102 protein-coding genes and 3 pseudogenes (1 of these 105 running past the window's edge) are annotated in these 115,343 nt (G+C 52.4%); 48 read left to right on the top strand and 57 right to left on the bottom strand.

Annotation, left to right across the window (positions count from 1 at the left end; translation table 11 throughout):
* Together LX59_RS05225 and mtgA are read right to left on the bottom strand one after the other, a co-directional pair.
* A protein-coding gene (locus tag LX59_RS05225) for a putative bifunctional diguanylate cyclase/phosphodiesterase (RefSeq protein WP_144570794.1) crosses the window boundary here: on the bottom strand, positions 1 to 249 show its 5' portion. Its footprint begins 1,650 nt before the window's first position; 249 of the gene's 1,899 nt are visible here — the first part of the coding sequence; the start codon lies at positions 247 to 249; the stop codon falls past the left edge of the window.
* A gap of 157 nt (positions 250 to 406) precedes the next feature.
* The gene (gene mtgA, locus LX59_RS05220; protein ID WP_144570793.1) at positions 407 to 1,108 is read right to left on the bottom strand and encodes a monofunctional biosynthetic peptidoglycan transglycosylase; all 702 of its coding nucleotides are present in this window, start codon (positions 1,106 to 1,108) and stop codon (positions 407 to 409) included.
* Between the two features lie 276 nt (positions 1,109 to 1,384).
* On the opposite strand from mtgA, the pseudogene LX59_RS05215 reads away from it, so the two are divergent.
* The 9 genes and pseudogenes from LX59_RS05215 to uvrD all read left to right on the top strand — a co-directional run bounded on the left by LX59_RS05215 (position 1,385) and on the right by uvrD (position 12,313).
* A pseudogene (locus LX59_RS05215) lies at positions 1,385 to 2,666 on the top strand (murein hydrolase activator EnvC family protein).
* Positions 2,667 to 2,693: 27 nt separating this feature from the next.
* Positions 2,694 to 4,013 (top strand): S41 family peptidase, encoded by a 1,320-nt coding sequence (locus tag LX59_RS05210; RefSeq protein WP_144570792.1) that lies wholly within the window; start codon positions 2,694 to 2,696, stop codon positions 4,011 to 4,013.
* A 54-nt stretch (positions 4,014 to 4,067) separates the two neighbouring features.
* On the top strand, positions 4,068 to 4,787 hold the full coding sequence (locus LX59_RS05205; RefSeq protein ID WP_144570791.1) for a 16S rRNA (uracil(1498)-N(3))-methyltransferase: 720 nt from the start codon (positions 4,068 to 4,070) through the stop codon (positions 4,785 to 4,787).
* Between the two features lie 58 nt (positions 4,788 to 4,845).
* Complete coding sequence (locus LX59_RS05200) at positions 4,846 to 5,214, top strand: DUF4870 domain-containing protein (protein ID WP_144570790.1); 369 nt, start codon at positions 4,846 to 4,848, stop codon at positions 5,212 to 5,214.
* A gap of 95 nt (positions 5,215 to 5,309) precedes the next feature.
* A complete protein-coding gene (ompR, locus tag LX59_RS05195) occupies positions 5,310 to 6,044 on the top strand; it encodes an osmolarity response regulator transcription factor OmpR (RefSeq protein WP_144570789.1) in 735 nt (244 codons plus the stop codon).
* A 4-nt stretch (positions 6,045 to 6,048) separates the two neighbouring features.
* A complete protein-coding gene (locus LX59_RS05190; RefSeq protein ID WP_144570788.1) occupies positions 6,049 to 7,362 on the top strand; it encodes an ATP-binding protein in 1,314 nt (437 codons plus the stop codon).
* 108 nt (positions 7,363 to 7,470) lie between these two features.
* Positions 7,471 to 9,045 carry a glutamate--cysteine ligase gene (gshA, locus tag LX59_RS05185; protein ID WP_144570787.1) on the top strand — a complete coding sequence of 525 codons (1,575 nt, stop codon included), beginning with the start codon at positions 7,471 to 7,473 and terminating at the stop codon, positions 9,043 to 9,045.
* A 7-nt stretch (positions 9,046 to 9,052) separates the two neighbouring features.
* Entirely contained in the window at positions 9,053 to 10,006 is a 954-nt protein-coding gene (gshB, locus tag LX59_RS05180) for a glutathione synthase (protein ID WP_144570786.1), read from the top strand.
* Positions 10,007 to 10,123: 117 nt separating this feature from the next.
* Positions 10,124 to 12,313: a DNA helicase II gene (gene uvrD, locus LX59_RS05175; RefSeq protein WP_144570785.1), complete on the top strand. Its 2,190-nt coding sequence runs from the start codon at positions 10,124 to 10,126 to the stop codon at positions 12,311 to 12,313.
* Here uvrD and LX59_RS05170 read toward each other — a convergent pair.
* A complete protein-coding gene (locus LX59_RS05170; RefSeq protein ID WP_144570784.1) occupies positions 12,310 to 13,440 on the bottom strand; it encodes a methyltransferase in 1,131 nt (376 codons plus the stop codon). The two genes, uvrD and LX59_RS05170, sit on opposite strands and share 4 nt — an antisense overlap.
* A gap of 83 nt (positions 13,441 to 13,523) precedes the next feature.
* Here LX59_RS05170 and LX59_RS05165 point away from each other — a divergent pair, with 83 nt between their 5' ends.
* The 4 genes from LX59_RS05165 (at position 13,524) to LX59_RS05150 (ending at position 18,245) form a co-directional block, all read left to right on the top strand.
* On the top strand, positions 13,524 to 14,300 hold the full coding sequence (locus tag LX59_RS05165) for a ferredoxin--NADP reductase (protein ID WP_144570783.1): 777 nt from the start codon (positions 13,524 to 13,526) through the stop codon (positions 14,298 to 14,300).
* A gap of 107 nt (positions 14,301 to 14,407) precedes the next feature.
* Positions 14,408 to 16,147: an arginine--tRNA ligase gene (argS, locus tag LX59_RS05160; RefSeq protein WP_144570782.1), complete on the top strand. Its 1,740-nt coding sequence runs from the start codon at positions 14,408 to 14,410 to the stop codon at positions 16,145 to 16,147.
* 10 nt (positions 16,148 to 16,157) lie between these two features.
* Positions 16,158 to 17,261, top strand: a complete 1,104-nt coding sequence (locus tag LX59_RS05155; RefSeq protein ID WP_144570781.1) for an SPOR domain-containing protein — start codon at positions 16,158 to 16,160, stop codon at positions 17,259 to 17,261.
* A 57-nt stretch (positions 17,262 to 17,318) separates the two neighbouring features.
* Complete coding sequence (locus LX59_RS05150) at positions 17,319 to 18,245, top strand: histone deacetylase family protein (protein ID WP_144570780.1); 927 nt, start codon at positions 17,319 to 17,321, stop codon at positions 18,243 to 18,245.
* Positions 18,246 to 18,418: 173 nt separating this feature from the next.
* Here LX59_RS05150 and LX59_RS05145 read toward each other — a convergent pair whose 3' ends face one another.
* Both LX59_RS05145 and glnK read right to left on the bottom strand, forming a co-directional pair.
* Complete coding sequence (locus tag LX59_RS05145; RefSeq protein ID WP_144570779.1) at positions 18,419 to 19,738, bottom strand: ammonium transporter; 1,320 nt, start codon at positions 19,736 to 19,738, stop codon at positions 18,419 to 18,421.
* Between the two features lie 30 nt (positions 19,739 to 19,768).
* Positions 19,769 to 20,107 carry a P-II family nitrogen regulator gene (glnK, locus tag LX59_RS05140; protein WP_144570778.1) on the bottom strand — a complete coding sequence of 113 codons (339 nt, stop codon included), beginning with the start codon at positions 20,105 to 20,107 and terminating at the stop codon, positions 19,769 to 19,771.
* Positions 20,108 to 20,429: 322 nt separating this feature from the next.
* On the opposite strand from glnK, the gene LX59_RS05135 reads away from it, so the two are divergent.
* Genes LX59_RS05135 through LX59_RS05125 form a run of 3 tightly spaced genes read left to right on the top strand, consistent with a single transcriptional unit; the run spans position 20,430 to position 22,680 of the window.
* Positions 20,430 to 20,714, top strand: coding sequence for an accessory factor UbiK family protein (locus LX59_RS05135; protein ID WP_144570777.1), 285 nt, complete (start codon positions 20,430 to 20,432; stop codon positions 20,712 to 20,714).
* A 31-nt stretch (positions 20,715 to 20,745) separates the two neighbouring features.
* Positions 20,746 to 22,242 (top strand): YifB family Mg chelatase-like AAA ATPase, encoded by a 1,497-nt coding sequence (locus tag LX59_RS05130; protein ID WP_144570776.1) that lies wholly within the window; start codon positions 20,746 to 20,748, stop codon positions 22,240 to 22,242.
* Positions 22,243 to 22,680, top strand: a complete 438-nt coding sequence (locus LX59_RS05125) for a YqaA family protein (RefSeq protein WP_144570775.1) — start codon at positions 22,243 to 22,245, stop codon at positions 22,678 to 22,680. It begins immediately after the preceding gene.
* Here LX59_RS05125 and hemW read toward each other — a convergent pair.
* The 8 genes from hemW to LX59_RS05085 all read right to left on the bottom strand — a co-directional run bounded on the left by hemW (position 22,677) and on the right by LX59_RS05085 (position 28,873).
* Entirely contained in the window at positions 22,677 to 23,825 is a 1,149-nt protein-coding gene (hemW, locus tag LX59_RS05120; RefSeq protein ID WP_144570774.1) for a radical SAM family heme chaperone HemW, read from the bottom strand. The two genes, LX59_RS05125 and hemW, sit on opposite strands and share 4 nt — an antisense overlap.
* Entirely contained in the window at positions 23,822 to 24,421 is a 600-nt protein-coding gene (gene rdgB, locus LX59_RS05115) for an RdgB/HAM1 family non-canonical purine NTP pyrophosphatase (protein ID WP_144570773.1), read from the bottom strand. The genes hemW and rdgB overlap by 4 nt, the downstream gene beginning before the upstream one ends.
* Positions 24,418 to 24,837 (bottom strand): DUF4426 domain-containing protein, encoded by a 420-nt coding sequence (locus LX59_RS05110; RefSeq protein ID WP_144570772.1) that lies wholly within the window; start codon positions 24,835 to 24,837, stop codon positions 24,418 to 24,420. The genes rdgB and LX59_RS05110 overlap by 4 nt, the downstream gene beginning before the upstream one ends.
* Positions 24,838 to 24,870: 33 nt before the next feature.
* Positions 24,871 to 25,470: a methionine biosynthesis protein MetW gene (metW, locus tag LX59_RS05105; protein WP_144570771.1), complete on the bottom strand. Its 600-nt coding sequence runs from the start codon at positions 25,468 to 25,470 to the stop codon at positions 24,871 to 24,873.
* A gap of 9 nt (positions 25,471 to 25,479) precedes the next feature.
* Positions 25,480 to 26,619, bottom strand: a complete 1,140-nt coding sequence (metX, locus tag LX59_RS05100; RefSeq protein ID WP_144570770.1) for a homoserine O-succinyltransferase MetX — start codon at positions 26,617 to 26,619, stop codon at positions 25,480 to 25,482.
* Positions 26,620 to 26,733: 114 nt separating this feature from the next.
* Positions 26,734 to 27,324: a YggT family protein gene (locus tag LX59_RS05095; protein WP_144570769.1), complete on the bottom strand. Its 591-nt coding sequence runs from the start codon at positions 27,322 to 27,324 to the stop codon at positions 26,734 to 26,736.
* A gap of 13 nt (positions 27,325 to 27,337) precedes the next feature.
* Entirely contained in the window at positions 27,338 to 28,156 is an 819-nt protein-coding gene (proC, locus tag LX59_RS05090; protein ID WP_144570768.1) for a pyrroline-5-carboxylate reductase, read from the bottom strand.
* A gap of 30 nt (positions 28,157 to 28,186) precedes the next feature.
* Positions 28,187 to 28,873, bottom strand: a complete 687-nt coding sequence (locus LX59_RS05085) for a YggS family pyridoxal phosphate-dependent enzyme (RefSeq protein ID WP_144570767.1) — start codon at positions 28,871 to 28,873, stop codon at positions 28,187 to 28,189.
* Positions 28,874 to 28,939: 66 nt separating this feature from the next.
* On the opposite strand from LX59_RS05085, the gene LX59_RS05080 reads away from it, so the two are divergent.
* Complete coding sequence (locus LX59_RS05080; RefSeq protein WP_144570766.1) at positions 28,940 to 29,974, top strand: type IV pilus twitching motility protein PilT; 1,035 nt, start codon at positions 28,940 to 28,942, stop codon at positions 29,972 to 29,974.
* A gap of 32 nt (positions 29,975 to 30,006) precedes the next feature.
* A complete protein-coding gene (locus LX59_RS05075) occupies positions 30,007 to 31,158 on the top strand; it encodes a PilT/PilU family type 4a pilus ATPase (protein ID WP_144570765.1) in 1,152 nt (383 codons plus the stop codon).
* 16 nt (positions 31,159 to 31,174) lie between these two features.
* On the opposite strand, the gene trmB is transcribed toward LX59_RS05075, so the two are convergent.
* The 7 genes from trmB to gpmI form a co-directional block, all read right to left on the bottom strand.
* Complete coding sequence (gene trmB, locus LX59_RS05070; RefSeq protein ID WP_144570764.1) at positions 31,175 to 31,900, bottom strand: tRNA (guanosine(46)-N7)-methyltransferase TrmB; 726 nt, start codon at positions 31,898 to 31,900, stop codon at positions 31,175 to 31,177.
* A gap of 92 nt (positions 31,901 to 31,992) precedes the next feature.
* Positions 31,993 to 32,322, bottom strand: a complete 330-nt coding sequence (locus tag LX59_RS05065; protein ID WP_144570763.1) for a hypothetical protein — start codon at positions 32,320 to 32,322, stop codon at positions 31,993 to 31,995.
* Between the two features lie 129 nt (positions 32,323 to 32,451).
* On the bottom strand, positions 32,452 to 33,087 hold the full coding sequence (locus LX59_RS05060) for an FMN-binding negative transcriptional regulator (protein WP_144570762.1): 636 nt from the start codon (positions 33,085 to 33,087) through the stop codon (positions 32,452 to 32,454).
* 36 nt (positions 33,088 to 33,123) lie between these two features.
* Positions 33,124 to 33,918 carry a thiazole synthase gene (locus tag LX59_RS05055; protein WP_144570761.1) on the bottom strand — a complete coding sequence of 265 codons (795 nt, stop codon included), beginning with the start codon at positions 33,916 to 33,918 and terminating at the stop codon, positions 33,124 to 33,126.
* Positions 33,919 to 33,975: 57 nt separating this feature from the next.
* Positions 33,976 to 34,176 (bottom strand): sulfur carrier protein ThiS, encoded by a 201-nt coding sequence (gene thiS / locus LX59_RS05050; RefSeq protein ID WP_144570760.1) that lies wholly within the window; start codon positions 34,174 to 34,176, stop codon positions 33,976 to 33,978.
* A 102-nt stretch (positions 34,177 to 34,278) separates the two neighbouring features.
* Positions 34,279 to 34,647 carry a DUF423 domain-containing protein gene (locus LX59_RS05045; protein WP_144570759.1) on the bottom strand — a complete coding sequence of 123 codons (369 nt, stop codon included), beginning with the start codon at positions 34,645 to 34,647 and terminating at the stop codon, positions 34,279 to 34,281.
* Between the two features lie 56 nt (positions 34,648 to 34,703).
* Positions 34,704 to 36,239 (bottom strand): 2,3-bisphosphoglycerate-independent phosphoglycerate mutase, encoded by a 1,536-nt coding sequence (gene gpmI / locus LX59_RS05040; protein WP_144570758.1) that lies wholly within the window; start codon positions 36,237 to 36,239, stop codon positions 34,704 to 34,706.
* 137 nt (positions 36,240 to 36,376) lie between these two features.
* Between gpmI and LX59_RS05035 the strand changes: the two genes are divergently transcribed.
* The 3 genes from LX59_RS05035 to secB are packed head-to-tail and all read left to right on the top strand — an operon-like array spanning position 36,377 to position 37,578.
* Entirely contained in the window at positions 36,377 to 36,790 is a 414-nt protein-coding gene (locus tag LX59_RS05035; RefSeq protein WP_144570757.1) for a rhodanese-like domain-containing protein, read from the top strand.
* 1 nt (position 36,791) lies between these two features.
* A complete protein-coding gene (gene grxC, locus LX59_RS05030; RefSeq protein ID WP_144570756.1) occupies positions 36,792 to 37,046 on the top strand; it encodes a glutaredoxin 3 in 255 nt (84 codons plus the stop codon).
* 40 nt (positions 37,047 to 37,086) lie between these two features.
* A complete protein-coding gene (gene secB / locus LX59_RS05025; protein WP_144570755.1) occupies positions 37,087 to 37,578 on the top strand; it encodes a protein-export chaperone SecB in 492 nt (163 codons plus the stop codon).
* Positions 37,579 to 37,646: 68 nt separating this feature from the next.
* Here the strand turns inward: secB and trmL are convergent, their stop codons facing one another.
* Positions 37,647 to 38,120 carry a tRNA (uridine(34)/cytosine(34)/5-carboxymethylaminomethyluridine(34)-2'-O)-methyltransferase TrmL gene (gene trmL, locus LX59_RS05020; RefSeq protein ID WP_144570754.1) on the bottom strand — a complete coding sequence of 158 codons (474 nt, stop codon included), beginning with the start codon at positions 38,118 to 38,120 and terminating at the stop codon, positions 37,647 to 37,649.
* Here trmL and LX59_RS05015 point away from each other — a divergent pair.
* Both LX59_RS05015 and LX59_RS05010 read left to right on the top strand, forming a co-directional pair.
* Positions 38,119 to 38,571: a hypothetical protein gene (locus tag LX59_RS05015; protein WP_144570753.1), complete on the top strand. Its 453-nt coding sequence runs from the start codon at positions 38,119 to 38,121 to the stop codon at positions 38,569 to 38,571. The genes trmL and LX59_RS05015 overlap by 2 nt on opposite strands.
* 164 nt (positions 38,572 to 38,735) lie before the next feature.
* Positions 38,736 to 40,418 (top strand): Na/Pi cotransporter family protein, encoded by a 1,683-nt coding sequence (locus LX59_RS05010; protein ID WP_144570752.1) that lies wholly within the window; start codon positions 38,736 to 38,738, stop codon positions 40,416 to 40,418.
* Here LX59_RS05010 and waaA read toward each other — a convergent pair.
* Positions 40,415 to 41,725 carry a lipid IV(A) 3-deoxy-D-manno-octulosonic acid transferase gene (gene waaA / locus LX59_RS05005; protein ID WP_144570751.1) on the bottom strand — a complete coding sequence of 437 codons (1,311 nt, stop codon included), beginning with the start codon at positions 41,723 to 41,725 and terminating at the stop codon, positions 40,415 to 40,417. The genes LX59_RS05010 and waaA overlap by 4 nt on opposite strands.
* A 338-nt stretch (positions 41,726 to 42,063) precedes the next feature.
* Between waaA and LX59_RS05000 the strand changes: the two genes are divergently transcribed.
* From LX59_RS05000 to LX59_RS04990, 3 genes are read left to right on the top strand one after another with little or no spacing between them, the layout of a single operon-like run.
* Positions 42,064 to 43,233: an NAD(P)/FAD-dependent oxidoreductase gene (locus tag LX59_RS05000; protein ID WP_144570750.1), complete on the top strand. Its 1,170-nt coding sequence runs from the start codon at positions 42,064 to 42,066 to the stop codon at positions 43,231 to 43,233.
* Positions 43,230 to 44,039, top strand: coding sequence for an aldo/keto reductase (locus LX59_RS04995; RefSeq protein ID WP_144570749.1), 810 nt, complete (start codon positions 43,230 to 43,232; stop codon positions 44,037 to 44,039). The genes LX59_RS05000 and LX59_RS04995 overlap by 4 nt, the downstream gene beginning before the upstream one ends.
* Before the next feature lie 34 nt (positions 44,040 to 44,073).
* Positions 44,074 to 45,048 (top strand): metal ABC transporter ATPase, encoded by a 975-nt coding sequence (locus LX59_RS04990; protein WP_246118680.1) that lies wholly within the window; start codon positions 44,074 to 44,076, stop codon positions 45,046 to 45,048.
* 62 nt (positions 45,049 to 45,110) lie between these two features.
* On the opposite strand, the gene trhP is transcribed toward LX59_RS04990, so the two are convergent.
* From trhP to LX59_RS04975, 3 genes are all read right to left on the bottom strand, one after another.
* Complete coding sequence (gene trhP / locus LX59_RS04985; protein WP_144570748.1) at positions 45,111 to 46,484, bottom strand: prephenate-dependent tRNA uridine(34) hydroxylase TrhP; 1,374 nt, start codon at positions 46,482 to 46,484, stop codon at positions 45,111 to 45,113.
* A gap of 94 nt (positions 46,485 to 46,578) precedes the next feature.
* Positions 46,579 to 47,007: an organic hydroperoxide resistance protein gene (locus tag LX59_RS04980; RefSeq protein WP_144570747.1), complete on the bottom strand. Its 429-nt coding sequence runs from the start codon at positions 47,005 to 47,007 to the stop codon at positions 46,579 to 46,581.
* Positions 47,008 to 47,184: 177 nt separating this feature from the next.
* Positions 47,185 to 47,637 carry a MarR family winged helix-turn-helix transcriptional regulator gene (locus LX59_RS04975; protein ID WP_144570746.1) on the bottom strand — a complete coding sequence of 151 codons (453 nt, stop codon included), beginning with the start codon at positions 47,635 to 47,637 and terminating at the stop codon, positions 47,185 to 47,187.
* Positions 47,638 to 47,845: 208 nt separating this feature from the next.
* Between LX59_RS04975 and LX59_RS04970 the strand changes: the two genes are divergently transcribed.
* Positions 47,846 to 49,096, top strand: coding sequence for a VWA domain-containing protein (locus tag LX59_RS04970; RefSeq protein WP_144570745.1), 1,251 nt, complete (start codon positions 47,846 to 47,848; stop codon positions 49,094 to 49,096).
* 66 nt (positions 49,097 to 49,162) lie between these two features.
* Here LX59_RS04970 and LX59_RS04965 read toward each other — a convergent pair whose 3' ends face one another.
* The 8 genes and pseudogenes from LX59_RS04965 to LX59_RS04930 form a co-directional block, all read right to left on the bottom strand.
* A complete protein-coding gene (locus LX59_RS04965; protein ID WP_144570744.1) occupies positions 49,163 to 49,741 on the bottom strand; it encodes a TerD family protein in 579 nt (192 codons plus the stop codon).
* Between the two features lie 31 nt (positions 49,742 to 49,772).
* A complete protein-coding gene (locus tag LX59_RS04960) occupies positions 49,773 to 50,348 on the bottom strand; it encodes a TerD family protein (RefSeq protein ID WP_144570743.1) in 576 nt (191 codons plus the stop codon).
* A gap of 176 nt (positions 50,349 to 50,524) precedes the next feature.
* Positions 50,525 to 51,712, bottom strand: a complete 1,188-nt coding sequence (locus LX59_RS04955) for a TerD family protein (RefSeq protein ID WP_144570742.1) — start codon at positions 51,710 to 51,712, stop codon at positions 50,525 to 50,527.
* On the bottom strand, positions 51,709 to 52,299 hold the full coding sequence (locus LX59_RS04950; RefSeq protein ID WP_144570741.1) for a TerD family protein: 591 nt from the start codon (positions 52,297 to 52,299) through the stop codon (positions 51,709 to 51,711). The genes LX59_RS04955 and LX59_RS04950 overlap by 4 nt, the downstream gene beginning before the upstream one ends.
* 237 nt (positions 52,300 to 52,536) lie before the next feature.
* The gene (gene glmS, locus LX59_RS04945; RefSeq protein ID WP_144570740.1) at positions 52,537 to 54,372 is read right to left on the bottom strand and encodes a glutamine--fructose-6-phosphate transaminase (isomerizing); all 1,836 of its coding nucleotides are present in this window, start codon (positions 54,370 to 54,372) and stop codon (positions 52,537 to 52,539) included.
* Between the two features lie 76 nt (positions 54,373 to 54,448).
* Complete coding sequence (gene glmU / locus LX59_RS04940; protein WP_144570739.1) at positions 54,449 to 55,816, bottom strand: bifunctional UDP-N-acetylglucosamine diphosphorylase/glucosamine-1-phosphate N-acetyltransferase GlmU; 1,368 nt, start codon at positions 55,814 to 55,816, stop codon at positions 54,449 to 54,451.
* A 121-nt stretch (positions 55,817 to 55,937) separates the two neighbouring features.
* On the bottom strand, positions 55,938 to 58,730 hold the full coding sequence (locus tag LX59_RS04935) for a M16 family metallopeptidase (RefSeq protein WP_144570738.1): 2,793 nt from the start codon (positions 58,728 to 58,730) through the stop codon (positions 55,938 to 55,940).
* A gap of 357 nt (positions 58,731 to 59,087) precedes the next feature.
* Positions 59,088 to 59,230 (bottom strand): annotated as a pseudogene (locus LX59_RS04930) (class 1 fructose-bisphosphatase); the annotation flags it as partial.
* Here LX59_RS04930 and LX59_RS04925 point away from each other — a divergent pair.
* Positions 59,227 to 59,540: pseudogene (locus tag LX59_RS04925) on the top strand (helix-hairpin-helix domain-containing protein); the annotation flags it as partial. The pseudogenes LX59_RS04930 and LX59_RS04925 sit on opposite strands and share 4 nt — an antisense overlap.
* 199 nt (positions 59,541 to 59,739) lie before the next feature.
* Here LX59_RS04925 and LX59_RS04920 read toward each other — a convergent pair.
* The 5 genes from LX59_RS04920 to LX59_RS04900 all read right to left on the bottom strand — a co-directional run bounded on the left by LX59_RS04920 (position 59,740) and on the right by LX59_RS04900 (position 64,884).
* The gene (locus LX59_RS04920) at positions 59,740 to 60,804 is read right to left on the bottom strand and encodes an AbrB family transcriptional regulator (RefSeq protein WP_144570737.1); all 1,065 of its coding nucleotides are present in this window, start codon (positions 60,802 to 60,804) and stop codon (positions 59,740 to 59,742) included.
* Positions 60,805 to 60,825: 21 nt separating this feature from the next.
* Positions 60,826 to 61,803: a tripartite tricarboxylate transporter substrate binding protein gene (locus LX59_RS04915; protein WP_144570736.1), complete on the bottom strand. Its 978-nt coding sequence runs from the start codon at positions 61,801 to 61,803 to the stop codon at positions 60,826 to 60,828.
* Positions 61,804 to 61,867: 64 nt separating this feature from the next.
* A complete protein-coding gene (locus tag LX59_RS04910; protein WP_144570735.1) occupies positions 61,868 to 63,388 on the bottom strand; it encodes a tripartite tricarboxylate transporter permease in 1,521 nt (506 codons plus the stop codon).
* Between the two features lie 2 nt (positions 63,389 to 63,390).
* Entirely contained in the window at positions 63,391 to 63,849 is a 459-nt protein-coding gene (locus tag LX59_RS04905) for a tripartite tricarboxylate transporter TctB family protein (protein WP_144570734.1), read from the bottom strand.
* A 45-nt stretch (positions 63,850 to 63,894) separates the two neighbouring features.
* Positions 63,895 to 64,884 (bottom strand): Bug family tripartite tricarboxylate transporter substrate binding protein, encoded by a 990-nt coding sequence (locus LX59_RS04900; RefSeq protein ID WP_144570733.1) that lies wholly within the window; start codon positions 64,882 to 64,884, stop codon positions 63,895 to 63,897.
* 179 nt (positions 64,885 to 65,063) lie between these two features.
* Between LX59_RS04900 and LX59_RS04895 the strand changes: the two genes are divergently transcribed.
* Both LX59_RS04895 and LX59_RS04890 read left to right on the top strand, forming a co-directional pair.
* The gene (locus LX59_RS04895; protein ID WP_144570732.1) at positions 65,064 to 65,741 is read left to right on the top strand and encodes a response regulator; all 678 of its coding nucleotides are present in this window, start codon (positions 65,064 to 65,066) and stop codon (positions 65,739 to 65,741) included.
* Entirely contained in the window at positions 65,731 to 67,170 is a 1,440-nt protein-coding gene (locus LX59_RS04890; protein ID WP_144570731.1) for a sensor histidine kinase, read from the top strand. The genes LX59_RS04895 and LX59_RS04890 overlap by 11 nt, the downstream gene beginning before the upstream one ends.
* A gap of 118 nt (positions 67,171 to 67,288) precedes the next feature.
* On the opposite strand, the gene gcvP is transcribed toward LX59_RS04890, so the two are convergent.
* From gcvP to gcvT, 3 genes are all read right to left on the bottom strand, one after another.
* Positions 67,289 to 70,162, bottom strand: a complete 2,874-nt coding sequence (gene gcvP, locus LX59_RS04885) for an aminomethyl-transferring glycine dehydrogenase (protein ID WP_144570730.1) — start codon at positions 70,160 to 70,162, stop codon at positions 67,289 to 67,291.
* A gap of 69 nt (positions 70,163 to 70,231) precedes the next feature.
* Positions 70,232 to 70,621 carry a glycine cleavage system protein GcvH gene (gene gcvH, locus LX59_RS04880; RefSeq protein WP_144570729.1) on the bottom strand — a complete coding sequence of 130 codons (390 nt, stop codon included), beginning with the start codon at positions 70,619 to 70,621 and terminating at the stop codon, positions 70,232 to 70,234.
* Positions 70,622 to 70,647: 26 nt separating this feature from the next.
* Positions 70,648 to 71,730 carry a glycine cleavage system aminomethyltransferase GcvT gene (gcvT, locus tag LX59_RS04875; RefSeq protein ID WP_144570728.1) on the bottom strand — a complete coding sequence of 361 codons (1,083 nt, stop codon included), beginning with the start codon at positions 71,728 to 71,730 and terminating at the stop codon, positions 70,648 to 70,650.
* Positions 71,731 to 72,018: 288 nt separating this feature from the next.
* On the opposite strand from gcvT, the gene cptA reads away from it, so the two are divergent.
* Positions 72,019 to 73,797 carry a phosphoethanolamine transferase CptA gene (gene cptA, locus LX59_RS04870; RefSeq protein ID WP_144570727.1) on the top strand — a complete coding sequence of 593 codons (1,779 nt, stop codon included), beginning with the start codon at positions 72,019 to 72,021 and terminating at the stop codon, positions 73,795 to 73,797.
* Positions 73,798 to 73,830: 33 nt separating this feature from the next.
* Here the strand turns inward: cptA and rpiA are convergent, their stop codons facing one another.
* The 3 genes from rpiA to LX59_RS04855 form a co-directional block, all read right to left on the bottom strand.
* On the bottom strand, positions 73,831 to 74,511 hold the full coding sequence (gene rpiA / locus LX59_RS04865) for a ribose-5-phosphate isomerase RpiA (RefSeq protein WP_144570726.1): 681 nt from the start codon (positions 74,509 to 74,511) through the stop codon (positions 73,831 to 73,833).
* A 75-nt stretch (positions 74,512 to 74,586) separates the two neighbouring features.
* Positions 74,587 to 75,030 (bottom strand): thioredoxin TrxC, encoded by a 444-nt coding sequence (gene trxC / locus LX59_RS04860; RefSeq protein ID WP_144570725.1) that lies wholly within the window; start codon positions 75,028 to 75,030, stop codon positions 74,587 to 74,589.
* 64 nt (positions 75,031 to 75,094) lie between these two features.
* Positions 75,095 to 76,885, bottom strand: coding sequence for an SLC13 family permease (locus tag LX59_RS04855; protein WP_144570724.1), 1,791 nt, complete (start codon positions 76,883 to 76,885; stop codon positions 75,095 to 75,097).
* Positions 76,886 to 77,055: 170 nt separating this feature from the next.
* Here LX59_RS04855 and LX59_RS04850 point away from each other — a divergent pair, with 170 nt between their 5' ends.
* Complete coding sequence (locus tag LX59_RS04850) at positions 77,056 to 77,373, top strand: DUF1992 domain-containing protein (protein ID WP_144570723.1); 318 nt, start codon at positions 77,056 to 77,058, stop codon at positions 77,371 to 77,373.
* Between the two features lie 4 nt (positions 77,374 to 77,377).
* Here LX59_RS04850 and selO read toward each other — a convergent pair whose 3' ends face one another.
* Together selO and mscK are read right to left on the bottom strand one after the other, a co-directional pair.
* The gene (selO, locus tag LX59_RS04845) at positions 77,378 to 78,838 is read right to left on the bottom strand and encodes a protein adenylyltransferase SelO (RefSeq protein ID WP_144570722.1); all 1,461 of its coding nucleotides are present in this window, start codon (positions 78,836 to 78,838) and stop codon (positions 77,378 to 77,380) included.
* A 59-nt stretch (positions 78,839 to 78,897) separates the two neighbouring features.
* Entirely contained in the window at positions 78,898 to 82,149 is a 3,252-nt protein-coding gene (gene mscK, locus LX59_RS04840) for a mechanosensitive channel MscK (RefSeq protein WP_144570721.1), read from the bottom strand.
* A 241-nt stretch (positions 82,150 to 82,390) separates the two neighbouring features.
* On the opposite strand from mscK, the gene ilvA reads away from it, so the two are divergent.
* Positions 82,391 to 83,905, top strand: coding sequence for a threonine ammonia-lyase, biosynthetic (gene ilvA / locus LX59_RS04835; protein ID WP_144570720.1), 1,515 nt, complete (start codon positions 82,391 to 82,393; stop codon positions 83,903 to 83,905).
* A 41-nt stretch (positions 83,906 to 83,946) separates the two neighbouring features.
* Here the strand turns inward: ilvA and LX59_RS04830 are convergent, their stop codons facing one another.
* Entirely contained in the window at positions 83,947 to 85,440 is a 1,494-nt protein-coding gene (locus LX59_RS04830; protein ID WP_144570719.1) for an aldehyde dehydrogenase, read from the bottom strand.
* Between the two features lie 154 nt (positions 85,441 to 85,594).
* Between LX59_RS04830 and aptA the strand changes: the two genes are divergently transcribed.
* Positions 85,595 to 86,896, top strand: a complete 1,302-nt coding sequence (gene aptA, locus LX59_RS04825) for an omega-aminotransferase AptA (protein ID WP_144570718.1) — start codon at positions 85,595 to 85,597, stop codon at positions 86,894 to 86,896.
* A gap of 66 nt (positions 86,897 to 86,962) precedes the next feature.
* Here aptA and rpmG read toward each other — a convergent pair whose 3' ends face one another.
* From rpmG to LX59_RS04805, 4 genes are all read right to left on the bottom strand, one after another.
* The gene (gene rpmG, locus LX59_RS04820) at positions 86,963 to 87,118 is read right to left on the bottom strand and encodes a 50S ribosomal protein L33 (protein WP_144570717.1); all 156 of its coding nucleotides are present in this window, start codon (positions 87,116 to 87,118) and stop codon (positions 86,963 to 86,965) included.
* 12 nt (positions 87,119 to 87,130) lie between these two features.
* Entirely contained in the window at positions 87,131 to 87,367 is a 237-nt protein-coding gene (rpmB, locus tag LX59_RS04815) for a 50S ribosomal protein L28 (RefSeq protein WP_144570716.1), read from the bottom strand.
* A gap of 228 nt (positions 87,368 to 87,595) precedes the next feature.
* Complete coding sequence (gene sutA / locus LX59_RS04810; protein WP_144570715.1) at positions 87,596 to 87,943, bottom strand: transcriptional regulator SutA; 348 nt, start codon at positions 87,941 to 87,943, stop codon at positions 87,596 to 87,598.
* A 69-nt stretch (positions 87,944 to 88,012) separates the two neighbouring features.
* Positions 88,013 to 88,429 (bottom strand): secondary thiamine-phosphate synthase enzyme YjbQ, encoded by a 417-nt coding sequence (locus tag LX59_RS04805; protein ID WP_144571000.1) that lies wholly within the window; start codon positions 88,427 to 88,429, stop codon positions 88,013 to 88,015.
* 201 nt (positions 88,430 to 88,630) lie between these two features.
* On the opposite strand from LX59_RS04805, the gene LX59_RS04800 reads away from it, so the two are divergent.
* The 3 genes from LX59_RS04800 (at position 88,631) to LX59_RS04790 (ending at position 92,340) form a co-directional block, all read left to right on the top strand.
* Positions 88,631 to 89,896 (top strand): D-amino acid dehydrogenase, encoded by a 1,266-nt coding sequence (locus LX59_RS04800; protein WP_144570714.1) that lies wholly within the window; start codon positions 88,631 to 88,633, stop codon positions 89,894 to 89,896.
* Between the two features lie 23 nt (positions 89,897 to 89,919).
* Positions 89,920 to 90,285 (top strand): RidA family protein, encoded by a 366-nt coding sequence (locus LX59_RS04795; protein ID WP_144570713.1) that lies wholly within the window; start codon positions 89,920 to 89,922, stop codon positions 90,283 to 90,285.
* 207 nt (positions 90,286 to 90,492) lie between these two features.
* Complete coding sequence (locus tag LX59_RS04790; RefSeq protein ID WP_144570712.1) at positions 90,493 to 92,340, top strand: choice-of-anchor I family protein; 1,848 nt, start codon at positions 90,493 to 90,495, stop codon at positions 92,338 to 92,340.
* 60 nt (positions 92,341 to 92,400) lie between these two features.
* Here LX59_RS04790 and coq7 read toward each other — a convergent pair whose 3' ends face one another.
* The 5 genes from coq7 to LX59_RS04765 all read right to left on the bottom strand — a co-directional run bounded on the left by coq7 (position 92,401) and on the right by LX59_RS04765 (position 95,345).
* A complete protein-coding gene (gene coq7, locus LX59_RS04785) occupies positions 92,401 to 93,048 on the bottom strand; it encodes a 2-polyprenyl-3-methyl-6-methoxy-1,4-benzoquinone monooxygenase (RefSeq protein ID WP_144570711.1) in 648 nt (215 codons plus the stop codon).
* A gap of 61 nt (positions 93,049 to 93,109) precedes the next feature.
* Positions 93,110 to 93,445, bottom strand: a complete 336-nt coding sequence (locus tag LX59_RS04780; RefSeq protein ID WP_144570710.1) for a histidine triad nucleotide-binding protein — start codon at positions 93,443 to 93,445, stop codon at positions 93,110 to 93,112.
* A 69-nt stretch (positions 93,446 to 93,514) separates the two neighbouring features.
* Positions 93,515 to 93,973: a phosphohistidine phosphatase SixA gene (gene sixA / locus LX59_RS04775; RefSeq protein ID WP_144570709.1), complete on the bottom strand. Its 459-nt coding sequence runs from the start codon at positions 93,971 to 93,973 to the stop codon at positions 93,515 to 93,517.
* Positions 93,970 to 94,296 carry a DUF4389 domain-containing protein gene (locus LX59_RS04770; RefSeq protein WP_144570708.1) on the bottom strand — a complete coding sequence of 109 codons (327 nt, stop codon included), beginning with the start codon at positions 94,294 to 94,296 and terminating at the stop codon, positions 93,970 to 93,972. Before LX59_RS04770 ends, sixA begins: the two co-directional genes overlap by 4 nt.
* A 23-nt stretch (positions 94,297 to 94,319) precedes the next feature.
* Positions 94,320 to 95,345 carry an NAD(P)H-dependent glycerol-3-phosphate dehydrogenase gene (locus LX59_RS04765; protein WP_144570707.1) on the bottom strand — a complete coding sequence of 342 codons (1,026 nt, stop codon included), beginning with the start codon at positions 95,343 to 95,345 and terminating at the stop codon, positions 94,320 to 94,322.
* A gap of 456 nt (positions 95,346 to 95,801) precedes the next feature.
* Between LX59_RS04765 and LX59_RS04760 the strand changes: the two genes are divergently transcribed.
* The 10 genes from LX59_RS04760 to LX59_RS04715 all read left to right on the top strand — a co-directional run bounded on the left by LX59_RS04760 (position 95,802) and on the right by LX59_RS04715 (position 111,937).
* Complete coding sequence (locus LX59_RS04760) at positions 95,802 to 97,580, top strand: type I secretion system permease/ATPase (RefSeq protein ID WP_144570706.1); 1,779 nt, start codon at positions 95,802 to 95,804, stop codon at positions 97,578 to 97,580.
* Positions 97,581 to 97,586: 6 nt separating this feature from the next.
* Positions 97,587 to 98,912: an HlyD family type I secretion periplasmic adaptor subunit gene (locus LX59_RS04755; RefSeq protein ID WP_144570705.1), complete on the top strand. Its 1,326-nt coding sequence runs from the start codon at positions 97,587 to 97,589 to the stop codon at positions 98,910 to 98,912.
* Between the two features lie 2 nt (positions 98,913 to 98,914).
* A complete protein-coding gene (locus tag LX59_RS04750) occupies positions 98,915 to 100,276 on the top strand; it encodes a TolC family outer membrane protein (protein WP_144570704.1) in 1,362 nt (453 codons plus the stop codon).
* A 66-nt stretch (positions 100,277 to 100,342) separates the two neighbouring features.
* Positions 100,343 to 101,143, top strand: coding sequence for an ABC transporter permease (locus LX59_RS04745; protein ID WP_144570703.1), 801 nt, complete (start codon positions 100,343 to 100,345; stop codon positions 101,141 to 101,143).
* The gene (locus tag LX59_RS04740) at positions 101,140 to 102,366 is read left to right on the top strand and encodes an ABC transporter ATP-binding protein (RefSeq protein WP_144570702.1); all 1,227 of its coding nucleotides are present in this window, start codon (positions 101,140 to 101,142) and stop codon (positions 102,364 to 102,366) included. The genes LX59_RS04745 and LX59_RS04740 overlap by 4 nt, the downstream gene beginning before the upstream one ends.
* Positions 102,359 to 106,234: a glycosyltransferase gene (locus LX59_RS04735; protein ID WP_144570701.1), complete on the top strand. Its 3,876-nt coding sequence runs from the start codon at positions 102,359 to 102,361 to the stop codon at positions 106,232 to 106,234. The genes LX59_RS04740 and LX59_RS04735 overlap by 8 nt, the downstream gene beginning before the upstream one ends.
* A gap of 10 nt (positions 106,235 to 106,244) precedes the next feature.
* On the top strand, positions 106,245 to 108,371 hold the full coding sequence (locus tag LX59_RS04730) for an acyltransferase family protein (protein ID WP_144570700.1): 2,127 nt from the start codon (positions 106,245 to 106,247) through the stop codon (positions 108,369 to 108,371).
* Positions 108,372 to 108,468: 97 nt separating this feature from the next.
* Entirely contained in the window at positions 108,469 to 109,437 is a 969-nt protein-coding gene (locus LX59_RS04725) for a glycosyltransferase family 2 protein (protein ID WP_144570699.1), read from the top strand.
* A gap of 6 nt (positions 109,438 to 109,443) precedes the next feature.
* On the top strand, positions 109,444 to 109,860 hold the full coding sequence (locus LX59_RS04720; RefSeq protein ID WP_144570698.1) for a GtrA family protein: 417 nt from the start codon (positions 109,444 to 109,446) through the stop codon (positions 109,858 to 109,860).
* Positions 109,861 to 109,981: 121 nt separating this feature from the next.
* The gene (locus tag LX59_RS04715; protein WP_144570697.1) at positions 109,982 to 111,937 is read left to right on the top strand and encodes a DUF7024 domain-containing protein; all 1,956 of its coding nucleotides are present in this window, start codon (positions 109,982 to 109,984) and stop codon (positions 111,935 to 111,937) included.
* Positions 111,938 to 111,989: 52 nt separating this feature from the next.
* Here the strand turns inward: LX59_RS04715 and LX59_RS04710 are convergent, their stop codons facing one another.
* Positions 111,990 to 113,573 carry a peptide chain release factor 3 gene (locus tag LX59_RS04710; RefSeq protein WP_144570696.1) on the bottom strand — a complete coding sequence of 528 codons (1,584 nt, stop codon included), beginning with the start codon at positions 113,571 to 113,573 and terminating at the stop codon, positions 111,990 to 111,992.
* Between the two features lie 395 nt (positions 113,574 to 113,968).
* Between LX59_RS04710 and LX59_RS04705 the strand changes: the two genes are divergently transcribed.
* Positions 113,969 to 115,132, top strand: a complete 1,164-nt coding sequence (locus tag LX59_RS04705; RefSeq protein ID WP_144570695.1) for a type III PLP-dependent enzyme — start codon at positions 113,969 to 113,971, stop codon at positions 115,130 to 115,132.
* The last annotated feature ends 211 nt before the right edge of the window (positions 115,133 to 115,343 follow it).

The raw sequence follows: 115,343 nt of genomic DNA, 5'->3' as shown, positions 1-115,343 counted from the left end.
CGCCGCATCACGCAAATACACCTCTTGGGAGCGGCGTACTTCGCGCTGCATGTCCATCAAGTCTAAATAGCGACGACCCAACCAATACACCAGCACAGCCGTAAAGATTACGAGGGTAAACCCTTGAATTATTTGAATAACCCAAACTGGTTGCGCAAAAATTAACTCCAGCAAATAGCTCGAAGAAACCACCCAGCCAAAGGCTAGTACTGTGTAGGTGAGACACATTCGAAGCAGTTTCCGATGCATTTTTTGCATCCAAGTCGTCGCGGTGCTGGAAAGTGCCATATATCAAAAAGCCACTGTTTAATTCAAAGTATACTAAAAACTCTTTGGGAGACAGGCTCTAGTCTGACTACCTTTAAAACGGAGATACACTCTTAGTTTAGTCTGTGCTTGGTATAGCTCAATCAGAGTTCAAGGGCTTAAGGTGTTGATTGCCTCCTAGCTGATGCACCTGTTGGCGAATCCAAGCTGACTTACGCGTTACATAGGCACTGGGCTGGCTAGCACTCCAATATCGCGGGTTAGGTAAAATAGCCGCCAACAGGCTGGCTTGCTGTGCATTGAGCGCCTGCGCGGAAACACCAAAGTAATATTGAGCCGCTGCTTCAGCTCCAAAAATCCCTTTGCCCCATTCCACGCTGTTTAAATACACCTCAAGGATGCGCTGTTTTGACCAAAAATGCTCAAGCAAAAAGGTAAACCAAGCCTCTATGCCTTTGCGCAGCCAACTTCGGTCAGACCATAAAAATAGGTTTTTGGCCAGTTGCTGAGTCAGAGTACTGGCCCCGCGCACGCTTTTCCCCTGTCGGTTATGCACCAGTGCTGCTTGAATGGCCTCCAGATCAAAGCCGCGGTGCTCAATGAATTTTTGATCTTCCGCTGCCAGCACCGCGACCTTTAAAGCCTCTGACAGTTGATCCCAATCTTGCCACTGGTGTTTGATGTCCAAGGGCTCTTGAGCCCACCAAGCCTGTACGCGCCGTTCAAACATTAAAGCCGTACTCGTAGGATTAACCCAGCGCCCAATCCATACGATTAGGATTGAGAACAGGATGAGAAAAGCCAGTATTTGCAGCAAATGACGCAACAGACGAGGGATCATCGCTATATGACTCGTCCTGAGCATTTCGCAGTATAGGTCGATTCACCCATAGGCAGTAGTCCGATTGGAGGTATCGGCCTTATTGCAGGCCAACTCAAGGGGGATATATCAATATTTAGGCTAGTCTTAGCCAAGCAGTCTGTCACGCTATGAAACATTTTTTGATGCTTACCCTTAGTTAAGCAAGGGGTACGGCTTTTTTTCATGCCCTGTCTGCGGCTTATGCCGGTTTTTTTAGGCATACTACAGCGGTCTCGACCTCGGTGCTTCAATTCCATGCCCCGTATTTTCCTTACATTGTTCCTGCTGTTTTTATCCAGCACTGCGCTAGCAGAAGAGCCCGCTGTGATTCGGCAGCAGATTGAAGATACGCTACGCGATATTGTTGAGTTACAAAAGCTGCAACAAAAGCTTGAGCAGGAGCAAGACAGCGCGCAAAAAAGATTACGGGATACTGAAGTAGAAATAGGACGTATTGAAAAGCAAGCTGAGTCCCTGCGCCAAGAAATCGACAAGAATGAATCCAATCTGCAAGAGTTAGATAAGAAAAAATCGGATCTAGGAGCCGCTCGTCTGGAGCAGCAACACTTAGTGGCCAGTCAAGCGCGGGTGACTTACCAAAATGGCCGCCAAGAATATTTAAAGCTGTTGCTCAACCAGCAGCAGCCGGAACGCTTTAGCCGATTTGACCTACTACGAATACCTCAGCCAAGCTCGATTACAGCAGATAGCGGCGTTCAACCAGACTTTAAGCCAGCTAAGCACTGTTGAACGCGAAGTGTCACAGCAGCAGGAACAACTGAGCGCTCGCCAAGAGCGTTTAAAGCAACAACAAAGCGAATTAGTACAGCTAAGAGAAACGCGCCGTGCGACCTTAGCCACTTTAAATCGGGAATACAAAACCCAAACTCAGAAAATTCAGGCGCGCCGCAAAGAGCACCAGCAACTGGAGCAAAATTTAAAGCGTGTCGAAGAAGTACTGGCTCAACAGGCGCGGATTGCTGAAGAGGCCCGTCGCAAAGCACAAGAGCAAGCACGGGCTCAACAACAGGCTGCAGCGGCAGCCAAAGCGCAACAGCGCCAAGCGGCCAGTGAGACTGAGCCTGCGGAACCCCGCCCAACCACTGCTGTAGCCTCTGCATCCACCTCCAGTAGCTTTGCTGCCCAAAGAGGACGACTGCCTTGGCCAATTAATGGCGCTCTGCTAGCGCGTTACGGGGAGCAACGGGGCGGCGATGCGCGTATGACGTGGGACGGTGTTTTAATTCAGGCCTCTGTGGGAACCCCCGTAAAGGCCATTCACGCAGGGCGGGTCGTGTTTGCCGACTGGTTGCGTGGAGCAGGACTGTTGGTCATTGTGGATCATGGTAACGGTTATTTGAGCCTGTATGGCCATAACCAGACGCTGTTGCGTACAGCAGGTGATGTGGTTCGCGTGGGCGATCCCATTGCAACGGTTGGCAATAGCGGTGGTCAAGAACAGGCGGCCTTGTATTTCGCCATCCGTCACCAAGGTCGCCCGAGCGATCCGGCGCAATGGTGTCATGCTCAAGGATAGCGCACCCCTTTTTAGTTGGAGTCTGACATGAAGCATCGGTGTCCTTTCGTCCGTCCCTCTGCCCTTGCGCTGGCTTTGTTGTTGGTGTCGGGCGGCTCTCTTTGGGCTCAGCAGCCTCCCAAAGCCTCTCCTGTTACGGACAGCCCAAAAGCCTTGCTGCCTCTGGATGAGCTGCGCACCTTTGTTGAGGTGATGGATCGCATTAAAACGGCCTACGTGGAACCTATCGACGACAAAACCTTATTGGAAAATGCCATTAAGGGCATGTTGAGCAACCTAGATCCCCACTCAGCTTATTTAGAGCCTGAAGCCTTTAACGATCTGCAAGAGTCTACCAGCGGCGAGTTTGGTGGTTTGGGGATTGAGGTCGGCACTGAGGATGGCTTTATCAAAGTCGTATCCCCCATTGACGATACACCCGCCTCCCAAGCGGGAATCGAGAGCGGTGATCTGATCATCCGTATTGATGGCCAGTCCACCAAAGGCATCTCGCTGATGGAAGCGGTGGAAAAAATGCGCGGCAAGGCGGGCAGCAAAATTGTCCTCACCCTCGTGCGTGAAGGCGGACAACCCTTTGATGTCAAACTCACACGCGCTGTGATCAAGGTCAAGAGTGTTAAAGCTGAGTTACTGGAGTCCGGTTACGGCTATCTGCGTATTACTCAATTCCAAGTTAATACGGGTGAGGAAGTCGCTAAGGCCATCACCCGCTTGAAGAAAGACAACCGCAATAAAAAACTAGACGGTTTGGTTTTGGATCTGCGCAATAACCCCGGCGGGGTGTTACAAGCAGCGGTTGAAGTTGCTGACCACTTCTTAACCAGTGGTTTGATTGTGTACACCAAAGGGCGTATTCCAAACTCCGAGCTGCGCTTCTCCGCCGACAGTGCTGATGTCAGCGAACAAGTTCCCCTAGTAGTGTTGATTAACGGTGGCAGCGCCTCTGCGGCTGAAATCGTGGCCGGAGCCCTGCAAGACCACAAGCGCGCTCTGGTTATGGGCACCGAAAGCTTCGGTAAAGGCTCAGTACAAACCGTATTGCCACTGAATAATGATCGGGCTTTGAAGCTGACCACCGCGCTGTACTTCACCCCCAACGGGCGTTCGATTCAGGCGCAGGGGATTGTGCCGGATATTGAGGTTGCTAAAGCCAAGCTAACCCGCGATAACAGCACCGATGGTGTTAAAGAGGCCGATTTAGCAGGGCATTTGGGTAATGGCAATGGTGGCCCAGATCGCCGTAGCTCAGCAGACAGCGCCAAAGCAAAACGCTTGCAAGATGATGACTATCAGCTCAGTCAAGCCCTAAACCTGCTGAAAGGTTTGAACTTTACTCGCGCTAAATAAACTCAAAGGCCATCTTCTCCAGGGTGGCCTCGTATTCTTAGGATGTTTTAAGCAATGCGTTTGAGCCGCTTTTTTGTTGATTTCCCCCTAAGCCTAGGTCAACACCGCTTGCCTGAGGCTCAAGCACATTACATGGCGCGTGTTCTGCGTCTGGGTGTGGGGGATTGGGTGCAGTTGTTTGACGGTAGCGGTCAGGAATACCGAGGCCGTTTAACGCACCTAGATAAAAAGGCCCTTGAAGTCTGTCTGGATGAGCGTTTAGAGGGTATGCCGGAATCCCCGCTCGCCGTGCATTTAGGCCAAGGATTGTCCCGAGGCGAACGTATGGATTGGGCGATCCAAAAAGCCACTGAGCTGGGGGTAACCGAAATTACTCCGCTGGTCACCGAGCGTTGCGAAGTGCGTTTAAAGGATGAGCGGGCCGATAAACGCCTTGCCCATTGGCGACAAATCGTCATCAGTGCCTGTGAACAGTGTGGGCGCTCAGTATTACCCAAAATTCATCCACCGATGCTGTTAGAGGATTGGCTAGCTCAGGTGCAGGCCGACTTGAAATGGGTACTGCATCCAGTAGCCAGTGCTTTAACCTCTGAGCAAGTGCCAAAACGTCTGGCTATGCTGATTGGCCCCGAAGGTGGGTTATCCGATACCGATATGCAAGCCGCCACCGTACAGGGGTTTCAGGGCATACGCCTTGGGCCTAGGATTTTGCGTACCGAAACCGCCCCCGTTGTGGCGTTAACCCTCGCTCAACAGCGTTGGGGGGATATCTGAAGGGCTGCCCCCGATAATCAGCCTTAATCTTCCGCTCTCATTAAGAGGCTTTTGATCCATGATGGAGCCAACTCCGGCCTACGGGCCCAGTCGTGACGAACGCCAATGGGCCATGTTGTGCCATTATTCAGCCTTCTTTGGTTTGCTGGTGCCTATGGTGGGTAACGTCATCGGCCCCTTACTGCTGTGGCAATTTAAACGCGAAGATTCATCCTTTATTGACTACCACGGTAAAGAATCCCTGAATTTCCAGATTACCTACAGTTTAGCCATGATGCTGTGTTGGGTACTGGCTTGGATTTTGATCGGTTTTCCGTTAATGCTATTAATCAGCTTGGTAGTCTTGGTGCTGGTCGTCATCGCAGGTATGCGCGCCAATGAAGGAAAAGCCTACCGTTATCCCTTCTGCTGGCGCTTTATTAAATAGCTCAGGGCAAAGGGTGAAAAAAATACTAACAATGCCCTGCTTTAGTTAGATTCAGGCTACGCCATAATGGGTGATGGTACTGATTTGGAGACACCATGAGCACTTTAGCGGCCAACGAAGGCGAAAAAATCCTAATTGTTGATGATGATGCCCGCCTACGTCGCTTACTTGAGCGTTTTCTCAATGAGCAGGGCTATCGGGTGCGTGCAGTAGAGGATGCCGAGCAGATGGATCGTCTGCTCAGCCGTGAACTCTTTAACCTGATTGTGCTGGACTTAATGTTACCCGGTGAGGATGGACTCTCTGCTTGCCACCGTCTGCGGGAAGCCAACAATCAAATCCCTATCATTATGCTGACCGCCAAAGGCGACGAAGGCAGCCGGATTCACGGCTTGGAGCAGGGCGCGGATGATTATCTGGCCAAACCCTTTAACCCCCGTGAGTTGCTGGCCCGTATCCGTGCCGTTTTGCGCCGCCAAGCTCCGGTCGTGCCTGGAGCCCCAACCTCAGAGGATGAAGTGGTTGAATTCGGTGGCTACCAACTGTCCCTAGCCACCCGTGAACTCAAAAAAGACGATCAGGTACATATGCTGACCACCGGAGAGTTCGCCGTGTTACGCGCCTTAGTGCAACATGCCCGTGAACCACTGACCCGCGATAAGCTGATGAATCTGGCTCGTGGACGTGAGTGGGATGCTTTAGAGCGCTCCATTGACGTACAGATTTCTCGTCTGCGGCGTTTGATTGAGCCTGACCCTTCCAAGCCGCGCTACATTCAAACCGTCTGGGGCGTGGGCTATGTGTTTGTACCCGATGGGTTAAGTAAATAAACTGATGACTCCACCCCGTTGGCTTCCCCACAGCTTCTTTGCCCGCACCCTGTGGTTGGTGCTGGCAGTGGTGTTGTTTTCTGAAGTGCTGACCCTTGTCTATCTGTTAATGCACGAGGATGTATTGGTTGATCGCCAATACAGCCACGGTACTGCCTTAGCTTTGCGCTCTTACTGGGCGGTGGATGAGGATAAGCGCCAGAAGATTGCGGAAGCTTCTGGAATGCGTACCCTTTCCGAGGAAGCGGTACCCACTGGTGAATACCACTGGCCTTACTCAGGCATATTTTCACGTCAATTACGCTATGAGTTGGGTTTAGATACCGAAGTGCGCGTGCGTACCCAGCCAACGCCTGCTTTGTGGGTTAAATCGCCGCGCTTTAGTGAAGATTGGGTCGAAATTCCACTGTATCCTTTCCCCTTACGCGGGCAGCGGATTTGGAGCGTCCTGAGCTGGTTTTTAGGTATTGGCTTACTCTCTACCGCAGCGGCTTGGATCTTCGTCTCCCAACTCAATCAGCCCCTACGCCATCTGGTAGCGGCAGCGCGTCAAATTGGCCAAGGGCGCAGTGCCCGCGTCCCCATCAGTGAAACGCCCAGCGAAATGACCGAGGTGTACCGCACCTTCAACCAAATGGCTGAAAACGTGGAGCAAGCCGGTCGTGAGCGTGAGCTGATGCTGGCCGGAGTTTCCCATGACTTGCGTACTCCCCTGACTCGCCTGCGCCTCTCCCTTGAGCTGATGAACAGCGATGCCGAGCTGACCGAAGACATGATCCGTGATGTGGAGGATATGAACGCCATCTTGGATCAGTTCCTCGCCTTTGTCCGCGACGGTCGGGATGAGCCGGTAGAAACCCTTCAGCTTGAGGACTTGATCAAGGAAGTGGTCGCCCCCTATAACCAGCATCAGATCCAGATTAATCTGGCTTTGGAAGAGATTCCCCCTCTACTGTTGCGGCGGGTATCCATTAAGCGTCTGTTGGTGAACCTGATCGAAAATGCCCTGCGTTACGGCGGTGGCAAAGTGGAGGTTTCCGCGCAAGTACACTCGGAGCGCGGCTCGCCCTATGTAGTGTTGAGCGTGCTGGATCGTGGTAACGGTATTGATCCACAGGAAATTCATACCCTGTTTAATCCCTTTATTCGTGGAGATCGGGCACGAGGCGGACAGGGAACAGGTCTGGGACTGGCGATAGTGAAACGTATTGCCGCACAGCACGGCGGCAGCATCGAACTGCGCAACCGCCCTGAAGGTGGCTTAGAGGCTAGGGTTTGTCTACCTTTGGGCCTGCTACTGCCTAAGGATGCTGCTTAATTTTAATCTCTAAATAATCAGAGATCGGTTTACCCCCTCTCTTTGTCTCTTGTAGTCCAGTCGTCCAAGTCGCATATTGCGGCCATTGTGGTTATAGGAATATCGAACTTGAGCGACCTTTTCTCCCGTCGTCTGGCATTGCTGGCCGAATCCGATCATCTTCCGCTGCTGCATCAATGTTTGCATGGCATTGAGCGCGAGTGCCTGCGGATTGATCCCCAAGGGCATTTAGCCCAGACCGCCCACTTTCCCGCCTTGGGTTCAGCCCTGACGCATCCCAGCATCACAACGGATTATTCCGAGGCATTACTGGAGTTTATTACCGGCACCGCCCAAGATCCTGAGCAGGTGCTGCATGAGTTGGAGCAGGTGCACCGTTTTGCGGACTCTGTATTGGCGCAGGAACAGGAATATCTGTGGAGCGCTTCCATGCCCTGTGCGCTACCGGATGAGTCTCAAATCCCCATTGCCTACTACGGCACCTCCAACATTGGGCGGCTTAAAGAGGTGTATCGGCGTGGATTAGCGGTACGCTACGGCAAAGCCATGCAGTGCATTGCCGGCATTCACTACAACTTTTCCCTAGCGCCCGAAGTTTGGCCCTTACTACGCCAAAGCGCTGATGCAGAGCTGTCGGCGCAGGATTTTCAATCGGCCTGCTACATTGAGCTGATCCGTAACTTCCGCCGCTACAGTTGGCTGCTGATGTATCTGTTTGGGGCTTCTCCGGTATTGGATCGCGGCTTTCTACGCGATAAGCCCCACCAGCTAGAAGTGCTGGATGAGCACAGCCTGTATTTGCCCTACGCCACCAGTCTGCGCATGAGTGACTTGGGCTACCAAAGCAATGCTCAAGCCGGTTTAACCCCCTGCTACGATGCGCTGAATACTTACATCCAAAGCCTAACCCAAGCCGTCTCCACGCCTTATCCGCCCTATGCGGAGATTGGCTGCCAGCGCGATGGGGAATGGATTCAGATCAACACCAACGTATTGCAGATCGAAAACGAATACTACTCCAGCATTCGGCCTAAACGGGTCACTCAATCGGGTGAGCGCCCCATCCATGCTTTACGGGCGCGCGGCATCCAGTATGTTGAAGTACGCTGCCTAGACATCAATCCCTTTTTACCCTTGGGGATTGACAGCGCCCAAGCACGGTTTATGACCCTGTTCTTGATCTATTGTGCGCTGCAAGAAAGCCCTCGTTTAGGTCAGGATGACTGCGGAGCCTGTAGCCAAAACTTCCAAACGGTAGTTCGAGAGGGACGGCGGCCTGATTTGCTGCTACGGAGATTGGGAGCTGATATTCCACTGCAAGAATGGGCCAACAGCCTGTTGGACGAATTCCAATCCATAGCCGAGGTGCTGGATCAAGGCCGCGAAAAAGCCCTGTACCAACAGGCTTTGGCCACCCAGCGGGCTAAGGTGGCTGAGGTTGCCTTAACGCCTTCGGCTCAGGTATTGGCTCAGTTGCACACCCAGCGCATTAGCTTTAGGGATTTTGCCCTGCAACAAAGCCAGCGTCATGCGGCCTTCTTCCGAGAGCAGCCATTAAGCCCTGAGTTATCGGCCCATTTTACCCAATTGGCGCAAGAGTCTTTGGCCGCGCAAGCCCAATTGGAGGCCCAACAAACCCAAAGCTTTGATGACTTTATATTGGCCTATCAGAACAACCTGTGAGGACATGATGAGTTTAAAGATCGGCATTGTGATGGACCCCATCGCCCAGATTAACTACAAAAAGGACAGCTCCTTAGCCATGCTGTGGGCGGCTCAGGCGCGGGGTTGGACGCTGTTTTATATGGAATCGTGCGACCTGTATGTGCACGAAGGCAGCGCACGGGCGCGGGTACGTTCGCTACAAGTGTTTGAAGACCCTGAGCATTGGTTTGAGCTAGGAGAAGAACAGGATCAGCCGCTGTCCAGTCTGGATGCGATCCTGATGCGCAAAGACCCGCCGTTCAATAATGAATACATCTACGCCACCTACTTGCTGGAAAAGGCCGAGCAGGACGGCGTATTGGTGGTGAATCGGCCACAAAGCCTGCGCGATTGCAACGAAAAGCTGTTTGCCACCCAATTTCCGCAGTGCATGTCGCCCACTATGGTCAGTCAACGCCCCGATCTGCTGAAGGACTTCGTGCAGCAACAAGGCGATGTGATTCTAAAACCCTTGGATGAAATGGGTGGCGCTTCCATCTTCCGCCATCGTCCGGGCGATCCTAACCTGTCGGTGATTCTGGAAACCCTGACCCACCACGGGCAGCGGCAAATCATGGTGCAGCGCTACATTCCCGCCATTAAGGACGGCGATAAGCGCATTCTGATGATCGACGGTGAGCCGGTTCCCTACTGCTTGGCCCGTATTCCGGCAGAAGGCGAAACGCGCGGTAACTTAGCCGCCGGTGGTCGCGGTGTGGCGCAACCTTTGTCGGATCGAGATCGGGAAATCGCTGCCATCGTCGGGCCTGAATTACGCCGCCGTGGGCTGCTGTTTGTGGGCTTGGATGTGATTGGCGATTACCTCACCGAAATCAACGTCACCAGCCCCACCTGTATCCGGGAAATCGACAAAGCCTTTAATACCGGCATTGCTGAGCGCCTGATGGACGTGATTGCCGCTCGTCTGGGACGCGGTTAAGGCTTTTTAGGGGATACAACCCTTAAACGCCCCAAAGCCCGTATTATAAGCGCTGGTAGTCTGGGCGGTTGCGCTGTGGGCTGCCCCTACGACCCACTGCGCTTGGAATACGGCTGCATGAATACTGATGACCTGTCTTACCTGCTCAACGATCTGAACGATGCCCAGCGCCAAGCCGTGGCCGCCCCACCGGATCGGCAGCGGGTGTTGGCAGGAGCCGGCTCCGGCAAAACCCGCGTACTGGTACACCGCATTGCTTGGCTAATTCAAGTCGAGCAAGCCTCGCCCTACTCGGTGCTGGCCGTCACCTTTACCAACAAAGCCGCCGCCGAAATGCGCGGGCGGATTCAAAGCTTGCTCGGGCAACATCTGCAAGGCATGTGGGTAGGCACCTTCCACGGTTTGGCCCATCGTCTGCTGCGCGCCCACTGGCAGGAAGCCGGTTTACCCGAACACTTTCAGATTCTGGACAGCGACGACCAACATCGACTGATCCGGCGCGTGATTAAGGATTTGAATTTAGACGAGCAACGCTGGCCACCCAAGCAAGCGCAAATCTTCATCAACAGCCGCAAGGATGAAGGGCTCAGACCGCAAAACATTCAGGCCAACGGTGATCTGTTCCTCGCCACCCAGCGCAACATTTATGCAGCCTACGAAGCCGCCTGCCAGCGGGCCGGAGCCATCGACTTTTCCGAGCTACTGCTGCGGGCACTGGATCTGTGGCGTAACCATCCCGGCTTACTGGAGCACTACCAACGGCGGTTTCGGCATCTATTGGTGGATGAGTTTCAAGACACCAACGCGGTGCAATATGCGTGGCTGCGTCTACTCGGTCAGTCCGGTGACAGCCTGATGGTGGTGGGCGATGACGACCAGTCCATCTACGGTTGGCGCGGGGCTAAAATCCAGAATATTTTCCAATTCTGCACCGATTTTCCCGATGCACGCACCGTGCGTTTGGAGCAAAATTACCGCTCCAGCGCCACCATCCTCAACGCCGCTAACGCCGTGATTGCCCACAACCAAGAGCGTTTGGGCAAAGAACTGTGGACGGAAGGCAGCCAAGGGGAACCCATCGCCCTGTACGCGGCCTTTAACGAATACGACGAGGCGCGCTACGTCACCGAACAAATCCGCCAAGCCATAGGACGCGGACTGGCGCGGCAGGACATCGCCATCCTCTACCGCTCCAACGCTCAATCGCGGGTGTTGGAAGAGTCCTTGCTGCGTGAAGGTATTCCCTACCGCATCTACGGTGGCCAACGCTTTTTCGAGCGCGCCGAAATCAAAAACGCGATGGCTTATTTGTGCGTCATCCACAATCCGCATCAAGATGCCGCCTTGGAGCGCATCATCAATCTACCCACCCGAGGCATCGGCGACAAAACCCTCGATCAGCTGCGTGACTATGCCCGTGCTCATCAGGTTTCCCTATGGACGGCGCTGCATCAGAGCCTAGAACGCGCTTTGATCAGCGGACGCGCCGCCAGTGCCTTGTTGGGCTTTGTGCAGCTACTGGAGGAGTTAACCCAAGCAGTTCAGGGAGCCTCTTTGCCCAGACTCACCCAAATCCTGATTGAACGCTCTGGGCTATGGGAATACCACCGCAACGAAAAAGGCGAAAAAGCCCGCACCCGTTTAGAAAACCTTGAAGAATTGGTCAACGCCGCCGCGGCCTTTGAGCAAGACTGGGACAGCAGCGAAACCCCAACCCCCTTGGCCGGATTTTTAGCCCATGCCTCCCTCGAATCCGGCGAGCAGCAAGCCGCCGAACACGAAGACAGCGTGCAATTGATGACCCTACACACCGCCAAAGGTCTGGAGTTTCCCTTGGTGTTTATGGTCGGCATGGAAGAAGGGCTGTTCCCGCACCAAATGAGCCTCGAAGAACCCGGACGCTTGGAAGAAGAACGCCGCCTCGCCTACGTCGGCATTACCCGCGCCATGCAGCGTTTGGTGATGAGCCACGCCGAAGTACGGCACCTGTACGGCAAAGAAGTACGCCACGCCCTGTCCCGTTTTGTACGGGAAATCCCCAGCGCGTTAATCCACAGTATTCGGCTATCAGGGAATAGCGGGCGGGCTTCGGGTTTAGCCACCAGCGCCCCGCGTTTATCCGAATCCAAGGGCACGGCGGTGGCGGGTACGGAGTTAAAAGTCGGCCAACTGGTGCGCCACGCGCTATTCGGGGTTGGCGTGTTACAGGCCTTTGAAGGCAGCGGTGCCCACACGCGCGTGCAAATCAAGTTCGACACCGAGGGTACTAAGTGGCTGATGCTCAGTCACGCTAAGTTGGAGTCCTAGGCTTTGAGGGCGCAGAGAATGACAAACTTCGGCGTTGCGGCGACCTGCTCCACCCGAGCAAACAGCCGCTTCAGCTTCAGGTGATAGCCTAGGTGCCGATTACCCACGATCCACAGACTACCCCGAGGCCGCAACGCACGGTGAGCTTGGCAAAACATCCGCCACGCCAAAAAATCCCCCACGGCCTGTTGTTGATGAAAGGGTGGATTGCACAGCACTTGGTCTAAAGACTCTGGGGCTTGTTGGCTGAGTCCATCTTCGGCGCGAATCTGTACCGGACGTTCACCTAATACCGCCTGCCAGTTCTCCTGCGCTGACTGCACCGCCATATAGCTTTCATCTACCAGCGTCATTTGAGCTTTGGGGTTGGCGAGGGCGTAGCAAATCCCCAACACGCCATTACCGCAGCCCAAATCCGCCACCCGTAAGGCTTCTTGAGTCTTGGGTAAATGGGGCAAAAAAGCCCGAGTACCAATATCCAAACCTTCACGGCTGAATAAGCTGGCGTGGTTGCTGAGCCAAATTTCTGGCTGATCCAAGCGGTAACGGCTGGGATAAGGCGATTGAGCTTGAGGTTTAGCCTCAGGCGTGGCCCATAGCAGACGGGCTTTTTTTACCGCTAAGCTGGCTTGCACTGGGCCAATATACTGGGCTAATAAATCCCCGGCCCGTCGTGGTAAATGCTTAATCATCGCTCCCGCCACTACCTTGGCATGCGGAGCCAATTGGCCTTGTAAGCGGATGAGTTGCTCCTCCAACAAAGCCAAGGTTTTTGGAATGCGGATCAACACCCAATTAAAAGGCCCATCACAGGGCTGACTGGCCGGAACAAAACGCACTAAATCCTGCGCGTGTCCGTGCGCTAACAGGTTTTTGTTCAACGCCAAATGCGCCAGATGGGAATCACCGCTGCTGGTCACTGCACAGTACCCCGCTAACGAACAGGCTAAGGCTCCAAAGCTGTCATTTAGAATCAGCAGCCGCGTTTGTGGATTCACTCCTTGCTCATGCAGGGCTTGCAGCAGATATTCATCCGCCGCATCAAAGGCTTGCAGTGGATCGGCTGCTTGCTCAGGTTGGCGGATCAAATGGTTCAGTTGGGCAAAGGCGGTATTCAGGCTAGGCATGGCTAATCACGGCTGGACATTGGCAAGAGCGCTCAAGCCGTTATGATGAGGGTCATAGATTCTTTGAGCGACAAGGAGCCAGTATGACGGTCGGTGAAGAGAAGTTCACGCGTGAGCATCTGTTAGAGGTACATCCCCTAACCCCTAAACTCTTTACGCTGCGTGTCACCCGGGCTTCGGGCTTTCGATTTCGGGCCGGACAATTCGCCCGTTTAGGAGTACGCAAACCCAGCGGCAGCATCGTATGGCGCGCCTATTCGATGGTGTCTGCGCCCCATGACGAATTTTTGGACTTTCTGTCCATCGTGGTTCCAGACGGCGAATTTACCAGCGAGCTAAGCCAGCTAAAGGTTGGCGATGAACTGTTGATTGACAAGCAGCCCTTTGGCTTTCTCACCCTAGATCGCTTTGCCGATGGCCGCGATCTGTGGCTATTAGCCACCGGAACTGGCGTAGCTCCTTTTCTGTCGATTTTGCAGGATATGGAAGCTTGGCAGCGTTTTGAGCGCATCATTCTCGTCTACAGTGTGCGCGAAGCAGCGGAGCTGGCCTACCAAGACTTGCTGCGCGAACTGCCAGAACAGGAATATCTCGAAGGCTTAGGCCACAAACTGACCTATGTGCCCGTGGTTACGCGCGAGCAGGTCACTGGAGCCCTGAACGGACGCATCACCCAACTGATTGAAGATGGCAGTCTGGAGCAGGCCGTTGGTCTAAAACTCGAACCGGAACACTCGCGGATCATGCTGTGCGGTAATCCTCAGATGATTGAGGATACGCGCTTGGTGCTGAAAAAACGCCAACTGGAACTGAGTCTAGTGCGTAAACCCGGACAGGTTGCGGTAGAAAATTATTGGTAGCCTTAGGCAAGTGCGGCGATTTGATCTTGATGCCGTAGCCGTAGGACGCGGATAATCACCGGTTTAGCACAGGCTGCTACCGCGCGCTTGCCCTTCCAAGAGACACTATGAAAGATACCATTCGCCAGTTGATCCAACAGGCGCTGGACAACCTTGCTGGGCAAGGCCAGTTGCCTACAGGACTGTCCGTCGCTATTCAGGTAGAAAATACCAAAGACAAAACCCACGGGGATTTTGCCAGCAACATCGCCCTGATGCTGGCCAAACCCGCTGGCCTTAAGCCTCGCGAACTGGCCGAGCGCCTGATTGCAGCGCTGCCCGAAGATTCTGCCATCAGCAAGGTGGAAATCGCGGGGCCGGGGTTTTTAAACTTCTTCCAAAACCCCAATGCCTTGGCTGAACGCCTGCAAGCGGCCTTCGCTGATACCCAGTTGGGTGTGCGCAAGGTCAGCCCCACCCAACGGGTGATCGTCGATCTATCCTCGCCGAACTTGGCTAAAGAGATGCACGTTGGCCACCTGCGCTCCACCATCATTGGCGATGCCGTAGCGCGCGTGCTGAGTTTTCTGGGCGATCAGGTCATCCGCCAAAACCATGTTGGCGACTGGGGCACCCAATTCGGCATGCTGCTGGCCTATCTGGAAGAAAATCCCCAAGCAGCCGAATCCGAGCTGGCGGATTTAGAACAGTTCTACCGCGCGGCGAAAAAGCGCTTTGATGATTCCTCCGAGTTTGCCGACCGTGCCCGCGCTTTAGTGGTCAAACTGCAAGCTGGTGATGCTCAGTGTTTGGCGCTGTGGGAGCGTTTTAACGCCGTTTCCCTGTCCCACTGTCAAGAGGTTTATGACCGCTTAGGTGTTCAGCTCGGCCCAGCCGATGTACGCGGGGAAAGTGCTTATAACGAGGACTTACCCCAGATCGTGCAGGCGTTGCAAACCCAAGGTTTGCTGACCGAAAGCGACGGGGCCCAATGCGTGTTTTTGGAGGAATTCCAAAACGCTGACGGCCAATCCTTGCCCGTGATTGTGCAAAAAGCAGGCGGTGGTTATCTGTACGCTACCACGGATTTGGCCGCCATTCGCTACCGTAGCCAACAGCTCAACGCGGATCGAGTGCTGTACTTTGTGGATCAGCGCCAAGCCCTGCACTTTCAGATGGTGTTTGCCCTCGCCCGTAAAGCCGGTTTTGCCTCCGAGCAGATTGCCCTAGAACACATGGGCTTTGGCACCATGAACGGCGCCGATGGAAAGCCCTTTAAAACCCGCGATGGGGGAACGGTTAAGCTGATTGACTTGCTGAACGAAGCCGAACAGCGCGCCTATGCTTTAGTGCAGAGTAAAAACCCTGAGCTGGATGAAACCGAACTCCGTCAAATTGCCCGTGCTGTGGGCATTGGAGCGGTTAAATACGCGGATTTATCCAAGCATCGCACCAGCGATTACAGCTTTAACTTCGAGCAAATGCTGAGTTTTGAGGGCAACACCGCGCCCTATTTACTCTATGCGCGTACCCGCGTTGCCAGCCTGTTCCGTAAACTGGGCCAATCAGCAGAGCAGCAGCAAGGGCCGATTCGTTTAGAGGCTGAGCAGGAACAGGCTTTAGCCGCAGCGCTTGCTCGTTTTGCGGAAGTGTTAAATCAGGTGGGCGAAAAAGGATTACCGCATTTATTGTGCTCTTACCTTTACGAGCTAGCCGGTTTATTCTCCAGTTTTTACGAACATTGCCCTATCCTCAGTTGCGAGGACGCGGCAACCCAAAACAGCCGTCTGTGCCTTGCCGCATTGACTGGCCGCACTCTCGAACAGGGCCTAAATCTCTTAGGTCTTGAACCACTGGAACGGATGTAACGGACGCGCAATGACTTACAAAAACTCCGCCTACCAACGCGGTGCTAGTCGTCATCAGCCACAACCTCCAGCAGCGGAGCCAGCCAAAACCCTGCCCGGCTGGGTTTGGATGGTTGGTGGCATCTTAATTGGCACCTTAGTGGTCTTCTTTTTGGACTTCAACTCGTCTAAAGACAAGGGTTCAGAAGAAGTCGCCTCAGCACCTGCCCAACCGACTGAGGCTCATCCCACGAGCAATACAGGGGCCGCCACCAGTTCAGAGCCGCCCAAGCCTAAGTATGACTTTTATACCTTGCTGCCCGACTCTAAGGTAATTTTGCCACCGGGTGCGGTAGAGGAGCCACCGCCACCCACAGCCCATACTGAAGCTAAGCCTGAGAGTCCGTTAGCCAATGCAGCCCTTCCAGCGGCAGCGGCGGTGACAGCAGTGGCAGCGGCTGCTTTGGCCAGCAAAGCCATGCAGTCTAATAATAATGCAGCGCCTCCACCCAATAATTACCAGCTCAGTCCGCCCTCTCATGCGGTTACTGTGACTGCGCCAACTAAACCAAGCGCACCCACTGCCCCTAAGCCAGCGGCTACCCCAGCGCCTGCCAAACCCGCTACAGCGCAGCAGGCTCAACAACCGGTACAGCCTAAAACTCCTCCGGCTAGCGCAGCAACTACAACGCCTGCTAAACCCGTTGCGGCTACAGTAACGGCTCCTGTGGCTACGGCGGCTAAGCCAACCACGACCACAACAGCGCCTGCGGCTATGGCAGCTAAACCTGTAACTCCCGCTCCTGAAGCAACGCCCGCGCCTACTCTGGCTAAGCTGCAAAATCCTCCCTCTGCTACCACGCAGGCGCAAGCTCAAGCCCAAAAACCGGCGCAGGCGCAAGCGGCTAAGCTCTTTTTGCAGGCAGGTTCCTTCCGTAAAGCCGATGATGCTGACCGAACGCGAGCCGAGATGCTGCTCATGGGGGTTAATGCACGGGTAGAAACCACCACCGTGCGCGGTGAAACTTGGCACCGCGTTTTGGTTGGCCCTTACAACAGCCAAGATAAGCTGGATCAAGCCCGTAAAGAACTATCCAGCAGTGGCTACAGCAATCTAGTTCCTCAAAAACGCTAACTAACAAGCAGCCTGACGCTTATCCCGTCAGGCTGTCTTGCTCCGAGTGTTGCGCTGATGCTCACCCCTATGCCCTTGGTATTCCATGAGGATTACAGTCCCCCCCTCCCTGAGGGGCACCGTTTTCCCATGCCCAAGTTTCGCTTGCTACGCGATCATCTGGTGGACTTTGGCCTGACTACGGATGCAGCCCTGCTACGGCCTGAATGCTGCCCTGCGGATATTCTGGCCTTGGCCCACGACCCTGCCTATGTGCAGCGTTACTGTTCTGGCGATATGAGCCGCGAAGAACTGCGCCGCTTAGGACTACCTTGGACTCCAGCTTTAGCTCAACGCACCCTGCGGGCTGTGGGCGGCTCTCTGTTGACCTTGGAGCACGCCCTAAAGCACGGTTTGGCCTGTCACCTAGCAGGAGGGACGCACCACGCCCACTATGCTGAGGCTTCAGGATTTTGCATCTTTAACGACCTAGCCATTATGGCCCTGCATCTGTTGGAAACTGGGCAAGCGGGGCGGGTATTGATCTTTGATTGTGACGTACACCAAGGCGATGGCACCGCGCGGATTTTGGCCGATGTTCCCGATGCTATTACCGTCTCTTTGCACTGTGAAAATAACTTCCCGGTACGCAAAGCCCAGAGTGATTGGGATATTCCGTTACCAATTGGTATGCAGGATCAAGCCTACCTAAAGGTTGTCAATGAGACGCTGGATTACCTATTGCCTCTATATCAACCGGATGTAGTGATTTATGACGCAGGTGTGGATGTACACCGTGACGACATACTGGGTCTTTTGGAATTAACCGATGCGGGGCTAATGGCGCGGGATACAGCGGTATTAGAGCAGTGTTTGGGGCGCGATATTCCCGTAGTAGGTGTGATTGGCGGTGGTTATGATAAAGATCATGCCCGTGTCGCCCGCCGTCATGCACATCTGCATTTTGCTGCCGCCGCCGTCTGGCAACGCTATGGATTAAGTTAGACAGGAGGAGAATGCGCTCTGTATGGGAAGTGCTCTTTGGCTGCGCGCTCGTATGATGCCGCGTGTGCGTCAGCAGTGAAACAACTTAAAATTTAGGGTAGAGCAGTTAAAGCCCCAAACCCTAGGAGGCAAGGAGCCTGCTTTAAAACGGCAGGCTCCACGCGCGGGCATAATTACAGGTTGTAACCACGCTCGTTGTGTTGGGCGATGTCGAGACCTTCGGCCTCTTCGTCGGGAGTAACCCGCAGCCCCATCACAATATCCAGTACTTTGAGGATGATGTAGGTGACAACGCCGGTGTAAATCACCGTCACGATCACACCCTTGAGCTGAATCCACAGTTGCAGGGCGATGTTATCGACCTCACCGAAACCACCCAGAGCCGGAGCTGCGAAGATACCGGTCAGCAAGGCACCGATGATACCGCCTACACCGTGTACTCCGAAGGCATCTAGTGAGTCGTCATAACCTAGCTTGCGTTTCAGGGATGTGGCGCAGAAGAAGCAGACAATGCCGCTAATCAGACCGATGATCAGAGCACCCATAGGGCCAACCGTACCCGCCGCAGGAGTAATAGCGACTAAGCCTGCAACTACACCTGAGGCGATGCCCAGAGCACTGGGTTTGCCATGTGACAGCCACTCAAAAGCCATCCAACCCAAAGCGGCAGCGGCAGTAGCAATTTGAGTCACCAGCATGGCCATACCCGCGGTGCCATCGGCAGCTACGGCAGAACCTGCGTTAAAGCCGAACCAGCCCACCCAGAGCATGGCCGCGCCCACGAGGGTATAACCCAAGTTGTGAGGAGGCATGGGTGTAGAGGGATAGCCTTTACGTTTGCCCAGCACAATACAGGCTACTAAACCAGCAATACCGGCGTTAATGTGAACTACCGTACCGCCTGCAAAGTCCAGAACACCCCAGTCCCACATCAGGGCACCGTCACCACCCCACACCATGTGGGCAATGGGCGCGTATACCAAAGTGAACCACACCGCGACGAAGATCAGCATGGCTGAAAACTTCATACGCTCGGCGAAAGCACCCACGATCAGAGCTGGCGTGATAATCGCAAAGGTCATTTGGAAGGTGATAAAGACACTTTCCGGGAAGGCACCTACGAGGCTTTCACGAGTTAGGCCGTTCAAAAATAAACGGTCAAGACCACCGATGAAGGAGCTTAGATTGGTCACGCCCGCTTCCATACCGGTGGTATCGAACGCCAAGCTGTAACCGTACAGCATCCATAGCAGGCTGACTAAAGCGGTGATAGCAAAGCACTGCATCATGACGGACAGAATGTTTTTAGAGCGCACCATGCCGCCGTAAAACAAAGCCAGTCCGGGGATCGTCATAAACAGCACTAAGGCTGTGGATATCAGCATCCAAGCGGTATCGCCAGAATCCAAGGTAGTTTCTTGGGCCATAGCCAGTCCGGGACTGGCTAACAGGGCCAAAAGAGCTCCTTTGCCTGCGAGATTTCGCAGCATCATACAGTTTCTCCTGAAAGGTAAAACAAAGGCTTAGATCGCGTCACTGCCACTTTCGCCAGTGCGAATACGAATAACCTGTTCCAGATTGACGACAAAAATTTTGCCATCGCCGATTTTGCCGGTATTAGCCGCTTTACTGATGGCATCAATTACCTGATCCAATTGATCGTCAGCGATGGCCACTTCGATTTTGACTTTAGGTAGAAAGTCAACGACGTATTCAGCACCCCGATACAGTTCGGTATGGCCCTTTTGACGACCAAAACCCTTAACTTCGGTGACTGTGATGCCCTGAACACCGATGTCCGACAAGGCTTCCCGTACGTCGTCCAGCTTGAAAGGCTTAATGATGGCGGTGACTAGTTTCATGAAAAGCTCCCGATTTTTATAACCCACTCGCACCGAGCAGACTAAAACTTAGTGGTCCGGTTCTTGTTCGAGATTGGACTGACCTTCCCACCGCTACAATCCCCAAACAGGACTTGCTATCGCATCCGTAGCATCCTGTGACTGAGGCCAGTGTTCACAAGCAGAAAAAATGCCAGACATTCTAACCTTAAGATCGTCAAGTGCTCCAGTATAAGCCTTGTACCTATGGGTACGGGACTAGGGCGGATCGACCTACCCAACCGCAGCGCACAACGCCAAGAGCCAATGTTAAACTGATTACATTTACTCTAGGAAATGACCTATGTTACCCCCCAAAGCCCTTATTGAGGCGGTCAATGCTCAGGCTGCACGTTTACTGAGTGGGGAACTACCGCTATCCCGCACCGAGCTTGAAGCACAGCTAAAGGTATTAATCCAAGGGGCTTTATCTCGATTGGATGTAGTGAGCCGCGACGAGTTTGATAATCAAGCTTTAGTCTTAGCCCATACTCGTGCGCGTCTTGAAGACTTAGAACAGCGGGTACAGAGTTTAGAGCAGCGGCTGACTGTACTGCATCCTATGGTCATACAGAATGATAAGGCGTAACAAATTTAAACACTGATCAGGGAGTGATCTGATGGCTTTGGCACGGGTATACAGTCGCGCTCAAACGGGTATTGAAGCACCAGAAGTAATGGTCGAGGCACACTTGGCCAACGGTCTGCCTTCCTTGACTTTGGTTGGACTGCCCGAAACCGCCGTCAAGGAAAGCAAAGATCGGGTTCGTAGTGCATTGTTAACTTCGGGGTTTGAGTTCCCGGCGCGGCGTATCACCCTGAATTTAGCGCCTGCGGATTTACCCAAAGAAGGCGGGCGTTTTGATCTGGCCATTGCCTTGGGTATTTTGGCTGCCAGTGGTCAGATTCCGGTTGAGGCCTTGAACCATCTTGAATGCTTAGGCGAGCTGGCTCTATCCGGTGCCGTTCGTCCGATACAGGGGGTGTTACCGGCAGCTTTAGCGGCCCGTGCCGCAGGGCGAACCCTGTTAGTGCCTCAAGTCAATGCCGAGGAAGCCAGTTTAGCCACCGGATTGCAGGTACTGGCCGTTACTCATCTGACTCAGGTGACTGCGCACCTACAGGGCCAAAGCCCGTTGGCTCCTTATCAAGCTCAGGGTTTGCAGACTCAGCGAAACAGCTATCCTGATCTATCTGAGGTGCAGGGGCAGTTATCCGCCCGCCGAGCGCTGTTGGTGGCTGCTGCTGGTGCCCATAATCTGTTGTTCAGCGGCCCGCCCGGTACAGGCAAAACGCTGTTGGCCAGTCGCTTACCCGGTTTACTGCCGCCCTTAACCGAGCAAGAAGCTTTGGAGGTGGCGGCGATTCAATCCATCGCCCACTCAGAACCCTTGCAACATTGGCCGCAACGCCCCTTTCGTCAACCGCACCACAGTGCTTCTGGCCCCGCCTTAGTGGGCGGCGGCAGTCGTCCGCAACCGGGGGAAATCTCTTTAGCCCATCAAGGGGTGCTGTTTCTGGATGAGCTGCCCGAATTTGACCGCAAAGTGTTGGAAGTCCTGCGCGAGCCCTTGGAAAGCGGCGAAATTGTGATTGCTCGGGCGCGCAATCGAACCCGTTTTCCAGCGCGTTTTCAATTGGTGGCGGCCATGAATCCCTGTCCCTGCGGTTATTTAGGTGATCCTTCAGGGCGCTGCCGCTGTACTCAGGAGCAAATTCAACGCTACCGTAACCGACTGTCTGGCCCGCTGCTGGATCGTATTGATCTGCACCTTACGATGGCGCGCGAAACCACTCGTCTGAATTTAGCTCCCGCCGATCAACCGAGCAGCGCTCAGGTCGCTCAGCAGGTGGCCCAAGCGCGCTGCCTACAGATTCAACGTCAAGGAGTAGCCAATGCTTTTTTGGATTTGGAAGGGTTGCGCCAACATTGCACTCTGATTGCCGAGGATCAGCATTGGTTGGAGCAAGCCTGTGAGCGTTTAAAGCTGTCCCTACGCGCCGCTCATCGGTTACTTAAAGTTGCACGCACCTTGGCAGATTTAGAGGGAGTTGATCAAATTGCGCGCCGCCACTTAGCTGAGGCGCTCCAATATCGACCCACCCTTGGTTTATAAATGCTCGATTTTTCGGTGTATGCGGGACTGTTTTTGGCGGCTTTTGGCGCGGCTACCTTACTACCATTGCAGTCAGAAGCCTTACTGGTCAGTCTATTGCTGGCTACTGAATATTCAGTAACGGCCTTGGTGTTAGTCGCCACGCTGGGTAATGTGCTGGGCTCGGTGGTGAATTGGTGGCTGGGTGTAGGTATTAGTCGCTGGCAAGATCGGCCTTGGTTTCCCGTTAGTCCTCAGGCCTTGCAGCGAGCCAGTCGGGCCTACCAAAAATACGGCTATGGGTCGCTGTTATTGAGTTGGCTACCCATTGTGGGGGATCCCCTAACCCTGATTGCCGGCGTTTTGCGTGAGCCGCTGTGGCGCTTTTTGTTGTTAGTGACCTTGGCCAAAGCAGGTCGCTACCTGATATTGGCGGCCATAACGCTGCACTGGAGTTAGGGTAAGAACAGTTGCAACAAATCATTCAGGAATAGCTGACCTCGTGGCGTGGCTACCAGCCGCTGAGGGTCGGTTTCTAGCAATCCCTTTTGCTCGGCTTGGCGGCGGATTGTAGCGATCTGTTCTAAGGACAAGCCGGTACGTTGGCTGAATAGCTCGGATGGCACGCCTTGGGTTAAGCGCAGCGCATTCATTAGAAATTCGAAGGGTAACTCATCGGCCTCTAAGGTGTGTTCCCCTGCAATCCACTGGCCTTTCGCGGCTAAGTAATCCTTTGGGTGACGATGTTTCCAGTGCCGAATAATCTGGCCCTGAGCCTGAGTCAGTTTGGCGTGGGCACCGGCTCCTAAGCCCAGAAAATCCCCAAACCGCCAATAATTCAGATTGTGGCGCGCCTGCTTGTCGGGTCGGCTGTAGGCGGAGGTTTCATAATGTTGATAGCCCTGAGCTGCTAATAGGTCTTGACCGGCCTCTTGGATCGCCCACAGTAGATCATCTTCCGGTAATAGCGGGGGCTGATGCCAAAATTGGGTATTGGGCTCTAACGTCAACTGATACCAAGACAGGTGGGTTGGCTGTTGTTGCAGCGCCAGCGTTAAATCGCTCAGCGCATCCTCAAGGCTTTGTCCGGGTAGGCCGTGCATCAAGTCCAGATTGAAGTTATCAAATCCGGCTTTATGGGCCATTTCTATGGCTCGGATGGCTTCTTGACCGTTGTGTACCCGGCCTAGGGCTTTGAGTTTTGCTTCCTGAAAACTTTGGATACCGATGGAGAGCCGGTTAATCCCTAAGGCGCGGTAGTCCTGAAAGCGTGTCTGCTCAAAGGTGCCGGGATTGGCTTCGAGGGTGATTTCAATATCCGCTACAAAGCCGACCTGCTGCTCCAAGGCGTGCAGAATCTCACCCAAGGCTTGGGGCGAAAATAGGCTCGGCGTTCCACCGCCAAAAAAGATAGAGCTTAGGGGGCGGCCTTGAACCCAAGCTAGATCCTGTGCCAAATCGCCCAAAACCGCCGTTATATAGGCTTGTTCTGGAATAGGCCCGCGCACCCCGTGGGAATTAAAATCACAATAGGGACACTTTTGCAGACACCAAGGGATATGCACATAGGCTGCGAGGGGTGGTAGGACTAAGTTTGGGCTCACACCAGCTCCAGACGCTGTTTGAGCAAAGCCACGGCTCGCGCCCGATGGCTAAGGCGATTTTTCTCGCTGGCAGGTAACTCAGCACTGGAACAGCCCCAGTCCGAAGTCCAGAACAAAGGATCGTAGCCAAAACCGCCGTGACCTCTTATTTCGTGCAGAATACGACCCTCCCAAAGGCCTTCGCACAGAATGGGCAGCGGATCTTCTGCATGACGCATCAAGGCTAAAGAGCACACAAAGCGCGCTGTGCGTTGTTCATCTGGCACGCCCTGCAATGCTTGTAGCAGCTTGAGGTTATTGGCTTTATCGTCTTTACCGCCGGCATAGCGGGCGGAGTAAATGCCCGGTGCTCCGTCTAAAAAGTCCACCGCTAAGCCGGAGTCATCCGCTAAGGCAGGCAAACCTGATACACGGGCTGCATGTCGCGCTTTGAGGATGGCATTCTCCACAAAGCTGAGGCCGGTTTCCTCGGGCTCTTCTTTGCTGAACTCACTCACCAGACGCAAGCGCAAGCTATCGCCCAATAAGGCCTGAAATTCTTTAAGTTTGCCTGCATTGTGGCTGGCTAAGACCAATTCGCGCACGGGAGGATTCATGGTTCGGGAAATACCTCTTGAGTGAACTGAATGGACATAGGATCGGAGTCCAAGGGTTGTACGCTGAGGCTGAAGGTCAGCACATCCTGTTGGGTAATGGGAAATTGGGACAGGTAGTAAAGACTGTTCCCCTCTTTGATCAGCCGAAAGCTGAGGGGCGTTTCCTGCCCAGACAGATTTTTAAGCATACCGCTGATCAATGCCGGACGCGGTAAGCCCGCCTTGCGCAAACTGAGGGTAATGACACCCTGCTGTTTGCTGCGGATTAACTCATGGGCCTGAGCCATCTCAGGAGCCAGAAAGCTGGCGTTAAAAGCGCTGTAATGTACCTCGTACTCACCCTGAGTATATTTGCGCTCAGCCCATACCGGCTGGCTCAATAAAAGTCCCAGAACAGCGATCCACAGGTAGTTCATTGCACCGCTCCTCCCGTTAAGGGAACGCCAAATTTAAGGGGCTGCTGCCGCCATCCGGTAAATACCGATTTCACCTAACAGATTGGGCCACAGACGGCTGCCCAATCCATGACGGTGGTCACGATCTACTGCAAAACGCTCACGTACTTCAATGTTTAGCGTTCGGCATAGGTTCTCAAAGTCTTCAAAGGTACAAAAGTGAATGTTCGGGGTGTTGTACCAGGTGTAGGGCATAAATTCGGAAACCGGCATTCGTCCCTTGGTAGCCAGATACCAACGGCAGCGCCAATGCCCAAAATTGGGCAGGGTGACAATGCATTCACGCCCCACACGCAGCATTTCTTTGAGCAGCAGATCGGGATAGTGTACCGCTTGAATGGCTTGGGTCATGACTACTACGTCAAAACTGGCGGTGGCAAAGTTGCTTAAGCCCTTGTCTAAATCCTGCTCAATGACGTTGATGCCCTGTTCTAAACATTGGTTGATGTTGTCTGGATCAATTTCCAGTCCGTAACCAATGATCTGTTTGCGCTCGCGAAGTGCTGCCAGCAGCTCGCCATTGCCACAGCCCAGATCTAGCACCCGACTACCGGGCGCGATCCAGTCCTGAATTAACTCAAGATCGGCACGCATGGGAACTCCTCACACAGCAATGCGGTTCATGTAGGTACGGAAGGCTTGCACATAGCGCGGAATCGGCAGCAAGAAGGCATCGTGACCCTGAGAGGCCTCAATCTCCAAATAGCTGACATTCTTACGCGCTTCTAACAAGGCATCGACGATCTCCCGCGAGCGCGCCGGAGAAAACCGCCAATCGGTGGTGAAGGACATCAAGCAAAAGTCCGCCTTTGCCACTTCCAGAGTGCGTACCAGATCATCGTTATAGGCGGCAGCCGGATCAAAATAGTCCAAAGCCTTGGTCATCAGTAGATAGGTGTTGGCATCAAAGCGCCCAGAGAATTCCTCGCCTTGATAACGCAGATAGCTTTCCACCTGAAAGGCTACGCTGTTGAAGTCGTAATTCAGCTTGTCGTTTTTTAGGTCGCGGCCAAATTTTGCCCCCATCGCATCGTCCGACAGGTAGGTGATGTGGCCGACCATGCGTGCCAGCATCAATCCGCGTTTGGGGATCAGGTTTTGCTCCTGAAAGTGGCCGCCACAAAATTCAGGATCGGACAAAATCGCCTGCCGAGCCACTTCGTTAAAGGCAATGTTTTGGGCCGATAAACGTGGGGCCGAGGCAATCACCACCGCATGCCGGATGCGGTCAGGATAGCTGATGCTCCATTGCAAGGCTTGCATCCCACCGAGGCTACCACCCACCACGGCGGCCCATTGGTTGATGCCGAGACGGTCGGCCAATCGTGCTTGGCTGTGTACCCAATCTTCTACCGTTACCATCGGAAAGTCAGCACCGTAGGCTTTTCCGGTAGCTGGATTCAGGCTTAAGGGCCCTAAAGAGCCGTTGCAACCACCCAGATTGTTCAGGCTGACCACAAAAAACTGGTTGGTGTCGATGGGCTTGCCGGGGCCAATACAGCTATCCCACCAACCGGGTTTGGTGTCGTCCATGCTGTGGTAGCCCGCCGCATGGTGATGCCCTGAGAGGGCATGGCAAATCAGTACCGCATTGCTGGCCTGTGCATTAAGGGTACCGTAGGTCTCGTAGATCAGGTGGTAATCAGTCAGGGTACGACCGCAGGCTAGTTTTAACGGGGCAGTAAAGTGGGCCACCCGTGGGCTGACTAACCCGACCGAATCGGCAGTAATGGCAGTGGGCATTGAATCCTGCTCGGAGAAAAAAACCGCTCAAAGTCTACTGACTGGCGGCTTTAAATTCATCAACTGTGATGGCCGGTCGTAACGACCAAGGCCATACACTCTGGGGTCTAATATTTACAACAGGCGTTGCAGTAACGCCGGCATATGGCTCATCACCGCCAAGTTGTTGACCACCAGCATTTCCACCAATTGAATGGCTAAGAAGGCGAAGATGGGGGAGATATCCAGCCCACCCAGATTCGGCAGAATGCGGCGAATGGGGCTTAAAAGGGGCTCGCATAGCTGGTGCACTAACAGGGCACCCGGATTGTAACTGTTGGGAGCCACCCAAGATAAAATCACGCTGGCTAACAGGGCGAAGAAGAAGATTTTTAAGAACAGCCCTAGGATTCCGATCACAGCCCAAAGGATCAGGGATAGGGGATTGCCGATTCCGCCATAAGCCAGCAGCAGTAGCAAAGCCATAATCAGCATTTGCACCAGCAGCGCCAGCACCAGCGAGGATAAATCCAAGCCACCGATGCTGGGGATTATCCGGCGCAAAGGACGCAACAGGGGATGCGTAGCCTTAACCACAAACTGGCTGAGGGGGTTGTAAAAATCCGCCCGCACCAGTTGCAAAATAAAACGCAGCAAGACCACGATCAGGTACAGGCTACCCAGGGTTTGTAGAATTAAAATCCCTGCACTGTCCAATCCAATCATCAAACTATCCTCGTTATTGACCCAGTTGCGTTGCTAATTCGGCGGATCTTTTGGCCGCTGCTGTTAATGCTTGACTGACCAAGGCCTCAAAATCCCCATTTTGTAGGATTTTAATGGCAGCTTCTGTAGTGCCATTGGGGGAGGTGACGCGGCGGCGCAGTTCGTCGGGGTTTACATCGCTGTCGCAGGCCATACAGGCTGCACCCAAGGCCGTTTGTAAGGTCAGATGGGTGGCCGCTTCTGGGCTGAGTCCCAACTGTTGACCGGCTTGGATCATGGCTTCCATCAACAGGAAGAAATAAGCCGGGCCGCTGCCAGAGACTGCGGTTACGGCATCCATCTGGGCTTCTTTATCCACCCAAAGCACTTGGCCGACTGCGAGTAGGAGTTTTTCGGCCTGCTGGCGCTGTAGGGGGGTTACTTCAAAGCTGGCGAATAAACCGCTGACCCCTTGGCGCAGTAAAGCCGGGGTATTGGGCATACAGCGCACCACAGGGCGCACGCCTAACCAACTCTGCAAGCTGTTGCAGGTAATTCCAGCGGCAATGGAGACCACCAAAGCCTGAGGCGGTAATTGGTTAGCTAACTCTAAACAGACGGATTTAATGATTTGAGGTTTGACGGCCAAGACAACGATATCGGCCCCCGCTACCGCTTCTTGGTTATCGGTAAACACCTGCACACCGTAGGCGGCGTTTAATAGGGAGCGCGACTCAGCCCCTGGCGCACTGGCCCGAATGGATTTAGCCTCCATGCCCTGAGCCCGCAGGCCACCAATCAAACTGGTGGCCATATTTCCTGCACCTACAAAGGCAATCTTTAGGTTTTTCATACATATTCCTGAGTAAATAGCTCAATGAGCCTAGGCGTAATGGCGAGCCCCAAAGAGTGCCGTTCCGATGCGCACCCAAGTCGCTCCTTCAGCAATGGCGGCCTCTAAGTCCTGACTCATACCCATCGACAGGGTATCCAGTGCCAGCTCATCCACCAAGGGGTTAAACAAGGCCTTGAGCCGAGCAAAAGCCGCTCGCTGTGCCTGTACGTCCTCGGTGGGGGCTGGAATGGCCATCAGGCCGCGTAAGCGCACTCGGGGCAAGGCGGCAATACTACGCGCTAAAGCGGCTACTTCCTGCGGCGGGCAGCCGGATTTGCTGTCCTCGGCGCTGACATTCACTTGCAGGCACAGATTCAGCGGGGGTAGATGTTCGGGGCGTTGCTCGGACAAGCGCTGAGCAATTTTTAACCGATCCACCGAATGCACCCAGTCGAAGTGCTCAGCAATAGCGCGTGTTTTATTGGACTGAATGGGGCCGATAAAGTGCCAGCATAGCGGCAGATCCCTAAGCTCCGCCTGCTTGCTCAGAGCTTCTTGCAGATAGTTTTCGCCAAAATCACGTACGCCTGCGGCGACGACCTCGCGGATGGCTTCTGCGGGTTGGGTTTTGCTCACCGCCAACAAGCCCACTGATTCAGGGGTACGCTCAGCCTCGATACAGGCGTTTTGGATGCGTGCGCTAACCTTTGCAATATTCTCTGCGATCGTGGACATTTACCGGGCCTGCCGCTCAAGGGGTTGGGCGGCATTTTACCTGCTTGATCGTACTTGGGGAGTATTATGGATATTACCGAACTGTTGGCCTTCAGTACCGCTCAGGGCGCTTCCGACTTGCATCTGTCTGCGGGGATGCCGCCGATGATCCGCGTGGATGGCGATGTGCGCCGGATTAATCTGCCGCCTATGGAGCACAAGGAGGTGCACGCCCAAATTTACGAGATCATGAACGACAAGCAGCGGCGTGATTTTGAAGAGTTTCTGGAAACCGACTTTTCCTTTGAAGTGCCGGGTTTGGCGCGCTTTCGGGTGAATGCCTTTAACCAGAACCGAGGCGCCGGCGCGGTATTTCGTACCATTCCCTCTCGCGTGTTGACTATGGAAGATTTGGGGCTGGGCGATACCTTTCGTCGTGTCACCGAGTCGCCACGCGGTTTGGTGCTGGTAACTGGGCCCACCGGCTCGGGTAAGTCCACCACCTTGGCGGCCATGCTGGATTATTTGAACAGCAACACCTATCAGCACATTCTCACCATTGAAGACCCCATCGAATTTGTGCATGAATCCAAGAAAAGCCTGATCAACCAGCGGGAAGTCCACCGAGATACCCTCGGCTTTGCCGAAGCGCTGCGTTCCGCTCTGCGTGAAGACCCGGACGTAATTCTGGTGGGCGAGATGCGTGATTTAGAAACCATACGCTTAGCCCTCACTGCCGCCGAAACCGGCCACTTGGTATTCGGAACCCTGCACACCACCTCAGCGGCTAAATCCATCGACCGGATCGTGGATGTATTCCCCGCCGAGGAAAAATCCATGGTGCGCTCCATGCTTTCCGAGTCCTTGCAGGCGGTGGTTTCTCAATCCTTGCTGAAAAAGATCGGCGGTGGACGGGTCGCAGCCCACGAAATCATGATTGGTACACCGGCCATCCGTAACCTGATCCGTGAAGATAAAGTGGCGCAGATGTATTCATCCATCCAGACCGGCGGTGCTTTGGGCATGCAGACTCTGGATATGTCGTTGAAAAATTTAGTCTCCAAGGGGCTGATTGCCCGTGATTCGGCGCGGGCTCTGGCTAAAATTCCCGATAATTTTTAAGCCTTAACGGCTGCTAGAAAGGAGGTTTGCGCATGCACTTTGAAGCCTTGTTACAGAGGATGGTGGATCAAAAAGCCTCCGATTTGTTTATCACCACCGGCATTCCGCCGTCGTTAAAGATCAACGGCAAAATCCATGCGGTGGAGGACACAGCGCTGTCGCCCGAAGCGGCCACCAGCACGGTGTTGGGCGTGATGACCGAGCAACAGCGCCAAGACTTTGCCAAGTACCACGAATGCAACTTTGCCATCAGTGCTTCGGGGATTGGGCGTTTTCGGGTCAGTGCTTTTTACCAGCGCAATCAAGTGGGCATGGTGCTGCGGCGCATCGAAACCCAGATCCCGAGTGTGGATCAGCTCAAGCTCCCTGCGATTATCAAAGACTTGGCCATGACCAAACGGGGCTTGGTGCTGTTTGTGGGCGCGACGGGTACGGGTAAATCCACCTCGTTGGCGGCCATGTTGGGTTATCGCAACCAAAATTCCAGCGGCCACATCATCACCATTGAAGACCCCATTGAGTTTTTGCACCGCCATCAAGGCTGCATCGTGACCCAGCGGGAAGTAGGGATGGATACCGACTCCTTTGAAGTGGCGCTGAAAAATACCCTACGCCAAGCCCCAGACGTAATTTTGATCGGTGAGGTGCGTACCCGTGAAACCATGGATTACGCGGTGGCCTTTGCCGAAACGGGCCATCTGTGTCTGGCCACCTTGCACGCCAACAACGCCAACCAAGCCTTGGATCGGATTATCAACTTTTTTCCGTCGGATCGGCACAATCAGGTGTGGCTGGATTTATCTCTGAACCTGAAAGCCATTGTCGCCCAACAGTTGATTCCTACACCGGATGGTAAAGGGCGGCGCGCGGCCATTGAGGTGCTGATCAATACACCCTTGGTGAGCGATTTGATCCGCAAGGGCGCAGTGCATGAGCTGAAGCCCTTGATGAAGCGCTCCACCGAACAGGGCATGCAGACCTTTGATCAGGCACTGTACCAACTCTATAACGCCGGAGAAATCACCCACGAAGATGCTTTATTGCATGCAGATTCGGCGAATGACCTGCGTTTGATGATCAAGTTGGGCTCGGAAACTCAGGGCGAGCAACTCAAGCAAACGACCGGTAGTCTGCACCTGAGTTTGGCAAACGACGATGATCCACCCCCAACCCGTTATCGTTGAGGGAGTATGCCTTTAGTTACGCGCAGCGCTGAAATTTTAAATCCCATACGCCGTGTCCCAAACGCTCACCCCTGCGCTCGAATTTAGTCACTGGGCGTTCTTCGGGGCGCGGCACATAGCGGCCATCTTCGGCCAGATTACGGTAGCCGGGGGCAACGCTCATCACTTCCAGCATGTATTCGGCGTAGGGTTCCCAATCGGTGGCCATGTGCAGCACGCCGCCGGGTTTTAACTTCTGCCGCACCAGCTCGGCAAAGGCCGGTTGCACGATACGGCGTTTGTGGTGGCGACTTTTGTGCCAAGGATCGGGGAAGAACAGCAGCACGCGATCCAGACTGGCATCGGCCACGCATTGGCGCAGTACGTCTAAGGCATCGCAACTGTACACGCGCAGGTTGGTTAAGCCTTGGGTCAAGGCACCGTTGAGTAAGGCTCCTACGCCCGGTTTATGTACTTCAACACCGATAAAGTCGATGTCCGGTGCCGCAGCGGCCATTTCTAGGGTGGAATGGCCCATGCCAAAGCCAATCTCAAAGGTGCGTGGCGCTTGGCGGCCAAAGGTTTGCTCAAAGTTGAGAGGGCCTGATTCCAGCTCCAGCCCAAAACGTGGCCATCCCTGTTCTAGCCCCCGTTGTTGGCCTTCGGTCATACGGCCAGCGCGAATCACAAAGCTGCGGATAGGGCGTTTTTTCAGATCTTCTGAAGATTCAGAGACTGGGAGGTTGTCTAGGGTTTGGGTCATAGTGGTTTTGTCAATGGCTTAGTCAAAAGACACCCCTACACTTTTATTAAGTACAGAGGGGGACGGAGTGGAAAGGATAGGGGGTCGCTCGCCTAGATTTCCTCGATATAGCGCACTGCGGACTGCTTGAGAAAGACACGCTTATCATTCGATCCCTTGAGCACCAGCATGCCCTCCCAGCCGGAGAGCGAGAATTGGCCGTCTTCAGTTGTGGAACATCCAAGAAACTGAACACCCTTAAAGCAGCGACCATCACTGAGGTGCGCATTGTACAGGATGCCCGTGTGAATATTGTCCTCAATAAACGGCAGCGACTTTTCACGAACTTTGTGGCGTTTTTTAGCTTTGAGCTTCGAAGAAAGGCAGCTCCACACAACCATGAGGAGGATGACTCCAGCAATGACCATCCATATTTCCGGCATGCTAGTTTCCTTTCCACAATGAGCATTAGCGTTCATATATTCATGCTCTAACGCCGAAGTTCGATTGCCATCGGAGAGGATCCATTGGAGTGTTTTGTTAGGTTAGGGCGCGAAGGCACGGCTATAAAGTCACTCGGTTCCATAAGCTCGTATCAGTTGCGCCATTTGATTGGGTACCTCAGAGCCGGCTTCAAGTAAGCCTTGCGCGACGGACTGCTGATTCGAAGGAGGCTGGTTTTGACTGACCTTCCATTTGCCTTGCAAACGCTTGATCGTAAGCTCAATGCCCATAGTATTAGCCAGCAACTTATTGGTGAACTCAGGTGGTGCATCAGCAACCCGCCATGGATGACTTTGTGTAGCTTCGCATTGATCCGTTAGACGGGTGACTATTTGCAGCACTTGTGTTGGGTCATGGATAGCTTTGAGTGAGCAATGGGCGTGAACTACTGCATAGTTCCAAGTGGGTACAACCCTGCCCGACTCAAGCTTAGTCGCATATAAGTTGGGTGAGATGTAGGTGGACGGTCCTTGAAATACAGCGAGTAACTCTTGGTCTTGGGCTATTTGCCATAGTGGATTGTTCTTGGCGATATGTCCGAGAAGTCGACCCTTTGAGTTTTGCGCCGCTTCGTACACAAGCGGAATGTGATCAGCAGTCAATCCATTCGCGCTGTTGTGAATAATGGTTGCGAGGGGAAACCCCTCGATCAAATTGACAAGCGCCGCAAGACTATTTTCTTGGAAGTGTGGAGGACAATACATAATCTTTGAAGGCGCTTAACAGATGTTATTGGGATATCAGCGAATCAGTCCTTCCAAAGGCGAGGAAGCGCTGGCGTAGAGTTTTTTCGGCATCCGTCCGGCCAAGTAGGCCAAGCGTCCGGCTTCGATGGCGTATTTCATGGCTTGAGCCATCAGCACTGGATGTTGGGCGTGGGCGATGGCGCTGTTCATCAGCACGGCTTCGCAGCCTAGCTCCATGGCAATGGTGGCATCTGAGGCGGTACCGACACCGGCATCCACCAGCACTGGCACCTTGGCTTCTTCCAAGATGATGCGCAGGTTGTAGGGGTTACAGATGCCTAATCCGGTGCCAATCAGACCGGCTAAGGGCATCACGGCGATGCAGCCGATATCTGCTAACTGGCGGGCGATGATGGGGTCGTCACTGGTGTACACCATCACATCAAAGCCTTCTTTAACCAGCACTTCAGCGGCTTTGAGGGTTTCGATCACGTTGGGGAACAGGGTTTTTTGATCGGCTAAGACTTCCAGCTTCACCAGCTTATGGCCGTCCAATAATTCGCGGGCCAGACGGCAGGTGCGCACGGCTTCTTCGGCGGTATAGCAGCCGGCGGTATTGGGCAGAATGGTGTAGCGGTCGGGGCTGATGACTTCCAGTAGGTTGGGTTCGCCGGGGTTTTGGCCGATGTTGGTACGGCGCACGGCTACGGTGACGATTTCAGCGCCGGAAGCTTCAATAGCGTCGCGGGTTTCGTCGAGGTCTTTGTATTTCCCCGTACCTACCAGAAGGCGTGATTGGTAGGTACGGCCAGCTAGGGTAAAGGGCTTGTCGGTAACAGCGGTGGTCATGGGGATTCCTCAAAGGCGTTCAGTGGACGAAAGGGTGATGCCTAAAGCCTTGGAGGTCTAACCTCCGCCGATGGCTTGCACCACTTCAACACGGTCACCATCCTTGAGTGGCGTACGGGCATGTTGGCTGCGGGGTACGATGTCCTGATTGAGCTCGACCGCAATACGGCGGCCGGTTAACGCCATCTGCTCGATCAAATCAGCCAGCGTCTGGCCGTCCGGCAGTGCGTAGGGTTCGCCATTCAACTGGATCTGCATACTGATAAGTCATACTCAGGTTAGAGGTTGGGTAGTTTATCCCCGATCAGGATAAAGCGGCTACAGAGGTGCTTTGGGGTAGGCCGCTTCTTTATTTATTGATCAGCGAATTCGCCATGCGGTCACACCGAGTATCAGCCAAGCCAACATAAAGATCATGCCCCCCAAAGGAGTGGCAAAACCTAGATTAAGATCCCATAAAGTACGCAAATACAGAGTGCCGGAGAATCCTAAAATACCCAGAGTAAAGAGTACGCCTGAGGCATTGATCCATAAGCTGGGACGATACAGGGCTAAAATCCCGACCCCTAATAAGGCTAAGGCATGAATCTGTTGGTAATGCACAGCGGTGCGAAATACCTCCAGCAGCTCAGGGGTAAAGCGACTTTTTAACCCGTGGGAACCCCAAGCCCCTAATGCAACGCTGGTTGCGCCAAATAAAGCGGCTAGGCTGATAAAGCATCGTCCCATGATCTAACCTCCATTGAATAAGAGTGGGAAAGCACAGGGGCTTTCCCAAAAGGGTATTAAGCAGGCTGCAACAGCGATTGGCCGGTCATTTCCGCTGGTTTGGGCAGCGCCAAGAGTTGCAGCAAGGTCGGGGCTACATCAGCCAGCACACCCCCTTCGCGCACGCTGAGCGGACGGGAGCCCACATAAATAAAAGGCACCGGCTCACAGGTGTGGGCGGTGTGGGCTTGGCCGGTGCTTTCGTCGGCCATTTGCTCCACGTTGCCATGATCGGCAGTGATCAGAGCTTCGCCACCGACTTTTTCTAACGCGGTAACGATGCGCCCTAAACAGCTATCCAAGCATTCCACGGCTTTAACTGCTGCCTCGAATACTCCGGTGTGGCCCACCATATCGCCGTTAGCGTAGTTGGCGATGATCACGTCGAAGCGCTGTTGCTCAATGGCTTCCACGATGCGGTCGGTGACTTCAGCGGCGCTCATTTCCGGTTGCAGGTCGTAGGTAGCTACCTTGGGCGAGGGAATCAGAATGCGCTCTTCCCCCGCGAAGGGCTCTTCCTGTCCCCCAGAGAAGAAGAAGGTCACATGGGCGTATTTTTCCGTCTCAGCGATGCGTAACTGGGTTTTACCTTGGTTAGCTAGGTATTCGCCCAATACGTTGGTCAGGCTTTCGGGGCCAAAGGCGCAGGGCGCGGGGATGTCTGCTGCGTACTGAGTCAGCATCACAAAGCCCGCTAGTTTAGGTACGCGGCTGCGAGTGAAGCCGCTGAATTCAGGCTCCACAAAAGCGCGAGTCAGTTCGCGGGCACGGTCGGCGCGGAAGTTCATAAAGACTACGGCATCGCCGTCTTCAACCTGTACTGGAGCACCTATACTCGTGGCCGCCACAAACTCATCGCTTTGGTCACGAGCGTAGGCGGCGTGTAAGCCTTCTAGGGCGGTAGCGGCTTGGTGGGCGGACTGGCCTTCTACGATTAGGTTGTAGGCTGCTTCTACGCGCTCCCAACGGTTATCGCGATCCATAGCGTAGTAGCGCCCGATCAGGCTGGCGATGCGTCCTTTACCCAGCTTGGTGAAGTTGGCCTCCACCGCTTCAATGAAGGGTTGGGCGCTTTTGGGCGGCGTATCGCGGCCATCCAAAAAGGCGTGCAGGTAAATCTGTTTCGCCCCGCGACGGACGGCTAATTCGGCCATCGCCATTAAATGATCTTGGTGGCTGTGTACGCCACCATCGGACAGCAAACCGAGGATATGCACCGCTTTACCTGTGCTAACGGCTTTATCCACCGTTTGGGTCAGTACGGGGTTATCAAAAAACTCACCATCGCGGATGGCTTTGGTGACGCGGGTCAGGTCTTGGTACACCACGCGACCGGCCCCCAAGTTCATGTGGCCGACTTCCGAGTTGCCCATCTGGCCATCGGGCAAGCCTACGTCCATGCCGCTGCCTGAAATCAGGCCATGAGGGTAGCGGCTGTAGAGTCCATCCAATACGGGCTTGTGGGCGGCTAAGACCGCGTTGGAAGAGGGATCTTCACTGTAACCAAAGCCATCAAGGATAAGCAGTACCAGAGGTTTAGGCGCAGCAGGCATGGGGCAATTCCTAGTGTGAGGTACAAAGAGCAAGTCAAAGAGTCTACTGACTGCTTTGCCACGGGTCATCCGTCTTAGGGTTCAGCCGACCGAGGGGGCTGTGTATACTGCGGCGATTTTATCTCGCCGGATCTGCCCTGATGAGCCATTTGATCGAATTCATCGCTAACCATTACATCCTGTGCACCCTTTTTGTAGCGCTGGTCATCCTGATTGTGATGCACGAAATGGGGCGAGGCGGTAAAAGCCTGAGCCCGCGTGAGCTGACCCAGTTAGTCAATCAGGGAACCGCCTTGGTGGTTGATGTCCGTGCCAAAAAGGACTTTGATACCGGCCATATTGTGGATGCCCTCAATATTCCCTATGAAAAACTAGAAACTCGCCTCACCGAATTGGAAAAATATCGGGATAAGACCCTGATCGTAGCCGATGCTATGGGGCAACATGCAGGCGCTGCTAGCCTGATCCTGAAAAAAGCCGGTTTTGAAGTCGCCAGACTCTCCGGTGGAATAGTAGGCTGGAGGGGTGACAACCTACCCGTGGTGAAATGACATGCCCGATATTCTGATTTACACCAGTGCCACCTGCCCTTATTGCATCCGTGCTAAGGGATTATTGAGCCAAAAAGGGGTTCCTTTTCAGGAAATCAGCGTGGACGGCAAGCCTGAGGTTCGGGCTGATATGGCTCAGAAAGCGGGGCGTACTTCGGTGCCACAAATTTGGATCGGTGATCGCCATGTGGGAGGCTGTGACGACTTATTTGCCCTAGAGCGATCCGGTCAATTAGAGCCCCTATTAAGCGCCTAAATTCGTTCATATTTCATTTATTTTTGGGAATTTGCGTTCTATGACTACTGCTGCTGCCAACGATACAACCATCCCAGAAGGCCCACAGTTTGCCTTACAACGGGTGTATGTGCGTGACCTGTCTTTTGAAGCGCCTAAAAGCCCGGAAATTTTCCGCAAAGATTGGAAGCCGGGGATTTCTTTAGACATCAACACCCGCCAAAATCATCTGGATAACCACTTTTACGAGGTTATTTTGACGCTCTCTGTCACCGCTCAAACCGGTGATGAAGTGGCCTTTATTGCGGAAGTGCAGCAAGCCGGTATCTTTTTAATCAAAGGGCTGGATGAAGATAACCTGAGCCATACGCTAGGAGCTTTTTGCCCCAGCATCTTGTTCCCCTATGCCCGCGAAACTTTGGATAGCCTAGTGATTCGGGGAACCTTCCCAGCCCTAATGCTGGCTCCGGTTAACTTCGACGCTCTCTACGCTCAAGAGCTGGAAAACAAACAGCAGCAAGCAGAATCCGCAGCTCCTCATACTCTGAACTAACAGGGGTAGCTCTTTACCTAGCCGATGAGCGCTAAAGCTTGCGCTCTCGCTAGGCATTAGGATCAATCCTAGGGCATTGCAAAACCCTGTTGTCGCCACGCCTCGTACACCGCTACCGCCACGGTATTGGATAAGTTCAGGCTACGGCTATCGGGATGCATGGGTAGGCGCAGACGCTGGGCTGTAGGAATTGCCTCGCGCACTTCGGGCGGCAGGCCACGGGTTTCTGGGCCAAACAAGAGCACATCCCCTACTTGATAGGACACGCGATCAAAACCTTGACTGCCCTTGGTGGTAAAGGCAAATAACCGAGGATTGGTAAGGCTCATCTGTAGGTGCGTTAAGCAGGCCTCTAAGCTGGCATGGCGTTGCACTTGGGCAAATTCGTGGTAATCCAAACCGGCGCGGCGTAAGCGTTTATCGTCCAGCTCAAAACCCAGTGGTTCAATAAGGTGCAGCTTACACCCCGTATTGGCGCATAAACGGATGATGTTGCCGGTATTCGGTGGAATTTCCGGCTCAAAGAGGACAACCTGAAACATGCAAAGCACCCAAGTAGAAGATGAGGACTATTCTACTGTGCCCGAGGATTGGCGGCGGCCCCTTTGGATACGTTTTCTAGCTTCTTTGGCGCTGTTGGGGTTTTTGGTAGGGTTGATGATTGGTCGCTTGACGGATTCTCCTGCGCGTCTTTTGGAGGTTCAGCCTTTGGAGCAGGGCTTAGCTTTGTATTTCGATCATCGTCCCAAATTGCAGGAGCAGTGGCATGAGGGTACCTTTTCCCTGTTGATTGATGCTTGGGGAGTGCCACAAAAGGGGCAGGTTCGAGTGCAGGATGCTTTGGTGAATTGGCGCTTGAATCCTTTGGTGCAAACTCAGCTTAAACAGCAACTGTCCTTGGGGTTTGTGGCCGTACGTCCCTTACAAGCCCGTTGGTCTCAAAAGGAAGTTGAGCAGGGTTGGCGCTTAGAGATTGAACTTAACGCGCTGTAACTTCGTCCTAATATTCTATATTGGCCATTGTTTTGCTTGGTTTTTCTGGCTAACACTGAATTTTAGCCCTTAAGTTGTGCAGTTCTTTGTAGTACGGCACGGGAATAGGCTGCCTCAGTCTTTGGCAGCACACCTTCACTGACCTTAATGCTGGGACTACCCTCATGCTCACCTTACTGCATTTGCTTTCTGCCATTGCCTTGTTGTTGTGGGGTGTGCATATCGTCCGCACCGGCATCATGCGGGTTTATGGCTCACAGTTGCGCCATATTTTGGGTAAGGGAATGACCCATACGCCCTTGGCCTTTGCCACAGGTCTGTTGGTGACGGCCTTGGTGCAAAGCAGTAACGCTACGGCCATGCTGGTGACGTCTTTTATCGGTCAAGCCTTGATGACCTTGCCAACGGCCTTAGCGGTGATGTTGGGGGCGGACGTGGGAACGGCACTGATGGCGCGGGTGTTAACCCTAGATCTGTCGTGGTTATCGCCGCTTTTGACCCTCGTTGGAGTCAGCCTGTTTCTGTCCCGTAAACAGACCCGTTTAGGACAGCTTGGGCGCGTTTTGATCGGCTTAGGTTTAGTGATTTTAGCCTTGCAGTTGATCGTCACCGCCGCCGAACCCATCACCGCCGCACGGGGTATGGAGGTACTGTTTTCCTCCCTCACTGGCGATACCTTATTGGCGGCTCTGTTGGGGGCTATTTTTGCGCTGGTCAGCTATTCCAGCTTGGCAGCGGTGTTACTGACTGCAACCCTAACCGATGCAGGCCTAATCGGTTTACCTGTGGCCTTGGGGGTGGTGATCGGTGCCACCATCGGTAGTGGTCTATTGGCATGGATGAATGCCAGTGTGCAATCACCGGCAGCACGGCAACTGGCTTTGGGTAATTTGTTGTTCAAAATGGCGGGTTTACTGTTACTGCCAGTGATTGACCCTCTGGTTGGTTTGATTCAGCTCACTAAGCTCGACCCAGCGACTCTGGTGATTGGCTTTCATCTGGTCTACAACACCACTCGCTGCCTGCTGCAATTGCCGCTGATTTACCTGATGGCCCATATTTGCCAAAAATTGTTGCCAGAATACAAGCAGCCGGATGTAGTGGCGCGCCCCCGTCATCTGGATTCGGGGGCTTTGGATACGCCCAGCTTAGCTCTGGCTAATGCGGTGCGCGAAACTCTGCGCATTGGCGATTTGGTGGACAGTATGCTCAATCGGGTACAGGTCGCTCTGCATGAAGATCGCCCCGGTCTGGACGATGAAATTCGGCGTTTAGATAACGATATTGATGCGCTGTACAACGCGGTTAAACTCTACTTGGCCCGCTTACCTCGTGATGAACTCAGCGAAGAAGAAAGCCGCCGTTGGGCTCAGATCATTGAGTTGGCGGTGAATCTGGAGCTAGCGGGTGATTTGATCGAGCACATGCTGGGCAAAATTCATAACCCGAAAACCCTCAGTCGTCGGGCATTCTCTAAGGATGACTTGGAGGAGCTAAGCTGTTTGCTAGGCCATCTGGCGGATAATTTACGCTTAGGTCTGTCAGTGTTTTTGTGTGGCGATGAGCGCAGTGCTCGGCAATTGGTGATTCAAAAACATGAGTTCCGTCATCATGAGCGCAAGCTAGCCCATGCCCATGTAGATCGCCTGCACGAGCGCGTTTTGGAGAGTTTGGAAACCAGCTCCACCCATTTGGAGCTGATTGCCGATATGCGCCGCCTAAACTCTCTGTTCTGTAGCCCAGCCTATGCGGTACTTGAGCGCGTTCAACCCTCAATCGAAAGCCTATTGTTGGGCAATGAAGCCAGCCAACATACGCTAACGCGCCTTCCAGCCTCAAAGGTCTAAGCCTCTTGAGCTTCCAGTTTGGCAGAAGATTGAGCGCGGGGCTCCAACCAGCGCTTCAAGCCGATCAGAACCCGTGATAAGGCTCCTTGATTATTACGCAGTACGTTTAACCCAGCTTGTCCCATCTGTTGACGGCGTTCTGGGTTTTGCAGCAAGCGCAGTAGTTTTTCGTACAGAGCCTTGGCATTGGCCACCTGATCCAAGGCTCCGGCCTGATGCAGTTGGCGGGCGATTTCTAAAAAATTAAACAGGTGAGGGCCCGTTAGAATGGGCAATTTAAGGGCCGCAGGCTCTAACAGGTTATGCCCACCGTGGGGAATTAGACTTCCACCTACAAAAGCGACATCTGCCAGCGCGTAGAACAGAGGAAGTTCTCCCATGCTGTCCACCAACAGCACCTGATGCTTAGGGGTTACAGGTTGCTTGCTGGAGCGTTGTATGAGGTTAAAGCCTTCCGCCAAGCAGAGTTGAGAGACTGAGGCGAAACGCTCGGGATGGCGTGGCACTAAAATCAACAACGCATCGGGCAGCTTGGCTAATAAGCGGCGCTGAATCTGCAACAAGGGAAGATCTTCGCCTTCGTGAGTGCTAGCAGCAATCCAGATGGGTCGATCCTCAGCATGCCATGCGGTGCGTAACTCCTTGGCCTCGGGAGGGATGGCTGGATCAATCCGCTGATCAAACTTAACCGAGCCTGTTACCGTAATATGCTTTGGGCTAACCCCTAAAAACCGAAAGCGGCGGGCTTCTGTCTCGGTTTGTACCGCTACCCAATCTAACTGAGCAAACATCGGGCGGGTTAAGGCTGAAAAGCGCGCATAGCCTCGTGCTGAACGCGCCGATAAGCGGGCATTAACCAGCGTGCAAGGAATACCTTGGTGATGGCATTGGTTGATGTAATTAGGCCAAAGCTCGGTTTCCATCATGATGGCCAGCCGAGGTTGGACGCGCTTTAGAAAGCGTTTAGCGGCCCAAGGAGTATCGTAGGGCAGATAGCAGTGTTGCACGCTGGAGCCAAATAGAGCTTGGATGCGCTCTGAGCCGGTGGGGGTCATGCCCGTTATGGTGATAGGGCAGTCGGGATAGCGGGCTTGCAGGGCGCGTACTAAAGGAGCAACCGCAATGCTTTCCCCCACAGACACGGCATGAATCCAAATTCCGTTGGTTTTAAGTACAGGGAAACGCACTGCAAAGCGCTCGACCAAGCGCTGGCGGTAGGCCGGAGTGCTGCGCGAACGCCACAGTAAACGGCAAAAAATCACCGGCAGGGCCAAGTACACCAGCAGGCTATAGAGGGTTCGATTCATGAACGATGGGCCATTAGGGTTAAAAATTCGATTTATTTTTACACAACCTTCCTTGAGGCACGGACTACCCTATCCTATTACATCGAGATGCGACCAATCCGCACACTGATTGGGGTTATAAGTCTCATCGTTAAAACTTATATCCTAGCGTTCTACTGAGGCAACTGTTCTCTAACCCGTGGAAAATAGGGGCACTTTGGTTGTCGCCAAAGTGTCATGGCAAACTCATAGTCTCGCCCTTAACAAAACAGCACACAGCCCCGTTTTGTTCTTTATCAGACTTTTCTGCCATAAGGCTGTTTATACTGCCAGCCCTCCGGTTTTCTGTGAGTACCTCTATGGCCCACTTCAGCACCGATATTTTGATCCTTGGTGGCGGCATTGCCGGTCTGTGGCTGAATGCCCGTTTGCGCCGTCTGGGATACGCAAGCCTCGTGCTGGAGTCGTCGTACTTAGGGGGCGGGCAGACCGTTAAATCCCAAGGCATTATTCATGGCGGAACCAAGTATGCCTTGCAAGGGATATTGACCGGCTCCTCTGAAGCTATTGCGGAAATGCCCAAGCGTTGGCGAGCAGCCTTGCAGGGAGCAGGAGAGCTGGATTTATCCGGGGTTAGGGTGCTATCTAAGGCACACTACCTTTGGTCGCCGGGGTCACTGGCCAGTAACTTGACCAGCTTTTTTGCCAGCAAAGCCATGCGTGGTCGCGTGACGGCTACGGCTGGGAAAGACCTTCCCCTACCCCTGCAAAATCCGGCCTTTAAAGGGCGAGTCTATGCCTTGGATGAGCTGGTGCTGGACGTACCCAGCTTGATCCAGCGTCTGGTGCAGCTCTGTGGCGATAGCCTAATCCAAGCTCAGCATCTGGAGCCCTTTTACCAAGACCAGCAACTCAGTGGTGTGGTCGTCGAAGGACAGGTTATTCAGGCCCAGCGCATCGTGCTCTGTGCCGGAGCCGGAAACGCCGACTTATTAGATCAACTCGCCCTGACTCAGCCACACATGCAGACGCGCCCGCTGCATATGGTGTTGGTCAAAGCGCCCAGCTTGCAGCCTTTGTATGCACACTGCTTGGGGGTAGGCCCAAAACCTCGCATCACTATTACCAGCCATCCGACTGCTGATGGGCAGTGGCTGTGGTATTTGGGCGGCGATCTGGCCGAAGCCGAAGGTGTAGCCCGTGATTCAGCCGCCCAAATTCATCAAGCCCGGCGAGAATTAGAGCAACTGCTGCCTTGGCTGGATCTATCCCAATCCCAATGGGCGACCCTGCGCATTGATCGCGCAGAGCCCGCGCAGTCCGGTTTGGTACGCCCTGATAATGCCTTTTTAAGCGAACAAGGCCGACTGCTGATCGGTTGGCCTACCAAGTTAGCTTTAGCGCCTGACCTCAGTGATCGGGTGCTTAATGCGTTGGAAGCGGCGCAGATTCGGCCTCAAGCCTCTGTGATACGTCCTAATCTTCCAGTACCTTCGGTGAGTCCACCCTTTTGGGAGGGATTGCTATGAGTTCTTTAGAGTCATTCTGGCGGCCCTTGGGCCACACCGGATTGCGGGTTTCTCCTCTTGGCTTTGGTACGGTCAAACTCGGGCGCGATCAAGGGGTGAAATACCCCGATCAATTTCAAATCCCAGATGACCGTCAGGCGGCGCAGCTCTTGGCATTGGCGCAGGATTTAGGCATTAATTTACTGGATACAGCGCCCGCCTATGGCCGCAGCGAAGAGCGTTTAGGGCAACTGCTGCGTGGGCAGCGGGATCAGTGGGTGATCGTGAGTAAAGTGGGCGAGGAGTTTGAGCAAGGCCAATCCCACTTTGACTTTTCTGCCCAACATACCCGCTACTCGGTAGAGCGCAGCCTCAAGCGTTTAAATACCGATCGTTTGGAGTTAGTGCTGGTGCATTCCGACGGTCGGGACTTGGAGATTTTGGAACAAACTGAGGTATATCCCACTTTAGAAGCCCTCAAACGAGAGGGAAAAATTCTTGCCTACGGATTTTCAGGTAAAACGCCGGCGGGCGGCTTGCGTGCTTTGGAGCGGGGTGATTGTGTCATGCTCACCTACAATCTAAACGAGCAGCAGGAAGTTGTAGTGATTGAGCAAGCAGCCCGCCAAGGTAAAGCGGTACTGATTAAAAAAGCTTTAGCCAGTGGACATGCTTGTTTAGACACTACCGATGATCCTGTACGCCGTAGCTGGGAGTTACTGCTGCGCCAACCGGGAATTAGCAGCATCATCGTAGGCACAATTAATCCGCAGCACCTGCGCGAAAACGTTGCTCAGGCACTGGCGGTACTAGAACAACAAATCTGACGCGTGATGCGTTCCCTTTTCGACGGAGACTGCTATGCCGAAAGTACTGGTCCGCAAGAACCCCGCCGCCTTCAAGACACTGCCGTTGTTTGTCGAGGCTACCCCAGAAAGCCTGAGTTATCAGAGTTTGGGGACTCCTTTAAACTTTACGCAGATGCTGGAGCGTCGTCGGCCGGTTGCAGTGAATGACTCCAATCGCTTTGGTTTAGAGTTAGCGAACTTAGGGGTATCCATCCGTTTAACCCTACGCTGGCAAGGACGCGATTACTGGGTTTTAGTACGCCAACAACGTCATGATCGCGGTGATGTGGTGCTCAAATTGCTTTCAGGTTATGTACCGGCCCATGAGCTGAACCTGCCACTGTTTACCGCCGTGCAAGAAATCGCCGAAGAGTGTTTGTTAGAAACCCCGGAGGGGTGGCTAACTGGGCGTTTTGGCAATATCTGGCTCTCTACGCCCTATACCGATTTGCACTATCGAGAGGCCGCTCCCTTCCGTCTGCATGCCCGTAGTGGTGCTGCTCGGCCAGTATACTGTGGTGCAACGCCCTTAGTTGAGCGTCCTAGAGCCTATGTGCATTTGCCCACCGCCTCCTTGCAGTTGGTATATGACATGTATATGGAGTTGCCCAAAGGCGTTCAAAACCTCAGCCTGTTCCATGTGGACGAGCGGGTGGAGGAAGGTAAGCTGGTGGCCAGCTTAGAGCGTAGCCGCCCTGATCTGTACCTGATTCCCCTTGTCCAAGGATTGCCTTGTGATGAGCTGTTTACCCTACGCAAAGGGCAGCTCACTCCTGCCAGTACGCGGGGGCTTTGGCTGGCAGAAAGCTTTGCGCCCCAAGAGGGGTGGGTGGTACGCGATGAGCGTATTAGCTGGAAGGATTGGCTAGCCCACCGGCCCAATGGTCGACCCAAGGCCACCTTAACGCGCTTAACGCCCCGCCCAAATCTGGACTCCACGGCAATAACCTCAGCCAGCGTGCTAGAGATCGCCGCTCAGCCTGCCTAAGCAGATTGAGTCAGTAACTTTGGGGGAGTTTTGATCAGACTCCCCTAAGGTTTCTGCTTTTGTTAGCCCCGGGTGCTGCTGCCGCTATCTAAATCGCGCATCAGCAGAGCGTATTGCAAATCCACGCTTTCGGGGATTGGGATGTACAGGGTATGGCCGTCGCCGGGAGCTACTTCCGCCCGTTCACCGCGTTTATTCTCCAGCGCTTCAAGGCGGAAATTCAGGTTGCCTTGTGGGGTCATCAGCTCCAGCGTATCGCCCAAGGCAAAGCGGTTTTTCACCTGTACTTCGGCCAGACCGTTGCGGCGCTCGCCGGTCAGTTCACCTACAAATTGCTGGCGCTCGGATACCGAATAGCCATAGGCGTAGTTCTGGTATTCGTCATGCACATGGCGGCGCAAAAAGCCCTCGGTGTAGCCGCGATGGGCGAGGGATTCCAGCGTATCCATTAGGGACTTGTCGAAGGGTCTGCCGGCTACCGCATCGTCGATGGCTTTGCGGTACACCTGCGCGGTGCGGGCCACGTAGTAGTGAGATTTGGTACGGCCCTCGATTTTCAACGAATGCACGCCCATCTGCACCAAGCGCTCCACATGCTGTACGGCACGCAGGTCTTTGGAGTTCATGATGTAGGTGCCGTGTTCGTCCTCGAAGGCTTCCATAAACTCGCCGGGGCGGTTGGTTTCCTCCAGCAGCATCAGCTTATCGGTGGGTGCGCCGCTGCCGAGGGTGGGCTCAATCTGCACCAGTTGCGGTTGGGCCGGTTTGGGTTCGTTCAGCGGCAGAATATTGCCCAGCTCGTCCTCTTTGCCTTCGATGGTTTGGTATTCCCAGCGGCAGGCATTGGTGCAGGTGCCTTGGTTGGGGTCGCGGTGGTTCAAGTAGCCTGAGAGCAAGCAGCGCCCGGAATAGGCCATGCACAGGGCACCGTGCACAAACACTTCTAACTCAATCCCCGGAACCTGTTGGCGAATATCCGCGATTTCTTCCAATGACAGCTCACGGGAGAGGATGGTGCGCGTCAGCCCTTGTCGCCGCCAAAACTCCACGCTGGCCCAGTTCACCGCGTTGGCTTGCACCGACAGATGCACCGGCATCTCAGGGAAATGCTCACGCACCAGCATGATCAGGCCGGGATCGGACATGATCAGCGCATCCGGTTGCATCTCAATCACCGGCTGCATGTCCTTGAGGAAGGTTTTCAGCTTGGCGTTGTGGGGGGCAATGTTCACCACCACATAAAACTGTTTGCCTTGGGCATGGGCCTCGTTAATGCCGATGGCCAGATGCTTGTGGTCAAAGTCGTTGTTGCGTACCCGCAGGCTGTAGCGCGGCTGTCCGGCATACACCGCATCCGCTCCGTAGGCGAAGGCGTAGCGCATGGATTTAAGGGTGCCCGCCGGGGACAGCAGTTCGGGACGAAAGGGAGCGCTCATGGGGTGGTGACTCGCAAGCAACGGGAAAGACGGGGCATTTTACCTCGGTTGCCCCGCCAAACCCATGCCTACTCAGATAGCAGGCTCAGTGCGCTTAGTGAACCAGACTGAGTTTTACGTCGATGTTGCCCCGAGTGGCGTTGGAGTAAGGGCAAACGATGTGAGCGCGCTCGATCAGGGTATTGGCTTCTTCAGCGCCTAAACCTGGCAGGCTGATGCGCAGTTCTACTTCAATACCGAAGCCGGTAGGGATAGGCCCAATACCGACACTGCCTTCCACACTTACATCAGCGGGGATGTTTAGCTTGTCGCGGGCAGCCACAAACTTCATCGCCCCCAAGAAGCAAGCGGAGTAACCGGCGGCAAAGAGTTGTTCTGGGTTGGTGCCGGGGCCGCCCGCGCCGCCCAGTTCTTTCGGGGTGCTGAGGGTGACTTCCAGCACGCCATCGGAGGAAACGGCTTTGCCTTCACGGCCGCCAGTGGCTTTGGCTTGAGCGCGGTATAGAACTTTTTCGATGGACATGGTGTTACTCCGTATAAAAAGAATAATCAGGCTGTGCTAAGAAAGAACAGCAACCACCGATTGCAGACTGGTGTCCTTGCTGCTGAGATTTAATTTAGCGTAATTTTATTTTGTGTGCAAAATAAATTGCGACGAACGGCGGAGATCAGCCAATCAAGGCGCCGTTCGTTGACAGGGTTATAGGTGTAGCTGAAGGGCGTTACGCAGTTGGACTAGGCTGTTTTGCAGCTCTGTGAGCTGCGCTCTGCTCTGTCCGCTGTTTTGCACCACGCAGGCGGGAATGGATTTGGCTTTTTCCTGCAAAGCCTTGCCAGCATCGGTTAAATACAGCTCAACCACGCGCTCGTCGGAGCTGCTGCGAATGCGCCGAATAAAACCTTCAGACTCTAAGCGTTTGAGTACAGGAGTTAGGGAGCCAGGGTCAGTCAGAAGACGCGCACTGATCATCCCTACCGTAATCCCATCGCCTTCCCAGAGCACCAGCATGGCCAAATATTGGGGATACGTCAGTCCCAGAGGTTGCAGCAACGGTTTATAGATTTTGGTCATCAGCAAGGAGGTAGAGTACAGAGCAAAGCAGAGCTGATGGTCCAATAACAGTTCGGAGCAGGTATCTGATGTTTGGGTCATGGCCATTCTCCCCCTTAATGTCTGTACTCTCCAATTTATCGTGCCAAGGGCTTTCAGGCTAATGGATTAGATCAAATCATGCCGATTCATTGGGAGTTTTGTGTATTGGGGTGTTCCATCATGGGTCTGTACAGGGTAGGGTCAGTCAGCCTTTGCCAAGGCCCAATTTTAGGTAAGGGCCAATATTGATCCTTCAAGGAAGTCGTTTATGCATATTAGCCAAGGGCAACGGATGCCGTTGTCAAACCTCGTGCAAGGCCAACAACTGTCTTTTGTGATCCAGATCCAATCGCCCCTCAATATTGATCTTGTCTGCTTCGGTTTAGATGCTCAGGGGCAATTGTCGGATGATCGCTACATGACGTTTTTCAACCAGCCCAATACACCTTGCCAAAGTGTGCAGCAGCGAGGGATGGATGAATTTGCCGTAGATCTGGCCAAGCTTCCAGCCAGTATTGAGCGTCTGGTGTTTACCGCCGCCATTGATGGATCTGGGGCCATGCACGATATTCAAGCCAGCTCATTTAGCATCAAAAATGCGCAGGGCCTGATTGTCGCTAACTGTCCCTTCAGCGGTTCAAATTTTGCCGCTGAAAAAGCCATCATGTTGGCGGATATCTACCGTAAGGATGGCCAGTGGCGTATTGCCTCAAACCTGCAAGGCTTTAACGAAGGGCTGGCGGCTTTGGTGAAGCACTTTGGCGGTGAAATAGCGGATGAGCCCAGTCCCGCTCCTGAGCCTGCTCCGGTCAAGGTAGCGCTGGAGAAAAAAATTGCCGCCGCCGCTCCGCATCTGGTCAGCTTGGCTAAAAAAGCCCAAGTCAGTCTGGAAAAAGCTCAGCTCACTGAAGTCAAGGCACGGGTGGCTTTGGTGTTGGATGCTTCCGGCTCCATGAACAACCAATACTCCCGAGGGCGGGTACAGGAAGTAGTGAATCGCCTGATCCCGCTGGCCGTGCATTTTGATGACGATGCTACCATCGACTGCTGGGCCTTTGCTGCCAAACCGCAAAAGCTGTCTGACATCACTTTGGCCAATCACAAGGACTTTATTGCCACCGATCATGAAGGCTGGCGGGATTGGGATGTAGGCAGCCGCGTGAACAATGAGCCCAAGGTGATGGAGCAAGTGATTGCCCACTATCTCGATTACGAAGATCAGGTTCCCGTCTATGTGCTCTTTATCAGCGATGGCGGCGTGAATGAAAATAAAAAAATCACCAAGCTGATGACCGAGGCCGCGCAACGGCCTTTGTTTTGGCAGTTTGTGGGGCTGGGCGGGCGAGGCTACGGCATCCTCGAAAAACTGGACGATTTGACGGGCCGAGTGGTGGATAACTGCAACTTCTTTGCCTTAGATGACCTGCACCAAGTCAGCGAAGAACAGCTTTATGACCAGTTGATGGAAGAGTTTCCAAACTGGATCAAAGCCGCCAAAGCAAAAGCTATCCTCCAATAACGCCCAAGAAACGAAAAGCCCCGTAGGCGAATAACCTACAGGGCTTTTTTATCAATCCACTGGGGATTAACCGATGTTCACACCGTGGGCCTCAGCCAAAGGCTTGAGGCCACCGGCAAAGCCTTGGCCAATGGCTTTGAATTTGAACTCATCGTTATGACGGTAGAGTTCGCCGAAGATCATTGCGGTTTCAGTGGAGGCATCTTCAGACAGATCGTAGCGGGCGATTTCTTTGCCGTCTGCCTTGTTGATGACACGGATGTAGGCATTGGATACCTGACCGAAAGACTGTTTGCGCGCCTCGGCATCGTGGATGGTGACCGCAAACACCAGTTTTTTCACGTCGGCCGCTAAGCTCGTCAGCTTGACACCTACTTGCTCGTCATCGCCTTGGCCTTGGCCGGAGCGGTTGTCGCCCAAGTGCTCAACAGAGCCATCGGCAGACTTTTTGTTGTTGTAGAAAATGAAGCTGGCATCGGTCAAGACTTTGCCATTTTCGCCGGTGATGAAGATGGAGGCATCCAGATCAAACTCGGTACCGTCGGTAACGCGCGGGTCCCAGCCCAAACCTACGATAACCTCGGTCAGGCCCGGAGCTTCTTTAGACAGAGAGACGTTACCGCCTTTAGATAAACTTACAGCCATGATGTGCTTCCTTATCAGTTTGATGGATTAATCAAAAGCTCATGCCATAGCCATTGGCTAAGGCACGCAGGCCGCCGGCATAACCTTGGCCGACAGCACGAAACTTCCACTCGCCATTGTGGCGATACAACTCGGCGAAGATCATTGCAGTTTCTGTCGAGGCATCCTCAGCTAAGTCGTAACGAACAATTTCCACGCCCGTGACTTCGTTGACGATGCGGATGAAGGAGTTGCTGACTTGCCCAAAGCTTTGTTTACGCGCTTCGGCTTCGTGAATGGTCACGGCAAAGGCCACTTTATCGACATTGGCGGGAATCAGGCTTAAATCGACCTTGATCACCTCGTCATCCCCTTCGCCAGCGCCGGTACGGTTATCGCCAGCGTGCTCAACTGAACCCTCTGGGCTTTTCAGTTGGTTGTAGAAAATGAAGTCGGTTTCAGCGCGTACTTTTCCGTTGCTGCCTAGCAGAAAAGCACTGGCATCTAAGTCGAATTCGGTGCCGTCGGTAGCACGAGGATCCCAGCCCAGACCCACTAAAATTTTGGTCAAACTGGGGTCGGTTTTCGACAGAGATAGGTTTCCGCCTTTTTGAAGAGTCAGTGCCATGAAAACAGCTCCTTGTGGTTACTGATGAATTACGGTTTTTTAGTGACCGCTTTTTCTAAGTTCGTTCTTGGGTTTGATCCTGCCCTCATGACTGAGGATGAAACCCAAGAGGGGTGTAATACAAGACTGTGCTCCCAAAGTTGGGCCATTTTTGTTACAGGAGGTTCAGCTTAGAATTATTTAGAGCCAGCACTCCAGCGCATCCCCCAACCATAAGCCTGATCCAGATAGCGATGTCCCTTGTGGAAATCCACCCTCCGGCTGACCTTAACCGCACCGCCCTGATTTTCCAGCAAGGCGATGGCGCACATGGCCAGATTGCCGCCTTCTTCATTCAGCCGTACTTCAATCTCCGGTTGGCCGGGAATAAAAATAGTCACTACGCCATCGGTGGCTTTCCAGTTGGGAGCGCCTTCGTAAATGAAGGCAAAGATCAGGATGCGGCGAATCTCACTCCATTTTTTGCCGTTGATGTGCAGCCATTCGCCGCCCTCTACCGAGCCGGTACGGTCATCGCCCATGAGCTGGATAAAGGGCTCACGATTGAGTGCGCCAAAGCTTTTGCCCAGCGCCTGAACAACGCCTTTATCCCCGTTTTGCAGCTCGTATAGGCAGCCTACGTCCAGATCAACCGAAGTGCTGCGTTTAAAGAATCCGCCACTGCTGCCACGATGCCAATTTAGGTTGACTCGGATTTCTCCAAATCCTGCCGCTGTTTTTTCTAAGCTGATGCTGGAGCGGGTTTTATCCAGAGTGATTTTGCTCAGGCTAACCGAAGGCTTGGTTGCCGCCGCAGGAGTGGGAGCCGGAGCGGGCTTAGGCTCTGGAGCTGGTTGAATGGGGGTGGGGTTAGCGGTTGGAGCGGCGACTTCTACCCCAAAGTGCTTGGCCAAAGGCTCTAAGCCACCGGCAAAGCCTTGGCTAACGCAGCGAAATTTCCAAGCGCCTTGGCGGCGGTAGAATTCACCAAGAATCAGGGCCGTTTCCCGCATCCCTTGAGTGGGAATCTGAGCCTCAATGCCTCCGCTGATGGTCAGGGCTAGGTGGGCTACGCGGTCGAAGGCGGCTTTGTTTTCGTACAGGGTGGCAGTGAAAGCTAGCTTCTCTACGGCGGCATCCAGCCTACTCAGATCTAAGCTGAATTTTGCAGTGCCCATTGAACCGGCGCTGAGCTGAACCGCGCCGCCTAAAATCTGGGGCTGGCCGTAAAAGCACATATCACCGTCACCGCGCACTTTACCGGCTGCGGTCAGGGCAAAGGCTGAGATGTCCAAATCCACGCCGGGAACGGGGCTGTACTGGATATCAACCTGCAATGGGCCAGTGGTTACAGGGGCATTAGCGCCCGGCGTTAGCTGGGTCATGGGCGCACCGCCTGAACCGCTAGGCTAACCAGATCTTCTGCAGTGCGGCCTTGGGTAGGTTGGCCAATGGCTTTGAACTGCCAGCCCTCCTGTTCTCGGCTTAAACTGGCCATGATGACCCCGGTATGGGAGCCTTTTTCCGACAGATTAAACCGTGCCAATTCTTGGTTGTCGGGTTGGCTGAGGAGGCGGCAATAGGCGTTTTCAACCTGATCAAAGCTTTGTCCGTGAAAGCTGTTCACGGTGAGGATCAGATAATGGACGTTAGCGGGCAGGTGCTGTAGGTCAACGTAGATCACCTCATCGTCCCCGTCACCCTCTCCGGTTAGGTTGTCGCCGGAGTGCTGGACGGAGCCATCTTTAGATTCCAGTTGACAGAACCACACCATATCCAAGGAATTAAACTGGCTGTCCAATAGAATGCAGGAGGCATCTAAATCAATGGAGTTGCCACTGCCCAGCAGTTTAGACAGAAAGCCGGTGGATTTTACAGGGTCCCATCCCAGACCCAAACGGAGGGTACTGAGTGGGGTTCCAGCGGTTTTTTCCAGAGAAATGCTCTGATTTTTTGCCAGACTGAGTGCCATGTTTGGGCTCCTTCCTGATAAGAGGTTAAGGCCTTGCCATTGGGCGTGTTCTAAATACTAGTGGCCTCTTGCGAAGCTGAGGTCGGTAGAGGGCTTGTGATGTGGAGATTAGACGGATCTTTGGAGTCAGGGGATTTTAGTTGTGACGATAAAGCCCGCTTCGGGGTTGGGCGGCATTCCTCCCCGTTTGAGTTGGGGAGGAAAATAAAGCCTTATGTTGACTGACTTAAACCGCTGTTATTCCACTGTCACCGATTTGGCGAGGTTACGCGGTTGATCCACGTCAGTTCCCTTGAGGATGGCGACGTAGTAGGCCAGCAATTGCAGCGGCAGGGTGTAGAGAATGGGGGATAACACATCACTGATGTGAGGCATGTTCAGCACATGGGTGGTTTGGTCGTGCTCAATACCGGCTTGGGCATCGGCAAACACGATCAACTCCCCACCGCGTGCCCGTACTTCTTGCAGGTTGGATTTGAGTTTTTCCAACAGCTCATTACTGGGGGCTACGGTGACTACGGGCATATCGCTGTCCACCAAAGCCAAAGGCCCGTGCTTGAGCTCACCGGCGGGGTAGGCTTCGGCGTGGATGTAGGAAATTTCCTTCAGCTTCAGCGCGCCTTCTAAAGCTACGGGGTATTGAGTTCCACGCCCTAAGAATAGGCTGTGCCGTTTATCGGAAAAGCGCTCCGCGATTTGCTCTACGGTGTGGGATAGGGAGAGCACTTCATCCAGTCGAGTGGGTAAGCAGCGTAATTCTTCTACTAATTGCCGCTCCTGATCGGCGGCAAGACTGCCTTTACTACGTCCCAATGCCAAGGTGAGCAGTAGCAAGCCCACTAATTGCGTGGTAAAGGCTTTGGTGGAAGCGACTCCGATTTCGGGGCCAGCATGGGTGAGTAAGGTCAGGTCGGATTCGCGCACGAGGGAGCTGGTGGCCACGTTACAAATGGCCAAGCTGCCCAGATAGCCCATGTCCTTGGCGTTACGCAGTGCGGCGAGGGTGTCCGCAGTTTCGCCAGATTGGGAGATGCTCACAAACAGGGTATTGGGGCGTACTACCACTTTGCGGTAACGAAACTCGCTGGCCACCTCCACTTGGCAGGAAATTCCAGCCAAAGACTCCAGCCAATAGCGTGCCACCATACCGGCGTGGAAGCTGGTGCCGCAAGCCACGATTTGCAGGTTTTCTACCTGAGAAAACAAGGCGGCCGCCTGAGGCCCAAAGGCTTCCAGCAATACCTGATGCGTCCCTAAACGCCCTTCCAAAGTGCGCTGTACTACGGAGGGCTGCTCGTGGATTTCCTTGAGCATAAAGTGGCGGTACGCGCCTTTGTCTGCGGCCTCTGCGCCTTCGTGGTATTGCAGGGTTTCCCGCGTTACCGGCTGACCTTGGCGATCCCAAATGTGCAGTGTGTCGCACTGAATTTGGGCGATATCGCCCTCTTCCAGATAGATAAAACGGTCAGTGACCTGACGTAATGCCAGTTGATCGGAGGCTAAAAAATGCTCGCCTAAACCACAGCCAATCACCAAAGGGCTACCGCTACGGGCGGCAAACAGGCTATCGGGGTATTTAGCACTGACAATAGCCAGACCGTAAGCGCCCTGTAGCTCGCGGATGGTGGCTTGTAAGGCCGGGATTAATTCTGGTTGCTGTTGCAGGTGGTAATGCAACAGGTGAGCAATGACCTCGGTGTCGGTATCGGACAGAAACACATAGCCTAGCTCTTGCAGGCGGCGGCGCAGCGTCTCGTAGTTTTCGATGATGCCGTTGTGTACCACGGCCAAATCAGTGCCGGAAAAATGCGGGTGAGCATTACGCTCACAGGGCGCACCGTGGGTAGCCCAGCGCGTATGGGCAATGCCTAAGCGACCAGCGAGTTTAATGTCTTTTTGTGCCTGCTCTAGTTCGGCTACTTTACCGGCACGGCGCAGGCTGTGCAGCGTACCGGCTTGATCCAGCACGGCGAGTCCGGCACTGTCGTACCCCCGATACTCCAGCCGCTTAAGCCCTTCTAACAGGATGGGAGTGATGTTGCGTTCCGCGATAGCGCCTACGATGCCGCACATTCAGGCAGTACTCCTTAGGGTTCAGTTCAGTACTCAGACAAGCCCCTTGCTCCTTGGTTTGGAGTCGGGGCAGGTTTTAGCTCTTTTTGGTTTTCTGTGGACGTTGCCAGCCCTCAATCAGGGTTTGGCGAGCACGGCCTAGAACCAGTTTATGGGCCGGCACGTCCTGAGTGATGGTGGAGCCTGCGCCCGTGGTCACGCCATCGCCGAGCACCAGCGGGGCCACCAAAGAGCTGTTGGAGCCGATAAATACGTCTTCACCCATTACCGTGCGGTGCTTATTAGCGCCATCATAGTTGCAGGTAATGGTTCCGGCTCCGATGTTGGTACGGGCTCCGATTTCGGCATCGCCCAGATAGCTCAGGTGTCCTGCTTTGGCTTCGTCGCCTAACACGGCATTTTTCAGCTCCACGAAGTTGCCCACGTGGGCTTTGCGACCTAGTACCGCACCGGGTCGTAAACGGGCAAAGGGGCCGCAGTCAGCGCCTTCACCCAGTTCTGCACCCTCTAAATGGCTGAAGGCTTTTACTACCGAGCCCCGCCGCAGAACGCTGTCTTTGATATAGCAATTTGGGCCAATGTGGACGCCGTCTTCAATCACGACTTTTCCTTCAAAGACCACATTGACATCAATGACCACATCACGGCCTGCAACGACTTCGCCGCGCAGGTCAAAGCGGCTGGGGTCGGCCAAGGTTACGCCTTGTTGCATCAGGCGGCGGGCCGCGCATTGTTGGTAATAGCGCTCCAAGTCGGCTAACTGCATACGGTCGTTGGCCCCCTGTACTTCCATAATGTGATGGGGTTGCTCCGTTACCACCGAAAGACCATCGGCTACGGCCATAGCAATCACATCCGTCAGGTAGTATTCCCCTTGGGCATTATGGTTGGAGAGCTGCCCTAACCAGCGCGCTAAGTGTGATTGAGGGATGGCTAGGATGCCGGTGTTGCATTCTTGGATCAGGCGTTGCTCAGGGCTGGCATCTTTGTGTTCTACGATGGCGCGCACGGCTTGCGCTGTATCCCGCACAATGCGCCCGTATCCGGTGGGATCAGGCAGCTTAACCGTCAGTAGGGCTAAATGCTGTTCGCTCAGTTGCTGGAGCAAGCGCTCTAGGGTTGAGGGTTCAATCAGGGGCACATCGCCGTACAGAATCAGCACTCGCTTGGCGGTTAATGCGGGTAAGACTTGGGCCACAGCATGGCCGGTGCCTAATTGTTCGGTTTGCAGGACAAAGTTTAAATCCGGCTCAGGAAAGGCATGGCGCACGAGCTCAGCACCGTGGCCAATCACCACATGGATGCCCTGTGGTTGTAGGGAGCGTGCTGCGTCAATCACATGGCCTAGCATGGATTTTCCAGCCACAGGATGTAGCACCTTAGGTAGAGCAGAGCGCATCCGTGTGCCTTGTCCGGCGGCCAGAATAACGATATCGAGCGACATGGGCAGATCCTGAGCAAGCAAAAAGAAAAGGATAGCCAAGGCTACCCTGTTCTCTGAGATTGCAGAAGTATGAGCTCCCGAGACTATCGGAATCGCTCTGGCCCATGCTGGCCTTGGGGAATTATTGTGTAGAGGATTGATTCAGTCTAAGCGCTTGCGTGGAGGTCGCGCTAATCTGTTGAGACGGCGGCTGTATTGTTTCACCTTGCGCATCAGCTAACACCTCAACCAGGGTATCTAATCGAAAGTGCTGGCGGATTGCGGCGTTCACCTGTTCTAGGCTCATGTGTGCAAGTTCTTCATTACGTTTGGCCCAAGCTTCCAGGGTACTGCCTTCGGACAGTTGTCGCTGCATCAGGGAAAGAACACCCTGCTCTTGGCTAAAATTAAGCCGCCGTTCGTGCAAAATGGATTGCTTAGCCTGCTCCAGTTCCGCGTCACTGACACCCTGTTTGATCATCTGGGCCAGTTCGTCTTTAACGATATTGGCTAAACGCTGCCCATGACCTACCGGATAATCAGCCTGAATACTTACCCAAGCCGTACCATCGAATTTATTCACTCGGATTGAGGAGCGGACGTTATAGCTGAGGTTTTCTTGTTCGCGGAGGCGCTGGCCCAAACGTGAGACCAGTGGTTTACGTCCAAGGATGTGTTCAGCAATAAACAAAGCGGCCTGATCTTGCGATGGGCTGTCAGCGTGAAAATGTAAGCGAGCAAGGTAATACCCCGTCTGAGGTGTTCCTGCGCGCACATGCAGCTGAGTCGCTGGAATACTACGGTAGGGGCGAGAGGGCCTTACATACTCCGCCTTGCTGTTCCATCGACCAAACAAGCGCTGTATCTGTTGCGTTACTGGTTGAGGATCAAAATTCCCAGCAAGGGTTAGCTCACCTTGGTTGGCCCCGTAGAATGCTTGGTGAAAAGCGACTACCTCATCCCGAGTCAGGGTTTGCAGGGCAGCGAGTACTTCGCTTTGTTCCGTATGGCGACGTATATCCCCAACGGGATAGGGTGCGGTCGCTCGGCTCAGATTTAGGCTGGCTACCGCAGCGGGCTGCTCAACGGGTTGCGCGAGCGCTGAACCTTGCAAGCGTTTGATCAGCTCAAATTCTGTGGCTGGGAACGCAGGCTGCTTGAGGATTTCGGCCACAAGATCTAACAGAGCGGATAATTTTTCTTTGGGGGCAGAGAAGTGCACACTCAACTGCTCTCCATTCGGCTGAATGCTGAGGCCTGCACCCATGCTGTTAATCTGATCAACTATTTGCTGGTAACTGCGGTTTTGAGTACCACGAATCAACAGCGTGGCCACCAGATCCGCCAAAGTACGTTTACCGAATAAGCTGTGGGGAGTACCAAAGTGCAGATTCAACACACCACGCACCGGATTATTGGACTCTGGGAGCGGACGTAATGCCAGCTTTAATCCATTATCCAGCGTACTGCGGAGAATTTGACTCTCTGTCCTCATAACCTGTTGGTTGAAATTGGCCAGATCTAGGGTGTTGGGGGCGACTTTTTCGGGTGCAGGGCTCACTTGACGCGACGCTTGCGCTACAGGGGTTGCTACCGAGGTTGATGGAGTAGTGGTTGAGGTGGCGGCATGTAGCTCACCCATAATGCGCCGATCTTGACGAAAGTGCTTTTGTGCCTGCTGCTGTACTTCGGACTGTTTCAGCCGAGCAATACCTTCATAACGCTGTAACAGCAGTTGCCAATCGCCTAGGGCGGCGTGCTCAGCCAGCAGTTCGCTTAGTGCCGCATGATTTTGGAATGTTTGGGATTTTATTGCTTGAATGCTGATTTTGAAGCGTTGCAGTTCTTCTTCAGTAATGGGCTGTTTTGCAAATCCTTCTAACGCTGTGCTTAATGAGGTCAGAGCATCCTCCATGGATTGCTCTTTAGACAGAGGCGCAGCAAATAGAAAGTAACCTCCCTGCCGGAATTGAAGGGGTTGGGCCATAATGCCGGTGACTTTATTGTTGAGCACCAAGCTTTGGTATAAACGCCCATGCGGCTCAGCAGCTAGGATATCAGCTAGGGGAGTGAGTGAGATATTGGCCTGATCCTTAATGGCGGCTAAGGGGTAAGCTAAGGCAACCCAGCGAATATTGCCGCTATGCACTTGAGTGACGGCTGGTTTGCGGGCAGGTAGGAGTTTTTCAGGCGGGCTGAGGCTTCGGCTGGGTAAGGCTGCAAAATATCGCTCGATGGTTTGTAGCGTTTTATCTGCCTCAAAGTGACCCGTAATGACGATTACCGCATTACCCGGCTGGTAGTGCTGAGTATAAAAGCGGCGCACGTCATCCAGACTAACCCGTTGCAACTCCTCTGGAGTGCCGAGTACTGGACGGCCAAACCCTCTATTGGGTGTGGCGGCGGTCAGTATGCTTTGAGTTAGGGCTGTTAGTGGAACGCTTTGCGCTTGTTCTAGCTCACGCAATACAACCTCACGTTCAGCATCCAGCTCTGTTTGTTTAAACTGGGTATTGCGCATGCGGTCAGCTTCTAGCGCAATCAGGTAATCCAACTTATCCTGCTGGGCCTCTAATTGGGCAACATAACGCGTGCGGTCGTAACTTGTAGTGGCATTAAAGCGAATGCCGCGCTGATTTAAACCCTCAATTAATGTATTACCCGGTAGTTTATTTGTCCCTTTGAATAATAAATGTTCGAGTAAATGGGCAGTACCCGCTTTGCCTTGTGGATCGGCTAAAGAACCACTGAGGTATAAAATATTAAAGGCAATGGCTGAGCTGGTTTGATCTGGGGCTAAAATTATTTTTAAACCATTATCTAAGCGGTATTCACTAATACCCTCACGCTGAACTATTGGAGTGAGGGGGGTTGCCTGTAAGTTTGGCAGATAAAAGATTATCCATAGTACAACGAGACAATAAGTTTTGCGCACACGAGATTCCTTTCTTTAACATCCATGAAATTGAGTTTCTGTATATTTTCATAGAATGCCGTCCATTAATTGATGTAAATCAATCTATTAAAATATAATTATTCTTGTTTGTGTGCGTTCTTGGCTTGGCGAGTATGTTTAAAAAGCTTGGATAGCTAATTCAGTATTTAGATAACAGACCGTATCAGCGTTCTAGCTGGATGATGAGTCTGCATTAAATAAATTAACTGAAAGCCACAGTGAGTCGTTTGGTTTAGGCCCATTTAAGGAAAAGTATCTTTGTATGGGCTCAGGGTTTCCCCTATGGGCCGCTTGCTCGGCCCACAGAGGGAGTTCTAAACCGTAGCGATAATCCGCTTCGCCAAGTAGATTATTTTGGCTGAAATCTTTAGCGGGACAACGCAGTACCGAAAAATAGTGCCTACGGAAACGTTCACATCAATGTTGGAGGAGTCATCCAGAGGATCGAGCACCAGCAGATAAGCGCCTTTAGGGGACTTATTCCAGCGCCCTGCTCAGCCGTATTTCCGGCCTGAACCAAACGCTGGCGCAAAACATCGTGGCTTTCCGCGATGCTAACGGCGCTTTCCCCAATCGTGCAGCACTGAAAAAAGTACCGCGCTTGGGCGGAAAACCTTCGAGCAGGCCGCTGGCTTTTTGCGGGTGATGAAGGGCAATAATCCGCTGGATGCCTCCGCCGTTCACCCGGAAGCCTATCCAATGGTGAAACGCATTGCCGAAAGCAGTCAGCGCGATATTCGCTCCTTAATTGGCGACACCAGTTTCCGAACCAACTTTGGCGCTAAACGGCAGCCCCCAACGCCATACCGACCAATCCGGCCATGGCGGCGTTGTTTGCGCAGGCTAAAAAGTTGAAAAAATAAGCTGAAAACCCTTGGAAGCCTTGGGTATGAGCAAGAGGAGTCTGTGTTTAGGTCTGGCCCTCTTAGCCGAACCCCTTGCCTGAAGGCTTCCGAGGGGGTAGCCGTCCTTGGCCCACTGAGTTGAATTAAGCGTCCGAGGTTTTTGAGCGCAGCCTGACCCAAACTCGAAACACCGGCTCGGCCAAAAACAGCACCATCAGCAGTCGTAGTACTTGAATGGCAGTGACCAAGGGCACCATCAGGCCCAAGGCTTCGGCGGTGAGGCTCATTTCAGCAATGCCGCCGGGAGCCATGCCCAAAGCAAGAGTGGGAATGTCTAATCCAGATACCCTGCCTAAAATCCATGCCAAAGGAATGGCCAGCAGCATGATGGAGCAGGTTCCCGCGAGGGTACGCAGCATGAAGGCCGGAGCGCGTTTAAAGAAGCTGCGGTCGAAATAGCAACCGAGGGTGCTGCCAATCAGCCATTGGCCAAAGGCACCCGCGCCCGGTGGCAGACCAACCTGCAAATCAAAGAAGGCGGTGAGGGGAATACAGGCCGCCAGAGCACCCAGTTGCCACGCATTAGGTAAATGCCAACGCTGAAAGCGCCAAGCAATCAGGCCACCGATCGCAAAAAGCAGGCTGAGCCAGCCCAGATGCACCGGGGCGTTAGTGTGGGTGTGGGCTTCGCCGCCAAAAATCAGCAGATAGCTGGCTGGTACGGTCAATAACACCAGCATCATGCGCAGGCTTTGCCCAGCGGCGATGGAGGGCAAATCCGCACCCTGCTGGCGGCCCAGATTGACCATTTCATTAGCGCCGCCGGGCATACTGGCAAAGTAGGCAGTGGCCAGATCCACGCCGCTGCGCCGGTGCAGCCAGATGCCGACCCCGCAGGTCACGACCGTCAGTACGCTGGCCAGAATAATCACACCGGCATTTTGGAGCATTTGCCCTACCACGGCGGCGGTAAAGTGCAGGCCAATACCCGTGGCGACAATCCACTGCCCCAGTTTGACCCCGTGAGGAACGGGTTTGGTCAAACAACCAAGGCAACGAATCAGGGTTACGCCCAATAAAGCCCCAATCATCCACGGCAGCGGACAGTGCAGCCACTGGGCAAGGGCTCCTCCGGCGGCCCCCGCAAAGGGGGTGACAATCCAAGGTTGGGTGGCACGGAGCCAGTGGGGAAGGGCCTTGAATGTCATCAGTAGAACTCCGGAGCGGGGTCAGTGGATAAGGTCGAACTCACGAGCCATCTGTCGGTAACGGGTGACGGCTTCTTGGATGTGTTGGGTGAGTTCAGGGCCAGTGAGGGACAAAGGAAAAAGCTCGCGTTGGTCACGCAGTTGGGCAAAATCTTCAGAGGCCAACAGGTGGTCAAAAGTGGTTTTCCACCATTGGTACTGAGCTTCGCTGACCTGCGGGCCCATGTAAAAACCACGCAGCACCGGCCAGACAATGTCAAAACCCTGTTCGCGAGCGGTGGGGATGTCGGCCATTGCCGGTTCTTCGCGTAGCCGATGGGGCGCAAAGACGGCCAAAATACGAATCTGGCCGCTTTGAACGCGGGGAATGGAGTCGGAAATATCGGTGCTGCCGATCTGGATATGTCCCCCTTGAAGTGCGGTCGCAATTTCGCCGCCCCCCTCCAAGGCTACATAGCGCAGGCGACGCGGATTGAGCCCAGCCGCGCGCGCTACCAGTGCTAATTGCAGCCAATCCTGTCCGCCAATGGTGCCGCTGGTGCCGATAATCACGCGATCCGGGTTGTGTTTGAGGTCATTGACCAAGTCTTGTAGGTTACGGTACGGCGAATCGCTGCGCACTGCCAGCGCGCCGTAGCTGGTGCCAATCACGGCTAGCCAGCGCACGGCCTGTTCATCGAAGCGCCCGAATTTACCCTGAGCGATATTGAGTAAGGAGCCTGTGGAAAAGGCGACTAGAGTGCCTTCTTCTGCCGGTCGTTGGGTCACGATTTGATTGTAGGCTACAGCCCCGACACCGCCGGGCATATAGCTGATGGCTAGGGGTTGTTGCAGGAGTCCGGTTTCTTTTAAACCGCTTTGGGCCAGACGACAGGCCAAATCGAATCCGCCACCGGGGGCTGCCGGTGCAATGCATTCGGGGTTTTGAGGCTCGGCCCACAGCGCAGGGCTGAGACTTAGGCCAGCCACTAATAGGAGAAGACGCAGGGAGGATCGCATGGGCAATTCCTTGGATAGGATAAACACGCCGACACCCGCGAGGGCGGGTGTCGGGCACTGCTTATCAATCTACCACCAGCCCCTCGGCACGATTACTTACCAGACGCCGCCGCCAGATGCGAATCAACGGCAGAGCCAGCATCACCAGCACCAAGGCCCAGGTGCCTTGAGCGATGCCGCTGTTCCAGAGGATGCTCAGCTCACCGTTGGAGATGGACAGCGCTCGGCGCAGGTTTTGCTCCATATGGCCACCAAGGATAAAGCCCAGCAGCAGGGGGGAAAGCGGGAAATCCATCTTCCGCATCAGGTAGCCGACAACACCGATGACCACCATCAAAATCAGGTCAAAGGTGGTGGCATGGATGGCATACACCCCGATGGAGGTAATGATGGCGATCAAGGGCACCAGTACCCAGTTCGGTACAGTCAGGATACGGGTGAAGATCTTGATCATCGGCACGTTCAGAACCAACAGCATCAGGTTGGCGATGAACAGCGAAGCAATCAGACCCCAGACCAGCGTGGGCTGATTTTGGAACAGCAGCGGGCCGGGGGTGATGTTGTACAGGCTCAAAGCGCCAATCATCACCGCCGTGGTACCGGAGCCGGGCACGCCCAGAGTCAGCATGGGCACCATCGCGCCGCAGCAGGACGCGCCGATAGCGGTTTCTGGGGCGGCCAGTCCGCGCAGATCGCCCTTACCGAATTTGCCCTCGGCTCCGGCGAGTTTTTTCTCCGTCATATAGGCCAAAGCACTGGCAAGCGTCGCCCCAGCTCCGGGCAGTACGCCGATAAAGAAGCCGCCTAAACCACAACGCAGGTTGACCCAAAATACCTTCCGCGCTTCGTTGAAGTTAAACAGCATCCGGCCTGTGGCCTGCACCATTTGTTGGCCGTGGTGGGTTTTCTCCAGCAGCAGCAAAATTTCGCTGACTGAGAACAGACCCAGTACCAGCACTACAAATTGAATGCCGTCGGTGACGTGAATGCTGTCAAAGGTGAAGCGATACACACCGCTGTTGGCATCAATCCCCACGCAGGACAGGAACAGTCCCAGCAGGGTAGCGACCAGCGTTTTCATCGGTTTATCGCCCGCCATACCGGCCAGAGCGACGGTCGCCAACACCATCAGCACAAAGTATTCCGCCGGGCCAAAGGCAATGGCCCAGCTGGCCAGCAGGGGCGCAAACAGCACCATGCCGCAGGTGGCAATCAAGGCACCGATGAACGAACTCCAAGCTGACAACGACAGCGCCACCCCCGCCAAGCCTTGGCGCGCCATCGGGTAGCCATCCAGACAGGTCATCAGGGTGGCGGCTTCACCGGGAATATTGAGCAGAATGGAGGAAATCCGTCCGCCGTATTCGCAGCCCAAATAAACGGCGGCCAGCAAAATCAGCGCTGTTTCAGGCGGCAGACCGAGGGCAAAGGCCACCGGAATTAAAATAGCCACCCCGTTGATGGGGCCAAGGCCGGGCAGCAAACCGACCACGGTGCCAATCAGGGTGCCGATGAGGGCGATCAAGAGGTTGGTGGGTGTCAGGGCGACGCCAAACCCTTGGGCCAGAAAGTTTAAAGTATCCACAGTTAGCCTCCCAGCACACTGAGGATGCCCAGTGGCAGCGGCACATCCAGCAGCTTGTCAAACAACAGGTACAGGCCCAGCGCCAAGCCCAAGCCTGCAATCAGGCTGGGTCGCCATTGGCCTTCGTAGAGGCGTGCCAGACAGGCACCCACCAGTGTGCTGGCAGGAATAAAGCCCAGCGGTTCGAACAGCAGAGCAAAGGCCAGCAGCAGGGCAATGCAGAGTACGACCTTACGCAGGCCATGCTGATCCAGTTCCGGCTCGTGTTCATCCCGGTGAATGGGTGTGGGGTTGATCAACAGGTACAGCAGTCCGGCGCAGAGCAAACCCAGCATCAGCAGTGGAAAGGATCGTGGCCCTACCGGCTCGTACGAAAAGGGTGCCTGATAGTCCAGACCCACCCCGATCATCACCAGTGCCAGCAGCAACCAGGCCCCTAAAAACAGGCGTTGCAGTAGCATAAGCATCTCCTTGGACAAGGCTGCCAAGGGCAGCCTGTCACGGGGTTATTGGATCAGGCCAAAATCTTTGGCCATGGCCCGGTAACGGACGACTTCTTTTTGCACATAGGCTTCCAACTCCGGCCCAGTGAGGGCGAAGGGGAACAGCTCGCGCTGGTCGCGCAGCTTGGCGAAGTCTTCAGAGGCGAGGAGTTTTTCGAAGTGGGTCTTCCACCACTGATAGTCTTCCTCGCTGACTTTCGGCCCCATGTAGTAGCCGCGTACCACGGGCCAGCTGATGTCGTAGCCTTGTTCTTTGGCGGTGGGGATCTTGGCCATATCGGGCTCGTCGATGCGTTTGTCCGCCAGTACCGCCAGAATGCGCATGTTGCCGCTCAGCACATGGGGCATGGAGTCGGAGATGTCGGTGCTGGCGACCTGAATGTGTCCACCCAGCAGTGCGGTCGCGATTTCACCGCCGCCTTCCATCGCCACATAGCGCAGGTCTTTAGGATTAACGCCCATGGATTTAACGATCATGGCCGTCTGCATCCAGTCTTGGCTGCCAAGGGTGCCACCGGCGCCAATCACCACCTTGCCCGGTTCTTTTTTCAGCGCCGCAGCCAAGTCGTCTAGGGTTTTGTAGGGCGAGTCGGCGCGCACGGCGATGGCTCCGTAACTGGCTCCCACAGCCGCCAGCCATTTCACGGCCTTCTCGTCAAAACGCCCAAATTTGCCTTGAGCCAAGTTCAACAGTGAGCCGCTGGAGAAGGCGACGATAGTACCGCCCTCCGCAGGCCGTTGAGCGACCACCGCGTTATAGGCCACCGCACCCACGCCACCGGGCATGTAAGTCACGCGCATGGGATTTTGCAGCATTTTGCTGTCCAGCAAGGCGCTTTGAGCCAGCTTACAGGTCAGGTCAAAGCCGCCACCGGGCGAGGCGGGGGCAATACATTCGGGGCGTTTGGGTTCAGCCAGCAGCGAGCTACAGAAGAGCAAGGAGGCGCTGGCAGCCAGTGCCGCGCGCAGCGGCAAAGACGACGGACGACGCATCGGGGAAATACCTTTTGTTGTTGTAATCAGGTGTCAGCCCAGTAGAGGCTTTGGAGATGCTAGGCGCTCAAACTTTCACCAACCTTTCAGCCTGCTTTCCGGTGGGGGACGATTCATTTGCAGGCGATGGGCTGGTTACACTAGAGGGCATAACAAAAGCCTTAGTCCGGAATTGACCCATGCGTATCCTGCTCGTTGAAGACCACAGCTCGCTGGCGGACAGCTTGGCGCAAGCCTTGCGCGCTACGGGCTTGACTGTGGATGTACTGCAAGACGGCGTGGCCGCTGATTTAGCCCTGACCGATCAGGATTTTAATTTGGTCGTTATGGATGTGGGCTTGCCGCGCATGGATGGCTTTGAAGTATTGGCGCGTCTGAGGGCGCGGGGTAATCGGGTGCCGGTGTTGATGCTGACCGCGCGCTCCGAAGTCAAAGACCGAGTACAGGGCCTGAATCTGGGGGCCGACGACTATCTGGCCAAACCCTTCGAGCTGACGGAGCTGGAAGCGCGGGTGAAGGCACTGTTGCGGCGCAGTGTATTGGGAGGCGACCACCAGCAACGCTGTGGCCCCTTGGTATTTGACCTCAATACCAGCCGCTTCAGCCTCAAGGGCGAGCCGCTGAATTTGACCTCGCGCGAGCAGGCGGTACTGAGCGTGCTGATTGCTCGTCCAGGGCGAGTGATGAGTAAGGAACAGCTGGCTTCCCAAGTCTTTGGCTTGGACGATGAAATTAACCCCGAAGCCATAGAGATCTACATCCACCGTTTGCGGCGCAAGCTGGAAGACAGCCCGGTACGCATCGTCACCTTCCGGGGCTTAGGCTACTTACTGGAAGCAACCCGCGATGCTCAGTGAGTTAGAGGACTCGCCCTCGGTACAGGTGGCGGGCAGCCTGCGCGGGCGTTTACTGCGGCGTATGGCCTTGCTCTTGACCTTGCTGCTGTTGGTCAGCGCCCTGAGTGCCTACTTTAATGGCCGCCGAGCGGCCGATACGGCCTATGACCGTACTCTGCTGGCCTCGGCGCGTACCATTGCCTCGGGTTTATTCGAGAGCGATGGCCGTCTTAAAGCCCGTATTCCCTACATTGCTCTGGATACCTTCGCCTTTGATAGTGCTGGCCGCATCTACTATCAGGTGCTGGGTTTGGACGGTCAATTGGTTTCCGGCTATGAACAACTGCCCGGCGCTCCGACGGATGCCCCTCTAACTCGTGACTATCCCGCTCTGGCGCGTTTCTATGATGCTCAGTACCGAGGGCAGCGGGTGCGGGTAGTCAGTTTGCAGCAGCCCATCAGCGAAACCACCCTCAACGGTATGGCCGAAATTCGGGTGGCGGAAACTGAAGAGGCTCGCGAGCGCATGGCCCGCAGCTTACTGGCCGATACTCTGTGGCGCATGACGTTGCTGATTCTGGCGGCAATGGCCTTGGTGTGGGTGGTTGTTACTGCGGCGTTGCGTCCCTTAGAACAACTGCGCCGCGCTGTGGCCGAGCGCTCACCGGAGGATTTGCGTCCGCTGCCGGTCTTAACCGTGCAGCGCGAGTTACTGCCCCTCGTAACGGCTCTGAACCTCTTTACCGCACGCTTACGGCATCTGTTGGAGCGCCAATCTCAGTTCATTGCCGATGCCGCCCACGAATTACGCACCCCCATTGCGGCCCTCAAGGCGCGTTTGGAGTTGGGCTTGCGCGAACAAACACCAGAGATTTGGTGGCAAACCCTGAATGAAGGCCGCCACAGCAGCGATCGTTTGGCGCATTTGGCCAATCAACTGCTGTCTTGGGCACGGATTGAAAGCAGCGCCCAAGCGGTGGCTGAGGGCAGCGCCGAGCGCATTGAACTCCGACAGCTGGCCCGCGAATTGGGCTTAGCTTTGGCCCCCTTGGCCCATGCACGGGGTGTGGATTTGGCCTTGGAAGCACCTGAGCCGGTGTGGGTGATGGGCGAGCCGACTCTGCTTAATGAGTTGCTGAGCAATCTTTTGGACAACGCCATGACCCATACCGCAAAACAGGGCGGACTGGTGACCCTGCGTGTGTTGCCACCGAGTGCATTAGAAGTAGAAGACAACGGCCCCGGCATTCCCGAAAGCGCGCGGCAGAAGGTTTTCGAGCGCTTCCATCGTCTCACCCCCGAGCGCGGCGGAGCGGGATTGGGCTTGGCTATTGTTGGCGAAATTTGTCGCGCCCATCAGGCCAGCATTCATTTGCTGGATGGCGAGCAAGGAGGCTTGAGGGTACGGGTGGAGTTTCCGCTGGTGCGCGGCTCGGAGCTTGAGGCCTAAACTAAGGCTTATGGGTCGTGGGTGCGCCGTTATAACAGCGTCCCCCTGAAGAAGTCATAATTTTAACGCTTAGGGAGATTGGGCCTTGCACCCAACCTCCTTCGTTCAGCCTTAAGCCTTAAGCGCCGTAATCCGCTGCCGGCACACAGACGCAAAATAGATTGCGGTCGCCATACACGTTGTCCACCCGGTTCACTGCCGGCCAGTATTTATGGGCGCGGGTGTGGGCGGTGGGGGTGACGGCTTCGGCAATGCTGTAGGGGTGCGACCAAGCGTTGATCACATCTTCCAGCGTGTGCGGCGCGTTCACCAGTGGGTTATCGGCCAGCGGCCACACGCCTTGCTGCACCTTGTCGATCTCGGCGCGAATGCTGAGCATGGCCTCCACAAAACGCTCCAGCTCCACCAATGGCTCGCTCTCGGTGGGCTCGATCATCAGGGTGCCAGGCACAGGGAAGGACATGGTCGGCGCATGGAAACCGTAGTCCATCAGGCGCTTGGCCACGTCTTCCTCACTGATGCCGGTTTGGGCCTTCAGCGGACGTAGGTCGATGATGCACTCGTGGGCCACGCGACCGCTGCGGCCGGTGTAGAGCACCGGGAAGGCCTCATTCAAACGCGCGGCCAGATAGTTGGCGTTGAGGATGGCCACTTCGGTGGCTTCGCGCAGCTTTGGGCCCATCATGGCAATGTACATCCAGCTGATGGGCAGAATGCTGGCGCTGCCCCAAGGCGCGGCACTGACGGCGCTGTTGTTGGAATTCGGGCCTTGCAGCTCCACCACCGGATGGTTGGCGACGAAGGGCGCGAGGTGCGCTTTCACACCAATGGGGCCCATGCCGGGGCCGCCACCGCCATGGGGAATGGCGAAGGTTTTGTGCAGGTTCATGTGCGAAACGTCCGCGCCAATGTCGGCAGGACGCGACAGCCCGACCAAGGCGTTCAGGTTCGCGCCATCCATATACACCTGTCCGCCTTGAGCATGAATCACCGCGCAGATGTCGCGGATGCTTTCTTCGTACACGCCGTGGGTCGAGGGATAGGTGATCATCAAGCAAGAGAGTTTGCTACCGGCGGCCTCGGCCTTGGCCTTAAGGTCGTCCAAATCCACGTTGCCGGATTTGTCGCAGGCCACTACCTGAATTTGCAGGTTCAGCATCTGCGCCGAGGCGGGGTTGGTGCCATGAGCCGACGCAGGAATCAAGCAAATATGCCGCTCCGCTTGGCCTTGGCTGGCGTGGTAGTTCTGGATTGCCAACAGACCGGCGTATTCACCCTGAGCACCGGAGTTGGGCTGCATGCTGATGGCATCAAAGCCGGTGATGGCACTCAGCCAGGCTTCCAACTCATCAATCATTGCCTTGTAACCGGCAGCCTGCTCGCGCGGGGCGAAGGGGTGCAGGTTGGCAAATTCTGGCCAAGTGATGGGCAGCATCTGGCTGGTGGCGTTCAACTTCATGGTGCAGGAGCCGAGGGGAATCATGGCTTGGTTGAGGGCCAAGTCCTTGTTTTCCAGACGCTTGAGGTAGCGCAGCATCTCGGTTTCGCTGTGGTGGGTGTTGAACACCGGATGGCTCAGATAGCTGGATTGGCGTTGCAGTGCCGCCGGAATACCGCTGCTACTTTGAGCGGCTAAGGTATTCAGGCACAGGCCATGATCCGCGCCGAGGAATACCGCCAGCAGTTGCTTGAGGGTTTCTTCGGTGCAGCTTTCGTCCAGACTCACCGCCAAACGACCCTGCCCCAGAATCCGCAGGTTGATGTGAGCGGCTTTGGCACTTTCGATGATTGCGGTTTGAGCGCCGCCCACATCCAGAGTCAGAGTATCGAAGAAGGCTTGGTTCAGACGGGTAACGCCCTTTTGCTCCAACGCAGTGGCCAGCATTGCCGTCAGGCCGTGGATGCGCTGAGCAATGGCCTTCAAGCCCTGAGGCCCGTGGTAGATGGCGTAGAAGCTGGCCATGTTCGCCAACAACACCTGTGAGGTGCAGATATTGGAGTTGGCCTTCTCGCGGCGGATGTGCTGTTCGCGGGTTTGTAGCGCCATACGCAGCGCAGTGTTGCCGCGTGCATCCTTAGAAACGCCGATGATTCGGCCCGGCATGGCACGTTTGAAGTCATCACGGGTGGCAAAGAAGGCTGCGTGTGGGCCACCGTAACCCATGGGCACACCAAAGCGTTGGCTGGAGCCGAGCACAATATCCGCACCCAATTCACCGGGCGGAGTGAGCAGCAGCAGGCTCATCAAGTCTGCCGCCACGCAGGCCAAGGCTTGTTGGCTGTGCAGTTGGGCGATGATGGGACGCAGGTCGCGGATTTCGCCGTGGGTGTCGGGGTATTGCAGCAGCGCACCAAACACAGAGACGCTTTCCAGTTGCGCCAGATCGCCGACAATCAGCTCAAAACCAAAGCCTTGGGCGCGGGTTTGCAGCACCGATAGGGTTTGTGGATGGCAATTGTGGTCAACGAAGAAGGCGTTGCTTTTGCTCTTAGCCACACGGCGGGCCATGGCCATGGCTTCAGCGGCGGCGGTGGCTTCATCCAGCAGGGAAGCGTTAGCCAGCTCCATGCCGGTCAGGTCGATGGTCATTTGTTGGTAGGCCAGCAGCGCCTCCAAGCGACCCTGAGCGATTTCGGGCTGATAAGGCGTGTAAGCGGTGTACCAACCGGGGTTTTCCAACACGTTACGCAAAATCACGGTAGGGGTAACGGTGCCGTAGTAGCCCATGCCGATCAGGCTGGTCCACTGTTGATTTTGTTGGGCGTAGCCGCGCAGTTTGCTCAGCGCTGCTTGCTCGTCTAATGCGGGCGGTAGCGCCAGCTCACCCTGTAGGCGAATGGCAGGAGGAACGCTCTGTCCAATGAGCTGATCGCGGCTGTCCAAGCCCAGCGTTTTGAGCATGGTGGCTTGTTCGGCGGCATCTGGGCCGAGGTGGCGGTTGAGGAAGGCTTCAACCGGTTGAAGTGCAAGGTCTTGGTGGACAGAGGACATTCCGGGGACTCTCCAGAAAAGAAGAAAGGCCCCGCAGTCTGCGGAGCCTTTGGGTACAGACTGAAAAAATTAAGCGTCAGCAGAGCAGGCGGCTTGATAAGCGGCAGCATCCAACAGTTGTTCCAGTTCCGCAGGGTTGCTGGGGTTTACGCGGAAGAACCAACTGTCATAGGGTTCAGCGTTTACCAGCTCCGGTTGATCTGCCAGCTCCTCATTGATGGCAATGACTTTGCCAGAAATGGGGCTGTAAATGTCGGAGGCGGCCTTGACCGATTCGACTACGCCAGCGGTTTGGCCGGCTTCCAACTGTGCTCCAACTTCAGGGAGCTCAATAAAGACCACATCGCCGAGTGCTTCTTGAGCATGATCGGAAATGCCAATACTTACCGTACCATCGGCCTCCAGACGCGCCCATTCATGGCTGGAGCTGTAACGCAATTCGTTGGGGGTGTTGCTCATTCCTCTGTCCTCTGGGGTGTCGAAGGTCAAACGAGAATTTTACCCTGACGTACAAAATTCGGCTGCACTACGCGCACGGGATAGCACTTGCCACGGATTTCTACTTCAGCACGGTCGGCGGTGGTCGCAGGGACACGGGCCAAAGCAATGGATTTACCAAGGGTGGGTGAGAAGGTGCCGCTGGTGATTTCTCCCTCGCCAATACCGGCCACCTTAACCAGTTGGTGTGCGCGCAGTACGCCCCGCTCATCCAGCACCAACCCTACCAGTTTAGGCAGGTTAGCTTGGGTTCGTTGGCTTTCTAAGGCAGCTCGACCGATGAAGTTCCGCTCTTGAGGCTCCCAAGCAATGGTCCAACCCATGTTGGCGGCTAGGGGGGAGGTCTCTTCGTTCATATCTTGGCCGTAGAGATTCATGCCTGCTTCCAGACGCAGAGTGTCCCGTGCCCCTAAGCCGATGGGTGCAACTCCAATGCCGACCAGTTCATTAAAGAATGAGGCGGCTTCGGTCGCAGGGAGCATGATTTCTAAGCCATCTTCGCCGGTATAGCCGGTGCGGGCGATAAACCAATCGCCCTCGGGCAGACCTTGGAAGACTTTCAGGCCGTCGATCAGGCTAGCGCGGGCATTGGCGACTACTGTAGCTACTTTGGCTCGTGCATTGGGCCCTTGCACGGCCAACATAGCCAAATCGCTGCGCTCGGTCAGGGTAACGTCAAAGCCTGTAGTTTGACGCTGCATCCAGGCCAAATCTTTGTCGCGGGTGGCCGCATTGACCACCATGCGGTAGCCAAAATCTGTCAAGTACACAATTAAATCGTCGATCACACCACCGGCTTCATTAAGCATGGCGCTGTACAGGGCTTTGCCCATAAAGCCTAACCGTGCTACATCATTGGCCAGTAAATGTTGCAGCCAGTCTTGGGCTTGAGCGCCGGTGATATCGACGATGGTCATGTGGGATACATCAAACACCCCGCAATCACGGCGCACCTGATGGTGCTCCTCGACCTGAGAGCCGTAATGGAGGGGCATATCCCAGCCTCCAAAATCGACCATTTTGGCTCCAAAAGCGAGGTGTTGATCAAAGAGCGGAGTACGCTGACCCATGGGTTTCTCCTTCCGGGCGGGGGCGTCATGAGGGTAGGTAGCCTGTGTCCGGCCACCCAGTGGCGCGAATTGTAGCCGCCCGCAAGACTTAGGTCACGGTGCAGCGATCAAGAGCGGGAAGCCTATCTCGGTTTTATGACGGCTTAGGGCCTGTATTGATTAAGCTCAAGCGCAGCGGCGAGTGCTGGTTGGGGGGTTTGACGGAGTTTTCACAGGCTGTTTGGCATAGTTTCTCTGATATGTCCTTAGTGACTCTTGAGCTCTGAGGTCTCTTGCAGGAGAAGATGCATGGCCACAACTACCTCAACGACCGTAAAACAGCGATTTGATTGGGCCGGACTTGGCTGGATGTTTCTGTTTTTCTGGTACTTCTCTGGGGTGACGCACACTTTAATCCAACTGACTGGAACCGCAGGTTTTGCCGGATTTCGTCAGGCGCTGTTGGTCAGTGCGCTGTGGCTGATTCCTCTACTGTTATTCCCAGCCCGTGCTCGGCAATTGGCGGCGCTGATCGGGATACCTCTGTGGCTGTGCTCTTTGTCGGGTTTTGGGTACTTTTTGGTGTATGGCCAAGAGTTTTCCCAGAGCGTTATCTTCATCATGTTTGAATCCAACGTGACCGAAGCCAGCGAATATCTGGGGCATTACTTCTCCTGGTGGATTGTACTGGCGGTGCTGGCTTATGGTGTGGGCGGATGGTTGCTGTGGCGTAAAGTGCGGCCCGTCTATGTGCCACAGCCTGCGTTAGCAGTCACCTGTGTGGCCTTATTTATGCTGTCTTTGGGCTATCCGGCGCTACGTCAATTCACTAAGCACGAAGAGTTTCAGTCAGCTTTAGAGAACTTTGAGGAGCGCATTGAGGCGGCTACCCCTTGGCAATTAGTGGTCGGTTATCGCCACTACCGTATGCAATTGGCCAATATGGAGGCACTGCTGGAAACCCATGCCCAGATTCCTCCGCTGCAAAATATGCGGGATCAACACGCAGGTCAGCCAGCTACCTTAGTGCTGGTGATTGGCGAATCCACCAACCGTCAGCGTATGAGCTTGTACGGTTATCCGCGTCCTACTACACCTAATCTGGATAAAATTCGCTCCGAACTTCAGGTATTCGACAATGTGGTGACGCCACGTCCCTACACTATTGAAGCCTTACAGCAGGTGTTGACCTTTGCCGATCAGGAAAATCCGGATCTGTATTTGAGTACGCCTTCGCTGGTCAATCTAATGAAACAGGCGGGTTATAAAACCTACTGGATCACCAACCAGCAGACCATGACCAAGCGTAATACCATGCTCACTACCTTCTCTAAGCAGGCGGATGAGCAGGTGTACCTGAATAACAACCGCGAGCAAAACGCCAGCCAGTACGATGGCGATGTATTAGAGCCCTTCAGCAAGATTTTGACTGACGATGCGCCGCGCAAATTTATTGTGGTGCACCTGTTGGGCACTCACATGCGCTATCAATACCGTTATCCGCCAGAATATGAGCGTTTTACCGACCGCACAGGCGTTCCTGAGCACGTTACTCAGGATCAGTTGCCGACCTACAACAGCTATGACAACGCGGTGTTATACAACGACTATGTGGTGTCTGATCTGATTGAGCGTTTTAGATCCACCGATCCGAACGGATTTTTGCTGTACTTAGCCGACCACGGTGAAGCAGTGTTTGATGCCTCCGCGCCGGATGTTTTGGGCCGTAACGAAGCCGCGCCTACTGGCCCCATGTACACCGTGCCGTTCTTTATCTGGAATGCACCTAAGTGGACGGCGATGGATGTGTCAGGATCCTTGCATCGTCCTTACAGCAGCTCCCACTTTATCCACACCTGGGCTGATTTAGCCGGTTTGAGCTTTAACGAGTTAGACCTGAGCAAGAGTTTGGTCAGCCACCAATTTAAAACCCGTCCGGTGTTAGTGGGCGATCCAGAACAGCCCAAGGGATTGATCGACTTTAGCCTGGTTAAACCCAATGAGGTTCAGCCAAATACTAAGCCGCCTGCTTCAAACTCCAGCGAGTTTGTGCAAAAAGGCCCAGCCGCTCCGATCAAAGCCCTGTAAAAACAAAACCCCCGCTGATGCGGGGGTTTTAGTTTAGGCCTTGGGGCGTTTCAGTTGCTGAACACCCTGTGCCGTGCCTAGCAGTAAAATATCGGCGGGACGTTGGGCGAACAGACCATTAGTCACTACGCCCACAATGTTGTTGATTTGGTTTTCTAGCTCCGGGGCTGATGAGATATTCAGGTGATAGACATCTAAAATCACGTTGCCGTTATCCGTGACTACGCCTTCGCGGTATACAGGATCCCCCCCCAGCTCCACTAATTGGCGGGCTACATGGCTGCGCGCCATAGGAATTACTTCCACCGGTAAGGGGAAGGCTCCTAGTTGGGTAACTTTTTTACTTTCGTCAGCAATGCAGATAAAGGTATCGGCTACAGCGGCCACGATTTTTTCGCGAGTGAGGGCTGCACCACCGCCTTTGATCAGCTCTAGGTGTTCGTTGGTTTCGTCGGCACCATCCACATAAAACTCCAGCTCCGGTACTGAGTTTAGGTCGTACACAGGGATGCCATAGGTTCTCAAGCGTTTGGCACTGGCCTCGGAACTGGCTACCGCGCCGTCAAACTCCATGCGGTATTTGGCCAGCAGGTCGATAAAAAAGTTGGCGGTAGAGCCCGTACCAATACCGATGATGCTTTTAGCGGTCAGTTGGGGCAAAACGAGGTCTAAGGCCGCTTGAGCCACAGCCTGTTTCAGTTGATCCTGAGTCATGGAGCGCAATCCGGACAGGTAAGAAAGGCCGGATTATACAGCCTAGTATTGGTCATTAATCGGCCCCTTGTTCCTTTAAGCACTGATGCCTTGTTGTTTTAACCAAGACAGCAGATGTGGCAAGGGCAAAGCGCCACTTTGGCGAGCCACTTCTTGCCCATTGCGAAACAGGATCAGGCTGGGGATGGAGCGAATCCCCAAACGGGTGGAAAGCTGTGGATTAGCCTCAGAATCCAGTTTAGCCAAGCGGCAGTGGCCTTGGAGTTGGCGGGCGGCCTGCTCAAAGGTAGGCGCAAAGCTGCGGCAGGGGCCGCACCAACTGGCCCACACATCCAACAGCAGCGGCAGATCTCCTTTGATTTGGCCGCTAAAATTGGCCTCGTCCAGTGCAAAGGGTTTAGTGGTGAGGAGGCTTTTTTTACAGCGTCCACACTGGGGTTGATCCGTAAGCCGCGTATTAGGAACGCGGTTGAGGCTGTGACAGTGTGGGCAGGGGATCACCAAGGCATCAGTGGACATAAGGACTACTCCAATATCTTTCTTTCAATTGGGAGCCTTCGGCCCAGAAATCAAGGGGCATCCTTTAAACAGAAGTCAGTGGCCACAGCACAGGAATAATCAGCATGGCTACCCCCATCATCAGGATATTTAAGGGCAAGCCGATGCGTACAAAATCCATAAAGCGATAGCCTCCAGCGTTGTACACAAAGGTATTGGTTTGGTAGCCAATAGGGGTGGCAAAACTTACGCTAGCGGCAAACATGACCGCTACTACAAAGGCCCGAGGATCTAAGCCCAAATGCTGGGCTACACCAATGGCAATGGGCGTTACCAGCACAGCCACGGCGTTATTGGATAAAATCTCGGTCAGTAGGGTGGTGAGTAGGTAAATAAACCCAAGAATGAGCAACGGATTATGAGCTGGTAAAATGCCCATCGTTTGATCGACGATTAGCTGTACCAAGCCAACCTTATTCATGGCAATGCTGATGGCCAACATGCCAAAGATGAGGCTGAGGATCTTCCAATCCACCGCTTTATAAGCATCTTCCACATCCAGACAGCGGGTGGCTAAGACCAACGCACTGCCAATCATGGCTAAGCCCTCAATGGGCATGATTTCCGTAGCCGACAGCAGCACGACAGCAAGGGTGGATAAGATGGCAATCGGCGCTTTATCGCGACGGAAGGCGCGTTCTTGCAGCGTATTTAGGCTGATCAAGTCACCGTTGTCGGCAAAGCGTTTGATCTGGGTGGCCGTTCCCTCTACCAGCAAAACATCGCCGAACTGGAGCTGAAAGTCGTCTAAATTTTCGGAAATATTCTCATCTTGGCGGTGGATGGCTAAAACCGCAATGCCATAGCGTGCCGTTAGGTCAAGGTCGCGCATCGGGCGGTGGCTGTAGCGTGAGTTACGCCCTACGATGGCTTCCGCCAAAATCACATCCTTAGTGCTGCTGATGGTCTCGAAGGATTTGTCGTGGCCAAAGGTAAATTGCCCTCCAGCTCCGCGCAGCTCTACCACATCCTGCACCTGTCCGTGTACCAGCAGGGTATCTCCAGCCATTAGCAGGGTATCGGCGTTGGGTTCGCTGATTTCCTGTTCTGCCCGCAGCAGTTTGAGCACCTGTAAACCGCCGGTCAGACCGGCTTCGGTCAGGGTTTTACCGATCATCAACGACTCCTGAGGTACTAGGAGTTTTGACATAAAGGTGCGGTCGATATTGGGCCGTAACTGCCGTGACAGACTTTCCCGATCCGGCAGTAAGCGATTACTGAACAGCATCAGATACACAAATCCGGCGGCACAAAAGACGATGCCCGCCGGAGTGATTTCAAACATACCAAAGGGTTCTAAGCCCGCTTTACGGGCCACGCCATCCACTAAAATATTGGTGGATGTGCCGATCATGCTCAGCATCCCACCCAACACCGTGGCGTAGGATAGGGGAATTAAAAACTTAGAGGCTGAGCGTTGTGTGCGTTGTGCTAAGGCAATGGCAACCGGCGTGAGAATCGCCACCACTGGGGTATTGTTGAGGAAGGCCGAAATCATCATGGAAGTGGCCACCAGTCCGGCCAGTACCTTGACCGGATCACCGCCTAGTAAATCCCCTAGCCAATTGCCCAAAGCATCAATACAGCCAGTGCGCTCTAAGGCGGCAGATAGAATAAACATACAGGCAATGGTGATGGGTGCTGAATTGGATAGCACACTGAGGACTTCGTGGGACTCCAGCAGACCCGTAATCAATAAAGTGGCTACGGCAATGCCCACCACAATATCGGGGCTCCAGCGTTCGCGTATAAAGGCGTACAGCACCCAAACCAACAATCCAGCAACAAACCAAAGTGCAAGCGAATCTGGCAGCATGGAGCCTCTAGCCTTAGAGCAAATGGGAATTAGAAAGTAGCTATAAACATATATTCTTAGGTGCTAAAAAGGATACGGCTCCCTTTAGGGAGAGTCTAAGAACCTTTTATAAGGTCATTATGCTTTTATGGTTTAACCTTGAAAATATGGGGTTATAGGAGGCATTGAGCATGAGCTTGGAACAGGACATTGAACGACGCATCGCCCGGGATATTCAGCGTTGGCAGCAGCAAACTCAGACTGCCGGTCAGCCAACGCAGATAGACGAGGCTTGGTTACATACCCCTGAACATCTGCGTTTGCCCTTTCAGGTGCTGAAAAGTGCGGGTATTCCTCCGCAAGAGGTAGAGCTGTTTCAGCAGCGGGCTCAGCTTCGAGCCCGTTTAGACCAGAGTTCCGAAGTTCAAGAACAGCGACAGTTGCGCCAACAGCTCAGCGACTTAGAGCAGCAATTGGCGATGCGCCTTGAGGCGCTGCGCTCCCAATAGCGGTTTAGGAGGAGCAGCTAATTTCCAGATGTTTACCCCACTCAGGCGGGCGTTCGGCATAAGTGGCGTGCTCGGGTTGCTCATCAAAGGGATGGCTTAATACCTGATGCAATGTGCGGACAGGCCCATAATCCCCACGCTCGGCGGCTTCAATGGCTTGCTGGGCAAGGTAGTTGCGCAGTACGTATTTGGGATTCACCGCTAACATAGCCTGCTGGCGCTGTTGAGCGCTCTGAGGTTCCAGCGCTAAGCGCTGTTGGTAGTCGGCGCTCCATTGGTCAAAACCCTGTAGGTCGACAAAATCCTCGCGCAGTGTGTTCAGCGCCTGAGCTGAATTAGCTTGGCTGAGGGTGCGGAAAAACAGGCTGTAATCCACAGGACTCGACTGCATCAGTTCCAACAGACGTTGCACCAGTGTGCGGTCGGACTCCTGTTCTAGCTGTAACCCTAAGCGGGTGCGCATTAAACGCATCCAAGCGCTGCGAAACTGGGGTAAAAAGGCTTTCAATGCTTGTAACAGTTCATCTTTAGCGGCAAAAGGCGTCAGTGCTTGGGCCAGCGCTGATAGATTCCAATGGGCGATGGGGACTTGATTGTCGAAGGAATAACGGCCCGTGTCGTCCGAATGGTTGCAAATGTGCGTAGCGTCAAAATCATCCAAAAAGGCATAGGGGCCAAAATCAAAAGTCAGTCCTAGGATCGACATATTGTCGGTATTCATCACTCCATGACAAAAACCATAGGCCTGCCAATAGGCCAGTAACTGCGCGGTACGCTCAACCACCTGCTCAAACAAGGCCAGTGCTGGTTTGGGATGTTCGCGGCACTGGGGATAATGACAGTCCAGTACATGATCCAGCAGTTGTTGCAGCGCTTCGGGCTGTTGGCTGTAGTAGAAAAACTCAAAGTGACCAAAACGCACATGACTGGGCGCTAAACGCATCAGCATGGCTCCAGATTCGGCCTGTTCGCGCCACACCGGAGTGCTGGAGCTGGTGACACATAGCGCTCGCGTGGTGGGGATGCCTAAGGCGTACAGGTATTCACTGGCCAAAAACTCACGGATGGAGGAACGCAACACCGCCCGTCCGTCGCCCATGCGTGAATAGGGTGTAGAACCTGCGCCTTTTAAATGCAGATCCCAGTATTCGCCACGGCTGTTGACGACTTCTCCGAGCAGCAGGCCGCGTCCATCGCCCAGTTGGGGGTTATAAAAGCCAAATTGATGTCCGGAATACACCTGCGCCCGAGGTTCAGCCTGTGACCAGAGTTGTTGGCCGGAACATAGGGCTAAAAAATCAGGCTGCTGAGCCGCAGTAAGGGGTAAATCCAGAAGCTTTAGGGCTTCTGAACTCACCACGACCAATTGCGGATTTTCGAGGGGTTTGGGGTGAAGTGGTGTCGAAAAGACGGGCCCCAAACGAGCAAAGCGATTATCAAAGACTAAATCTGCTAAGGCATTCACAAGGCAGCTCCCGCACGACAAAACAGGTTGTATCAGCCTGTCTTGTCGTGCGGTGTGGGTCAAGCCTCAGAGCCGCTTGGAACGCCAAAGGTTACTTCATCCCCATCACGGTTTCTCAGGGTAATATCTACCCGTCGAAAGGCAATGCTGATGCCGTGCTTGCTGAACTCTTGATCAATTTTCCGGTTGATTTCATCCGTAGCCGGTGTGCGATCGCCCAGTTCACGCACATGGATGCGCAGTTCATGATCCAAAGTGCTTTCTCCAAAGTTCAGGAAGTACACTTCAGGCCCGGGTTCTCGGAGTACGCGCGGGTTATCCAAGGCCACCTGCATCATGATTTTGCGTACTAAATCTAGGTTGGAGCCGAAGGCCACACCTACTTTGATGGTCACACGGGTTACGGTATCGCTCAGAGTCCAGTTGATGAGCTGGCTGGTGATAAAGGTCTTGTTGGGAACGATAATTTCCTTGCGATCAAAGTCGGTAATGGTGGTGGCACGAATGCGAATCCGCGATACCCGCCCCGACAGTGTGCCGATGGTCACCACATCCCCAATCCGTACCGGGCGTTCAAACAGGATGATCAAGCCGGAAACGAAGTTGGCGAAGATTTCCTGCAAGCCAAAACCCAAACCTACCGACAGCGCTGCGACTAGCCATTGCAGTTTGTCCCAGCTGACACCCAGAGTAGACAGGGTAACGCTGATACCAATACCGGTGAGGGCATAGGAGAGCAAAGTGCTAGTGGCATAGGCACTGCCTTGGGCCAATTTAAGGCGTGATAGAACTAAAACTTCCAGCAAACCCGGTAGGTTACGCGCCAAGGCTAGGGTAATGCCGGCCATTAACAAGGCGGCCAAAAAGTCCCGTAAGCTGATGGCGGTGGCCGTAGCACCTGCTCCAAACTCGTACAGGGTGAAATTGTCGAGGTAGGAGACCACAGAGATCAAATCCGCCCACACCCAGTACAGAGCTACGAAGAATAGCCCGAACAGAGACAGACGCAGTAAGCGTAGGGATTGCTGGTTGATTTGCTCAATGTTGCGGCCAGTATCCTCCAGCTCCAAAGCGTCGCTGTTGGTGCCTTCTTCCGCCATTGCTTTACGCTTGGCCAGCACACGCTGGTAGGCCAGTCGGCGGGCAGCCACACTCAGGCCGCGCACCAGCGTGGCTTCCAGTAAGACCCAAATCATTACCAGATACAGGGTGTCGATTAAACGCCCGGTCAGGCGTAGTGCGGTGTAGTAATAACCCAAACCCACCACAAAAATCAGGGCTAGGGGCAGGAAGCTAAACAACAGCCCAAGGGTTTGCCGCCACGGGTTTAGATTGTCCCGCTCCGGGTTTTTGAACAACAGGCGAATCAGGCCCAAGGTCATCAGCAGGTAGCACACCAATACCACCACCAGACCAATAACATCCTCCGATAAGCTAGCTGGCTGATGGGTAGCGAAGGCCACCACCGAAACCAACAAGGCGACTACGGCTCCTAAACGGCGCAGTTCTCGACGCAGGAAATTTACCTGAGCGGCGGGCCATAGGAAGTGTTGCTCGGCCATACCCTTGGGAGCCAGTACCTGATGGGCGGTGTAAAACACTAGCCAAGCCTGTGCCAGTTGGTAAAAGGCCGCGCCGAGCCCCTCATTTTGTCCGCGCCCATCCATTTGCAGCAGATAGCCACACAAGGCCAGACCTAGACTACCGGGCAAAGCCAGCAAGAGGTTCAGCAGCAGGGCAAAGGGGGTATGTAACTGGGAGTCCTTGGTGTAGTGGCCAATGCTACGGCCTAAAACTTCCAAGCGGTTGTTGACCACACGGCGTTTCCACACCATCAGGGCAATCAGCAGCAGTAAGGGGGAGAAAAACAGTGGCTGCTTGAGCAAACCGTCGCGCCACTGCTCAAGGACAGAAATCCACGGCATGCTCTCAACTTGCTGGCTAAAGTGATCCGGGAAAGTTTGGAACCACGCAAGGCTTAACGGCTTGTTGCTGGGAATCCAGAACATCTGCTCATCAATGGTATTACGCACTGAGCGCGCAATTTCCTGCATTTGCCGCTGGTGTAATTGCAGGCTGATGCTTTCGTTCAGCAGGGTATTAACCGTAGGTTCCAGACGCTTGATCAGCTCTTCCCGATTTTTTAGCACATCCAAGAGGGTGGTTTTTAACTCAGACGTTACGGATTCAGGAGGTTGTTTAGCCAAGAGTTGCTCGGCGTAGGCATCGGGCGCGTTGAGCCGCTCGCGCTGTTGGCCCAGCTCAAATTGATACAGGCGCGTATCACCAATTTCGTCGGCCAGATTTTTGTCCAGCGCCACCTGAGGCAAAGCCTGTTCTTGTTGATACAGAATGCGCGCCAGCAACGGGCTGCCGTTTAACACAGCAATCTGCTCCACTAAGGAACGGTCTGCCTGATTCAACACGTCCAGCTGCTGACGGGTGGTCAAGTTTAAGCGCGTTACTTCGTTCAAACGCTCAGTAAATTTCAGCAATTGGTTGGAAAGCCTCAGGTTCGTGGCGCGCTCCTTAACTAAAACCTGATCGACCCCCAATGTGGAGGCTGCTTCTTGGGATAATTTAGCAACGGTTTGCTCGGATTGCTCTCGGCGTTGATCATTAATCAAAGCCTGTAAGGCCAAACTTTCCTGTTCTGCCCGAGCGATTTGCTCTACCAACAGCTCGCGCTGATTTTTACTCAAGTCCAGCAATTGAGTGTTGGCGGCTAATTCCTGACGACGAAATTCAATGCTGGCTTTTAGAGCGGCCAGTTCAGCATTTAACACCGCTGTACGCTCGGTGGTAAGCGCTTTGCCTTCTTCTCGGCCACTGCTGATGATGGTTTCGATTTCCAGCACGCGAGCTTGGCTGGTGGTGATTTCTGCCTGAGCCCGCTCCGGACGAGTTTGGGCTGAAATCAGAGCACTGTTGGCTTCAGTCAGGGATTTTTGCCAATCGGCCAGCTCTTCGGCGCGTTGCGCTAAGCGCTGCTCTAAATTAGCCAGCGGTAGGTTGGCAAAGGCTTTGGTCGGGTCTTGGGGAGGAGTGCTTTTAAGCTGTTCTAGTTTGCGTTGCGCCTCCCGAATTTGCTGGGGGATAGTCGGCAGTAAACGCTTTAGATCGGCCAAACTTTGCTGGCGACTGGCTGCCAGTGCGTTAAAGGTTTGGATGGGATCTGCTGCTTTATCAGCACTGGAGGATTCGGACGCTGGAGCAGCCGCATTGGTAGCAGCCGTGGCTACCCATACGCCTGGCAGACTCACCGGCACAATACTGAGCAGGCTCGCCAGCAAAAGGGTTCGTAAAGACATGTTAAGGGCCTGATTGCTGGTTGCAGGGAGGCAGCAGTCTAGCAGGCTCAGTGAGCGGGACAACTGCCGGGTGGATTTAATCAGCGAGAAAAACGCCTCGGTTAGGATGGACTCAGTGAAAACAGACTAGGTTCCCCAGATTTTGCTTTAAGGACTGAGAGCTCTGAGGGTTTCTGGTCTCTGATCCATTCTGCGGAGTACACTGTCGCCCTTAGCCTGCTACTAAAATCAGACCCCGCCCATGCTTGAAGACTACGTTAAAAAAATTCTGACCTCTCGTGTGTACGATGTGGCGGTAGAAACCCCGCTGCAACCCGCCCGTCAACTGTCTGAACGTTTGAATAACCAGATTTTGCTCAAGCGTGAAGACTTACAGCCGGTGTTCTCGTTCAAGATTCGCGGGGCTTACAACAAGATTGCCCAGCTTTCGGCGGACGAACTGGCACGGGGGATTGTGACCGCCTCGGCAGGCAACCATGCTCAGGGCGTGGCTTTATCTGCCAAACATCTGGGGATTAAGGCCACTATCGTAATGCCGCGTACTACGCCTGAGCTTAAGGTACAGGGCGTGCGCGCACGGGGCGGCAAAGTAGTGTTGCACGGCGATGCCTTCCCCGAGGCGTTGGCGCATTCTCTCAAACTGGTGGAAGAAAAAGGCTTTGTCTACATCCATCCCTACGATGACCCTGAGGTGATTGCCGGACAGGGCACGGTAGCTATGGAAATCTTGCGCCAGTACCAAGGGCCGATTGATGCCATCTTCGTGCCGGTGGGTGGAGGCGGTTTGATTGCGGGGATTGCCGCTTATGTGAAGTATCTGCGCCCCAGTATTCGGGTAATTGGCGTAGAGCCTGATGACTCTAACTGCCTGCAAGCGGCAATGGCAGCGGGCTCTCGGGTGGTGTTGCCTCAAGTGGGTCTGTTCGCCGATGGGGTTGCAGTGGCTCAAATCGGAGAAAAAACCTTTGAGTTGTGTCGCCATTACGTCGATGAAGTGATTACGGTCAGCACCGATGAGATCTGCGCAGCGATTAAGGACATCTACGACGATACCCGCTCCATCACCGAGCCGGCGGGTGCTTTGGCGGTGGCTGGGATTAAAAAATACACTCAGCGCCAAGGTGTAACAGGTCAGGTACTTATTGGCATTGATTCAGGAGCCAATATCAACTTTGACCGCCTGCGCCATGTGGCCGAGCGTTCGGAATTGGGGGAAAAGCGTGAAGCGATTATTGCCGTCACTATTCCTGAGCAAAAGGGCAGCTTTAAGAGCTTCTGTGAGGCTTTAGGCAAACGCCAGATCACCGAATTTAATTACCGCTACCATACCGGACGCGAGGCGCAAATCTTCGTCGGTGTGCAAACCCATCCCGAGCATGACCCGCGCGCGGCCTTGGTCGAGGAGCTGAGAAGCAAAGGCTTCCCGGTGCTGGATTTGACCGACAACGAGCTGGCTAAGCTGCATACCCGGCATATGGTAGGCGGCCACGCGGCTCAGGTCAGTGATGAGGTGGTATTGCGGTTTGAGTTTCCTGAGCGCCCCGGAGCGCTGTTCAACTTCCTGAACAAGCTCGGGGGGCGCTGGAATATCTCCATGTTCCACTACCGCAACCACGGTGCTGCCGATGGGCGTGTATTGGCGGGGCTACAGGTTCCGCTGAATGAGCGCCATTTGCTGCCCGCTGCCTTGGAGAAAATCGGTTATCGCTATTGGGATGAAACCGAAAACCCAGCTTATAAGCTCTTTCTAGGCTAATGCCCAAGCCCCTGCCTTAAACAAGAGCAGGGGCAATGGACTTAGAGCTGAATCCACGTGGCTTTGAGCTCGGTGTACTTATCGAAGGCGTGTAGAGATTTATCGCGGCCATTACCGGATTGCTTATAGCCGCCAAAGGGCGCAGTCATATCGCCGCCGTCGTATTGATTGACCCAAACGCTACCGGCTCGCAGTGCGCGTGCCGTTTTGTGGGCTTTGGACAGATCGCTTGTCCACAGGGCCGCAGCCAGCCCATAGTGGGTATCGTTGGCGATAGCGATAGCTTCCTCTGTCGTGTTAAAGCTGATTACCGAGAGCACAGGCCCGAAGATTTCCTCACGGGCGATACGCATCTGGTTGTTTACACCCTCGAATACCGTAGGCTGTACATAAAAGCCCCCAGTGTCTGCCATGACCGCTTCACCCCCGACCAGTAATTGAGCGCCTTCGTGTCGGCCCGATTCGATATAGCCTAATATGTTGTGCAATTGCTGCTGATCCACCAAAGCGCCCACGGTGGTGGCCGGATCAAGAGGGTTCCCCGGTTTCCAATAGCTCAGTGCTTCTAGGACGAGGGGCAAAAACTGATCTTTGATGCTGGCTTCCACCAGTAAGCGCGAACCGGCGGTACAGACCTCACCTTGGTTGAAGGCAATGGCCGCTGCTGCTGCTTGAGCCGCTTTTTTTAAGTCCGGCGCATCCGCGAACACGATGTTGGGGCTTTTACCGCCAGCTTCCAACCACACCCGCTTCAGGTTGGACTCACCCGCGTACTGCATCAGTTGCTTGGCCACACGGGTGGAGCCGGTAAACACCAGCGTATCCACATCGGGGTGCAGGCCGAGGGCTTTACCAACGCTGTGCCCATAGCCGGGTACTACGTTGAGCACGCCCGCAGGGATACCCGCCTCTAAAGCCAGACTGGCCAAACGAATAGCGGTTAAAGGCGATTTTTCCGAGGGTTTGAGGATCACCGAGTTGCCGGTAGCTAAGGCCGGGCCGATTTTCCAGCAGGCCATCAGCAGCGGAAAGTTCCAAGGTACTATGGCAGCCACTACGCCTACGGGTTCGCGGGTAATCAGGCCCAGTTGATCCTCGGGGGTGGGCGCTACTTCATCGTATACTTTGTCGATGGCTTCTGCGCTCCAACGCAATGAGCGGGCCGCTGCTGGTATATCAATGCGTAATGCGTCATTGATGGGCTTGCCCATATCCAGCGTTTCCAGCAGGGCCAGCTCTTCTTTGTGCTGCTCTAACAGTTCGGCCAAGCGGATTAACACCGCTTTGCGTTTGGCCGGAGCTTGTTTGGCCCAAATCCCTGAGTCAAAGGTATGGCGGGCGCTACTGACCGCGCGATCGGCATCCACCGCATCGCAACTGGCCACATGGGCCAATAAGCGGCCATCAATGGGACTGTGGCATTCAAAGCTGCCGCTGGCCGCCGCTTCGGTATAGCTGCCCTGAATAAAGGCTCTGCGTTCGATCACGAGGTCACGGGCGCGCTGTTGCCAGTCAGAGAAATTCAAGGTGGCCATGCGGATTGTCCTTTTAAGGGAAATGGATGTCCTCACCCTAGACCAGCCACCTAGAGCTATCAATATTTTTTACGCAAAAACCGATTTAGCCTTGTTTTGTTCAATTTATAAAACATAGACTCTGGATTATTCTCGCTATCAACGGATTTCCACCATGAGCGCTGCTACCGATCATTTTTGGATGCCCTTTACGGCCAACCGCCAATTCAAGGCCAATCCACGTTTGTTGGAGCGGGCTGAGGGCATGTATTACACCGATGTGGAAGGCCGCACCGTGCTGGACGGTACAGCGGGCCTTTGGTGTTGTAATGCTGGGCATGGGCGGCCTGAAATCACTGAGGCGGTTAGCCGCCAATTAAGCCAAATGGATTACGCCCCCAGTTTCCAGATGGGCCATCCCTTGGCCTTTGAGCTGGCCGAGCGTTTGGCTCAGATTGGGCCTTCAGGATTGAATCGAGTGTTTTTCACCAACTCAGGCTCTGAGTCGGTAGATACAGCGCTGAAACTAGCCTTGGCCTATCAAAAGGCCATTGGACAGGGTTCCCGCACGCGGCTGATTGGGCGTGAAATGGGCTATCACGGCGTGGGTTTTGGTGGTATTTCCGTGGGTGGGATGATCAATAATCGCCGCGCCTTTGGCCCTTTATTGCCGGGGGTGGATCACCTGTCCCACACTTTGGACATTGAGCGCAATGCCTTTACCAAAGGCTTGCCGGAGCAGGGCGCGGAAAAAGCTGATGAGCTGGAGCGCTTGGTTACTTTGCATGGCGCAGAAACCATTGCAGCGGTTATTGTGGAGCCTATGTCGGGTTCGGCGGGGGTGATTATTCCGCCTAAAGGTTATTTGCAGCGTTTGCGCGAAATCACCCGTAAGCACGGAATTTTACTGATTTTTGACGAAGTAATCACAGGCTTTGGCCGTGTGGGTGAAGCCTTTGCCAGTCAGCGCTGGGGCGTAACCCCTGACATCCTCACCTGTGCCAAAGGCTTAACCAACGGTACTTTGCCTATGGGTGCGGTGTTGGTGTCGGATTCAATTCACCAAGCTTTTATGACTGGCCCAGAGTCGGCGATTGAATTTTTCCACGGTTACACCTATTCCGGGCATCCGGTGGCCTGCGCGGCGGCTTTAGCAACCTTGGATATTTATGCGCGGGAAGATTTGCTCCACAAAGCCATTGAGTTAGAGGCTTACTGGCAATCGGCTTTGGATTTATTGAAGGATTTGCCGAGCGTTGTGGATATTCGTACTGTGGGCTTAGTGGCGGGCATTCAACTGGCTCCCGATGCTCAGGGGCCAAAAGCCTATCGCGTGTTTACCCAGTGTTTTGCCGATGGCTTGCTGGTGCGTGCTAGTGGGGATGTGATTGCGCTCTCGCCACCTTTGATTATCAGCAAAGAGCAGATTGATCAGATAATGAGCTTATTGGCAAAGGCTATTCGCAGCCTAGGTTAAAGCATGACGCAACGAAAAAGCCCGCCATAAGGCGGGCTTTTTCATATCTAAAAAGCGCTAGATCAATTACTTGATCTTAGCTTCTTTGTAGATAACGTGCTTACGTGCTACAGGATCGTACTTCTTGATCTCGATCTTATCAGGGGTAGTACGCTTGTTTTTGTCAGTGGTGTAGAAATGGCCAGTACCGGCCGAAGACACCAGACGGATTAAATCACGCATTGTCGTTCTCCCTTAAACCTTTTCGCCACGACCACGGATTTCGACCAATACAGCGTCGATACCACGCTTGTCGATTACACGCATGCCTTTGGCAGAAATGCGTAGGCGCACAAAACGCTTCTCGGACTCAACCCAGAAACGATGATACTGCAGGTTCGGCAAAAAACGACGACGGGTTTTATTGTGTGCATGGGAAATGTTATTCCCGGTTACCGGGCCTTTGCCGGTAACTTGACAAACTCTAGACATGACTCAGCCCTCTAAACCACATGCCCAACCCGGCATGGGTTGGCCGCTTGAACGTCTACGGTGGAGGCACCGCATCCTGATCTTGTGGGGTTGGGCAGCTTACTGGGTTACAGCGCTGCCGACCCCTAAAAAAAGAGCCCCGCTTTATACCAGAATACGCCGATTTGAACAATAATCAGGCTATCGGATTTTCCCAGTGGTATTGGGAAGCGCCCATAGCCTGAGTCTCTAAATAGGACGGCTGCCGTATTTGCTGTCGGGTTTCTTAGGTGGATCAGCGACGACATTAGGCTCGATTTCTTGGATGGTGCCGCCTCGGGCTAGGAATTCTTCCATCGCACGGGCCAGTTCATCCCGATCTTTCTGCTTAGCCTCAGGGGTGGGTAGGTCTTCTACTTCGTCCGTCGATTTTGACTTTTTGCTGGGCGTAACCCGTTCTGCTGAGTCAATCGCAGCATCCCCTTCAGCATCGTCCTCTTCATCAGCGGCTCCGTCAGCCGCTTCGCTGAGAGGCTCTTCGCCTTCCTCTTCAGGAGTCATTTCCAGATCGTCTTGTTCCAATTCTTCTTCGTTCATTTCTCCCCCCAATGGCGGCGTCATGGCCGGTTGGTCAAGCACCCACAAGGGTGTGCTGAAAAAAGCGTGTTAAATTCCGTGCAGCGTGGCCAATATGCGTCGCGAGCCTCCCTGTTCCCGATGTTCACCTAGGTAGATACCTTGCCAAGTACCCAGAGCCAGTCGTCCATTTTGTATCGGCAGACTAAGCTGGCAGCCCAATAGGCTGGCTTTAAAATGAGCTGGAAGATCATCTGGGCCTTCGTCAGCGTGCTCATACTCTGAGTGCCAGGGTGTTAATCGGTTAAAGAAGCGCTCGAAATCACGTCGGACCGCTGGATCTGCGTTTTCGTTCAGGCTGAGCGAAGCAGAGGTATGCTGGAGCAGCAAGTGCAACAGCCCTGTCTGGTACTCGGACAGTTCTGGCAGCGCCGCCTCAATATCTCGGGTAATCAGGTGAAAACCACGAGGGCGGGCTTTGAGTTGGATCAGGGTTTGTTGCCACATAAACCTGTTATCTGCATACCGGGAAGGCATTCTAACCTGCTGCCAGAAAAAGCAAAGAGACTCCCAAGCCTTGTTGCACACTTAGACGATAAATTAAAGATTGGGATTGATTTTAATAAAGTATTCTGGCATGGCTGTTTCTACACTGAGCCAGTATTCTGCAGACCACAGGATATTTATAACGCTTGGGCAGGAGGAAACATGCGTGTATTGGTGTTAGGTAGTGGAGTTATTGGAACTACGACCGCCTATTATTTAGCCCGTGCAGGACTGGAGGTGGTGGTTGCGGATCGGCAACAAGCGCCGGCGATGGAAACCAGCTTTGCCAACGCAGGACAAATTTCTCCCGGTTATGCGGCACCTTGGGCTGCTCCCGGTGTTCCTCTTAAAGCCTTGAAATGGTTAGTGCAAGAACATGCACCCCTAGCCATTCGTTTGACCTCAGACATACGCCAGTATCTGTGGATGGCTCGGATGCTGCGCAACTGTACTGCTAAGCGCTATGCCATTAATAAAGAACGTATGGTGCGCCTGTCTGAATACAGCCGCGATTGTTTGGATGAGCTACGGGCTGAAACGGGCATTGGTTACGAAGGCCGTCAATTGGGGACAACCCAAGTGTTTCGTACCCAAGATCAGGTGGATGCGGCGGCGCGGGATATTGCCATCCTAGACCGAGCGGGGGTTCCCTATGAGCTATTGGATGCCCAAGGGTTGGTGCGTGTTGAACCTGCCTTAGCGGCGGTGTCCGATAAGTTGGTGGGTGGTTTACGGTTGCCCCATGATGAAACCGGAGATTGTCACCTCTTTACCCGCAATTTAGCGGAGTTAGCCATTAAAGCTGGGGTCGAGTTTCGCTTCAGTCAGGATATCCAGCGTTTAGAGCTGGATGGGGATCGGATTCAAGGTGTGTGGATCAGTAACCAGTTGGAACAAGCAGACTACTATGTGGTTGCTCTGGGCAGTTACAGCCCCAATCTGTTAGAGCCCATTGGCATTAAACTCCCCATTTATCCTTTAAAAGGCTACTCCTTAACCTTACCGATCCTAGATCCCAACAAGGCTCCGGTATCCACCGTATTGGATGAAACTTATAAGGTGGCCATTACACGCTTTGATCAACGAATTCGCGTGGGTGGTATGGCTGAAATAGCCGGATATGATTTGGGATTAGATCCGCGTCGCCATAAAACCTTGGAAAAAGTGGTAATGGATCTATTCCCCGGCGGCGGCGACCCTGAGCGCTCAGACTTCTGGACGGCTTTGCGCCCCGCTACCCCCGATGGCCCACCGATTTTAGGCCCAACCCGTTTTAACAATCTTTACCTTAATACCGGACATGGAACCTTAGGCTGGACAATGGCCTGTGGTTCGGCACGATTACTGGCGGATGTGCTGACGCAAAAGCCCACTTCTATCAGTATGGACGGGTTAGGTTTATCCCGTTACGGCTGTGGTTGTGCATAAACAATAAGGAATAGGGAGTCCCCATGACGATTTGTCGATTACATACCATCACCCGCTACAGTGAAGTAGTGATTCATAACGGTACTGTTTATTTGTCCGGCCAGTTGGCTGAGGATTTGCGCGGGGATATCCGCCAGCAAACTCGGGAAACGCTGGCTAATATTGATCAGTTTTTAGCCGAGGCCGGTACCGATAAAAAGCATTTACTGTCTGCAACTATTTATCTTAAGGATATTGCTCAGGATTATGCGGGTATGAATGAGGTCTGGGACGCTTGGCTTCCATCAGGAGCTGCTCCCGCTCGTACAACGGTGGAGGCAAAACTCTATGCGCCAGAAGTGCGTGTAGAAATTTCCATTGTGGCAGCCACTAAGCCACATAAATCCTAGACTGGGAAGGCACTTAAACTCCTTTAGGCTTGGGCACGGGTGAGACTGGGTTCTTGAATAATAAATTTCTCCTAATGTGTCAAAGGCTTATGGGGCAGTGCCTCTGTCAATAGACTGTCATCTAGCCTCCCTAATCTTCCCGACTTATGTCTACGCCCTGCTGTGGGTGTGGTTCTGTCTTAGAGTCGATGGTTCGGGAGGCCGTGCATGTCATTTAAAACTTCGGTATATCAGCGCTTTGACAGTGGCTCAGGGAGTGCAGGGTCAGAGGTCGTAGCGGTCGAAAACGGCTTAGTGTTTGTGACCAATGGCGCTGAGGAGCGCATTGATGTATTTAATGCTGTTACCGGTGCTAAGGTGAGCGAGGCCAATGTAAACGGCATTGATCATGTGGTGGGCCTTAACTCAGTAGCAGTATCGGGCGGCCTGATCGTAGCTGCTGTCAGCCGTAGCCTAACCACCGGCGAAACAACCGCCTTAGAGCCGGGCGTGGTGGCCTTCTTTAACCTAGCCGGTCAGTTATTGAATACCGTATCCGTAGGCTATGGCCCGGATATGGTGACTTTCTCTCCTGATGGTAGCAAAGTGTTTGTGGCTAACGAAGGGGAGCCGAGCAGTAACGGTGAAAACAATCCGGGCTCCATTTCCATCATTGATTTGAGCCAAGGCGTGTTAAATGCCACCCATACTGAGCTGAACCTGACCCAGTTCGATGGTCAGGAGGATACTTTGCGGGCTCAAGGTGTACGGATTTTCCCCGGTCAAAAAGCTTCTGAAGACTTTGAGCCAGAGTACATTGCCTTCTCGCCTGATGGCCAAACCGCCTTCGTCACCTTGCAAGAAGCCAACAGCGTACTGACCATCGACATGGCCAGCCTGAGTATTTCGGGCTTACTACCGCTGGGTACTGTGGATCACAGTGTTATTGGCAACGCTTTGGATGCTTCGGATCGGGACGATGGCATCAACATCGCCAATTGGCCGGTGCAAGGGCTTCGCATGCCGGATGCCATTGCCAGCTACTCTGTGGACGGAACCACCTACTTCGTGACCGCCAATGAAGGCGATGACCGGGGCGAGAATGTTCGAGTTAAGGACATCAGTTTAGATCCCAGTGTATTCCCGGATGCGGCCAGCTTGCAGGCCAATGAAAATCTGGGCCGTTTAAACGTCTCCAGCATTGACGGTGATGTGAACGGTGATGGTCTCTACGAAGCTTTGTACTCCTACGGATCACGCTCATTCAGCATCTTTGATGCTTCAGGTCAGTTGGTGTTTGACAGCGGTGAAGACTTTGAGCGCGCCATTGCCAGCATACGTCCAGACTCCTTCAACGTGGATGGCGACGAGTTTGATGCCCGCTCGGATAACAAAGGCCCTGAGCCCGAGGCGGTAGCCATTGGCGAAATCGACGGGCGCTCCTATGCCTTTATCGGTTTGGAGCGTGATAGCGGCATCATGGTGTATGACATCACCAATCCAGAGCATGCTAGCTTTGTGAGCTACATCGACTCCAGCGAAGAGGAAAACTTTGCGCCGGAGATCATTAAGTTTATTGATGCCAGTGACAGCCTGAGTGGTAAACCTCAATTGGCCGTTGCTTACGAAGGCTCAGGTACCACAGTGCTGCTGGATATTGATGAGGTAGGACTGCAACGGACGGCTTTTAAGGCCACAGCAGAAGCCGCTTATGTGGAGCGCCTGTACGATGGGCTGTTTGGACGTGACGGCGATACCGGAGGTATTGGCTACTGGGTGCATCAGCAAGAGGCCGGAATGAGCCGTACTCAGGTGGCTGATTATTTCCTGCAATCTGCCGAAGCGGGGCAGTTAGGCTTGGGAGCGCAAAGCAATACCGATTTTGTAGGTCAGCTATATGCTCAGGTTTTAGGGCGCGCGGCTGATACTGAGGGCTTTGAGTTTTGGAATACGGTGCTAAATAACGGAGCTCAGCGTTCTGAGGTGGTGATGGCCTTTGCAGAATCGACAGAGGCGATGAATAACTTCTCAAACGAGCATACCGAGGGTGTGCAGTACGATTTGTGGGTCGCCTGACGAATACCTAAGTCATGCTTGGAGGGTGCTCAGACAAGTCCCCTCCAAGTAATGCCTAACTTAGATGCGGTAGGTGCTGAAGGTCATGACCTTAGACAGCAGGCTCATGCCCATTTTGACGGGAGCAGGAAAGCGCAGACCTCCGGCATTGAGTGCCGTTGTGGAGTGTTGCGCCTCATCTACACGCATTTGCTCCAAAATAGCCCGTGACTTTTCATCTGTCACCGGAATTTGGCTCAGATGATGATCCAAGTGTTTGCAGACCTGATCCTCAGTCGCAGCCACAAAACCTAGGCTCACTCGGTCACTGATTAAGCCCGCTGTAGCTCCGATGCCAAAGGATAAACCGTAAAAGATCGGGTTAAGCAGGCTTGGGCGGCTACCCAATTCACGAATACGCTGTTCACACCAAGCCAGATGGTCAATTTCCTCATCGGCGGCGTGCTCCATGGCTTGGCGCACATGGGGCAGACGTGCGGTGAGTGCTTGTCCTTGGTACAGGCCTTGGGCGCAGACTTCGCCAGTATGATTAATGCGCATTAAACCAGCGACGTGGCGGCTTTCTTGGTCGCTGAGCAAGGTTTCATCTTTAAGTTTGGCGGGAGAGGGGCGGGTGGTGTGGCCGGTAAAAGGGAGCAGGGTGCGCAGGGCCGCATCGGCTTGGATCAATACTTGGTCTAAAGGGGAGTAGTGGCGTTGTTGAGACATGGGAGCCTCCGGTATCGGTTAGGCAGGCAAACAGGAATGGGGTTTAGGGTTCAAATAAAGATTAGCCCGGAGGCCAATGCATCTGGCGCTGCCCCAGAACGTGCATGTGAATATGGTAGACCGTTTGGCCGCCCTGTTCATTGCAGTTCATGACCACCCGAAACCCCGACTCACATCCCAGCTCACGGGCTAACCTTTGGGCGGTAAAGAGAATGTGCCCAGCGAGGAGTTTATCCTCGGTATCCAGATCGTTGAGGGTGGCAATATGTTTTTTAGGGATGACTAAAAAGTGGACCGGAGCCTGAGGGGCTATATCGTGAAAAGCAACGACTTGATCGTCCTCATAAAGAATACGGGCTGGGATTTCACCCGCCGCAATCTTACAGAATAGACACATAGTGAAGATCTCCAGAAAGGGGCTGGAGCCAGTGTATCAGGCTATCTAAGGGGGCGGGGAACCTCATCACTAAGGATGTCGGAGGGAGCGCAGGTGCATTAAGCCGCGTGCCAGAACCGCGCCTTCTAATTCCGCCAAGCTGCCAGTCTTTAAAGGCAGAGCCTCTTGACGATTACCATGTACCAGTAGACCACCCAGTTCACCGACAAAGGGTTGATGAGTGACCAACAGAATATGCTCATAGGAGGTGTAAGCCTCCAGATGTTGTAAAGCCTCCTCTGCAGAAGACTCAGGGGTGATCCAGTCAACGGTTTCCACAGTGCCCTGATAAGTTAGCACTGAGCAGAGATGTTGGGCCGTCTGTTGAGCGCGGGCGTAGGGGCTGACCAACACAGCGTTAATGGGTTGATTGCATAGATGTTGGGCGCTTTGTCTGGCTTCCCAAATGCCTTGTGGAGTCAGTTGGCGTTCAGCATCCTTGGGTTGGTAAGGGCCAGCCTCACCGTGTCGCAATAACCAGAGTTTCATGGGCGTTTACTCTGAAGATCGGTGTATTCCAGTACGGGGCCGCGTGGACGGGGCCAATCAGACAGGGGCCAAGGTTTTTGCTCGGTAGAAAAGCAGCCAAAGCGGCCAATTTGTGCAATGTACTGGCTTAGGCTATCACCGAAGGCTTGTAGATCAGTGTTCACTTGGCCATTGAGCAAGCGCAAAGCCACCTGAGCCAAAACGACCAGTAGCAACAGTAGTTCAGCTAACTGCCAAGCACAAACAAACACCAGCATCCAGACGAGGCGTAAAATTAAAGACTCTCGCTCTTGAATACGGGTTGTTTTGGGGGAGTGGTTCATGGTTATTCCTTAGAGAATAGTCGTTAGAAACCGGCCAAAGAAATAAAATCTACATCCGTTTTGGGCTCTGCACACATCAAGGCTGCTATGACTTGAGCTAAGGTTCGCCCCTCAAATAGCACCGCATGCAGCCCAGAAACTAAGGGCATGTAGACGTTCAACTCCTCGGCTTTTTGTTTGAGCACTTTGAGGGTGTTCACCCCTTCAGCCACTTCGCCTAAGCGCTCGACGGCTTCCTCAAGGCTCAGTCCCTCACCTAAGGCCCAACCTACTTGGAAATTACGACTTTTCGGTGAGGTACAGGTGACAATCAGATCGCCAACGCCGGCCAAGCCCAAAAAGGTCATAGGGTTAGCGCCCAGCTTGACCGCAAAGCGAGTCATTTCAGCCAAAGCACGGGTGATCAGCATGCTCTTGGTGTTTTCGCCGGTTCCTAGGGAGGCGGCCATACCTGCCATGATGGCGTAGACGTTTTTCAGTGCGCCGCCTAACTCAACCCCAAAGCGATCAGGGCTGGCATATACCCTAAGGGTTTGGCCGTGCAATACCTGCTGAACTGCTTGGCATAGGGCTTCATCAGTGCTAGCCACAACGGTTGCCGTCAGAGCGTGCTCTGCAATTTCGCGGGCTAGGTTTGGGCCTGACATCACACCGATACGTGCTTGGGGGGCGATTTCTTCTAAAATTTGGCTCATCAGTTTGAAGCTTTTGGCCTCAATGCCTTTGGTGGTACTGATGAGCATTTTATGGGTCAGTTGCGCGCTGTAAGGTTGTAGCGCTTGGCGTAAGGCACTGGAAGGAAGTGCGACAAAAATTAGGCTGCACGATGCTAGGGTTTCTTGCAACTGGGTGACGGGCTCTACCGCTGCATGAATTTGAATACCCTGTAGATATTTAGGATTCATCCGTTGGTTGCGAATGACTTCGGCTTGGTCTGGATCGCGCATCCACAGGCGTACGCTTTGGCCATTTTCGGCCAAAAGGTTAGCGATGGCAGTCCCGAAACTGCCTCCACCGAGTACGGCAATGGGGTCGGAGTTTGCTGTCATGAGCTTTCCATCTTGCTTAGGTCAATCGTTAGGGCTAACCATTAGGCTAGCATGGGATTCTTCAGGGAGCTTAACTTGCAGGATGTCTTGCTTCAATGCACTATGACGCCCCCGTACCTGCATGGGGTATTTCCTTATGAGAATCATTATACCACTTGAGGAATAAAGGTTTTCGCGCCTAGCTTTATTGAACTTTAAGAATACATCCATAGACTAAGGAAATTCATGTCAGGTAAGACAGTATTGATGTTAAAAGCTATATCTTGGGGGCGTAGGTGGCTCCATGGTTTCAGGCTATTCTTAAATCAAAATAGGGGCAGCCCATATCTTTCACCTAAGAATGCCTTAATGACATCGTCTTATCGCATTTTATGTCATCTAGGCTTTTGACCTTTGGAAAGTTTAGGATGATAGAATTGCTCCCCGTCCTTTTTCAGCTTGGGTTATTTGAACCTTATGCGTACCACACAGGAAAATAGCCTAAAAGCTGCTTTAAAAGCGTGCAAAGGCAGCTTTATTAGCGTAGGTATATTCAGTTTTTTTCTTAATGCCCTGATGCTTGCTCCTGCCTTATACATGATGCAGGTATTCAATAGAGTCATTTCCAGTTATAGCCTTACGACATTATTAATGTTGACTTTGATTTTAACGGGTTTATTGCTGGTAAAGGGATTATTGGACTGGATTCGTTCACGTATTTTAGTGCGAATCAGTAATAAGTTAGATTTCCTATTAAGTAAAGAGGTCTATCAGGCTAGTTTTAAACAGGCTTTGGCTACAGGCGGCATGAACTCCTCTGCTCAGCCTTTAAACGATTTGACGGGGTTAAGGCAGTTTTTGACTGGAAGTGGCTTGTTGGCTTTTTTTGATGTGCCTTGGTTGCCTATTTACTTGAGCGTTATGTTTATATTTCATCCTTTATATGGGTGGTTTGCTGTTGGGGCTGCATTATTGTTGTTGATGTTTGCTGTACTTAATGAGTATTTAACCGCCAAGAGCTTGGCAGCAGCTAATAAAGAATATATCGCGGTTAATTTGCAAACTACTAAAAGTTTGCGTAATGCCGAAGTGATTGAATCCATGGGGATGTTGCAAACTTTAATGCGGCGCTGGAGGCTACGCTTAAATAAAGTTCTAAAGTTACAGTCTTCTGCAAGCGATCAAGGAGGTTTAGTCAGCTCCTTGTCAAAGACAGTCCGTATTTTGAGCCAATCGCTCATTATGGCACTAGGTGCTTATTTGGTCATTGAGCAGGAAATTAACCCAGGCGTAATGATGGCAGGCTCTATTTTGTTAGGCAGAGCGCTGGCACCTATTGACCAAATCATTGGTGGCTGGAAGGGGTTTGTAAATGCCCGGGATCAGTATCAACGCTTGAATGAAACTTTGGATCAATTACAGGCTGAGCCGGAGCGCATGTCTTTGCCCGCACCAGAGGGGCATGTTGCCGTTGAGCGATTAATTATTGGAGCTCCAGGTGCCAAGATATCCAATCCCATCCTTAAAAATATTAGCTTTTCCGTAACAGCGGGTAGCGTTGTAGGTATTGTGGGAGCCAGTGCTTCAGGAAAATCTACATTAGCTCGTGCATTGTTGGGTATCTGGGCTCCGCAACATGGAGTTGTGCGTTTAGATGGAGCTGATATCAATAATTGGAATAAGCATGAATTAGGCCCCTACATCGGTTACTTACCGCAAGACATTGAGTTATTTGAAGGCAGTATTAGTGAAAATATTGCCCGCTTTGGTGATCCTAATCCAGAAAAAATCATTCAAGCAGCTAAGATGGCCAGTGTGCATGAAATGATTCTGCAACTTCCCAGTGGTTATGACACTGTTATTGGTAGTGATGGAGTTAATTTATCGGGAGGGCAACGGCAGCGTATTGGCTTAGCCCGAGCGATTTACGGTATGCCCCGCTTAATTGTTTTAGATGAGCCAAACTCTAATTTAGATGAAGTGGGTGAAATGGCATTAGCTCGTGCTATTCAGCAGTTGAAGGCGACTAAGGCTACTTTGTTTATTATTACCCATCGTCAAGGTATTTTGGCACAGGTGGACTACCTGATGATGTTAAGTAATGGTGGTATTGATCTTTATGGCCCTAAAGCGGCTGTACTGGCTGAATTGGGAGCTCGGCAGCAAAAGAATATAGAGCTTCAAAAATCGAAGGTTACAAATGCTTTAGCTGCGGGTCAATCTGCAGCGAAACCGAGCCAAACTGAGGAGTCTTAAGTACAAATGAGTAAGTCTTTGACTCACTTGGAAGGTGTAGATCCTGATCTACCAATTTCAGACCATTGGTTGAAAATGTTAGGTGCTGGAGTTGTTTTTTTAGTATTTGGGGTTTTTGGTGCTTGGGCAGTATTAGCCCCATTGGACAGTGCAGCCTCAGCTACGGGTGTGATTACGGTACAAACTTATCGGAAAACAGTTCAGCATTTAGAAGGTGGTATTGTTAAAGATTTACTGGTGCGTGATGGTGACGAAGTTAAGGTTGGAGATCCACTTATTATTTTAAGTGACACTCAGTTGCGGGCTGAGTTTGAGATGGTAAAAAGTCAACTCATTGCTTCTTTAGCTGTTGAGGCACGTTTACTGGCTGAGCGAGATGGGAAGCCTAGCGTTGACTTTTCGCGTATGTTAGAACAAAACACGCCCAGAGCTATAGAAGCAAAAGATAGTGAGAATCAGGTATTTAAAGCGCGTAGATTGTCCCATTTAGGTGAGATTTCGGTACTAGAGAAGCGGGTCAGTCAGCTTAGAGAGCAAATACGTGGTTTAGAAACCATGATTCGTACTAAGGGAGGGTTGGATAAATCCTACTCTGGTGAGATTCGCGAACTTAAAGAATTATTAGCAGAGGGGTTTGTAGATAAGCAACGCATGTTGGATCAAGAGCGCAAACGCGACATGCTTCAGACTGAAGTTGCTGATCATCGCACTGAAATTATTAAAACTGGTCTGCAAATTAATGAAACAGAGTTGCAAATTCTTCAACTGAAAAAAGATTTTAACTCTGAAGTAGTAACTCAGCTTGCAGAAGTTCAAACAAAAAACTTTGACCTTAAAGAGCGTATGGATGCTCTGCAAGATCGTATTCAGCGTGTAGTGATTCGAGCGCCTGATAGTGGCATGGTACTGGGTATGAGTGTACATACTATTGGCGGCGTAGTAAGTCCAGCAACCCCGCTGTTAGATATTGTACCCTCTTTTTCTGATCTAGTAATTGAGGCTAAAGTTTCGCCCAATGATATTGATCGCGTGACTATTGGCAGGCCAGCCAATATACGTCTTACTAACTATAATGCTGCTATTACTCCTGTTATTGACGGAGTTGTGAGTCGTATCTCAGCAGATAGGCTACTGGATGAGACGAATAATAATAATCCCTACTTTTTAGCGAGAATTAGTTTAACAGAAGATAGTATTAGAAGAGTGGCAGCACTTAAGTTAGTTCCTGGTATGCCAACAGAGGTATTAATTAATACCGGTGAGCGTACTTTGTTTCAGTACTTAATGCAGCCTGCTGCTAATGCTTTTGCTAAATCCTTGATTGAGAAATAGATATGCATTCCTTGATCCTATGTTTGATCGGCTTGTCTATTTCTTTGGGCCTCACTTTTGAGGCAAAAGCAGCTCCAGTAAAAGCAAGTACCTATCAAAGTGATTTGATGCAGCTCTATCGAGAGGCACGTTTAGAAGATCCTAGGGTTATCTCTGCTAAAGCCAAAGCTCAAGCGGGTGAGGATCGGGAACGTGAAGCCTTTGGTCAACTGCTTCCTCAAGTTTCGGCAACGGCTAACTTTAACCGTCAAACACGGGACAATAGTTCAAGCCGAGACAGTTATAATACGCAGCGGCGAGCCTTAACTTTGACCCAACACCTTTATAATAAGCCTGTTTGGGAAAAGTACCAGGGCGCTCAAAATCTTGCTCAGCAAGCAGAGTTTGAGGGAGAGGATGTACAGGCCGAGGCGGCGGTGGATTTAGCTAAGCGTTATTTTGCTGCTTTAGCGGCTGATGATGATTTAGACCTAGTCATTGCGGAGCGGCAAGCCAATCAAAAAAACCTAGATCGGATTAATGCGCTTTATGCCCGTCAATTGGCTATGATTACCGATGTGCTGGAGTTGCAGGCTCGTGTTGATGAGTTGGCTGCGAATGAAGTGGAGGCGCGTAACCAAGTGCGTTTGGCCCGGGAGGCACTGTCTGAAGTGATAGGGCGGCCTGTTTCGGAAAAGCTAAGCCGCATTAAGGATGAAGTAGCACTTTATACTCCTGATTCAAGTTTAGATTCATGGATTGAGCAGGCCACGACTTCTAACCCAGCCTTAAAGTCTAAAAATAGTGCATTAGAGGCAGCTGATGCAGCACTACGCGAGGGTAAAGGCGGGCATTATCCTACACTGGGTTTAAATTTAAGCGTTCAACGTAACGATACAGGTTTTGATAACACGGCAAGCTCCCGTTCAGACAGCTATGTGGCTGCATTGAGTATTCAAGTACCTATCTATAGTGGCGGCTCAACCTCAGCGCGTGTTCGGGCTTTGCATAGCGATCGTTTAGTGGCAGAGCAAACCCGTGAATCTGTTCGCCGCCAAGTGATTAAAGAAACCACAAGTGCTTATCTGTCCATTCAATCCAGTGTTGATAAGGTGCGTGCTTATCATAAAGCAGTTGAGTCAGCACAAAAATCCAGTATTGCGGCCCAAAAAGGATTTCAGTTTGGTGTAGTCAATGCCGTTGATGTTTTAAGTGCAGTTCAAAAAGAATATGAAGCTCGGCGTGATTTATTAAAGTCACACTATGATTTTATTACTAGTTTGTTGGCATTGAATCGTTGGGCTGGGAAGTTTTCAGAGCAAACAATGGAAAATGTGAATGTTTGGTTGGGTAATGCAGAAAAACAAAAAGTTACGAAAAGATAGCTTTATAGCTCTGGTATAGTATTTGTTGTTAGTATTTATGGTATTAGATTATGGTGTTTAAGTAGTATGTTTTTTTGCCCTCAACTGAGTGCGTTATGGCAGGCACGTTACTTTGTCTATAATAGTGTTCGCCATGATTTTATCTCGCGAGTTATACGAAGTAGACTGGGGTTATTTTGGGTTGTTTTATATCCTTTAGCTCAAGTTGCTATTTATGCTTTTATACTCTCAGTAGTACTTTCCGCTAAGTTGCCAGGCTTAGATAAGCCTTATGCCTATCCTCTGTTTCTTTGTGCCGGGATGCTGGCTTGGTCACTTTTTTCAGATTTAATCAGTCGTGGCTTAAATTTATTTATTGATCAGGGGAGTTTGCTGAAGAAATTAGCCTTTCCTCGACTGGCGCTACCAATTGCTTTAAGTATTACAGCGCTGTTAAATAATTTTTTACTATTAATAGCAACCTTAGCGGTTTTTTGGTTATTAGGTGATTTGCCAGGCATAACACTAATTTGGTTACCTATACTCATTTTTTTAGTGTTGATTTTGGGCATAGGCTTAGCTTTGGTCTTAGGTCTAGTCAACGTGTTCATACGTGATATAGGTCAGTTTACTTTGCTTGGCTTACAGTTCGGATTTTGGTTAACACCAATCGCATATAGTTTGGATTTAGTGCCTGAATCTTATCAAGTATTTTTATTGCTGAACCCTTTGTCTGGATTAGTGCAAGGTTATCAACAGGTATTGGTATATCATCAGGCCCCAAATTGTTGGATGCTTATTTACTCTGGGGTATGGGGTGTTTTAAGTCTCTGGGCTGCATTATTTGTATATCGGCATGCTATTGATGAAGTAGTGGATGCTTTATGAGCCCTGTATTAAGCGTCCGTGGCCTAAGTAAAGCCTTTATCAGTTACCAGCGCGAACTACATCGTATTTTACGCTGGCTGCATTGTCCTATTCCTGCACCTCAGTATACTTGGGTATTACGCGATATTGGCTTTGATCTGCATCCAGGGGAGGCCGTAGGTTTAATTGGGTTAAATGGTGCTGGTAAAAGTACACTACTAAAAATTATTACTGGAACCTTAAAGCCCAGCACAGGCTCAGTGCGAATCCAAGGTAAAGTTGCTGCTATTTTAGAACTTGGGATGGGGTTTAACCACGAACTAACTGGACGGCAGAATGTATTTCATGTCGGTGGGTTGATGGGCTATAGCCCGACTCAATTAGAGGCTTTTTTACCTGATCTAAAAGACTTTGCTGAATTAGGTAGTTATTTTGATCAGCCAGTACGTACTTACTCTAGCGGCATGCAAATGCGTTTGGCATTTAGCTTGGCTACAGTGCAGCGCCCAGATCTTTTAATTGTGGATGAGGCTTTATCTGTAGGGGATGCTTACTTTCAACATAAAAGCTTTGAGCGGATTCGTCAGTTTGCCCGTGAGGGTACGACCTTACTTTTAGTGAGCCACGATAAACAAGCCATTCAAAGTATTTGCACAAGAGCTATTTTGTTGAGTCAAGGGCAAATCGCTATGGAAGGTTCCCCTGATGATGTGATGGATTTCTATAATGCACTCTTAGCCAATCACCAAGAGCAGCATATTATTTCTGCACCAAAAGGAGATAATAAAGCGCTACTGTCGGGTACGGGAGAGGCTTTTTTTGTTGACATTTGTTTATGTGATGACCAACAGCAGAGCATTGAAGTATTGGATGTTGGCCAACAGGTACATTTAAAAGTTAAAGCAAGAACTCAAACCTTTATTCCAGATTTAGTATTGGGTTTCTTAATTAAGGATCGCTATGGCCAAGATGTTTTTGGTACTAATACCTACCAGTTAGACCAAGTGTGTTATGAAGTTAAAGAGAACCAATCACTCAGTTGGTCGTTTCGCTTTCCTGTTAATATTGGCCCAGGAACTTATTCCATTACATTGGCACTGCACAGCCAAGCGGGGCATATCGAACATAATTATGCGTGGCAGGAGCGTGCTTTGATATTTGAGGTAATCAATCAAAGTCAACGGAGTTTCTCCGGTATGGCGTGGTTGGGAGGCCAACTGGAGTGTCATCAACATTATGAGTGATAGAGATTTTTATCGAGCGCTTGAAGAATGTTTTCGTGCCTCTAGGGATGAGGTAATTGCGCGACTGCAAAGTTACCAGCCTTTTTGGGAGGCTTTACAAAGTTACTGCGCTAACCCTCCGCAAGCATTGGATATTGGTTGTGGTCGTGGTGAATGGCTGGAGGTATTAACCTGTCATGGGTTTAAGGCTCGAGGCGTTGATCTTGATGAAGGGATGTTGGCTGCTTGCTTTGAGCGAGGCCTAGACGCAGAGCTGCGTGATGGATTGGAAGCTTTAAGAGCTTTACCGGATAATAGTTTAAATCTGATCTCTGCTTTTCATGTGGTGGAGCATCTGCCTTTTGATTATGTGCAGGCTTTATTGAAAGAGGCCCATCGGGTATTAGCACTCGGTGGTTTGTTAATTTTAGAAACCCCTAACAGTGAAAATCTCACGGTAGGAACCAGCAGTTTTTATTTAGACCCAACCCACCATCGCCCCGTTCCTGCGCGGTTTTTGGATTTCCTGTGTCAGTATAGTGGCTTTGAGCGCCGAAAAATTTTGGGGCTTCAGGAGGATGAACGCCTACATGATCCCAGAAATCCTATTGGTATCTGGCAGGTGCTCTACGGTGTTAGTCCTGATTATGCCCTTGTGGCCCAGAAAACGGATGGAGTTGATAGCCTAGCAGTGTTTGAGGCTGCCTTTAGTGGCAACTATGGATTAACTCTAGAGCAATTGGCTAAACGCCATGATCTGCATCTGGATGAGTCTACTCAGACACTTAGCCAGCGCATGGAGCACATTGCCCAAACTCATGCTGATCAGTTAGGCCAGTTGGACGTATTTCAGCAGCGCATGGAGTTTATTGTTGCTCAGCATGCTGAGCAGCTTCAATCTCTTGAAGAAGGCCGTGAGCGGGGCCGTGTGCAGCTAGAGCAGCTTGCCGATGCCTGTGAGCAAAACCGTATACTGGCTGAACAGACCCTTCAAGAGTTACAGAGTGTTTATAACAGTACCTCTTGGAAAATCACCCGTCCTCTTAGACAGTTAGCGGAGTCAGTGCGAAGGGTACGCCGTATCAATATAAAACATGAGCTAGCACTGAAGCTGCGCTACCCCATTTTATACCTCATCCATTGTGTGCGCGCTCAACCCAAGCTGTGGTGCTGGGCGCAAAGGCTGATCAGACAGCTTCCTTGGTTAGAGGCACCTTTGCGCCGTGTTTTGAACCGTTTGAAGCAATTATCCACTCCACAGCAATCAGAGCACTACTCGTCTGCGGTGGCGGCTGAGTATGCTCCTCGTATCCGCCGATTGGCACAACGCTTGACATCTGTATTAGGTACAGATATTGCGGAAGAAGAACCCCAACAAAAGCGTCCCAAGTTAGCCTATGTTTCCCCGTTACCTCCTGAACGCACGGGGATTGCGGATTACAGTGCTGAATTGCTACCGGCTTTGGCTGAGCATTTTTCTATTGATGTCATAGTGCAACAGCCTGAGGTAAGCGATCCTTGGATTAGAGCTCAGTGTCCCGTGCGAAATGCCCAGTATTTAGAGCAACATGCCAGTGACTACCAAGCGGTTTTGTATCATGTGGGTAATTCGGGTTATCACGCATGGATGATGCCTTTATTGGAGCGAGTGCCGGGCATTTTAGTGCTGCATGACTTCTATCTGAGTGGCCTTATTTGGGCCTTAGATAATGATCCAGACTATGTGGGTATCAAGTGGCAAGCCCTACACTGGAGTCATGGTTATTCAGCCGTACGCCATATGGTTCAGGCTGAGCATGAGGGTGCAGTTGCTATGCACTATCCCTTTAACCGTTCGGTGTTGGACTGTGCACAAGGGATCATTGTGCATGCGGATATTTCACTCCAGTTAGCCCAGCAGTGGTATGGGTCACAGGCGGCACAAGACTGGATCAAAATTCCACACCTACGTTGTCTGGCTGAGCCCAGCCTTAATAAAGCAGAAATTCGAGAGTATCTGGGCCTACCTGCGGAAGCTTTTGTTGTCTGTAGCTTTGGGCTTTTAGGCGTGACTAAGCTGAACCACCGTTTATTGAATGCTTGGTTGGATTCCGCTTTAGCTGAAGATCCACAGGGTTGGTTAGTGTTTGTGGGGGCTTTGGGGGAAGATGAGTATGCACAGCAATTACGCCAGCAGATTGCTGGGAGCCTGCACCCTGACCGTATTCGAATCACCGGTTGGACAGATACTCAGCAGTTTAAAAATTACTTAAAGGCTGCTGATGTGGCGGTACAGCTACGCACTCTGTCACGGGGTGAAGCATCAGGTACGGTTTTAGATTGTATGAGTCATGGGTTGGCCACCATTGTCAATGCCCACGGCAGCATGGTGGATTTACCTGAGGAGGCGGTACATCGCTTAGTGGATGATTTCAGCCAAGCGGATCTTGTGATCGCTTTGGAATATTTCTGGCGTGATCCAGAGGCACGCTTTGCCTTGGGACAACGGGCCAGAACAGCCATTGCCCAAAGTTTTACCCCTGAATACTGCGCCGCTTTGTATCAACAAGCCATTCATAGGGTATGTACCCGAGTGGCTCACGAGAACGCTTTAATCAAAGCTAAGTTACAACCAGAGGCTGAGTCTATCCTAGGCTCAGATTTGGAGGCTCTGGCTTGGGCTAATCGCCTTGGTGATGTTTATTTATCTGGGGTACAACCCAAACAGTTGCTGGTGGATATTACGGCTACCGTTCAGAGCGATCGACATACCGGTATTGAGCGAGTTGCTAGAGCTTTGACTCTGGCGTTACTGAACAATCCTCCCGAGGGTGTGCGCGTAGAGCCGGTGTACCTCAGTCAGGAGGGCGGTTTTTGGCACTACCGTTATGCTTGTGCATACAGCCTAGGTTTGCTGGGATTGCCGCCTGTACTGTCTGATTTTGCTGTGGACTACAGCTCTAGCGATCAATTAATCGCTTTAGATATTTCTGGCGAGGCTTTTATTCAAGCCAGTCACTCAGGGCTGTACCAAGAGCTACGGGCTCGGGGCATTACTTGCCGTATGTTGGTACACGATGTGTTGCCGGTTACAGCCCCTCAGCTTTTTCCACCTCAAGCTCAGGGGTATTTTGATCGGTGGTTGCGTAGCGTAGCTTTGCTGCAAGGCGCTGTCTGTGTATCCCGTCACGTCGCCACAGAATTGCAGAGTTGGTTACAAAAGCACGCGTTATATCGACTCGATTTTCGTATTGATTGGTCACATCATGGCGCTGATTTAAGCAGTTCAGCGCCCACTCAGGGAATGCCTGAGGAGGCTGCGTCTGTCTTGGCCCAATTGGAGCGTCACCCCAGTATTTTAATGGTGGGTACCTTAGAGCCACGGAAAGGATATCGACAGGTTTTGGAGGCGTTTAACCTGCTTTGGCAACGTGGGATAAAGATTAATCTCGTGTTGGTGGGGCGTGAAGGTTGGACAGACCTGCCTGATGATCAACGACGGGATCTTCCAGAGTTAATGGCCTGCTTAAAAACTCATCCAGAACAAGGTCGGCACTTATTCTGGTTGAATGGCATCAGTGATGAATATTTGGAGCGTTTGTACCAAGTTTGTGATGGTTTGCTAGCCGCTTCTTGGGATGAGGGGTTCGGATTGCCACTGATTGAAGCGGCGCAACATCAGCTACCGATTTTAGCCCGGGATATTCCAGTATTCCGTGAGGTAGCAGGTGCTTTTGCGTGCTATTTTCACGCGGAACAGCCGAAACCTTTAGCAGATGCCATTTTGGATTGGTTAGAGGCTAAGTTTCAGCCTGCCTCTTCAGACTTGCCTTGGCTCACTTGGCATGATAGTGCTACGCGCCTTAAAACACTGCTCATTCGTACAGAAGATCCTACTATCGCGCATTAAGAGTATTTATATGACCGCCCGCTCATCATCTGAGGCTACCCTTTATTACCCCTATATTGATGGCCTTAGAGCGCTGGCGGTGTTGTCAGTATTTGTTTTTCATTTGCATGGCCCTTGGTTGCCGGGTGGTTTTGTTGGAGTCGATGTTTTTTTTGTCATTTCCGGATTTGTCGTTAGTGCCAGTTTAGCCAATCTTCAAGGGCGAGGATTATGGTCTTTTTTGGGGGTATTTTACGCCCGTCGAATTCGGCGTATTGTTCCAGCGCTTTTAGTGTGTTTACTGGTTACGGCTTTTTGGTTGGCTCTGTTAGTTCCTTCTTCTTGGCTGAGTGCAGTTAATCAGCAAACAGGGTTATATGCCTTTTGGGGATTAAGTAATTTTATTCTGGCCGAGAATGGCCGCAATTATTTTGCTCCTACGACTGAGTTTAATCCTTATACTCATACTTGGTCTCTCGCAGTAGAAGAGCAGTTTTATCTATTTTTTCCATTTTTATTTTTAGCTTGGATGGCCAGCTCGTTAGGTCGCTGGCGTTCTTTTTGGATATTTGTTGCTGGCTTTATTCTGTCTTTTGTGTGGGCTATTTGGTTGGGACATACTCAACCTATTCAGGGATATTTTTTATCACCCAGTCGCTTTTGGGAGCTGGCAGCAGGAGTATTGTTGTATCAACTGCATGTCTTACGACCTGATTTTTTTCAAATCAATCAAAGGCCGCAACAATATATAGGTTGGGGATCTTTATTTTTACTCTGTTTGGCTTTTGGTTTTTCTTCACAGATTTTTTGCGATGATGCTATGTGTGTCACTTTGCAAGCGGCTTTTCCAGCCCCTGGAGCCTTACCAGCAGTATTAGCCACTTTAGGGTTAATTTATGCATTGCAGGCTAATAGCGCTAGTCCAAATTATTTGCGCCAACTACTGAGTCAGCCTGTATTAGTTAAAATCGGGTTATTATCCTATTCGTTGTATTTATGGCACTGGCCTGTTTTTGTGTTATTTCGTTGGACTCTTGGGTTGGATTTTTTATGGCAGCAGCTTTTAGCTGCGATATTAGCTTTTATACTGGCTTTTATTTCATACCGTTGGGTGGAGTGTCCTATTAGGAAGAGTCAACACATACGTCATGTAACGCCTTTAGTTGTTATTACTGGGGGTATTATGTTTGTGTGGGCTGGATGGTGGACTGCTGGTTATATTACAGAAAATCAGTCAAAGCTTTCTTTGAGTCGTGTAGTACAGCAACCAGAGCTTTGGTATCCGAGAGGTAGTTCGATAGTAGAAGGATATTCTGGTTGTAATGGAGATCCATCCTATCGTCAGGTGGGTCAAGGACTATTGATGATTTATGAGCCTCGAAATTGTGTTGAGGTACGCCCCTTAGAGGCTCAGAGCATCTATGTCATTGGGGACTCTCATGCTTTAGCTTATGAGGGCTTATTTAAGCAGTTTAGTGTTCGTCAATCCGTTCGGATTTACGCTTATAATAATGGAGGTTGTCCATTTATTAGTTTTAATCCCGCTCGCGATATTGAAAATAAAGAATGTCGTGAGCATACTAAAAGGGCACTTGAAGATATACAGAATCGTATTAAGCCAGGGGACATATTATTTTTGGCCTCATTACGCTTACCGCGCTTTTCTGATCAGTGGGCATACTTTGGTGAGAAGTACCCTGCTTTGCAGATGTTTTCCTATGAGGCTGAGGTTGGTCGTAATCGCTCCATTGCTTGGGCAATTCCTGTTTTGAATGCTTTTAGGCTCCAAGGGGTACAGGTTGTATTTGAAGCACCAAAACCTATATTTAAAGCCTCTGCATTCCGCTGTGCTGATTGGTTTAATCGAAATAGTCTTTATTGTCAGCGAGGTTTTGAGATGCCTCGTGCTCTTTTAGAGCGATATCGTCAACCTATATTAAAAGCATTTGATCAGATTGCCCAGCAAGTACCTGGAATTTTAGTGTGGGATCCATTTCCGATACTGTGTTTTGAAGATGTTTGTAAGAGCTGGCAGGATGGAAAGCCATTGTTTTTAGATGGTGATCATTTAAGTGGTTTTGGTAATTTGCAACTTTTAGATTCATTTACCTCTTTTATGAGGAATACTTTAAGGTTAGTGATTTTAGATAAAGACTAATCCAGTTGCATTATTATAATGCTGTTTTAATGTGTGTTATTCTAGTGCAGAGTTGAAAGATAGTTTGGACTTAACTTTTTATTTAAGTGGTATTTACATGATCCAGTCAGTAAACGTGGCAGTGCTAATTCCTTGTTTTAATGAGGAGGTTACTATAGCAAAAACAGTACTGGATTTTAAAAAAGCACTACCTGAAGCAATAGTTTATGTTTATGACAATAACTCATCTGATCGTACTGCTGAAGTTGCAAGGGCAGCAGGAGCTGTTGTACGGCATGAAGCTCAGCAAGGTAAAGGTAATGTCGTACGGAGAATGTTTCGAGATATCGAAGCTGACGTTTATATTATGGTCGATGGCGATGATACCTACGATGCATACTTAGCTAAAGATCTGATCACTGAGTTATTATCCGGGCCATTTGATTTAGTTAATTGTATTCGAAAAGAAACAGAGCAAGCAGCGTATAGGGAAGGCCATCGGTTAGGAAATCTGTTGCTCACCGGGGTGGTTCGGAATATTTTTGGGAGTAGAGTTAAAGACATGCTTTCTGGGTATAAAGCATTCTCCCGCCGTTTCGTAAAGTCTTTTCCGAGTATATCTTCGGGATTTGATATTGAAACTGAATTGACAGTGCATGCCCTAGAGTTATCCTTACCAATATCCCATGTAGAGGGGAGTTATCAGGGGCGTCCTGAGGGTTCGCAAAGTAAATTAAGAACTTATCGTGATGGCTGGCGTATCCTGATGCTGATATTGAAGTTGATTCGGCATGAACGTCCATTATTCTTTTTTGGAGTCATAGCAGTTCTATTAATATTCACAGCACTGGTCATTATAGAGCCAGTTATCGTGACCTATATAGATACAGGGTTAGTTCCTCGATTACCGACAGCCGTTTTAGCTACAGGTATTATGTTGTTATCCGCCATGAGTTTTGTTACTGGGTTAGTATTAGACACAGTGACAAGAGGAAGACGAGAGCTGAGGCTATTAACCTATTTACAATACTCAGCTCCAGTGCAGTTAGATCATATGAGTAGCCTAAGCTCATCTGCTAGGGATTAGTCACTAATGTCTACTTATAAATCGGTATTTCCCCAGTTTCTTCGTTTTTTAGTAGTAGGTACTATTGGCTTTATAGTAAACGCTGGGATTGTTGAGTTTTTATATGTACATGTCGGCTTAGTATGGTGTCAGTTAATTGCTTTCCCAATAGCCGCTACCTGTACTTGGTGGCTGAACAGGAACTATACATTTACGCCAACTAAATCCAGTATTTTTAAGGAGTGGTCGCGTTATATTACTGCCAATGGATTAGGCTGGTTTATTAATAATGGCGTTTATTTTTTTCTGGTTTTAAATGTATCCTATGTTCATATGCAGCCAGTTTTAGCTGTGGCGGCAGGCTCTTGTACAGGGCTTGCCTTTAATTTTTTAATGACTAGATTATTTGTATTTCGTATGGAGAAAGATATTGTCAGGGAGTAATTTTTATAATTCTATACCCTTCCGTAAATATGGGTTTTATTGCTCAAATATGCTGTTAACTCCTAGGCCAAGTTTACTTGGATTACTGATATGCTTATTGATAGGGTGTTCTGTCTCAGTTGTGTTAGGGCAAGATGCTAACTGGGATTTAAAAAATTACCATTTATATAATGCATATTCATATTTAAATAATAGATTAGAGGTGGATGCCTTAGCTGCAGGTATTCAAACTTATTTTCATCCTCTGTTGGATATACCTTATTATTGGTTATCTACATTTGTATTGTTTGATTATCCACGTATTTTGGCTTTTGTTGCCGGAATTCCTTATGGGTTTTTAATATTTTTAGTTTTGTGGATCTCTGCTGAAGTGTTTTTCGCATTAAGTGTTCCGCAATGGCGCGCGTTATCTCTATTAGCTACTGTATTCGGTGTTACCGGAGCAGCGACACTGAGCCAAGCTGGGACAACGTTTAATGAAGTAACATTAGCTGTATTTGTTTTAGCTGGTTTAGTCACTTTGTTATTTTCTATCAGAAACTATGGCTGCATTAATATGAAAGCTGCCTTGGTTTCTGGAGTTCTTATAGGTACAGCTGCCGGGCTTAAGTTAACCGCTGTGATTTATGCTCCGGCTGCTGTATTAGCAGTGCTTTTATTCGATGGTGTTAATAAAAAAAATATCGGGGCCGTTCTAGTATTTTGTTTAGGTTGGTGGCTGGCATTTTTAGTATTATGGGGTGTCTGGGGATATCAACTCTACCAATTGACCGGTAATCCCCTATTTCCTATGTTTAACCACATATTTGGCTCATCTTGGATGGAGGTGAGCCCTGGAGGTATGGATAATCGTTTTAAACCGACATCTTGGTTTCAAGCTTTGTTCTATCCGTTTTATTGGATCATTGAAGGCCCGATGACGGTTGCAGAGCCAAGTTTTGCTGATCCACGTTTTGCTGTAAGCTTTATAGCTTTTTTAGGGGTTATTTTACTCCTGTTATTTAATAGGTCGACACAGACTAGCTCGACCGCTAATTTTATATTAATTTTTATAGGGGGCTCTTATATTTTATGGGAGACGTTATTTTCTATTCTACGTTATGCAGTAGCTATTGAAGCCTTGCTGGGTATTGTGGTTGGGGCTTTTTTGGTTCTTTTAGCTAGACGGATGTTTAAGCTCAAAAAAGACACCATGGGTTTAGTGTGTTTTTTAGTTTTTAGTTTGTTGGTTATAAGTTTTACGAACTACCCTCACTGGGGTAGGAAACAGTATGCTGAAACTGTATTCGCTGATCCGGAAGTACAGTTTTCAGAGAATACACAGTTTTTACTGCTTTCTAAACCGCTCGCTTATTTTGCTCCTATATTAGGCAAAAATGTAAAAGATGTATCTTTTATTGGTATCAATGAGGATTATCCAGGTTTTTCTCGGTTTGAATTAGGAGCGATTATTAAGTCTAAAATAGCTAAGCATACAGGGGATAGGTTCGCTATATTTTTAGACCATGATTTAGCTTTTGTTCCTGCAAAACTTGATGAATTTAATCTTGAATGGGTAAAATCAAGTTGTAGAAAGTTGGACTTAAATATTAATGCAGAAAAAACCTATCTTTGCTCTGTTAAAGAAAGATCCGGTGAGTCACAGGTTTTCTATTTTAATAATAATCAGGTAGGCACTAATGTACTTGCTTCTGGATGGTCTACTCCGGAGGCTTGGGGTGTTTGGTCAAATTCAGTATCATCTAGGGTAAATCTCCCTATAGCTGCTGATGTTAAAGCTAATTATTCCATTAGTTTTAACATGCATGCTTATTTGTCCAGCACTCATCCGCAGCTGACGGCCCATGTTTTTATTAATGGACAATGGCTGCAAGATATATCCTTTAATTATCCATCTGGTGTGGTTGACAAAATTTTTAGGTTGGACTTGCCAGATAATATTGTGCAGTCTAATTCTAATGGATTGACTATTGAGTTTAAGTATAATAATCCAAAATCACCAAAATCCTTAGCATTATCTTCTGATGAGCGTTTACTAGGAGTTGGGCTAGTATGGATTAAGCTAACTCAACTTTAGGGTGCTAAAAATAAAAGCCCTTGTTAGGGCTTTTATTTTAAAAGCGTTAAAGTCAATGATGCTCTCTTGTTGCGCGAAACTTAACTTCCGGCCACCGCTCTTCCATTAGGCTAAGATTTACTCGTGTGGGCGCTAAATAAGTCAAATGTCCTCCACCATCAACGGCTAAGTTTTCAAAGGCTTTGGTTTTAAAGTCTTCTAACTTCTTCTTATCGTTGCACTCGATCCAACGCGCTGACCAAACATTAATAGCCTCGTAGGAACATTCCACTTTATATTCCTCTTTGAGACGGCTGGCGACCACATCAAATTGCAGTATCCCAACCGCGCCTAAAATAATGTCGTTACTGCGCTCAGGGAAGAACACTTGGGTCGCACCTTCTTCGGCCAGCTCCTGTAAACCCTGACGTAATTGCTTAGACTTAAGTGGATCTTTGAGGCGCACGCGGCGAAAGAGTTCCGGCGCAAAGTGGGGAATGCCAGTGAAGGCCAGTATTTCGCCCTCGGTGAAGGTGTCGCCGATCTGGATGGTGCCGTGGTTGTGCAAACCAATGATGTCGCCCGCCCAAGCCTCTTCTAATTGCTCGCGCTCGCTGGAGAAGAAGGTCAGAGCATCGGCGATCTTCAAATCCTTTTTGGTGCGCACATGGCGCAGCTTCATGCCTTTCTCGTATTTGCCCGAGCAGATGCGCATGAAGGCAATGCGGTCGCGGTGTTTGGGGTCCATGTTGGCTTGAATCTTAAACACGAAGCCGGTGAATTTTTCTTCCACCGGCTCCACCACCCGCTCATGGGCAGCACGGGATAAGGGTTGCGGTGCCCAATCCACCACGCAGTCCAACACCTGATCCACGCCAAAGTTGCCCAAGGCCGTGCCGAAGAATACCGGGGTCATCTGCCCGTCAAGAAAGGCTTGGCGATCAAACTCATGGCAAGCACCCTGCACCAGCTCAAGCTGCTCTAAAAAGCTGTCGTACAGATCGCCAAGGTGGGCGCGGGCCTCATCAGAATCCAGCCCCTGAATCACCGGCACTTCGATACGCTCATGGCCATGACCGGGGACGTAGACGAAGATTTTATCTTCCGCCAGATGGTACACACCCTTGAAGTCTTTATAGCAGCCGATGGGCCAAGTAATGGGCGCGGCCTTGATCTTGAGTACAGCTTCGATTTCGTCCAGCAGCTCAATGGGGTCGCGGATATCGCGGTCGAGCTTGTTGATAAAACTGACAATGGGCGTGTCCCGCAGACGGCAGACTTCCATCAGGGCAATGGTACGCGGCTCAACCCCTTTACCGCCGTCGAGCACCATCAGCGCGCTGTCCACAGCGGTCAGGGTGCGGTAGGTATCCTCTGAGAAGTCCTCGTGGCCGGGGGTGTCCAGCAGGTTGATCATGTGTTTGCGGTAGGGGAACTGCATCACCGAGGTGGTGATGGAGATGCCGCGCTGCTTCTCCATTTCCATCCAGTCAGAGGTGGCATGGCGGTCGGATTTACGCGATTTGACCGTACCGGCCACGGCAATGGCCTGTCCCATCAGCAAAAGTTTTTCGGTAATGGTGGTTTTACCGGCATCAGGGTGGGAGATGATGGCGAAGGTGCGCCGTTTGGCGACTTCTGTAGCCTGGGTAGTCATGGCAGTCCCGGTTGCAAGGCAGGTCAAAAGAAAGGGCGGGATTATAGTGCAAACTGATCCTTACGAGCTGTCCGTTGGAACTGCATAACGGTCATGGAAGTTCGTTATTCAGAGCGTGCTAGCAAAAAAACGGGAGTAGGGCATTTTTTGATTGATCTGTACGAGCCTTGGTCCTAAAGTTCCCGCCCGAACGTCCAAGCTGGAAACGATCCATCCGGCTCAAGTACTGACGACGAGAGGTTACCGGAGCCATCCGGTACCGGTGATGCTCGGCGACATGCCTTGGGAAGTAGGCGAACCAAAGTGGGGAAACTGATCAGGCGTTCGGGACAGGTCAATATGGCCTGACTCATACCACTTGTTGTCCACCATTACTGCATCTTGCGGAGTCCGGCATGTCGATCAAAATCGAAGATTATTACAACCGCGAAGCCTTTAAGCGGATGAAAAACTTTGCTGACGATCACGAAACCCCCTTTGTAGTCGTCGATACCCAAGTCATTTCCCAAGCTTATGACGATCTGGTGAGTAATTTTCCCTTCGCCAAAATTTATTATGCGGTTAAAGCTAATCCGGCCAATGAAATCGCCAGCATGCTGCGCGATAAAGGCTCCAACTTCGATATCGCCTCCATCTATGAGCTGGACAAGATTATGAAGTTGGGCGTGGGTGCTGACCGCATCAGCTACGGCAACACCATCAAAAAAGCCCGTGATATCCGCTATTTTTACGAGCGGGGTGTGCGTATGTACGCCACCGACTCTGAAGCGGATCTGCGCAATATCGCTAAAGCAGCGCCGGGCTCCAAGGTTTATGTGCGGATTCTCACCGAGGGTTCCACCTCAGCGGATTGGCCTCTGTCGCGTAAGTTCGGCTGCAACCCAGACATGGCCCTTGACCTGCTGATTCTGGCTAAACAATTGGGCTTGGATCCTTACGGTCTGTCCTTCCATGTCGGCAGCCAACAGCGCGACATCGACGTATGGGATGCCGCCATCGCCAAGGTCAAGGTGATTTTCGAGCGTCTGAAAGAGGAAGACGGCATCAGCCTGCGCATGATCAACATGGGCGGCGGCTTCCCAGCTAACTACATCACCAAGACCAACAGCTTGGAAACCTACGCTGCAGAAATCACCCGCTTCTTGAAAGAAGACTTTGGTGACGAACTGCCGGAAATCATCCTCGAACCGGGCCGTTCGCTGATTGCTAACGCAGGCATTTTGGTCAGTGAGGTGGTGCTGGTAGCGCGTAAATCCCGTACCGCTGTGGAGCGCTGGGTGTATACCGATGTGGGCAAATTTTCCGGCCTGATCGAAACCATGGACGAATCCATCAAGTTCCCAATCTGGACGGAAAAGCAAGGCGAGATGGAAGAAGTCATCATCGCTGGCCCCACCTGCGACAGCGCCGACATCATGTACGAAAACTACAAATACGGCCTGCCACTAAATTTGGCCAGCGGCGATCGTCTGTACTGGTTCTCCACGGGTGCTTATACCACCAGCTACAGCGCCGTGGAATTTAACGGCTTCCCACCCCTGAAGGCGTACTACATCTAATCCTATCCTTTGACATCCTCCCCGCCCTAAAGGACGGGGATTCCCACTACTGGACGGCCATGCCCGACCGCAAGCATGTTCTTAGCCGCGTTAATATCGCGGTCGTGCCTGACACCACAGGCATTGCAGGTTCATTCTCTTATTCCAAGCCCTGCGCTACCGTTCGGCCTCGAATCCGGCAAACAGCCGCAATTCAAGCAGGTTTGGGGGG

This window comes from Azomonas agilis (assembly GCF_007830255.1).
In the GTDB taxonomy this organism is placed as follows: Bacteria; Pseudomonadota; Gammaproteobacteria; order Pseudomonadales; family Pseudomonadaceae; genus Azomonas; species Azomonas agilis.
Note: the sequence above shows the minus strand (reverse complement) of the source record. Positions and strands in the feature narration are given on the sequence as shown.

Coding starts and splice junctions, on each gene's coding strand:
- mtgA (WP_144570793.1), bottom strand. CDS start 1,108: ATGATCCCTCGTCTGTTGCGTCATTTGCTGCAAATACTGGCTTTTCTC.
- LX59_RS05210 (WP_144570792.1), top strand. CDS start 2,694: ATGAAGCATCGGTGTCCTTTCGTCCGTCCCTCTGCCCTTGCGCTGGCT.
- LX59_RS05205 (WP_144570791.1), top strand. CDS start 4,068: ATGCGTTTGAGCCGCTTTTTTGTTGATTTCCCCCTAAGCCTAGGTCAA.
- LX59_RS05200 (WP_144570790.1), top strand. CDS start 4,846: ATGATGGAGCCAACTCCGGCCTACGGGCCCAGTCGTGACGAACGCCAA.
- ompR (WP_144570789.1), top strand. CDS start 5,310: ATGAGCACTTTAGCGGCCAACGAAGGCGAAAAAATCCTAATTGTTGAT.
- LX59_RS05190 (WP_144570788.1), top strand. CDS start 6,049: ATGACTCCACCCCGTTGGCTTCCCCACAGCTTCTTTGCCCGCACCCTG.
- gshB (WP_144570786.1), top strand. CDS start 9,053: ATGAGTTTAAAGATCGGCATTGTGATGGACCCCATCGCCCAGATTAAC.
- uvrD (WP_144570785.1), top strand. CDS start 10,124: ATGAATACTGATGACCTGTCTTACCTGCTCAACGATCTGAACGATGCC.
- LX59_RS05170 (WP_144570784.1), bottom strand. CDS start 13,440: ATGCCTAGCCTGAATACCGCCTTTGCCCAACTGAACCATTTGATCCGC.
- LX59_RS05165 (WP_144570783.1), top strand. CDS start 13,524: ATGACGGTCGGTGAAGAGAAGTTCACGCGTGAGCATCTGTTAGAGGTA.
- argS (WP_144570782.1), top strand. CDS start 14,408: ATGAAAGATACCATTCGCCAGTTGATCCAACAGGCGCTGGACAACCTT.
- LX59_RS05155 (WP_144570781.1), top strand. CDS start 16,158: ATGACTTACAAAAACTCCGCCTACCAACGCGGTGCTAGTCGTCATCAG.
- LX59_RS05150 (WP_144570780.1), top strand. CDS start 17,319: ATGCTCACCCCTATGCCCTTGGTATTCCATGAGGATTACAGTCCCCCC.
- LX59_RS05145 (WP_144570779.1), bottom strand. CDS start 19,738: ATGATGCTGCGAAATCTCGCAGGCAAAGGAGCTCTTTTGGCCCTGTTA.
- glnK (WP_144570778.1), bottom strand. CDS start 20,107: ATGAAACTAGTCACCGCCATCATTAAGCCTTTCAAGCTGGACGACGTA.
- LX59_RS05135 (WP_144570777.1), top strand. CDS start 20,430: ATGTTACCCCCCAAAGCCCTTATTGAGGCGGTCAATGCTCAGGCTGCA.
- LX59_RS05130 (WP_144570776.1), top strand. CDS start 20,746: ATGGCTTTGGCACGGGTATACAGTCGCGCTCAAACGGGTATTGAAGCA.
- LX59_RS05125 (WP_144570775.1), top strand. CDS start 22,243: ATGCTCGATTTTTCGGTGTATGCGGGACTGTTTTTGGCGGCTTTTGGC.
- rdgB (WP_144570773.1), bottom strand. CDS start 24,421: ATGAATCCTCCCGTGCGCGAATTGGTCTTAGCCAGCCACAATGCAGGC.
- LX59_RS05110 (WP_144570772.1), bottom strand. CDS start 24,837: ATGAACTACCTGTGGATCGCTGTTCTGGGACTTTTATTGAGCCAGCCG.
- metW (WP_144570771.1), bottom strand. CDS start 25,470: ATGCGTGCCGATCTTGAGTTAATTCAGGACTGGATCGCGCCCGGTAGT.
- metX (WP_144570770.1), bottom strand. CDS start 26,619: ATGCCCACTGCCATTACTGCCGATTCGGTCGGGTTAGTCAGCCCACGG.
- LX59_RS05095 (WP_144570769.1), bottom strand. CDS start 27,324: ATGATTGGATTGGACAGTGCAGGGATTTTAATTCTACAAACCCTGGGT.
- proC (WP_144570768.1), bottom strand. CDS start 28,156: ATGAAAAACCTAAAGATTGCCTTTGTAGGTGCAGGAAATATGGCCACC.
- LX59_RS05085 (WP_144570767.1), bottom strand. CDS start 28,873: ATGTCCACGATCGCAGAGAATATTGCAAAGGTTAGCGCACGCATCCAA.
- LX59_RS05080 (WP_144570766.1), top strand. CDS start 28,940: ATGGATATTACCGAACTGTTGGCCTTCAGTACCGCTCAGGGCGCTTCC.
- LX59_RS05075 (WP_144570765.1), top strand. CDS start 30,007: ATGCACTTTGAAGCCTTGTTACAGAGGATGGTGGATCAAAAAGCCTCC.
- trmB (WP_144570764.1), bottom strand. CDS start 31,900: ATGACCCAAACCCTAGACAACCTCCCAGTCTCTGAATCTTCAGAAGAT.
- LX59_RS05065 (WP_144570763.1), bottom strand. CDS start 32,322: ATGCCGGAAATATGGATGGTCATTGCTGGAGTCATCCTCCTCATGGTT.
- LX59_RS05060 (WP_144570762.1), bottom strand. CDS start 33,087: ATGTATTGTCCTCCACACTTCCAAGAAAATAGTCTTGCGGCGCTTGTC.
- LX59_RS05055 (WP_144570761.1), bottom strand. CDS start 33,918: ATGACCACCGCTGTTACCGACAAGCCCTTTACCCTAGCTGGCCGTACC.
- thiS (WP_144570760.1), bottom strand. CDS start 34,176: ATGCAGATCCAGTTGAATGGCGAACCCTACGCACTGCCGGACGGCCAG.
- LX59_RS05045 (WP_144570759.1), bottom strand. CDS start 34,647: ATGGGACGATGCTTTATCAGCCTAGCCGCTTTATTTGGCGCAACCAGC.
- gpmI (WP_144570758.1), bottom strand. CDS start 36,239: ATGCCTGCTGCGCCTAAACCTCTGGTACTGCTTATCCTTGATGGCTTT.
- grxC (WP_144570756.1), top strand. CDS start 36,792: ATGCCCGATATTCTGATTTACACCAGTGCCACCTGCCCTTATTGCATC.
- secB (WP_144570755.1), top strand. CDS start 37,087: ATGACTACTGCTGCTGCCAACGATACAACCATCCCAGAAGGCCCACAG.
- LX59_RS05015 (WP_144570753.1), top strand. CDS start 38,119: ATGCAAAGCACCCAAGTAGAAGATGAGGACTATTCTACTGTGCCCGAG.
- trmL (WP_144570754.1), bottom strand. CDS start 38,120: ATGTTTCAGGTTGTCCTCTTTGAGCCGGAAATTCCACCGAATACCGGC.
- LX59_RS05010 (WP_144570752.1), top strand. CDS start 38,736: ATGCTCACCTTACTGCATTTGCTTTCTGCCATTGCCTTGTTGTTGTGG.
- waaA (WP_144570751.1), bottom strand. CDS start 41,725: ATGAATCGAACCCTCTATAGCCTGCTGGTGTACTTGGCCCTGCCGGTG.
- LX59_RS05000 (WP_144570750.1), top strand. CDS start 42,064: ATGGCCCACTTCAGCACCGATATTTTGATCCTTGGTGGCGGCATTGCC.
- LX59_RS04995 (WP_144570749.1), top strand. CDS start 43,230: ATGAGTTCTTTAGAGTCATTCTGGCGGCCCTTGGGCCACACCGGATTG.
- LX59_RS04990 (WP_246118680.1), top strand. CDS start 44,074: ATGCCGAAAGTACTGGTCCGCAAGAACCCCGCCGCCTTCAAGACACTG.
- trhP (WP_144570748.1), bottom strand. CDS start 46,484: ATGAGCGCTCCCTTTCGTCCCGAACTGCTGTCCCCGGCGGGCACCCTT.
- LX59_RS04980 (WP_144570747.1), bottom strand. CDS start 47,007: ATGTCCATCGAAAAAGTTCTATACCGCGCTCAAGCCAAAGCCACTGGC.
- LX59_RS04975 (WP_144570746.1), bottom strand. CDS start 47,637: ATGACCCAAACATCAGATACCTGCTCCGAACTGTTATTGGACCATCAG.
- LX59_RS04970 (WP_144570745.1), top strand. CDS start 47,846: ATGCATATTAGCCAAGGGCAACGGATGCCGTTGTCAAACCTCGTGCAA.
- LX59_RS04965 (WP_144570744.1), bottom strand. CDS start 49,741: ATGGCTGTAAGTTTATCTAAAGGCGGTAACGTCTCTCTGTCTAAAGAA.
- LX59_RS04960 (WP_144570743.1), bottom strand. CDS start 50,348: ATGGCACTGACTCTTCAAAAAGGCGGAAACCTATCTCTGTCGAAAACC.
- LX59_RS04955 (WP_144570742.1), bottom strand. CDS start 51,712: ATGACCCAGCTAACGCCGGGCGCTAATGCCCCTGTAACCACTGGCCCA.
- LX59_RS04950 (WP_144570741.1), bottom strand. CDS start 52,299: ATGGCACTCAGTCTGGCAAAAAATCAGAGCATTTCTCTGGAAAAAACC.
- glmS (WP_144570740.1), bottom strand. CDS start 54,372: ATGTGCGGCATCGTAGGCGCTATCGCGGAACGCAACATCACTCCCATC.
- glmU (WP_144570739.1), bottom strand. CDS start 55,816: ATGTCGCTCGATATCGTTATTCTGGCCGCCGGACAAGGCACACGGATG.
- LX59_RS04920 (WP_144570737.1), bottom strand. CDS start 60,804: ATGACATTCAAGGCCCTTCCCCACTGGCTCCGTGCCACCCAACCTTGG.
- LX59_RS04915 (WP_144570736.1), bottom strand. CDS start 61,803: ATGCGATCCTCCCTGCGTCTTCTCCTATTAGTGGCTGGCCTAAGTCTC.
- LX59_RS04905 (WP_144570734.1), bottom strand. CDS start 63,849: ATGCTACTGCAACGCCTGTTTTTAGGGGCCTGGTTGCTGCTGGCACTG.
- LX59_RS04900 (WP_144570733.1), bottom strand. CDS start 64,884: ATGCGTCGTCCGTCGTCTTTGCCGCTGCGCGCGGCACTGGCTGCCAGC.
- LX59_RS04895 (WP_144570732.1), top strand. CDS start 65,064: ATGCGTATCCTGCTCGTTGAAGACCACAGCTCGCTGGCGGACAGCTTG.
- LX59_RS04890 (WP_144570731.1), top strand. CDS start 65,731: ATGCTCAGTGAGTTAGAGGACTCGCCCTCGGTACAGGTGGCGGGCAGC.
- gcvP (WP_144570730.1), bottom strand. CDS start 70,162: ATGTCCTCTGTCCACCAAGACCTTGCACTTCAACCGGTTGAAGCCTTC.
- gcvH (WP_144570729.1), bottom strand. CDS start 70,621: ATGAGCAACACCCCCAACGAATTGCGTTACAGCTCCAGCCATGAATGG.
- gcvT (WP_144570728.1), bottom strand. CDS start 71,730: ATGGGTCAGCGTACTCCGCTCTTTGATCAACACCTCGCTTTTGGAGCC.
- cptA (WP_144570727.1), top strand. CDS start 72,019: ATGGCCACAACTACCTCAACGACCGTAAAACAGCGATTTGATTGGGCC.
- rpiA (WP_144570726.1), bottom strand. CDS start 74,511: ATGACTCAGGATCAACTGAAACAGGCTGTGGCTCAAGCGGCCTTAGAC.
- trxC (WP_144570725.1), bottom strand. CDS start 75,030: ATGTCCACTGATGCCTTGGTGATCCCCTGCCCACACTGTCACAGCCTC.
- LX59_RS04855 (WP_144570724.1), bottom strand. CDS start 76,885: ATGCTGCCAGATTCGCTTGCACTTTGGTTTGTTGCTGGATTGTTGGTT.
- LX59_RS04850 (WP_144570723.1), top strand. CDS start 77,056: ATGAGCTTGGAACAGGACATTGAACGACGCATCGCCCGGGATATTCAG.
- mscK (WP_144570721.1), bottom strand. CDS start 82,149: ATGTCTTTACGAACCCTTTTGCTGGCGAGCCTGCTCAGTATTGTGCCG.
- ilvA (WP_144570720.1), top strand. CDS start 82,391: ATGCTTGAAGACTACGTTAAAAAAATTCTGACCTCTCGTGTGTACGAT.
- LX59_RS04830 (WP_144570719.1), bottom strand. CDS start 85,440: ATGGCCACCTTGAATTTCTCTGACTGGCAACAGCGCGCCCGTGACCTC.
- aptA (WP_144570718.1), top strand. CDS start 85,595: ATGAGCGCTGCTACCGATCATTTTTGGATGCCCTTTACGGCCAACCGC.
- rpmG (WP_144570717.1), bottom strand. CDS start 87,118: ATGCGTGATTTAATCCGTCTGGTGTCTTCGGCCGGTACTGGCCATTTC.
- rpmB (WP_144570716.1), bottom strand. CDS start 87,367: ATGTCTAGAGTTTGTCAAGTTACCGGCAAAGGCCCGGTAACCGGGAAT.
- sutA (WP_144570715.1), bottom strand. CDS start 87,943: ATGAACGAAGAAGAATTGGAACAAGACGATCTGGAAATGACTCCTGAA.
- LX59_RS04805 (WP_144571000.1), bottom strand. CDS start 88,429: ATGTGGCAACAAACCCTGATCCAACTCAAAGCCCGCCCTCGTGGTTTT.
- LX59_RS04800 (WP_144570714.1), top strand. CDS start 88,631: ATGCGTGTATTGGTGTTAGGTAGTGGAGTTATTGGAACTACGACCGCC.
- LX59_RS04795 (WP_144570713.1), top strand. CDS start 89,920: ATGACGATTTGTCGATTACATACCATCACCCGCTACAGTGAAGTAGTG.
- LX59_RS04790 (WP_144570712.1), top strand. CDS start 90,493: ATGTCATTTAAAACTTCGGTATATCAGCGCTTTGACAGTGGCTCAGGG.
- coq7 (WP_144570711.1), bottom strand. CDS start 93,048: ATGTCTCAACAACGCCACTACTCCCCTTTAGACCAAGTATTGATCCAA.
- LX59_RS04780 (WP_144570710.1), bottom strand. CDS start 93,445: ATGTGTCTATTCTGTAAGATTGCGGCGGGTGAAATCCCAGCCCGTATT.
- sixA (WP_144570709.1), bottom strand. CDS start 93,973: ATGAAACTCTGGTTATTGCGACACGGTGAGGCTGGCCCTTACCAACCC.
- LX59_RS04770 (WP_144570708.1), bottom strand. CDS start 94,296: ATGAACCACTCCCCCAAAACAACCCGTATTCAAGAGCGAGAGTCTTTA.
- LX59_RS04765 (WP_144570707.1), bottom strand. CDS start 95,345: ATGACAGCAAACTCCGACCCCATTGCCGTACTCGGTGGAGGCAGTTTC.
- LX59_RS04760 (WP_144570706.1), top strand. CDS start 95,802: ATGCGTACCACACAGGAAAATAGCCTAAAAGCTGCTTTAAAAGCGTGC.
- LX59_RS04755 (WP_144570705.1), top strand. CDS start 97,587: ATGAGTAAGTCTTTGACTCACTTGGAAGGTGTAGATCCTGATCTACCA.
- LX59_RS04750 (WP_144570704.1), top strand. CDS start 98,915: ATGCATTCCTTGATCCTATGTTTGATCGGCTTGTCTATTTCTTTGGGC.
- LX59_RS04745 (WP_144570703.1), top strand. CDS start 100,343: ATGTTTTTTTGCCCTCAACTGAGTGCGTTATGGCAGGCACGTTACTTT.
- LX59_RS04740 (WP_144570702.1), top strand. CDS start 101,140: ATGAGCCCTGTATTAAGCGTCCGTGGCCTAAGTAAAGCCTTTATCAGT.
- LX59_RS04735 (WP_144570701.1), top strand. CDS start 102,359: ATGAGTGATAGAGATTTTTATCGAGCGCTTGAAGAATGTTTTCGTGCC.
- LX59_RS04730 (WP_144570700.1), top strand. CDS start 106,245: ATGACCGCCCGCTCATCATCTGAGGCTACCCTTTATTACCCCTATATT.
- LX59_RS04725 (WP_144570699.1), top strand. CDS start 108,469: ATGATCCAGTCAGTAAACGTGGCAGTGCTAATTCCTTGTTTTAATGAG.
- LX59_RS04720 (WP_144570698.1), top strand. CDS start 109,444: ATGTCTACTTATAAATCGGTATTTCCCCAGTTTCTTCGTTTTTTAGTA.
- LX59_RS04710 (WP_144570696.1), bottom strand. CDS start 113,573: ATGACTACCCAGGCTACAGAAGTCGCCAAACGGCGCACCTTCGCCATC.
- LX59_RS04705 (WP_144570695.1), top strand. CDS start 113,969: ATGTCGATCAAAATCGAAGATTATTACAACCGCGAAGCCTTTAAGCGG.